The 115,343-nt window shown below is 34.3% G+C and carries 108 protein-coding genes, 1 tRNA gene, 1 pseudogene and 2 riboswitches (1 of these 112 running past the window's edge); of the genes and pseudogenes, 77 read left to right on the top strand and 33 right to left on the bottom strand.

Annotated elements, in window-relative coordinates; genetic code table 11:
* Both DN392_RS22835 and DN392_RS22830 read left to right on the top strand, forming a co-directional pair.
* Positions 1-1,267, top strand: the 3' portion of a protein-coding gene (locus tag DN392_RS22835; RefSeq protein WP_088321085.1) for an L-lactate permease. It extends 233 nt beyond the left edge of the window; only the last 1,267 of its 1,500 coding nucleotides appear in the window; its start codon lies beyond the left edge, outside the window; its stop codon occupies positions 1,265-1,267.
* A gap of 91 nt (positions 1,268-1,358) precedes the next feature.
* Positions 1,359-2,042, top strand: coding sequence for a DUF2278 family protein (locus DN392_RS22830; protein WP_064056817.1), 684 nt, complete (start codon positions 1,359-1,361; stop codon positions 2,040-2,042).
* A gap of 14 nt (positions 2,043-2,056) precedes the next feature.
* Here DN392_RS22830 and DN392_RS22825 read toward each other — a convergent pair whose 3' ends face one another.
* The gene (locus DN392_RS22825; RefSeq protein ID WP_064056816.1) at positions 2,057-2,890 is read right to left on the bottom strand and encodes a hypothetical protein; all 834 of its coding nucleotides are present in this window, start codon (positions 2,888-2,890) and stop codon (positions 2,057-2,059) included.
* 197 nt (positions 2,891-3,087) lie between these two features.
* Here DN392_RS22825 and DN392_RS22820 point away from each other — a divergent pair, with 197 nt between their 5' ends.
* Together DN392_RS22820 and DN392_RS22815 are read left to right on the top strand one after the other, a co-directional pair.
* Positions 3,088-3,873 (top strand): zinc ribbon domain-containing protein, encoded by a 786-nt coding sequence (locus DN392_RS22820; RefSeq protein ID WP_061672920.1) that lies wholly within the window; start codon positions 3,088-3,090, stop codon positions 3,871-3,873.
* 19 nt (positions 3,874-3,892) lie between these two features.
* Complete coding sequence (locus DN392_RS22815; RefSeq protein ID WP_061672921.1) at positions 3,893-5,128, top strand: TcaA 3rd/4th domain-containing protein; 1,236 nt, start codon at positions 3,893-3,895, stop codon at positions 5,126-5,128.
* Between the two features lie 39 nt (positions 5,129-5,167).
* On the opposite strand, the gene DN392_RS22810 is transcribed toward DN392_RS22815, so the two are convergent.
* Positions 5,168-5,596, bottom strand: coding sequence for a hypothetical protein (locus DN392_RS22810; protein WP_000332417.1), 429 nt, complete (start codon positions 5,594-5,596; stop codon positions 5,168-5,170).
* 199 nt (positions 5,597-5,795) lie between these two features.
* On the opposite strand from DN392_RS22810, the gene DN392_RS22805 reads away from it, so the two are divergent.
* The 3 genes from DN392_RS22805 (at position 5,796) to DN392_RS22795 (ending at position 8,367) form a co-directional block, all read left to right on the top strand.
* Positions 5,796-7,130 (top strand): CoA-disulfide reductase, encoded by a 1,335-nt coding sequence (locus DN392_RS22805; RefSeq protein ID WP_048567044.1) that lies wholly within the window; start codon positions 5,796-5,798, stop codon positions 7,128-7,130.
* Positions 7,131-7,229: 99 nt separating this feature from the next.
* A complete protein-coding gene (locus DN392_RS22800; RefSeq protein ID WP_061672922.1) occupies positions 7,230-7,718 on the top strand; it encodes a GNAT family N-acetyltransferase in 489 nt (162 codons plus the stop codon).
* 238 nt (positions 7,719-7,956) lie between these two features.
* On the top strand, positions 7,957-8,367 hold the full coding sequence (locus DN392_RS22795) for a DUF3908 family protein (RefSeq protein ID WP_061672923.1): 411 nt from the start codon (positions 7,957-7,959) through the stop codon (positions 8,365-8,367).
* 31 nt (positions 8,368-8,398) lie between these two features.
* Here the strand turns inward: DN392_RS22795 and DN392_RS22790 are convergent, their stop codons facing one another.
* From DN392_RS22790 to odhA, 6 genes are all read right to left on the bottom strand, one after another.
* Entirely contained in the window at positions 8,399-8,989 is a 591-nt protein-coding gene (locus DN392_RS22790; protein WP_064056813.1) for a class I SAM-dependent methyltransferase, read from the bottom strand.
* 92 nt (positions 8,990-9,081) lie between these two features.
* Entirely contained in the window at positions 9,082-10,623 is a 1,542-nt protein-coding gene (locus tag DN392_RS22785; protein ID WP_061672925.1) for a SagB family peptide dehydrogenase, read from the bottom strand.
* A 16-nt stretch (positions 10,624-10,639) separates the two neighbouring features.
* The gene (locus tag DN392_RS22780; protein ID WP_000192999.1) at positions 10,640-12,589 is read right to left on the bottom strand and encodes a TOMM precursor leader peptide-binding protein; all 1,950 of its coding nucleotides are present in this window, start codon (positions 12,587-12,589) and stop codon (positions 10,640-10,642) included.
* Entirely contained in the window at positions 12,586-14,505 is a 1,920-nt protein-coding gene (locus tag DN392_RS22775; RefSeq protein ID WP_088321087.1) for a putative thiazole-containing bacteriocin maturation protein, read from the bottom strand. The genes DN392_RS22780 and DN392_RS22775 overlap by 4 nt, the downstream gene beginning before the upstream one ends.
* A gap of 125 nt (positions 14,506-14,630) precedes the next feature.
* Positions 14,631-15,890, bottom strand: a complete 1,260-nt coding sequence (odhB, locus tag DN392_RS22770; RefSeq protein ID WP_000569890.1) for a 2-oxoglutarate dehydrogenase complex dihydrolipoyllysine-residue succinyltransferase — start codon at positions 15,888-15,890, stop codon at positions 14,631-14,633.
* Positions 15,891-16,022: 132 nt separating this feature from the next.
* Complete coding sequence (gene odhA / locus DN392_RS22765) at positions 16,023-18,890, bottom strand: 2-oxoglutarate dehydrogenase E1 component (RefSeq protein ID WP_088321089.1); 2,868 nt, start codon at positions 18,888-18,890, stop codon at positions 16,023-16,025.
* 824 nt (positions 18,891-19,714) lie between these two features.
* Here odhA and DN392_RS22760 point away from each other — a divergent pair.
* From DN392_RS22760 to DN392_RS22685, 15 genes and pseudogenes are all read left to right on the top strand, one after another.
* Complete coding sequence (locus DN392_RS22760; RefSeq protein ID WP_064448939.1) at positions 19,715-19,930, top strand: helix-turn-helix transcriptional regulator; 216 nt, start codon at positions 19,715-19,717, stop codon at positions 19,928-19,930.
* A complete protein-coding gene (locus DN392_RS22755; protein WP_001109891.1) occupies positions 19,927-20,304 on the top strand; it encodes a hypothetical protein in 378 nt (125 codons plus the stop codon). Before DN392_RS22760 ends, DN392_RS22755 begins: the two co-directional genes overlap by 4 nt.
* Before the next feature lie 28 nt (positions 20,305-20,332).
* On the top strand, positions 20,333-20,515 hold the full coding sequence (locus DN392_RS22750; RefSeq protein WP_001178300.1) for a DUF3976 domain-containing protein: 183 nt from the start codon (positions 20,333-20,335) through the stop codon (positions 20,513-20,515).
* A 134-nt stretch (positions 20,516-20,649) separates the two neighbouring features.
* Entirely contained in the window at positions 20,650-21,009 is a 360-nt protein-coding gene (locus DN392_RS22745; protein ID WP_064056809.1) for a hypothetical protein, read from the top strand.
* Between the two features lie 18 nt (positions 21,010-21,027).
* Positions 21,028-21,297, top strand: a complete 270-nt coding sequence (locus DN392_RS22740) for a hypothetical protein (protein ID WP_048567047.1) — start codon at positions 21,028-21,030, stop codon at positions 21,295-21,297.
* Between the two features lie 81 nt (positions 21,298-21,378).
* Positions 21,379-21,924: a hypothetical protein gene (locus tag DN392_RS22735; RefSeq protein ID WP_142292438.1), complete on the top strand. Its 546-nt coding sequence runs from the start codon at positions 21,379-21,381 to the stop codon at positions 21,922-21,924.
* 192 nt (positions 21,925-22,116) lie between these two features.
* Positions 22,117-22,398 carry a hypothetical protein gene (locus DN392_RS22730; protein WP_088321093.1) on the top strand — a complete coding sequence of 94 codons (282 nt, stop codon included), beginning with the start codon at positions 22,117-22,119 and terminating at the stop codon, positions 22,396-22,398.
* Between the two features lie 432 nt (positions 22,399-22,830).
* Entirely contained in the window at positions 22,831-25,182 is a 2,352-nt protein-coding gene (locus tag DN392_RS22725; protein ID WP_088321095.1) for an AAA family ATPase, read from the top strand.
* Complete coding sequence (locus tag DN392_RS22720; RefSeq protein ID WP_088321097.1) at positions 25,163-26,764, top strand: hypothetical protein; 1,602 nt, start codon at positions 25,163-25,165, stop codon at positions 26,762-26,764. Before DN392_RS22725 ends, DN392_RS22720 begins: the two co-directional genes overlap by 20 nt.
* A 248-nt stretch (positions 26,765-27,012) precedes the next feature.
* Entirely contained in the window at positions 27,013-28,917 is a 1,905-nt protein-coding gene (locus tag DN392_RS22715) for a hypothetical protein (protein WP_088321099.1), read from the top strand.
* A gap of 255 nt (positions 28,918-29,172) precedes the next feature.
* A pseudogene (locus tag DN392_RS22705) lies at positions 29,173-30,287 on the top strand (tyrosine-type recombinase/integrase).
* 957 nt (positions 30,288-31,244) lie between these two features.
* Positions 31,245-31,448: a hypothetical protein gene (locus DN392_RS22700; protein ID WP_088321104.1), complete on the top strand. Its 204-nt coding sequence runs from the start codon at positions 31,245-31,247 to the stop codon at positions 31,446-31,448.
* Between the two features lie 38 nt (positions 31,449-31,486).
* Positions 31,487-32,578: a hypothetical protein gene (locus tag DN392_RS22695; RefSeq protein ID WP_088321106.1), complete on the top strand. Its 1,092-nt coding sequence runs from the start codon at positions 31,487-31,489 to the stop codon at positions 32,576-32,578.
* A gap of 286 nt (positions 32,579-32,864) precedes the next feature.
* Positions 32,865-33,518 (top strand): hypothetical protein, encoded by a 654-nt coding sequence (locus DN392_RS22690; RefSeq protein ID WP_088321109.1) that lies wholly within the window; start codon positions 32,865-32,867, stop codon positions 33,516-33,518.
* A 595-nt stretch (positions 33,519-34,113) separates the two neighbouring features.
* Entirely contained in the window at positions 34,114-35,019 is a 906-nt protein-coding gene (locus DN392_RS22685) for an endonuclease NucS domain-containing protein (RefSeq protein ID WP_088321112.1), read from the top strand.
* Positions 35,020-35,256: 237 nt separating this feature from the next.
* On the opposite strand, the gene DN392_RS22680 is transcribed toward DN392_RS22685, so the two are convergent.
* Both DN392_RS22680 and DN392_RS22675 read right to left on the bottom strand, forming a co-directional pair.
* On the bottom strand, positions 35,257-35,892 hold the full coding sequence (locus tag DN392_RS22680) for a hypothetical protein (RefSeq protein WP_088321114.1): 636 nt from the start codon (positions 35,890-35,892) through the stop codon (positions 35,257-35,259).
* Positions 35,893-36,273: 381 nt separating this feature from the next.
* Positions 36,274-36,744 carry a hypothetical protein gene (locus DN392_RS22675; RefSeq protein ID WP_088321117.1) on the bottom strand — a complete coding sequence of 157 codons (471 nt, stop codon included), beginning with the start codon at positions 36,742-36,744 and terminating at the stop codon, positions 36,274-36,276.
* Between the two features lie 344 nt (positions 36,745-37,088).
* Here DN392_RS22675 and DN392_RS22670 point away from each other — a divergent pair, with 344 nt between their 5' ends.
* Positions 37,089-37,682 carry a recombinase family protein gene (locus tag DN392_RS22670; protein WP_088321119.1) on the top strand — a complete coding sequence of 198 codons (594 nt, stop codon included), beginning with the start codon at positions 37,089-37,091 and terminating at the stop codon, positions 37,680-37,682.
* Positions 37,683-37,911: 229 nt separating this feature from the next.
* Here the strand turns inward: DN392_RS22670 and DN392_RS22665 are convergent, their stop codons facing one another.
* The 3 genes from DN392_RS22665 to DN392_RS22655 form a co-directional block, all read right to left on the bottom strand.
* Positions 37,912-38,907, bottom strand: a complete 996-nt coding sequence (locus DN392_RS22665) for a hypothetical protein (protein WP_142292439.1) — start codon at positions 38,905-38,907, stop codon at positions 37,912-37,914.
* 768 nt (positions 38,908-39,675) lie between these two features.
* Complete coding sequence (locus DN392_RS22660; RefSeq protein WP_088321124.1) at positions 39,676-40,272, bottom strand: hypothetical protein; 597 nt, start codon at positions 40,270-40,272, stop codon at positions 39,676-39,678.
* A 9-nt stretch (positions 40,273-40,281) separates the two neighbouring features.
* The gene (locus DN392_RS22655) at positions 40,282-40,698 is read right to left on the bottom strand and encodes a class I SAM-dependent methyltransferase (protein WP_088321126.1); all 417 of its coding nucleotides are present in this window, start codon (positions 40,696-40,698) and stop codon (positions 40,282-40,284) included.
* 678 nt (positions 40,699-41,376) lie between these two features.
* On the opposite strand from DN392_RS22655, the gene DN392_RS22650 reads away from it, so the two are divergent.
* The 3 genes from DN392_RS22650 to DN392_RS22640 all read left to right on the top strand — a co-directional run bounded on the left by DN392_RS22650 (position 41,377) and on the right by DN392_RS22640 (position 46,509).
* Entirely contained in the window at positions 41,377-42,639 is a 1,263-nt protein-coding gene (locus tag DN392_RS22650; RefSeq protein ID WP_179209973.1) for an AAA family ATPase, read from the top strand.
* The gene (locus DN392_RS22645) at positions 42,620-43,678 is read left to right on the top strand and encodes an McrC family protein (protein WP_088321129.1); all 1,059 of its coding nucleotides are present in this window, start codon (positions 42,620-42,622) and stop codon (positions 43,676-43,678) included. The genes DN392_RS22650 and DN392_RS22645 overlap by 20 nt, the downstream gene beginning before the upstream one ends.
* A gap of 275 nt (positions 43,679-43,953) precedes the next feature.
* On the top strand, positions 43,954-46,509 hold the full coding sequence (locus DN392_RS22640; protein WP_088321132.1) for an AAA family ATPase: 2,556 nt from the start codon (positions 43,954-43,956) through the stop codon (positions 46,507-46,509).
* A 285-nt stretch (positions 46,510-46,794) separates the two neighbouring features.
* Here DN392_RS22640 and DN392_RS22635 read toward each other — a convergent pair whose 3' ends face one another.
* From DN392_RS22635 to DN392_RS22625, 3 genes are all read right to left on the bottom strand, one after another.
* On the bottom strand, positions 46,795-47,814 hold the full coding sequence (locus tag DN392_RS22635; protein ID WP_149238107.1) for a tyrosine-type recombinase/integrase: 1,020 nt from the start codon (positions 47,812-47,814) through the stop codon (positions 46,795-46,797).
* Positions 47,815-47,980: 166 nt separating this feature from the next.
* Positions 47,981-48,053: transfer RNA gene (locus DN392_RS22630), tRNA-Val, on the bottom strand.
* Between the two features lie 187 nt (positions 48,054-48,240).
* On the bottom strand, positions 48,241-48,465 hold the full coding sequence (locus tag DN392_RS22625) for a hypothetical protein (RefSeq protein WP_088321137.1): 225 nt from the start codon (positions 48,463-48,465) through the stop codon (positions 48,241-48,243).
* A gap of 285 nt (positions 48,466-48,750) precedes the next feature.
* Here DN392_RS22625 and DN392_RS22620 point away from each other — a divergent pair, with 285 nt between their 5' ends.
* The 6 genes from DN392_RS22620 to calY all read left to right on the top strand — a co-directional run bounded on the left by DN392_RS22620 (position 48,751) and on the right by calY (position 53,750).
* Entirely contained in the window at positions 48,751-48,978 is a 228-nt protein-coding gene (locus DN392_RS22620) for a hypothetical protein (RefSeq protein ID WP_000251864.1), read from the top strand.
* A gap of 155 nt (positions 48,979-49,133) precedes the next feature.
* Positions 49,134-50,420 carry a D-alanyl-D-alanine carboxypeptidase family protein gene (locus DN392_RS22615; RefSeq protein ID WP_074651417.1) on the top strand — a complete coding sequence of 429 codons (1,287 nt, stop codon included), beginning with the start codon at positions 49,134-49,136 and terminating at the stop codon, positions 50,418-50,420.
* Between the two features lie 191 nt (positions 50,421-50,611).
* A complete protein-coding gene (sipW, locus tag DN392_RS22610; protein WP_046958253.1) occupies positions 50,612-51,181 on the top strand; it encodes a signal peptidase I SipW in 570 nt (189 codons plus the stop codon).
* Positions 51,182-51,243: 62 nt separating this feature from the next.
* Positions 51,244-51,831, top strand: a complete 588-nt coding sequence (locus tag DN392_RS22605) for a CalY family protein (protein WP_048545061.1) — start codon at positions 51,244-51,246, stop codon at positions 51,829-51,831.
* A gap of 134 nt (positions 51,832-51,965) precedes the next feature.
* Positions 51,966-52,859 carry a DUF4047 domain-containing protein gene (locus tag DN392_RS22600; RefSeq protein ID WP_149238106.1) on the top strand — a complete coding sequence of 298 codons (894 nt, stop codon included), beginning with the start codon at positions 51,966-51,968 and terminating at the stop codon, positions 52,857-52,859.
* A 297-nt stretch (positions 52,860-53,156) separates the two neighbouring features.
* Positions 53,157-53,750, top strand: a complete 594-nt coding sequence (calY, locus tag DN392_RS22595; protein WP_000053728.1) for a biofilm matrix protein CalY — start codon at positions 53,157-53,159, stop codon at positions 53,748-53,750.
* A gap of 75 nt (positions 53,751-53,825) precedes the next feature.
* Here calY and DN392_RS22590 read toward each other — a convergent pair whose 3' ends face one another.
* Positions 53,826-54,149 carry a helix-turn-helix domain-containing protein gene (locus tag DN392_RS22590; RefSeq protein ID WP_000578882.1) on the bottom strand — a complete coding sequence of 108 codons (324 nt, stop codon included), beginning with the start codon at positions 54,147-54,149 and terminating at the stop codon, positions 53,826-53,828.
* A 79-nt stretch (positions 54,150-54,228) separates the two neighbouring features.
* Positions 54,229-54,363, bottom strand: coding sequence for an anti-repressor SinI family protein (locus tag DN392_RS22585; protein WP_000276217.1), 135 nt, complete (start codon positions 54,361-54,363; stop codon positions 54,229-54,231).
* A 342-nt stretch (positions 54,364-54,705) separates the two neighbouring features.
* Here DN392_RS22585 and inhA1 point away from each other — a divergent pair, with 342 nt between their 5' ends.
* From inhA1 to DN392_RS22530, 11 genes are all read left to right on the top strand, one after another.
* The gene (gene inhA1, locus DN392_RS22580) at positions 54,706-57,093 is read left to right on the top strand and encodes a M6 family metalloprotease immune inhibitor InhA1 (protein WP_001035922.1); all 2,388 of its coding nucleotides are present in this window, start codon (positions 54,706-54,708) and stop codon (positions 57,091-57,093) included.
* 171 nt (positions 57,094-57,264) lie between these two features.
* On the top strand, positions 57,265-58,632 hold the full coding sequence (locus DN392_RS22575) for an aldehyde dehydrogenase (protein ID WP_088321140.1): 1,368 nt from the start codon (positions 57,265-57,267) through the stop codon (positions 58,630-58,632).
* 233 nt (positions 58,633-58,865) lie between these two features.
* On the top strand, positions 58,866-59,849 hold the full coding sequence (gene potA, locus DN392_RS22570) for a spermidine/putrescine ABC transporter ATP-binding protein PotA (protein WP_000720323.1): 984 nt from the start codon (positions 58,866-58,868) through the stop codon (positions 59,847-59,849).
* Entirely contained in the window at positions 59,846-60,694 is an 849-nt protein-coding gene (gene potB, locus DN392_RS22565; RefSeq protein ID WP_000715495.1) for a spermidine/putrescine ABC transporter permease PotB, read from the top strand. Before potA ends, potB begins: the two co-directional genes overlap by 4 nt.
* A 6-nt stretch (positions 60,695-60,700) precedes the next feature.
* Positions 60,701-61,501, top strand: a complete 801-nt coding sequence (potC, locus tag DN392_RS22560) for a spermidine/putrescine ABC transporter permease PotC (RefSeq protein ID WP_000714199.1) — start codon at positions 60,701-60,703, stop codon at positions 61,499-61,501.
* A 38-nt stretch (positions 61,502-61,539) separates the two neighbouring features.
* Positions 61,540-62,589 carry a spermidine/putrescine ABC transporter substrate-binding protein PotD gene (gene potD, locus DN392_RS22555; RefSeq protein ID WP_000772503.1) on the top strand — a complete coding sequence of 350 codons (1,050 nt, stop codon included), beginning with the start codon at positions 61,540-61,542 and terminating at the stop codon, positions 62,587-62,589.
* Positions 62,590-62,648: 59 nt separating this feature from the next.
* The gene (locus tag DN392_RS22550; protein WP_000727812.1) at positions 62,649-63,296 is read left to right on the top strand and encodes a phosphatase PAP2 family protein; all 648 of its coding nucleotides are present in this window, start codon (positions 62,649-62,651) and stop codon (positions 63,294-63,296) included.
* Between the two features lie 108 nt (positions 63,297-63,404).
* Positions 63,405-65,597, top strand: a complete 2,193-nt coding sequence (locus DN392_RS22545) for an MMPL family transporter (RefSeq protein WP_061673478.1) — start codon at positions 63,405-63,407, stop codon at positions 65,595-65,597.
* Positions 65,598-65,698: 101 nt separating this feature from the next.
* Positions 65,699-66,115, top strand: a complete 417-nt coding sequence (locus DN392_RS22540; protein WP_000490295.1) for a hypothetical protein — start codon at positions 65,699-65,701, stop codon at positions 66,113-66,115.
* A gap of 100 nt (positions 66,116-66,215) precedes the next feature.
* Entirely contained in the window at positions 66,216-67,139 is a 924-nt protein-coding gene (locus tag DN392_RS22535; protein ID WP_000448333.1) for an RluA family pseudouridine synthase, read from the top strand.
* 91 nt (positions 67,140-67,230) lie between these two features.
* Positions 67,231-67,836, top strand: a complete 606-nt coding sequence (locus DN392_RS22530) for a DUF1648 domain-containing protein (RefSeq protein WP_064056804.1) — start codon at positions 67,231-67,233, stop codon at positions 67,834-67,836.
* A gap of 40 nt (positions 67,837-67,876) precedes the next feature.
* Here the strand turns inward: DN392_RS22530 and DN392_RS22525 are convergent, their stop codons facing one another.
* From DN392_RS22525 to DN392_RS22510, 4 genes are all read right to left on the bottom strand, one after another.
* On the bottom strand, positions 67,877-68,704 hold the full coding sequence (locus DN392_RS22525) for a CAP domain-containing protein (RefSeq protein ID WP_048567055.1): 828 nt from the start codon (positions 68,702-68,704) through the stop codon (positions 67,877-67,879).
* 464 nt (positions 68,705-69,168) lie between these two features.
* The gene (locus DN392_RS22520; RefSeq protein ID WP_088321142.1) at positions 69,169-70,497 is read right to left on the bottom strand and encodes a (Fe-S)-binding protein; all 1,329 of its coding nucleotides are present in this window, start codon (positions 70,495-70,497) and stop codon (positions 69,169-69,171) included.
* Positions 70,494-71,906: a glycolate oxidase subunit GlcD gene (glcD, locus tag DN392_RS22515; protein ID WP_000890764.1), complete on the bottom strand. Its 1,413-nt coding sequence runs from the start codon at positions 71,904-71,906 to the stop codon at positions 70,494-70,496. The genes DN392_RS22520 and glcD overlap by 4 nt, the downstream gene beginning before the upstream one ends.
* Before the next feature lie 117 nt (positions 71,907-72,023).
* Positions 72,024-73,139: a CdaR family transcriptional regulator gene (locus DN392_RS22510; protein ID WP_064471044.1), complete on the bottom strand. Its 1,116-nt coding sequence runs from the start codon at positions 73,137-73,139 to the stop codon at positions 72,024-72,026.
* A 136-nt stretch (positions 73,140-73,275) separates the two neighbouring features.
* Here DN392_RS22510 and DN392_RS22505 point away from each other — a divergent pair, with 136 nt between their 5' ends.
* The 9 genes from DN392_RS22505 (at position 73,276) to DN392_RS22465 (ending at position 81,433) form a co-directional block, all read left to right on the top strand.
* Positions 73,276-74,250 carry a YncE family protein gene (locus tag DN392_RS22505; RefSeq protein WP_048567057.1) on the top strand — a complete coding sequence of 325 codons (975 nt, stop codon included), beginning with the start codon at positions 73,276-73,278 and terminating at the stop codon, positions 74,248-74,250.
* Complete coding sequence (locus DN392_RS22500) at positions 74,243-74,914, top strand: response regulator transcription factor (protein ID WP_000049878.1); 672 nt, start codon at positions 74,243-74,245, stop codon at positions 74,912-74,914. Before DN392_RS22505 ends, DN392_RS22500 begins: the two co-directional genes overlap by 8 nt.
* Positions 74,915-74,917: 3 nt before the next feature.
* Positions 74,918-76,318, top strand: coding sequence for a sensor histidine kinase (locus DN392_RS22495; protein WP_000494800.1), 1,401 nt, complete (start codon positions 74,918-74,920; stop codon positions 76,316-76,318).
* A 228-nt stretch (positions 76,319-76,546) separates the two neighbouring features.
* Positions 76,547-77,236, top strand: coding sequence for a FadR/GntR family transcriptional regulator (locus DN392_RS22490; RefSeq protein ID WP_254915158.1), 690 nt, complete (start codon positions 76,547-76,549; stop codon positions 77,234-77,236).
* 168 nt (positions 77,237-77,404) lie between these two features.
* A complete protein-coding gene (locus DN392_RS22485) occupies positions 77,405-78,124 on the top strand; it encodes a (Fe-S)-binding protein (protein WP_088321144.1) in 720 nt (239 codons plus the stop codon).
* Between the two features lie 16 nt (positions 78,125-78,140).
* On the top strand, positions 78,141-79,562 hold the full coding sequence (locus DN392_RS22480; protein WP_088321146.1) for a LutB/LldF family L-lactate oxidation iron-sulfur protein: 1,422 nt from the start codon (positions 78,141-78,143) through the stop codon (positions 79,560-79,562).
* The gene (locus tag DN392_RS22475) at positions 79,562-80,272 is read left to right on the top strand and encodes a LutC/YkgG family protein (protein ID WP_000147203.1); all 711 of its coding nucleotides are present in this window, start codon (positions 79,562-79,564) and stop codon (positions 80,270-80,272) included. Before DN392_RS22480 ends, DN392_RS22475 begins: the two co-directional genes overlap by 1 nt.
* Positions 80,273-80,384: 112 nt before the next feature.
* Positions 80,385-81,107 (top strand): prepilin peptidase, encoded by a 723-nt coding sequence (locus DN392_RS22470; RefSeq protein WP_000495731.1) that lies wholly within the window; start codon positions 80,385-80,387, stop codon positions 81,105-81,107.
* 14 nt (positions 81,108-81,121) lie between these two features.
* A complete protein-coding gene (locus tag DN392_RS22465; RefSeq protein ID WP_048567059.1) occupies positions 81,122-81,433 on the top strand; it encodes a cyclic-phosphate processing receiver domain-containing protein in 312 nt (103 codons plus the stop codon).
* Between the two features lie 27 nt (positions 81,434-81,460).
* Here the strand turns inward: DN392_RS22465 and DN392_RS22460 are convergent, their stop codons facing one another.
* The 7 genes from DN392_RS22460 to phaQ all read right to left on the bottom strand — a co-directional run bounded on the left by DN392_RS22460 (position 81,461) and on the right by phaQ (position 86,935).
* Positions 81,461-82,312 carry a formate/nitrite transporter family protein gene (locus tag DN392_RS22460; protein ID WP_048567060.1) on the bottom strand — a complete coding sequence of 284 codons (852 nt, stop codon included), beginning with the start codon at positions 82,310-82,312 and terminating at the stop codon, positions 81,461-81,463.
* A gap of 202 nt (positions 82,313-82,514) precedes the next feature.
* Positions 82,515-83,309: a TerC family protein gene (locus tag DN392_RS22455; RefSeq protein WP_000383317.1), complete on the bottom strand. Its 795-nt coding sequence runs from the start codon at positions 83,307-83,309 to the stop codon at positions 82,515-82,517.
* A gap of 90 nt (positions 83,310-83,399) precedes the next feature.
* Positions 83,400-83,565: riboswitch (yybP-ykoY riboswitch) on the bottom strand.
* 38 nt (positions 83,566-83,603) lie between these two features.
* Positions 83,604-84,923: a TrkH family potassium uptake protein gene (locus tag DN392_RS22450; protein ID WP_000822344.1), complete on the bottom strand. Its 1,320-nt coding sequence runs from the start codon at positions 84,921-84,923 to the stop codon at positions 83,604-83,606.
* A 114-nt stretch (positions 84,924-85,037) separates the two neighbouring features.
* On the bottom strand, positions 85,038-85,223 hold the full coding sequence (locus DN392_RS22445; RefSeq protein WP_000241212.1) for an alpha/beta-type small acid-soluble spore protein: 186 nt from the start codon (positions 85,221-85,223) through the stop codon (positions 85,038-85,040).
* 147 nt (positions 85,224-85,370) lie between these two features.
* On the bottom strand, positions 85,371-85,814 hold the full coding sequence (locus tag DN392_RS22440; protein WP_001067917.1) for a MaoC family dehydratase: 444 nt from the start codon (positions 85,812-85,814) through the stop codon (positions 85,371-85,373).
* A gap of 101 nt (positions 85,815-85,915) precedes the next feature.
* Entirely contained in the window at positions 85,916-86,440 is a 525-nt protein-coding gene (gene phaP, locus DN392_RS22435; RefSeq protein ID WP_000448583.1) for a polyhydroxyalkanoic acid inclusion protein PhaP, read from the bottom strand.
* Positions 86,441-86,482: 42 nt separating this feature from the next.
* Complete coding sequence (gene phaQ / locus DN392_RS22430; RefSeq protein WP_088321148.1) at positions 86,483-86,935, bottom strand: poly-beta-hydroxybutyrate-responsive repressor; 453 nt, start codon at positions 86,933-86,935, stop codon at positions 86,483-86,485.
* Positions 86,936-87,134: 199 nt separating this feature from the next.
* Between phaQ and phaR the strand changes: the two genes are divergently transcribed.
* From phaR to DN392_RS22405, 5 genes are all read left to right on the top strand, one after another.
* Complete coding sequence (gene phaR, locus DN392_RS22425) at positions 87,135-87,617, top strand: polyhydroxyalkanoic acid synthase subunit PhaR (protein WP_000566954.1); 483 nt, start codon at positions 87,135-87,137, stop codon at positions 87,615-87,617.
* Between the two features lie 153 nt (positions 87,618-87,770).
* Positions 87,771-88,514: an acetoacetyl-CoA reductase gene (locus DN392_RS22420; RefSeq protein ID WP_000250411.1), complete on the top strand. Its 744-nt coding sequence runs from the start codon at positions 87,771-87,773 to the stop codon at positions 88,512-88,514.
* 82 nt (positions 88,515-88,596) lie between these two features.
* Positions 88,597-89,682 carry a class III poly(R)-hydroxyalkanoic acid synthase subunit PhaC gene (phaC, locus tag DN392_RS22415; RefSeq protein ID WP_000206842.1) on the top strand — a complete coding sequence of 362 codons (1,086 nt, stop codon included), beginning with the start codon at positions 88,597-88,599 and terminating at the stop codon, positions 89,680-89,682.
* A gap of 94 nt (positions 89,683-89,776) precedes the next feature.
* Entirely contained in the window at positions 89,777-90,970 is a 1,194-nt protein-coding gene (locus DN392_RS22410) for an NAD(P)/FAD-dependent oxidoreductase (RefSeq protein ID WP_048567062.1), read from the top strand.
* 24 nt (positions 90,971-90,994) lie between these two features.
* Positions 90,995-92,344 (top strand): TrkH family potassium uptake protein, encoded by a 1,350-nt coding sequence (locus DN392_RS22405; RefSeq protein ID WP_001204695.1) that lies wholly within the window; start codon positions 90,995-90,997, stop codon positions 92,342-92,344.
* 38 nt (positions 92,345-92,382) lie between these two features.
* Here the strand turns inward: DN392_RS22405 and DN392_RS22400 are convergent, their stop codons facing one another.
* Positions 92,383-92,718 carry a DUF3905 domain-containing protein gene (locus DN392_RS22400; protein ID WP_000725963.1) on the bottom strand — a complete coding sequence of 112 codons (336 nt, stop codon included), beginning with the start codon at positions 92,716-92,718 and terminating at the stop codon, positions 92,383-92,385.
* Between the two features lie 146 nt (positions 92,719-92,864).
* On the opposite strand from DN392_RS22400, the gene DN392_RS30505 reads away from it, so the two are divergent.
* The 11 genes from DN392_RS30505 to cbpA all read left to right on the top strand — a co-directional run bounded on the left by DN392_RS30505 (position 92,865) and on the right by cbpA (position 104,951).
* Positions 92,865-93,017, top strand: coding sequence for a hypothetical protein (locus DN392_RS30505; RefSeq protein ID WP_000240799.1), 153 nt, complete (start codon positions 92,865-92,867; stop codon positions 93,015-93,017).
* 228 nt (positions 93,018-93,245) lie between these two features.
* Positions 93,246-94,322, top strand: coding sequence for a putative 2-aminoethylphosphonate ABC transporter substrate-binding protein (locus DN392_RS22390; RefSeq protein WP_000750909.1), 1,077 nt, complete (start codon positions 93,246-93,248; stop codon positions 94,320-94,322).
* A 20-nt stretch (positions 94,323-94,342) separates the two neighbouring features.
* A complete protein-coding gene (locus DN392_RS22385; RefSeq protein WP_000006174.1) occupies positions 94,343-95,344 on the top strand; it encodes a putative 2-aminoethylphosphonate ABC transporter ATP-binding protein in 1,002 nt (333 codons plus the stop codon).
* Entirely contained in the window at positions 95,345-97,102 is a 1,758-nt protein-coding gene (locus tag DN392_RS22380; protein WP_048567063.1) for a putative 2-aminoethylphosphonate ABC transporter permease subunit, read from the top strand.
* Positions 97,103-97,123: 21 nt separating this feature from the next.
* The gene (phnX, locus tag DN392_RS22375) at positions 97,124-97,918 is read left to right on the top strand and encodes a phosphonoacetaldehyde hydrolase (RefSeq protein WP_000861862.1); all 795 of its coding nucleotides are present in this window, start codon (positions 97,124-97,126) and stop codon (positions 97,916-97,918) included.
* A gap of 15 nt (positions 97,919-97,933) precedes the next feature.
* Positions 97,934-99,031, top strand: coding sequence for a 2-aminoethylphosphonate--pyruvate transaminase (gene phnW, locus DN392_RS22370; protein ID WP_000138234.1), 1,098 nt, complete (start codon positions 97,934-97,936; stop codon positions 99,029-99,031).
* Entirely contained in the window at positions 99,028-100,212 is a 1,185-nt protein-coding gene (locus DN392_RS22365) for a saccharopine dehydrogenase family protein (RefSeq protein WP_064448967.1), read from the top strand. Before phnW ends, DN392_RS22365 begins: the two co-directional genes overlap by 4 nt.
* Positions 100,213-100,252: 40 nt before the next feature.
* Entirely contained in the window at positions 100,253-101,035 is a 783-nt protein-coding gene (locus tag DN392_RS22360; protein ID WP_000117658.1) for a DeoR/GlpR family DNA-binding transcription regulator, read from the top strand.
* A 415-nt stretch (positions 101,036-101,450) separates the two neighbouring features.
* Positions 101,451-103,325, top strand: coding sequence for an NEAT domain-containing leucine-rich repeat protein (locus tag DN392_RS22355; protein WP_088321150.1), 1,875 nt, complete (start codon positions 101,451-101,453; stop codon positions 103,323-103,325).
* Positions 103,326-103,573: 248 nt separating this feature from the next.
* On the top strand, positions 103,574-104,203 hold the full coding sequence (locus DN392_RS22350; protein WP_000895986.1) for a class II aldolase/adducin family protein: 630 nt from the start codon (positions 103,574-103,576) through the stop codon (positions 104,201-104,203).
* A gap of 124 nt (positions 104,204-104,327) precedes the next feature.
* On the top strand, positions 104,328-104,951 hold the full coding sequence (gene cbpA / locus DN392_RS22345; protein ID WP_064056800.1) for a cyclic di-AMP binding protein CbpA: 624 nt from the start codon (positions 104,328-104,330) through the stop codon (positions 104,949-104,951).
* Positions 104,952-105,018: 67 nt separating this feature from the next.
* Here the strand turns inward: cbpA and DN392_RS22340 are convergent, their stop codons facing one another.
* Entirely contained in the window at positions 105,019-105,789 is a 771-nt protein-coding gene (locus DN392_RS22340) for a divergent polysaccharide deacetylase family protein (protein ID WP_001234116.1), read from the bottom strand.
* A 390-nt stretch (positions 105,790-106,179) separates the two neighbouring features.
* Here DN392_RS22340 and DN392_RS22335 point away from each other — a divergent pair, with 390 nt between their 5' ends.
* Positions 106,180-106,461 carry an aspartyl-phosphate phosphatase Spo0E family protein gene (locus DN392_RS22335; protein WP_000495533.1) on the top strand — a complete coding sequence of 94 codons (282 nt, stop codon included), beginning with the start codon at positions 106,180-106,182 and terminating at the stop codon, positions 106,459-106,461.
* Between the two features lie 29 nt (positions 106,462-106,490).
* Here the strand turns inward: DN392_RS22335 and DN392_RS22330 are convergent, their stop codons facing one another.
* Positions 106,491-107,987, bottom strand: coding sequence for a DUF3149 domain-containing protein (locus DN392_RS22330; protein ID WP_000865031.1), 1,497 nt, complete (start codon positions 107,985-107,987; stop codon positions 106,491-106,493).
* Between the two features lie 194 nt (positions 107,988-108,181).
* Between DN392_RS22330 and DN392_RS22325 the strand changes: the two genes are divergently transcribed.
* The 4 genes from DN392_RS22325 (at position 108,182) to DN392_RS30935 (ending at position 111,373) form a co-directional block, all read left to right on the top strand.
* Entirely contained in the window at positions 108,182-108,628 is a 447-nt protein-coding gene (locus tag DN392_RS22325; RefSeq protein ID WP_000203344.1) for a MarR family winged helix-turn-helix transcriptional regulator, read from the top strand.
* 160 nt (positions 108,629-108,788) lie between these two features.
* Positions 108,789-110,483, top strand: a complete 1,695-nt coding sequence (locus DN392_RS22320; RefSeq protein WP_000008583.1) for a M3 family oligoendopeptidase — start codon at positions 108,789-108,791, stop codon at positions 110,481-110,483.
* Between the two features lie 139 nt (positions 110,484-110,622).
* Positions 110,623-111,156 (top strand): DinB family protein, encoded by a 534-nt coding sequence (locus DN392_RS22315; RefSeq protein ID WP_000941972.1) that lies wholly within the window; start codon positions 110,623-110,625, stop codon positions 111,154-111,156.
* Between the two features lie 100 nt (positions 111,157-111,256).
* Entirely contained in the window at positions 111,257-111,373 is a 117-nt protein-coding gene (locus tag DN392_RS30935) for a DUF6254 family protein (RefSeq protein WP_000038254.1), read from the top strand.
* A gap of 11 nt (positions 111,374-111,384) precedes the next feature.
* On the opposite strand, the gene kinB is transcribed toward DN392_RS30935, so the two are convergent.
* Complete coding sequence (gene kinB / locus DN392_RS22310; RefSeq protein WP_033658886.1) at positions 111,385-112,593, bottom strand: sporulation sensor histidine kinase KinB; 1,209 nt, start codon at positions 112,591-112,593, stop codon at positions 111,385-111,387.
* 213 nt (positions 112,594-112,806) lie between these two features.
* A riboswitch (PreQ1 riboswitch) is annotated at positions 112,807-112,850 on the top strand.
* A gap of 93 nt (positions 112,851-112,943) precedes the next feature.
* Between kinB and queC the strand changes: the two genes are divergently transcribed.
* Genes queC through queF form a run of 4 tightly spaced genes read left to right on the top strand, consistent with a single transcriptional unit; the run spans position 112,944 to position 115,322 of the window.
* Positions 112,944-113,606: a 7-cyano-7-deazaguanine synthase QueC gene (queC, locus tag DN392_RS22305; protein ID WP_000711606.1), complete on the top strand. Its 663-nt coding sequence runs from the start codon at positions 112,944-112,946 to the stop codon at positions 113,604-113,606.
* Entirely contained in the window at positions 113,606-114,097 is a 492-nt protein-coding gene (queD, locus tag DN392_RS22300; protein WP_000368411.1) for a 6-carboxytetrahydropterin synthase QueD, read from the top strand. The genes queC and queD overlap by 1 nt, the downstream gene beginning before the upstream one ends.
* Positions 114,090-114,806: a 7-carboxy-7-deazaguanine synthase QueE gene (gene queE, locus DN392_RS22295; protein WP_000036277.1), complete on the top strand. Its 717-nt coding sequence runs from the start codon at positions 114,090-114,092 to the stop codon at positions 114,804-114,806. Before queD ends, queE begins: the two co-directional genes overlap by 8 nt.
* An 18-nt stretch (positions 114,807-114,824) precedes the next feature.
* Positions 114,825-115,322, top strand: coding sequence for a preQ(1) synthase (queF, locus tag DN392_RS22290; protein WP_000918895.1), 498 nt, complete (start codon positions 114,825-114,827; stop codon positions 115,320-115,322).
* The last annotated feature ends 21 nt before the right edge of the window (positions 115,323-115,343 follow it).

The raw sequence follows: 115,343 nt of genomic DNA, 5'->3' as shown, positions 1-115,343 counted from the left end.
CCTCATGAACAAAATGGGGTACATCGATCAAGTAGCACGTTTTTTAGAAGAAGTGACGCACGATCGTTTATTACAAATGCTCCTTATGTGTTTTGGTATTTGTCCGCTAATCGAATCAGTAAGTGGATTCGGAATTGGTTTCATGGTTGCAGCACCTATCTTTCTTTCATTGGGCTATAAACCGTTTCAGGCTGTACTGCTTTCATTTATCGGCTTACTAGCTAGTTCGTGGGGCGCAATGGCAACTGGTACGATTATCGGTTCGCAGCTAATAAATATGCCGCTTACAACACTTGGTACAAATACGGCACTACTAAGTATTCCGATGTTTGCTTATTTCGTCATTCTTTCTTTACACGTTGTTGGTGGCTGGCGGGCCGTAATTGAAAAGTGGAAAGAAGGATTCGGTTTCTTTCTATTATTTTCTCTCGGAATCTATCTTTCTAACGCATACGTAAGTGTTGAACTAGCAGGTATATTAAGTTCTATCGTTACAATTACATTTGGCTTTCTTATCATTAAATTAAAAGGAAAAAGTGAGCAAAATTTAATAACAGAACATGCTGCAGCAACGGAGAGAGAAGTATCTATTATAAAAATTATTAGCCCTTATATATTCTTAACTGTTTGTATTTTACTTTCTCGCCTCGTACCAGCATTACATGATGTATTCAGATCATATGCCGTTCTTGATTTGAAATCATACTCTTACAAATTAGAGTTACTATATTCACCAGGATTTTGGCTCGGTATGACTTGCTTATTTACTATTATTTTCTTCCGCATTCCATCTCATATTATTAAACAATCACTCTCGCAAACGATAAAACAATGGATTCCATTTGCGATTACAACGACGATGTTTATCACCATTTCAGAACTAATGGGTGCATCTGGCATGCATTCATTACTTGCAAAAACAGCTGGTGAAACATTTGGAACGTTTTTCGTTTTCGTTGCTCCGTTTATCGGCGGAATCGGTGGCTTTTTAACAGGTAGTAACGCAGGATCAAATGCGATGTTCATAAAACTACAAATGCAAACTGCGCAAAACGTAGCACTCCCGTGGCAATACGTCACAACACTGCAAAACACCGCATCATCAGTAGCGACAATCGCTTGCCCGTCAAGGATTACACTGGGTGCGTATTTATGTAACATCCCTTATCGTGAAAATGAACTATTAAAGAAGACGACGTTAATGATTTTGGGTGCGGTGTTACTTGTGGTCGTAGAGGTTATTTTTTGGTATATGTTGAGAAAATAAGAAATCCTCCTGAGAAAGGAGGATTTTCTTTTTATATGGATAATGCCTTAAGTATGAAAAGCTTCTACTAAATGAATAGGAGATGAAATGTATGCCCCTAAAAAAATACGGCGTGTTAAAAGGTACAGTTATACAATCAAAGATTGGAAAAGGGAAAACACCTCATTATCAAGTTCATTTACAAGGCGAAGCAGAAGTTGATTATCGTATTGCAATTAACGTGAAATCGCAAAGTTATCCGTCAGAAGTTTTATATTTTGCGAGTGATAATATTAGGTCAGAGGCGATTCATATTTTACCGACATTACCGTTCGGTTTTACAGAAATAAAAAACAATGAACCGAAAGTAGCTTTAGACTACGTAAGAGGTAATGTATTTGATTCGAAGCAAATGATTCCTTTACCAGCTGAAAAAGCAGGAGTGGATAATGATTTAAATGAAAAAATAGAGCGTTATATAAAACGAGCGATAGAAGAAAAAGCAATTATTTATGCGTTCGGTGAAAGATGGGGACCAGAAGAAAATACACCTGATTCTTACTTTCATTTCGAGCCAGGAAACGGTATACACGATATTCATATGAATCAAGGGAATGTAGAGAAATGGAAAGGTGATAATGGTATATGGCAAGACGGGGGAATACTCATTCACTTTGAAAAGGAAGAAGAATGGGTTGGTATCTTTCTTGCCTTCCAGTCGCAGTCATGGTGTACAGATGAAGAAGGACATGCTCGTGTTCCGGTTGAGCATTGTGATTATAAGAGGAATAAGTGATGAGAGGAGGGCGTTCAAAACGAACGCCCTCCTCTTATTTTATAAAATCCAAAACTAACAAGTGTAGAAAGACAAGAGAACAGCAGAGCCACACTAGAAAACGCAATGAGGTACATATTATACTTCATCACTTTTCCAATGAGCTGGTTACTGTCGTACTGAAATAGTCCTGCGATTATGTTGAATAAAAATAATACGATAAACATGACGATAACACCGTCTATTGATCCTTTAATATCTGGTTTACTTAAAGCGATATGTGCAGAAATACAAATGGCGATAAATAAAAATAGCCAAAAGGAAGGATTCAATAAATTACTTATTGTAAATAAGCTTTTCAATAATACAAACGTCGATAAGAGCATGTTTTGAACCATTTCTACATTAATAGAAGTAGAAGCGATTGTTTTTTCGAGAGTTGTATTAAATAAGAAATATGAATTTGGTACGAAATAGCGCATTAAAAGGATTAACGCAGTAATACCGGAAATAATAGGACCGATTCCAATGAAGAAGTTCCCAATTCGTTGATATACACTTTTTTGATTGTATTGATGTTGTACGTAGCCTAAAGCACCTTGACTTGTATCTGTTGGGAAAAACTGCGTTGCTACAATTTTATGACGAAAAAGTACACACATAATGGCATGTCCAAGTTCATGAATAGGAACACCGATCCACGCCGTTAAAAGGAATCCTTTTCTTCCGAAAGCTCTCGACCAATACATGCGTGTTAATGCTTCTAAATAGCCTAATAGAAATCCAATTACAATGATAACGCCAATTAAGGAAAATAATTGGATTACGCTTGTAAGGAGTATTTGAAAAATTGAGTTTACTAATTCCATTGCCTGTCATCCAATCTGTTAAAAATATTATTTATTCTGTTTCATAATAGCATTATTTTTCAAGATTGCTAGCACATATATTTTCATTTGAAAGAAGGATTTCATAATCTTTTTCTTGTAGTCATGTTTTATGTACAAAGTCATATATTGAATTTGTAACACCCTATACGGTATATGCTTAAAGGAGGGATGAGAGAATGAAATGTCCGGCGTGTCATACGGAAAATACAACAGAGGCAAAGTTTTGCGGGAATTGTGGACATTCGTTAACAGAGGGAGCAGTAGCGAGTGGTGCACAGGAAGAAGGTGAGCAACAGGCACGCGTAGCACCAGCAAAGGAAGCTCGACCAAATGAAACGGTAGAGCAAGCGAAGCGATTTGCAAGTGGCTATTTTCAGTTCTTTAAAAATGCTTTTAAATCACCATCGGCCATTATGAAAAGTGGGAATATTGAAGTGCGAAATGGAATTGTAAGTCTTGTTCTTATTTGTTTTTTAGGAGCATGTCTTTTTTATAGAATGATGAGTGCTGCAGCAGCTGTTACGAGAACATTTGCACCAGATATACCTACTCCTACATTCTTTTTGGACACTGTAACGGTCTTTTTATTTTTATTAATTTTAACTTTATTTGTCGGATTTATTATTTTTGTAAGCGGTAAGATGATGAAAGCATCTTTTTCGTATCTTGAAGTATTCGGTATATGGGGAACGATAGCAACTCCGGCAATTGCTATATTAGTTCTTTCTTTTCTTTTTAGTTTCTTATTAATCTTTTTCTTACCAATTTTATTAGGGCTGGCTACAACGTATATGGGAATTAGTATAATTGTAGCTACAGTAAAACTAGATAACGGCGGATTAGATCCTATTTATACACTTCTTATCGCAAATGTTTTAATCGGAATTGCAACATTCATTGTACTGTGGTCTTACATTAGCACGATAATTCAAACCTTTACACAGGGAATAACTGGCTTCTAATGAAAAGGTGGTTGAATGGATGAATGTATGTACAAAGTGTGGGACTCAGTTTGAAGAAGGTGTGCAATTTTGTCAAAACTGCGGGATGAAGAGGGGAAGTCCTGTAGTAAAGAAGAACATGAGTGGTGGTGCAAAGGTTGGCATTACACTGTTAGCACTATTTGTTATAGCGATTGTCGGACTCTATTTATACGGATCATCGTATTATAAGCAGTCGGCACAAGTAGACCGGATGATTACGATTTTACAAGAGAAGGACGGGGAGAAGTTAGCTGAAATCGTCACGGCAGATGATCCGTCAGTTGTTGTAACGAGAGAGAGTCTAATGCCACTCTTTTCGTATATAAAAGAAAATCCATCTTATGTGAATGAATTGAAAGAACATTTGAGGATAGATAAAAAACAAGGGAACGGAATCGAAAGAACAGACTTTTCGTTAACGAAAGACGGAAAGTATTTCTTTTTATTTGATCGGTATAAATTGAAAGCAAAGACGTATTATACGACGTTGCTTTCAAATGAAAAAGGTGCAGCTTTAAAAATGAACGGAAAAGAAATTGATAAGACAGATGACAAAAAGTTTGAGAAGCAATATGGACCGTTTCTTCCGGGAACTCAAATGTTTCAAGCAGAATATAAAAATGACTATGTGAAACTATCACGTGAAGAAAAGGTTGTACTTATGAAACAAGGTCAAAATAACGTAACGATAGATTTAACGTTGCAAGGTCAATATATTACTGTCCAAACGAACGTGCCTGGTGCAACATTGTACGTGAATCAAAATCCAGTTACAGCGCTGGTTGGAGAAGAAATTACGTGGGGGCCTGTAGCGACTGATGGAAGTGCGACGATTTATTTAGAACGAAATGGAGAAAATGGAAGGGAAACGACGAAGGTAGAAACGGTAACGGCATTTCCTTCGTATAATCTTCCATTCCAGAAGAAGAGCTCGGAAAAAACAGTTGTTTACAATGTTACTCCGCCAGCTACGACTCGGTATGTATATAATGGTTTTATCTTCCCTGATAGTGATATTCGAAAACTAACGAGTGCGGACTTAGCATATTTATCGAAAGAACAGTTGAAAATAGCGAGAAACGAAATATACGCAAGACATGGACATATGTTTCAAACGAAAGACATGCAAGCGTATTTTTCAAAGCAGTCTTGGTATAGAGAAAATCCATATTTTGCAGGAAAGCTAACGGATATTGAATCTTATAATGTTGAACTCATCAAATCAAGAGAATAGAATACGTGAAAAAAGGTACAGTGCATAACTGTACCTTTTTTATGGTTTTTTATCTGAACCAGGATCCCTTGAGAAAAAGATATGAAAGAGGAACGTGACTTTACTTGCTCCTCCTGATGTACTTGCTTGCACATCAGATAAACCATTAGATGTTAAAACACCTTCAGAATGAGGAGGTACGACTATTTTGAGAGTGTCATCTGATTCTGATGATGCAGTAACTGTTATTGTATCATCAGATAAGTTCAAAATTTTTACAGTGCCGATTGGTAAGATGGACTTGCCAGCGTGTGATGCTGAAGCGAAGCGAGAGCCTTTCCAAATCGTTTGTGGGAAAGTCTCATCATTAGATAACCAAGCACGAGCACTATAAATGGTTGCGTTAATAGAGAATTCTTGATCAAGCGACAAGGCGGGTTTTGGTTCTTTCGGTTCCTCTGGAGTTTGAGCGAGAAGGCCGGCGCACATGTATGTTTCACCTACTTTCAATTGTTACTGTTATAGCATATTAAACATGTTGTTTATAAGACACGACGGTTACCTATTAAAGTATAGGTTTGTGCACCAAATTTGAAGTTGAAATTCTCTTTCTTTACAATGGAAGTAGGTGTTATTTCTAAAAAATATGGAAAACGTAAAGAGTATGTAAAAAAGAAGGAGTGGTAAAGTGAACTATGTCATTATTGGCGGAGATGCAGCTGGTATGAGTGCAGCTATGCAAATTGTTAGAAACGATGAAAATGCAAATGTTGTAACGTTAGAAAAAGGTGAAATTTATTCGTACGCGCAGTGTGGATTACCGTATGTCATTAGTGGTGCTATCACTTCAACAGAAAAATTAATCGCGCGTAATGTAAAGACGTTTCGTGATAAATACGGAATTGATGCGAAAGTGCGTCATGAAGTAACGAAAGTAGATACGGAAAAGAAAACGGTGTACGCAGAGCATACGAAGACGAAAGATGTTTTTGAATTTCCGTACGATCGATTATTAATTGCGACTGGAGTGCGTCCTGTTATGCCAGAATGGGAAGGTCGAGATTTGCAAGGCGTTCATCTTTTAAAAACAATTCCGGATGCTGAGCGCATATTAAAAACGCTAGAAACGAGTAAAGTTGAAGATGTAACGATTATTGGCGGCGGTGCGATTGGACTGGAGATGGCAGAAACATTCGTCGAACTTGGTAAGAAAGTAAGAATGATTGAGCGAAATGATCATATCGGTACGATTTATGATGCAGATATGGCTGAATATATACATAAAGAAGCAGATAAACACAATATTGAAATTTTAACGAATGAAAATGTGAAAGCATTTAAAGGAAATGAAAGAGTGGAACAAATTGAAACGGATAAAGGGACGTATAAAGCAGATCTTGTTTTAGTATCGGTTGGAGTGAAGCCAAATACTGATTTTCTTGAAGGAACAAATATACGTACAAATTATAAAGGGGCAATCGAAGTAAATGCATATATGCAAACGAATGTGCAGGACGTATATGCAGCTGGTGATTGCGCAACACATTACCACGTTATAAAGGAAATTCATGATCATATCCCGCTCGGAACGACTGCTAATAAACAAGGCCGACTCGCTGGACTGAATATGCTTGATAAACGAAGAGCATTTAAAGGTACGTTAGGTACAGGTATTATTAAATTTATGGATTTGACGCTCGCAAGAACAGGTTTAAATGAAAAAGAAGCAAAAGGGCTACATATTCCGTATAAAACAGTCAAAGTAGACTCCACAAATATGGCGGGCTATTATCCAAATGCGAAACCACTTTACTTGAAATTATTATATCGTTCTGACACGAAACAATTATTAGGTGGACAAGTAATTGGAGAAGAAGGTGTAGATAAACGAATTGATGTGATCGCAATGGCACTTTTCAATAAAATGAGCATTCACGATTTAGAAGATGTCGACTTAAGTTACGCACCACCATATAACAGCGTTTGGGATCCAATTCAGCAAGCGGCAAGGAGAGCAGAATAGCACTTTTTAAGTGCTATTTTTTTGCAAAGGTAGGTAAACTTTTTTAGCGAATAATAAAGAGGGGGAAACAGTTACATATAGGGAAGGGGATTATTAAAAATGTTTGTAACACTTCAAACAGTTCAAGAATCAGAAAAAGAAATATTACGTAATTTGTACGCACTATATCTTCATGACCTCTCTACATTCACTCCTAATATAAAGATTGGGGCAAATGGATTTTTTGAATACGAAGATTTGCGTATGTTTTGGGTAAATGATGGAATCACTCCGTATTTTATTAAATGTGATAATGATATTGTAGGGTTTTTATTGCTACTGGAACGTCCATTTTTAAAAAAGGAAAATGACTTTGGTATTAATGATATTTTCATATTGAATCAATATAAGGGAAGAGGAATCGGAAAGAAGGTTATTAAAAATGTATTAGAAGAGAAAAGAGGACAATATTTCGTTATTGAACTTATAAAAAACGTACCAGCTGTTACGTTTTGGAAGAAAGTATATAGAGAGCTAAACATTGAATTTGATGAACGAAAACAAATAATTGATGATGAAGAGTGCCTTGTTCAAACGTTTAAAATATAATGAAATAGGTGCTCTTACTATATTACTTTGAAATGTAGCTTTATCCCAAATTAACGGCCCGTAAAAGCCCGATTGGTGAGGGCTGATAATCAGTTGGTGATGAAGAAAACCTCCACTAATTAAAGTTTCACTTTATTTCGAATATACCGTTCACCCTTGAAAACATAGTACTTATCGCTTATATTTTCATATAGTATTTATTTTTTAATAAAGCAATGAACGAACCAGGGGGCACAGTATGGCAATTAACATGAAAACAATCGAAGAATGGATTGCTGAATCAAACGCAAGACAAGAAGAAGACTTTGGAAACGTTGTTGAAGAGATGAAAGAAGTATGCGTCGGACTTGATAATGCGACATTAATTTATACGAAAAATGTATTTTGTTTCGGTAAGAAAGTAGAAGTATTGTTCTTCTTCCAAGATCATGTCGTGATTGGACAAGAAAAAGATGATTATGTTGAAATCGAAAAATTAAAGTATGAAGCAATTACACATAGCAACTTAAAAACAAATGACAAAAATACAACGTTAGAATTAAAGTTTGCTAATGGACAATCTATCAATTTAGATAGTTTAAATGATAACTACGGTACGAAAAATTGGTTATTCGCGAGACAAATTAAGAGTATTTTTAAGTTAATCTAGTAAAAAAGCAGACCTCAAAGGGTCTGCTTTTTTATTTGTTTCCTATTACACAAAGGCATCCTCTTTCTTCGTAACATTTCACACTTTTAAATCCTGTTTTATAAAATAGGTTTATTAATTCTTCATTCGTTTTACATTTCTCCATATGATATTGAATTTTGAAAGTTTCAGCCACTAATAAAAAGGATCCGTTCGGTTGTAGGACGCGAAATACTTCTTTTATATCTTGTTCCACATCAGGCCAAAAGTAGTGTGTTTGAAAAGCGGTAATGAGATCGAAGAAGTTCGTATGATAGGGAATAGAAGAAACGCTTGCTTGTTGAACAATGACTTTTTGTTTTTGAACATCCTTTATATTCGTCTGTAGAGAATTTTTTACAGCTTGATTGGAGTAATCAATCCCATATATTTTCCCAAGTGGAGTTCGTTTTGAAAGAGTGTGTATCGTTTTACCTCCGCCACAACCGATATCTAATATGATTGCATCTTTCTTTATATGTAATTTCTGTAATGCCCAATTTGTTAGCCCCGTATGTGCACTGTTCATAATACAAAGCATGGAAGAACCAATTGTCCCGCGAGGGTTTTTTGCTTGCTGGATTAATCGTTGTAAAATGCTCAAGTTAAACTCTCCTTTTATGTAAGAATATATACTCATTTCGCTTTTTATAAATTAAGTCCTTTAAAAAAAGCACGCCGTCCACCGGCGTGCTTCTAATTACGCAAATCCCCTTTTAACCAATTCCGCGCTCGATACGCCCCAACAGGAATTTGAATAAGAGACGTTTCATTTCCAGTATCTATCCCGTATAACTGATCACATGAATTTGTATCAAAACTTAGTAATGGATGCCCGCCCATCCCCATCGCGGTCGCAGCAAAAACGAGTTTATGAACGAGTATACCAGCTTCCATTTGGTGAATACGGTATCCTCTATAGCCTAATACATTTGTATAGTAATCTTTCTTTCCGACTACATGTAGGCAAAGCGGTACTTGAAAAAGATTCACGTTATCCATCGTCATACTAGATTGAAGGGGATAACGAAGGTCTCCGTATCGAAGTGGTTGTATGGAATGATTTTTGCTGTTATAAGAATAAGCGCCGTTTTCTATATCTTTTACGTTATAAAAACATCCATATAAGGAGACGCGCGTATTTTCATTTACATACTGACCATCAAGGTCGTTGTAATAAGGGAAGGCGAGGCTCGCTTCTTGTAGTAAAGTAGCGAGCCCTGTTGCATCCCATTTCGTTAAAGTGAAGTCAGCATCAGGGGAATACCGTTCTTTACAAAGTTGTAAGAAATCATACGATAACCGTTCTACTTGCGGCAACTGTACAGCGTGCGCATGATGTTGATAGTGTTCTTCATGATGTAGTGTGTGGAAGTGTGCTGTCGATTCGATCATAGAAGCTTCATTTATTTTTGTTATCATAGGATGTTTATATACTTGCTTTGATCGAACGAAATATTCGTGTGCTAACGGCGGAATTTGCTGTAACAACTCATGAGAAGTAACTGTTTTATTTTCACGGTAATCATTGTGAAACCAATTAGTTTGCGGTTCTGTACTTAAAGGAACAACAGCATACACACTTTCTTCGCTTTCTGATAGTCCGAGTAAATGATTGATTGCACGGTCTAGAAACTGAAAATATACGCCATTTGTGTAACCGAATTGTTTGGCACATGCAAGTAATTGGCCGATGAGAACACCACTATCTAACCCTTGAAGTCGATATGAAAAGTTATTGTATTTAAAGTAGTTTTTCCAAAACATAGTGGATACAAATGCAGCACCAAAACAAGACTGTATGTTACAACGATTGCCAAGTGCTTCCGAAAGATAAGAATCGAAATTTCCTTCACGAAGTAAAACAAGCCGGTGATGCGCGGCATCGTAATGGTAAATGCCGTCTGGATAATCGTCAATCTTTAAATATATATACAATTCATTTGGATATAAAGCCCCGCCTGAAGGGATAGATCTTCGGAATAAAATTTTTTCGCTATTTAGCTGGCATAACTGAGTTAAACCGAATGAGTACCAAAGGTAATGACCAATTTCCTTCAAAGTTGGTGTAGTAGAAGAGTTAGGTACAGAGAATGGTATTTCTAAAGGGAGAGGGATGACAGGTACATTTCGATATAATTTATAAGGAAGCGGTGCATCTTCCCAGTCCACTTCATGATTTGGCATAATTTCATCAATTGAAAAATGGAGATGATGTAAAAAAGTATCTAGCTGCATAGAATCCCCTCCTTTACTATGGAAACGGATGCGGATGTGGATTTAATTGTTCATTCGTTAAAGGTTCGTTTGTATATCCAAGTGTCATCGGCACAGTATATACTCTATCTAGTCCTGTAACCCGAGTAAGATGGTGGCCGAACGTCATCGGTAACATGCCTGGAATAATGACTTTTACACAATGTAATCCGTTTTTTTCTATAAGAGGTACTGTTTGATCTACAACGATTACATCAAGTCCAGATTGCTGCAGACGGTTTAAAAGTTGATGAAGATCGGATGTTAAATCTAGATCAACTGATTGTAATGCATTCATTTCTTGGAACGACTGCACCGGGGCATCGTCACGTAAAAGAAAGTGAAGACGTTCTTCTGCTTCTTTCAATCCGTACAGCATACTATGGTCTTCCATTTTATTAACGAGATAAGGATCGTGTAAGCAGTTTTCGTAATGCTCTCTTTTTTGTTCGAGTTCATCGTCTGCTATTAGTAACATGCCTGCTATTTCATGGATGGCACTCTTTAAAGCGCGGACAGGGTCTAAATGAGAGCCTCCCGCACAAACAACGTTCATTCCATTTTCACGCGTATTTTTCGCAATTACCCATAAGCTTGGGATACCGTGTTCCATCGTTGCGTTAAAAGCATGTAATTCATACCCAGTAATCGTGTACAGCCGCTGAATCATTAATTGTAATTCCGTATCATTTGCTGAACTAAGATCAAGGCGGGGGAGAGGTAATTCGGCATACCAAGTGAGCAAAAAGGCGTCACGCTCTACAATTTCTAAAATGCCGTGAAAAATTGCTTCTTCTAAACTACCACCAATTGCACATCCATTTGATGTTTCATACACGAAAGCATCTCGATGACCGAGACTATAATAAGCAATTGATTCAGGAACTAAAAGTGGCCGGTTTTGTAATAAAGAGTAGCCCCATACCCAGTTTTGTTCATAGTCAGGATCAAACGGTTTAAACGGAAAACTATTACGATTATAATGTTCATTTGTATGTACACCGAGCAAGAGGGGATTAAGTGCATGATCCTCTAACTCACGAAAACTGCCGTGTACATTTGTCTTTTTTCCTCGAGGTGACATACCACAATATCGTTCTAAACCTTCTAAAATAGCAGTCGCTTCACTCATTGCAAATGAATGAGTTCGGCCTGCAACACCTTCGTTTCCAAACATTAATGGCATGTTTATAATAACGTCAGCAAATGGTAATAAAGAATGCTGCATTTTTCCGTTCAACATACCGACGCGATAATCTAAATAATCTCTCGTTAAAAATGTGTTTAGTTCATGAATGGAACGACAGCGATATGCTGCTTCGCTTGTTTTTAAGCTCGGTTGTAACGAAATCGCAGCTGCATCTGCCGTATCATCAGGCAAATTGCTACATACAGGGCAGAGCGGATCGGGAAGAAAAGAATGCCGCGTACATTGCAGTGTTTGTAAGTTTAGTAAAATGAGTTCATTTTCTAAAGAAGAATGGTTAAGAGTTAATATTTTCTCTGTTTCTGCACGAATAAGATGGCACATTTGTAACATACCATTTTGGGTGGCACGTACATCACGCCTTGTTACATTATCTGCCTTTAACGCATATTTCCGCTGTAGTGCCCACATTTCTTGTTGATCAAATCCAGCGATAAATCGGCGTCCATCAGAGCAGTTGGAACAGCCAGTTGCAAGAGGATGAATGTAAGGACCGATAATACCTTCACCAAATGAAGTGAATGCACGTAGCCATGGAATATGATTCGACCGAAACATTAGCTCGGCATCATGATGAATAGTAGAAGGAGAGCCATCATGTAATACGAGAGCGAGATGAATATTTTCAGGGAGTTCTTCTGTAAGGTTATGTTGGCGAATGATAGAATATTGTTTGCATAGTTGATCATGTACATAGTTTGCAAGTAAGCCATCTCCTATAAGCAATATATTTTGAGTCATAGACTGTCCTCCTTTGCAATTAATACACCGTACACACCATCTAAGTTTTCTTTCAAAAATGATTCAATGGCTAAATCAAACACGAATGGATAAAAATTATGTTCTTCTAAATGTTGCAAGGCAAGTTGCACAGATTGCACACCTGGAACTTCTTCTTCCGCTTGTATTTCCACTCTAAAAGAATCCGTGTCATATAAAATAATAGAGGATTCAGGCAAGATATTAGCTCTGTAAGGAGTCTCTTCATTTTGAATATGAAGAAGTGATAGTTGTAGTGCGTTTCGTAAGGCTAACGTCATATTAATATTAGATGCACCGTACCAGCGATCATTTATACCGACCAAAACGACAGGAAAGCTGAGAATCTCTTCGCTTACTGCTATTTTAGGTGTTTCATGAATTGTAGAGAGAGCATCGTAATAAAATCTACAATGTTTATCATGAATTGCAGTTAAATCAATCGTCGTAATTTCTTCTAGCATATGTGACTGCCGCTCATACAATTTGTTATTTAAATGTTGTTGCAGTGCCCGGTATACACCTTCTGTCATCGTTTCTCCAGCACCGATACCGATATCGTTATGTTCCGGAATAAGTCGGTGCATAATTTCTGCTACATATGTTTCAATTCCTGCTAAACCAGCTTCTCGGCGCGCTTCATTATGAGTCAAACCACCACAAGTCATAAGAGGGAGGAGGGAAGCAGGACCATCTGATAGTGGGGTAGCTACTTGAATATGGCATTGTGATAACGGTAATTGATATGAATCTTTTTCATCCCATACATGGAATAAACCAGCTTCTTTAGAAGTTAATGAGTCGAAAAAGCGGAATAAATCAGTTGAGGTATGTTGGTTGGACCGCTGTTCAAGTTGTTCAGAAAGATTTTCTATCGTATCAATTGTAAAACTTTCATCAGTTGCGAGAGGATGTTTTATAAAAGGATGCCATGCTCCTTCGAGTGTTTCGTAATTTAATAAAAAGAATTGTGGTTCTTTTTCTCGGTAAGAATCATCAGCGACATGCTTAAGTAATTCAAATACGATTATATTTGCTAACATTGCAGATGGGAGTGGTGAAAATGATGCTGATGAATGTTCATTTTGTAAAGTCGTTTCATGTAGCCGGTGCCATGCGGATTCCCAGCATTCTTCACGATTAGCTGTTACGATAGGGCCGGCTATACCAAGTGCTGATAAACAGACGGCAGGTATGAAGTTCTTTCCTACTTCTCTACAAATCGTGTGAACTGCTCTTAGGCCTTCAATATCTCCATTTTGAGAAACATACAAAATCCAGTCGAAAGGCTCGAACACTTCATGCAGGGGACGATCAATTGTCGTATCTATTTCCTGAACAAGGACATGATCATCAACTTCATGTGCAAGTTCTACTAGCTCATGAATGCGATCGTAATTTGTTTCCTCATAATCTGTAACAAGGTAATGAAAGGTAGGTAATCCTGATTCTAATAAAGAAGAAACTAAGGAAGTAAGCATATCTCCAGAACCAATTATAAGGACGTTTGCCGCGCGATACGTTTCGAATTTTAGAGCGCCTGAATGAGAATCAGCTTCTAAAAATTCAATTTGTGAAGCGTATCTATCAAGTAATGCGCTATTTAATTCATGAGGTGCATCTTGACTTACATCCCGAACGAAACCATTTTCATATAAAATCTCTCCAATTTCAAATACACGATTTTGATAGGGGAGAGGGAGACCATCGGTTATTTCTGCTAAAGAATAATTCCCGTTAAACATTGGCATTAATTTTTCAATCCAGTTGTAAATTCCATCACCGTCCATACGAAATGAACTGGCATTATTTCGAAAATAGACACCCCCGTTTGAGTCGGGGAGGAAAAAAGTATCCTTATTTGCTTTAAGTTTTGCATCAATTGGAAGGTTATTCATTTTAATCCTCCTTACGTTTTAGGCATACATTATTAGTTTATGTTATGAAATTTGTCCCATATGAACGCAATAAAAAAAGGCTGTAGAGTAATTCATTCTACAGCCTGTAATAGATTATTAATCTATCAACCTTCTAATAATAATGATTTTGGATCTTCAAGCATATCTTTAACAGCAACAAGGAAGCTAACTGCTTCTTTACCATCAACAATACGGTGATCGTAAGATAAAGCGATGTACATCATTGGACGGTTTTCCATACGTTCTGCATCAATTGCAACTGGACGTACTTGGATTTTGTGCATTCCTAAAATACCTACTTGTGGGCTGTTTAGAATTGGTGTTGACATTAGAGAACCGAATACACCACCGTTTGTAATTGTGAATGTACCACCTTGTAACTCTTTTAATGAAAGTTTGTTATCGCGTGCTTTCATACCTAAATTACGAATTTCGCTTTCGATTTCAGCGAAGTTTAATTGGTTAGCATCGCGTACAACTGGAACAACTAATCCATCTGGAGCTGCTACTGCAATACCGATATCATAGAATTTTTTAATGATAAGCTCATCGCCTTGAATTTCAGCATTTAATAATGGGAATTGTTTTAATGCTGCAACAACTGCTTTTGTGAAGAATGACATGAAACCAAGACGTACATCATGTTTTTTCTCGAAAGCGTCTTTACGCTCTTTACGTAATTCCATGATTGCAGTCATATCAACTTCGTTAAATGTTGTTAACATTGCAGATGTTTGTTGAACTTCTACAAGACGTTTTGCAATTGTTTGACGGCGGCGGGACATTTTCACGCGCTCAACTGGTTTTTCGAATTCCGTTTTTGCAACTGGAGCAGGAGCTGGACTTTTTGGAGCAGCTGGTGCTTCTTTTGGAGCTGCAGCATGAGCTTGTACATCGTGTGGTCTCACACGTCCAAGTGGATCTGTGCTACGTACGTCGTTTAAGTCGATTCCTAATTCACGAGCCATTTTTCTAGCTGCTGGTGATGCGATAGGACGGTTCGTATTTGGTAAACCTTGTAAAGTTGCAGCTTGCTCAGCATTTGGAGCCGCAGCTTTCGGTGCCTCAGTTGTTTCTTGTTTTGGCTGTTCAGCAGCCGGTGCAGGTGTACCTACTGCAACTGGTGCTCCGTTTGCATCTAAAATTGCGATAGTTGCGCCAACTTCAACTGTATCCCCAGGTTCGCCTAGTAACTTCGATACAATACCTGAATCTTCTGCAATGATTTCTACATTGACTTTATCAGTTTCAAGCTCAACAACGCTGCCACCTTTCTCAACTTTGTCGCCTACGTTGATAAGCCATTGTGAGATAGTTCCTTCAGTAATAGATTCTGCAAGCTCAGGTACTTTAATTTCGATCATTTTAAATGTCCTCCCCTTATTTGCCTAACGGTGTGTTTTTTCTTCTTTTGTCTTCGGTAATCTCCATTTGTTAGCCTGCCCCTGGGCAGAAGATCTGCCCGGGGAACAAGCTAGAAACCTTCATTGTTACTTTCAGTTGCTGAAAACTTCAATTTCTTGTTTATCTTGACGGAAGTTATACTTCACATCTAAAGCGTGTGCAACAATTAGTTCTTGCTCAGCTTTGTGAGCGAATGGATCGCCGCCAGATGGGCTAGAGCGATCTGGGCGTCCAATGTAACCTGTTTTCACTTTATCTCCAGCAAGTTCGAACAGAATTGGAGCCATGTAATGCCATGCGCCCATATTACGAGGTTCTTCTTGAACCCAAATAATTTCTTCTAAGTTTTTAAAGCGTTTAATAATAGATTGAACTTTCTCAGCAGGGAATGGGTACAGCTGTTCAATACGAACGACATGAACTTCATCTAAGTTATACTCATGTTTACCAGACTCAATTTCTGCTGCTAAGTCAATCGCCATTTTACCTGTGCTTAAAACAAGACGTTTTACTTTAGTTGGTTTCATGCCAAGGTTTTCTTGTTCTAGAGCAGGTTGGAAACGTCCTTCGCTTAACTGACTAGCAGTTGAAAGCGTAAGTGGGTGACGTAATAAACTCTTTGGCGTCATCAATACTAATGGTCGAACAGCTTCTGTTCCTAAGATAGATGCTTGACGACGTAAAATATGGAAGTATTGTGCCGCGCTCGTTAAGTTTGCCACTGTCCAGTTATTCTCAGCAGCTAACTGTAAGAATCGCTCTGGACGTGCACTAGAATGCTCTGGTCCTTGACCTTCATAACCGTGCGGTAATAGAAGAACTAAACCAGATTTTTGACCCCATTTTGCTCTTCCTGCTGAAACATATTGATCAAATAATGCTTGCGCAGTATTTGAGAAGTCACCATATTGCGCTTCCCACATAACAAGAGTTTCTGGAGCGAATACGTTATAACCATACTCGTAACCAACAACAGCAGCTTCTGATAACGGACTGTTATGAACAGAGAAGGATGCATTAATGTTTGGTAAGCGATGTAATGGTGAATATGTTTCATTTGTATCAGTATCGTGTAATACGATATGACGGTGCGCGAATGTACCACGCTGTGAATCTTGACCAGTTAAACGAATTGGCGTACCTTCTTGTAAAATAGAAGCGAATGCTAATGACTCAGCAAGTGCCCATTCAATTTTACCGTTCTCTTCAAGAGCGTCTTTACGGCGTTCAAGAATTTTCTTCACTTTCGGATATACGTTAAAGCCTTCTGGCCAAGATAGTAGACCTTCATTAATTGCACGAAGTGAGTCAATCTCAACACCAGTATCAATTGGCTGAATGCCTTTTGCAACAACATCTGGCACTTTAACGTCAATTGTTGCAGCGCTCGTATCAGCTGGCGGTACTTGTGCATAGTCAGATTTTAATTGCTCTTGTATAAACTGAGTCATTGTTTCAACCTCATCTGCATTTAGAACACCAGCAGCTTGTAATTGATCTGCATAAATCGCTCTTACAGTTGGATGATTTTTAATCTTTTTGTACACTTGTGGTTGCGTAACTGCTGGGTCATCCATTTCGTTATGACCGTAGCGGCGGTAACCAATTAAATCGATTAAGAAGTCTTTTTTGAACAATGTACGATATTGAATCGCAAGGTTAGCAGCAGCAAGACAAGCTTCTGGATCATCAGCGTTCACGTGAACAATCGGAATATCGAAACCTTTTGCAAGGTCACTTGAATATTTCGTAGAACGAGAATCATAGCTATCAGTCGTAAAGCCAACTGCATTGTTTGCGATAACATGAATTGTTCCGCCTGTTTGGTACGCGTTCAATCTGCTTAAGTTCAACGTTTCAGATACAATACCTTGACCAGGGAATGCAGCATCACCATGAACTAAAATTACGAATGATTTTGAAGTATCTTGTTCTGGAAGACCAGATTTTTTACGATTCTCTTGAGCCGCACGTGCAAAACCTTCTACAACAGGGTTAACGAACTCAAGGTGACTTGGGTTATTTGCTAATGTAACGCGAGTGATAACTTCTTCGTTACTAACGACTTGTTCTCTACCTAAATGGTATTTCACGTCGCCAGTCCATCCAGAATTTGCCGCTGCGCCTTCTATTTTTGCATGTTTGAACTCAGCAAACATGTGACTATATGGTTTTTCTAATACGTGTGCAAGTACGCTTAGACGACCCCGGTGAGCCATACCAATCATGACATCTTCTACGCCGCCCTTTGCACCTTCGAGAACAATTTCATCTAGAACAGGTACAAGCATATCAACGCCCTCGATAGAGAAACGCTTTTGCCCAACGAATGTTTTATGCAAGAATTGCTCGAAACCTTCAACAGCTGTTAAACGTTTTAAAAGAGCAGTTCGTTTTTTATTTGATAGTGGTTGACGCAATGAATTTGATTCCACCATTTGATGTAACCACGCGCGTTCTTCACTATCTTGTATATGAGAAAATTCATAAGCTAAAGATTTTGTATAAACGTCTTTTAATCTATGAATTACATCAAGTGCAGTGTGAATACCTTCTGGCGCATCTTGCCATACTGTTTTTGCTGGAATCGCTTTCAAGTCAGCGTCGCTCAGTTCGTTCATTGCTTTCTCAAGAAGAGATTGTCCATTAGCAGCATCTTCCATCGGATTGATGTGAGCCAACGTATGCCCGAATGAACGAATTTGTTCAACAAGCTGAACGACTTTAAGAATTTTTTCAATGTTCCCTGTGTTTTGAGGAGAAAAATGTGTTGCTGTGTTGTCCCCTGTTACGACATCATCTTGAAACGAAGGAGCTCCAAAAATTTCAAAAAGCTCTTGTAATTCCGGATCAACAGAACCTGCTCCAGTTACGTAAAGATCATACTGCTCAATAACATAACCAAGGTTCGGACCATGGAACTTGGCCCAAGGGTTTGTCGTTGTATTCTTCCTCGTCATTTGTTTAAACCTCCCAATGCATATAATCCTTTTTCCATACAAAAGGTGCATTTTGCTCTTTTCAATAATTGATGAACCAATAATCAATGTAAATGTTTTCTTTACTCTTATGTTATTACAATAATTTACATAATACCAAACACTATTACTTATCTGTTTTGTAAAAAAACATTCACAATAACTTATCACCCAAGTTAATCTTTCATGTTATAAAGTAATTCTACAGAAAAATGGGGTGGATATATTTGGTATACCTATACAAATAACTAAAATTGTTGCATGTAAATATAAATACAATAGTTAGAATGTTTCGATAAAAAAGAGTTCGAATTATGTATATTGAAATAATAAGCGCTTTCATTGATATTATACAACAATATAACGGAATATAGTATAAAAAATAAAAAATTATGAATTTATCGTAAACTTTATTTAGATAGTGTTAAATATTGAAAGGAAAGTGAAGGATTTCTACAAAAAAAGTTGCTAAACATAAAAAATGCTTCATAAACAGTTAGTTTCTATAAATATGCCGAAAAACACCGTAAAACCAATAACGCATTTCGTGGAATAAAGAGATAAATGAAATATTTTAAAAGGATAAAACAAATAGGGAGATATTAAATTTAAAAAAAAGAGAGGAGGAGATATAGTAACGGTTCATTACAGTGTTCCATGTTTCATTTCAAAATAGACGTGCTGAAAATGAAAAAGTTTCTTCTATATAAATAGAACGAAAAATAAACAAAATGAATGTAAAGGAAACTTGACGTAAAGTTTCCTTTACATATATACTCGATATAAGGGAGGAGGGAGAAATTTCCTTGGAAAATAAAATGGTCGAATACCGAAAAAAATTTGGACTATCTCAAGAAAAATTGGCTGAGAAACTTGGAGTTTCCAGACAAACCATCATTTCAATTGAAAAGGGGAAATACGATCCATCACTTCCGTTAGCATTTGAAATAGCGAAAACATTTCAGGCAACGATAGAACATGTATTTATTTATGAAGGAAAAGAAGAGGAGGAATCGGAATGAATTATTCACAAAAGTACTTTTTAATTATGGGAATTATTTTCTTTATTATGAGTGGAACCATGGTATTAGCGGGCATAATGACGCATTCTGCACCACCGGCTCCAACGTATACATTGCTTGCGATGATGATTATGTGTTTTTGCTTAAGTTACTTACACCCGCAATTTAAAGAAAAAGATGAGCGAATGAAACTTATTCGTTATAAAGGAATGTTCTTCAGCTTTTTTGCATTAACAGCATATTACCTTCTTTTCTCTATCGGCTTAAACTTAAAAATACTTACACTATCTGCTACTGAACTATTGAACATACTGATGGCACTTACGATGAGTACAGTTTTTATCTCATTTGTTGTTTTAGCGAAAAGATATTAAGATGGAAGAGAGAAAGGAAGATTAACATATGCAAATGATGTATGCTTTTGGCATTGGACTTGTATTATTTTTAGCCGTATTCTTATTTATTCGTAAAGACGTTCAAGGTGGGACGTTAACGAAAAGAGGCTTTTATAAAATGATCGGCTGTTTAGTTGTTATGTTTATAGCGATTATCGTAATGATCGTTTTAATAAATCAATCACTATAGAATATAAAAATGGAACCTTACTGTAGTAAGGTTTTTCTTTTTGGTTTAAAATCCGAAAATTCCCACATAATCCATTTACTACATATAATTGATATTATATAATTTAATAAAATGATAGATAGGGAGCATAGTATATGAATACAAAAACTATCTTCTTTTTATTAACATGCCTACTACTTATTGCTAGTATTACTTATATAATATGTAACAAACGAGAACAAGTGCCACCTATGTTAGTATGGGAGGATCAGGAATACTATGTAACGCATGAACCTGCCGAAGCTGAAAAAGTGGGGCAAAGGATCGGAGAAGTAACAAAGAAAATCGAAACAAGTAAAAAACCTACTAAAAACAGTGAATCCAACATATTACAAGAAAAAACAGAAGTATTCACAATGATAGAAGAAGAGGGAAATCCTCACTCGCCTTTAATCATAAAGGAGCCTTATAGTGACGAATATAGAATAGTAAGACCGATGTTACATGTACTATAAAGTGAAAAGGAGACTCATATGCAGACAGTAACTTCATATCCATGGTCGTTAAGAAAAATGTTTGTTTTTTTCCTTTGCTTCATCCTGCCTCCTATCGGTGCAATTTATATTTTGATGAATAGAGAGGCGCTACAAAAAAGAGACTTCATTTTATATGTATTATTTGCTGCTATTAATATATCGCTTTGGTTATCGCTTATGATCTTTGATCGGAGTATGTGGATGGTAGCGGGGCATTATGTGCTTGGAGCAATTATTATTGTTTTTTCGAATATGAATAATAGATAAGCCAGTAATTTTAAAGTTGCTGGTTTTTCTTTTGCTATTTATAATGAAGAAACAAATTTTTAATAGAGAGTAGTGGGCGTTATGAGATGGAAAGAGGGAACGTTTGAAAAAATAGACACGAATGACTCATCTGTTGAGAAAATTATTAGCACGTTTAAGGAACAAAACTTAAATGGTGGCGCAATCATAAGCGGTTTTAAAGTACATAACGAAAGTTTTTTCAAAGAAATACCACATGGAGAAGATGGACACGAGCACTTTTTTAGAAGAATCTTCAACTCTTTAGATATAATCAATAACTTAGAAGAGTTAAAAATACATACATCAGAAAAATATAAGTTTCATTTTGAAGAACATCTGGCAGTCATGCTTGATGGTAGCATTGCCGCTCAAATTTTGTGGGGCGGAGCATATGAAGGGTTTAAGGAACGACCAGTTATCGCAAAGCAATTAGCAGTCAATGTATGTCAATATATGTTCCAAGATCGATACGAAGATATTAAAGTGTTCGAAAGCTATCGCCCTTGGACAGATTGGTTTTACGATGTTGCGTGGGATGTTACTTGGATGGTTTTAGATAGTAAGGAGCATAAAATGTGGTTAGTTTGTGCTACGGATACGGATTGATAGAAGAGGGCCTTGTAGGAATGCTGCAAGGCTCTTAATATTTTGGGAATGAATAGAAAAGGAATCATATAAATTCTAAATATAATATGGATGGAAATAAGTAGTTTTATAAGCTATATAGTATATCCAGCATATAATTTGTTTTGGTATAATAAGTAATATTGTTTATATGAAATATACGGAGGGATATGTATGGCTATTCATCAAGAAGCGATTGATTTTATCGATATTCCGGCACCGCAACATAGTGAAGGGGCTTTTTATCGTGTAGTGTATGGGGATGTAGATTGGAATGAAAATCAAAATTATAATAGGGCGATATATGTTTTAATGGGATATAAAACCGGCATTAATTATAGAAGAGTTGCTCATATTTTAACAACTCCCAATGCAGAAAATGAATTAACTGATTTTGATAAAGTTTTAGCTGCAATGCAGAAATTAAAGGAGAGAAATAATATTAATAACTATTAGTTTTATTTCGTTAGATGAAAGGGAATGTTTTAGGGCATTCTCTTATTTTTATGTGAATTCTGTAACATCTGGATTATTTGGGGTTTTATGTTAGTAAACATAATAATTCGAATTATATGTAATATATAAAGAAATTGAAAAATTTGCAAGAGATAATAAATATAATTGGAAAATAAAAGGAGAATTAAAACCCTTAATTACATACACCATATGCTGTATTTATAAATTTGAATTTAATTGAGGTAGTAAAATAAGAGTTTATTATCTTTTTATTTTCTGCTAGGTAATAATTGAAATCTATATCTTGTAGAGATACATATAAAAGGTATGTTTTCTTGCATCAGTGCTTAATGGTTGATATTAAATATACGCTTAGGAAATAATAGAAAGAGGTTTGAGGTACGAAAATAAACAAAAAAGAAAGGATATACTATGGAACTAATTTATATGTGGATTGGGGAATATCGCAATATTAAAAATCAAGAATTTAATTTTAGTAATAAATATATTTGTGAATTTGATAAAGAGCAAAATATAAATGTTGATATTTTGCCAAATGAAGTTTCTGAGGACTTCTTTAAACTAGATTCTAACAATTCATCGGAGGAAAATGGTCGAATTGTGAATATAACTGGAATTATTGGAGAGAATGGTGCAGGAAAAAGTTCAATTCTAGATTATATTATTGAAAAGATAAATAGCTTTATATCAGGGGAGTTTCGCAATTTTAAAGAAGATGAACAAATACTTGCTATAGTAAGGGAGGAAAATAAGCTATGTATTTATGTTAATTCAATTAATGTTAATCAAATAACAATAAAAGATCCGAGATTAGTATATGAAATAATTAACAATAGTATAAATTTGAAAAGTAATGATTATAAAGTGATATATTATTCGAATATTTTTGATGCTAAAAATGATTATCATATAAATCAGAACGTTATTGATATATCTACTAATTATCTACTTAATAAAAATGAGAATTATAGACTTAGTGAAATTCACAGGCAACTTAATTTAATAGCTGGTAATATAAAAATCAACTTACCTTTTAAATATCCAGATTTTTTAAACTGTAGTTTTTCTCCATTTTTTTATTTAAGTGAGATAGTACTACCTGAGAGCCCGTATGATTTTGAAGATATAGCATTTCAAGTATTTTCTAATTACTTTAATACAGGAACGTGGATGAGAGAAGCGCGGAATTCTCGAGCAGCTTTTGATATGTATAACCCTGAAACACATGCAGTGATTGATTGCGTGTATAAGGAATATGATAGTGAAGAAAGAAACATAGGTCGAAAGTACCGAGAATTATATCAAAAGGTAAAGAGTGATATTTTAAAATCTATGCAGGGAGAAACAAAAATTCATTTCAATAATCTTAAAGAATATTGTATAGTGACAAATTTACCATATAATTCCGAAGAAGGACGATTAATTCAAGAAAAAATAAAAAGAGAGTTTGATCAATATGATTCAGTAAGAATTGAAATTTATTTTTGGGACGACATAGTTGAGTTTATTGAAAGTATTCCAAGTGTAAGACAAGCTTATTTTAAATTTAAAAATGTTAAAGAAAAAATAAAAATTGATATGCTAAAATATGAACCGAAAGATAAGGAGCTAAAAGAATTTATACAGCATGCTTTAGCAGAATTAAATAGTGTAAATCCTTATGAACAACTTAAAATTAGAATATGTTTAAGTTACTTTTTAGTATTTTATAGAACTAATCATAAGGAGGAGATTTTTAGAGCTAATTGGGAAGAAGAATTTATGAGAGATCTTTTGGAAAGAAAATCAGGTACAGTTGCTAGTATAATAAATTTCTTTGTGGCTTATGAAGGAAGTAATGATTACTGGAAATCAAGATTGGGTAATTTTATAGAATGTCTTGATAAGCTAGTTGATCAGGAAAGTGTGTTTATTGATGAGAGTGGTCAAGGTTTTAAACTAATGATACAAGGAGAGAACATAGATAATTATCAACAGCTTATATGTAAGGCGTATAATGAGTCGCAAGAAGTGTTCCCGCAGGCCTATGACTTTTTAAATTTTGATTGGTATGATATGAGCTCTGGAGAAAAAGCAATATTTAACCTTATATCGAGGTTTTACAACGCAATAGAATTAGTTGGGGATACTGAAGACTTACTAATACTTATCGATGAGGGAGAAACATATTTTCATCCAGAGTGGCAGAGGAGATATATATATATGTTACTTGAATCGTTACCAAGAATATTTTCGATGAAAAATATACAGATTATATTTACCTCAAATACCCCTTTAGTTATTTCGGACCTTCCTAGAGAAAATATAGTTTTTCTAGAAAGAAAAGAAGGGATTTGTTACGTACGAAAAAGCGATGAGTTTAGAAAGACTTTTGGAGCTAATATTCATACTTTGTTTAGTGATAGTTTTTTTATGAAAAATGAAATTATAGGTAAATTTGCTAAGGAAAAAATCGAGTATATTATTGATTTGTTAAATAAGGATGATGAAATTTTCAAGAAAGATGTAACTAGAAATAAAATTAATTTAAAAAAGATAAAAAGAGAAATTTTAGTGATTGGTGAAAGACTTATTAGAAATAAACTAGTAGATATGTATACTAGAAAGGTTGAAAGGATAGGTTTTGAGGAGAAAGGATCGAATAATACCTCCAAAAAAAATATAGACCTTCAACAAATGACAAATGAAGATTTACAAAAGTTTAAAAATGATATTGAAAATGTTTTACGTAAGAGGGAATTTAATGATAAAAGTGAAAATTAAACCAGAGCTTTTAGAAAAACATAGGAAATATTTACTAAGTAAAAAAATTGATGAGTTGTTAAGAGAATTTCAAAGGAATACAAGTTTCTTTGAAATTGACTACTTAAATAAATTGGTTGATGCAAATAAGAAGAAAAAGTATTCATGCCATCAATTTTTCTCGAGAGAAATTACTTTAAAAAAAAGAAAAAAGCTTTTGAAACAACATTTTGAGTTTATGAATTATTTAATACAAGAAGTTGATGATTTAGAGAAGTGTGAAGGTGTTAGTGAATGTAATAATCTTTTTTTGGTTAGTCCAGAGGGGTTAAGTCAAAAGAAAAAAGATATAGAACGGAATTACATATATATATATGAATTTCTTAGTATTCAATCTAAAATATACAATGAAAATGGGAAAAAAGCGAAAGCCCCATATGCTACTGAGCTTAGAAGATGTTTAGGATACTCTGATTTTTCTAATGAAAAAATGAATTACTATTATAAATACGAACTTAATAAGATAAAAATGTTAAAAGATATCGAGAATTACAAAAAAAAATTAATGTTATCGGAAGTACCACGTCCATATTCTGTAGGTAATTTGAATTCTATTAAGTATTATATTTTACAGGACATTAATAAAATTAATCACTATGATAAAGAAAATGATATTTTAAATGAATTTTTACAAGTAGAGTTATACAAAAGAATTGAAAGGTTACCTGTTGATGATAGTGCCGGTAATTCAATTGGGATTAAAAAGTTTTGGAGTGGAATTAGAAGTATTATTAATAATGCATACGATACATTAAAAAAAGATATGAAGTTTCAGAGTATAGGTATCACTGTTAGGAACATAGATGTATATAATGAAAAATATAAAACAGAGTGGGGAGCATACCATTTTCTTATGGAACTCGCCATAAAATCATGTCCTTATTGTAATCGACAATATATAAGTCCAATGTACTCTGAAAATGGAAAAGTGAGAGCAGATTTAGATCATTTTTATAGTAAAGCAGCATATCCTTATTTTTCAATTTCGATTTTTAATCTTGTGCCGTCTTGTAAATTTTGTAATTCCTCATTGAAGGGGATAGATAACTTTGAATTTGATACGAATCTAAGTCCTTATGAAGATGGTTTTGGAGATAAGTTAAAGTTTTCTTTTGAAGTAAAGTCATATGAGGATTTTCTTGGAGATAGTAAAATAAGGATTTATCTTCAAGATAATATCGGGACTTCAGTAAATGAACAATTTTTTATTAAAAAAGCAAAGCGCAATGTAGAAGTATTTCAGATAGAGAACCTTTACAATTACCATACACATGAGGTAATGGAATTAATTAGGAAGAGGATAGAATACTCAGATCAGTATGTTGAGAATTTAATCAACAGTTATAATAAAAAATTATTTAGAAATGAAAATGAAGTTTTAGAAGCGATATTAGGATATCAAGTAGAGGATGAATCTTTATTGGAGAAAAATCTTACAAAATTCACTAGGGACATTTGTGAGGAATTAGGATTTTCTTTTAGAAATGGTATATCCAAAAGTGATAAAGATATCCAAGATATTATTAATAAATATAGAAAGTAGATTACATTAATAGAGGTTTTTTATTAATATTCCATTTGTAAGTATCAAATGAAATATATTTAATTATAATGATAATTTGTTTTTTTGTAGGGTTAATAATGTTTTTTTAGAGAATAATTAGGAATTTAGTTTAAACTATTTTAATACCCATGGAAGTTCCTTATAAAATAGTATTTATCCCAATGCATTAATCATTAGAATAAATACACTATAGCTAAAGAATCTAGAAGATAACGAAAGGAGAACATATGTCAAGGGTTAAATTCTATTCTGAGTATGATATGGCTTGTGGCTGGCAACTAGAAAAAATAGTAGAGAAAATTAATAATGAGGTTATTGATTCTGAATGGGGTGTTACTGATTTATTAGATTTTCATAATGTTTTAAAGTATATAAGTGTTGAAAGATTTAGTGATTATATTGTTGAAGAAACAAGCCTGGATATAAAAGCGTATGAGAAAAAAATAAAACAAAAAATTGGTATCTTCATGGGGAGTTATAAGGATGTCTTCCTGAATCTATATGATGAAATTGAATTTGGTAATAAAGATGATTTCTTTGAAATTCTTGAAAGTTACAAGATGTATCAAAAAATTGAAATTAATGATTTCAAACTTTTTCTTGAAAAGAGCAATGTACATATTCATATAGTACTCAAATTTGAGAGATTGACGAAGTATTTTAATGAGGCAGTTAAAGCGGTGTTATTATCTGACTCTAGGAATGCAGAGACAATTCTGTCAAAGTATCTAAGGAAAAATGATTTATATTTGCCACCATCTTTGAACGAAACAGATATATTAAAGTTGATTGATGGATATATTGATTCACCACAAGTGAATATAAATGTATTGAGACAAATTATTAACTTCCCAACAAATAAGGGGTTAAATATACCTGATAAAATCAAATTGCATGCTAAGAGAAAAGCTAAAGAAGAGGAAGAAAAAGTTTTTACTAAAGGAACAGGTATTGAAACTGGAGTAAGGATTTCTTATCCACAGGAGCAAGATGAAGCTATATTAGTTACTATGGAGGGGAGAACAGCAGACATCAAGGTAAGTCGAAAGTGGATTGAAGAAAATATTGATTATCCTACACTTTGGAATAATTTCATTTATCTATTTGGATTTTTTGATGGTGCGATGAGATTAGAAATCGACTCTAAAAAAAGTGATAGCAGTGCTCTAGAGGCAGTATTTAGAACACAAGGAGAACATTTGTATAACCAATCAACTTCTTTTTATTTCAAAGAAATGCTGTCTAATGCTGAGATATATAGTTATGTTAATGTGCTAAATGTTCTTAGTATAAGATTGGAAGAAATGATTGAATGGTTTTTTGAAATATATTTGAAAGAAGAATTTCAAATTAATGATTTCATCGTTAAAATGCCTTCGAGTGAAGCATCGTATTTTGAAAAATGTAGAACTATTCTTCCTGAGATAGATAGAATTTTTAAACAGTATAATACTTTGATTGAAGATGGGATGATAGACCAGGAGTTAATTCAAATGTCATCTTCAAGTTTTAAAAATAAAGATATAAAGTCTTTTAATAGAAAAAAGTATGTTTATTCTTCTAGTGATTGGTATAAAACGGCTTCGTTTTTATTATTTTCAGACCAGAGTAGCATAGTGTATTTGCCAAATAAAGAAGAGGAATATAAGAATTTTTTTGACTTGATAACTTTAGAAAATTTAACTAGAAGTGATTTTGAAGAGTATCAGTTGAAAGACATTCAATGGTTATTCGATAATAATTTGATTTGTGAAAGTAACATGGGTTACTTAGAGTTTGCTGACCAAAGAGCCATATATATTCTTAAAGAACTGTATTATAAAGAGGTAATGAGTTATTGGCATTATTCTCAGGATATACAAGTATTGATAGAGGAGTTAAGTACTCGTAATCTTGTTGATTTTGAAAATAGCCTGTTTTCAAGAAATGAACAAGATTATCTTGACTATTATCTTAATAAGTCAAAATTCACTAATGGTCATGATATTAGAAATAAATACTTACATGGAACAAATGCTAATGATGAGAAACAATATGAGTCGGATTATTATTTAATTCTTAAACTGTTTGTCATAATAGTCATTAAAATAAATGATGATTTGTGTATTAAAGAGGATAAAGAGAAAATTTAACTCATGATAAGATGGGGCGTATGTTATTATTTATAATTAATAACAAGCTTCAGCAGCGGCTATATTCTCAACAAATGAAATGCTTTAGTTGAATTAGAACAGATAAACGGAAAGGTTATCTTACAATGTGAAGATAACCTTTTCGTATAGGGAAAATATTATAAAGAAAATTTATAGTCTATCAAACCAAGATATCCGCTATAATAAAATTACCATATACAGCTACAGTTAAGGACTCCAAGGAGGCTCTTAGCGATGAAAGGAAGCGTCAAAAAAGATAAGACAACAGGAAAATATTTTTATATTGTAGACATTGGTATTGAACCACTAACAGGTAAAAGAAAGCAAAAAAAGAAGAGGGGATTCATTACCAAAAAAGAAGCGGAAACTGCTTTAACAAAGCTACTCTCAGAAGTTCATACTGGAACACATGTAGAACCTAGCAAACTTCTCTATGGTGAATATCTGGAGAGTTGGTTTAATACGAAGAAGCACAGTGTTGGTATTCAAACAGCAAGGGTGCTGAAAGGGTATTTAAACAGTCGTATCATCCCTTCTCTAGGCAACATCAAACTAGCCAAGTTTAACTTTCATTGCATATGCAAAACTACGTTAATTCGCTGCGAGATGAAGGTTTAAAACGAGGGACAATTGAGAAGATAATCAAAGTCATTAGAAACTCCCTTGAACATGCGATAGATTTAGAGTTAATTACTAAAAATGTTGCAGCGAAAACGAAGTTACCTAAAGGTGATAAGGAAGAGTTAACTGTGTGGAATGAACAGGAAGTACAGTTGTTCTTAAAAGCTGCGCATGATAGTAGGTATTCTATCGTCTTTCATACGGCTCTTGTAACTGGAATGAGATAGGGTGAATTACTAGGTTTGCGGTGGAAAGATGTTGATTTAGAAAAGGGTCATTTAACTATTAGTCAAACGTTAAGTCATGATGGGAAGACGTTCTTGCTTGGAGGAAAGACGAAATCAAGTTTAAGAAAGATACTATTACCCGCATCAACAATAGCAAAGCTAAAGAAACACAGAGCAGTCGTATTGAAAGAGAAGCTGAGTCAAGGCGAGGAATATCAAGGTAATGACTTGGTGATGTGTACTCCTTCTGGAACGCCAATTAATCCTGCTAACGTTAGACGAAGTTTAAACGCTTTGATTCAGAAAGCAGCTGTGCCAAAGATTCGCTTTCATGATTTACGTCATACACATGCAACGTTGTTATTAGCTAAAGGTGTGAATGTGAAGGTGATTTCTGAGCGGCTAGGACATAGTAACATCAAAATTACATTAGACACTTATTCGCATGTGTTGCCAACGATGCAAGAAGATGCAGTTAATAAAATAGAAGAGATTTTGTAGGTAATGTGATCAATTCTGTGACCACTGGCTCTTTTAGAGAGTTGCTTAAACAAATAAAAAACCGCATCAAACATTAATTTGACACGGTTTCTACAACTATGACCCCGGAGAGGCTCGAACTCACGACCTCCACCCTGTCAAGGTGGGGGACCAATTTATTCACGTTCCTTATAGCGGTTAAACCGTTGATATAACTGTATCTTAAACTGCTTTTGATAATTTGTACAATGATTTTTAACCTCAACACTCTACTATAGGGTATCTCTAACACTTATTCATATTGCTTACTGTAGGAAGGAGTAACAGAACGATAATTTCTGCACTATATTAGAGCTTTTTCTTCCTTCGTTTTGGGAATTACTGCATTAAAACAATGCGAAGATTTCTTTTGTTTTCAGTAATTTTTGCACTGAAAAAGATCGTGGATTACCGAGTATAGAAAAAATATAGTGAAACTAAATAAAGATAGAAATAGGTAGTCGCTACCGCTCTATCCTATCTATTTTCGCTCACTACCTCACTCTATTCGGTTGGGCTTCGCTCTTCCATTACAGAAACTTTTTCTTCAAAAGAAATTATTTTAATTGGTCTTATAAACGAAAGGAGGGAAGAAAAAGTTGAAAAATATTCTTAAAAGAGAAACTTTTTCTTTTATCACAAATTTAAACTAAAGTCAATAGTTATGTAGCATAAAAATGGACGAAAACTAAAAAATATGGTATAATAATTATAAGGTCAAGGGGTTTGCTTGATTGAAAAATAAAAATAAATATGAATTAATTCAGGAGGAGGATAAGCAGTGAAGGCTTGTATAATTTAATTCCTTGTATTCTTTTATAAGAGAACAAGGACTAGAAAAAATAAATGCAAGGGATATAAAGCAAACGTGACCCATAGTCATGTTTTTTTTATTTCATCAAAAAGTGAACATATTCGTTACAAAAGGAGGAATTGAAAATGAATTTAGAACAATACTTCTTCTGCTATTCAACAAATTTACTTGAGTTTTTACGTTTTGAAAAAGGACAAAGGTTTATTTGTACCGCATTTCATGATAAAACAATGAAACGCTTTTGGCTTTTTGAAAGAACAGAAGAATTAAATCGATTATTAGTTGAGTATACTGAGCGTGGAAAGGCTTTAGGTTTACTCACAATCTAGGTTATGGATAAGTAGTTAAATTAAAGGAGTTAATTAAATTGAAAATGAGCAAGAAAAAAAGTTATGCAATTATTCCAAATGTGGCATTTGGTTTTAGTACAAAGTACCATTTAAATAAAGATGAGTTTATGATGTTTGCACACCTCCAATTTATGAAACAAATAGGTTTAGAAAATACGACAGTCACAATGGTAGATATGTTGGTTAAAGGTCTTAAGTGGGAGACAAGCACTAAATATCGGGATAAAAAGAGAGTAGTCGATGCTCTTGAAGGTTTGCTAACCAAAGGATACATAACAATTGAACGTGAGGGTAAAATCTTAAAAGATATTTTAGTCATTACTATTAATAAAGAGATGGAAAAACTTGAAGCAGAGACTAAAGTTGAATGGAAAGAAAATCCTTTCATTTGGAAAGGTTTTACGCAAGTTTCTTATGACAAATACAATCAAGCAGAGAATAATGGTTATTACTTTATGGCTATTTCTTATATAACGTGGCGAAATAATGCTAAACATACATGGAGAATCTCAATAAAAGAATGGGAAGGCATATTTGGTGTAACTGATAAAACAGCAAGAGGAATCCTTGTTGGCTGTGAAAAATTCATAACTAAAATTAGTGGCAGTTATTATCGAGATGAAGCAGGTCAACTTAAACAAGAAGCAAATCAATACACAATGCAAACTTCATCAGTCAAAAGTGATATCCAGAAAATTACAAATGAAACTGTTGTAGAAACAGCACTTAATAAAGCATTCGAAAAAATTACAGATATAAAAATTAAATTAGATATTAACCTATTTAATCAAATCTTCGACAAGAACACTAAATGGAAATTCAACGGGTACAAAGCATGGAAAGAAACAACCTGCCAATTCGTTAAAGAAGGCGGTCAAAAGAAAATTGATGCAATGAAAGCGAGTAAAAACAAGGTTGCAGGGGAGGTTGCGGAAAGATTAGAAAGGGAATATCAAAAGCATATTTTAGAACAAAAACAACAAAATGAGCAAATAGAAAAACAAATAGTAAGGCATGAGAATATGTGGGGAACCGATAAAGAATTTATATCTTCTTATGTAAAAAAAGAAAAATCTAATAATGATATTACAGATTTTTTAGATGATTAAACAGAATTGAATTAAAAAAGTAATGGGTTATAATTTCCAAAGCTGAGTTTTTGGATATTGGATTAACTTTAAGTTAATTAACATGAGAACACAAACCCATGTAAAAGAAAACTTAATGCTAATCGAGCATTCAAACATAAAGGATTTTAACGTAAATTTATTAAAACATAGAACCTCAGAACCTGTAAGGTTTCAAAATGTATAAAAATAAATTTTTATTAAGTAAATCAAAGGAAATTAGAGCGGTTTTTTACCTTTTTTTATAATGTATGTAGGAGTGTTAGTTATGCCAAAAAGAAAGTATGATTTAACAGGAAAAAAGTTTAAGATGTTTACAGTTTTAGAACTCAGTAATGAGAAAGATAAGAATGGAAAGAAGAAATGGAAGTGTCAATGTGAGTGCGGAGAAATTAGATATATCTTAGCACAAGATTTAATGCAAGAAAAAGGACAGAAGAGTTGTGGTTGTATTGTCAAGGACAGAGTGAGAGAAGCTCAGACAACCCATGGCATGTCAAAGCACAGGCTATATGGAATATGGGATGCAATGAAAGGTAGATGTTATAGGGAGACGCATGAAAGTTACATGTACTATGGTGGTCGTGGTATTAAAGTTTGCGAAGAGTGGAAAAATTCCTTTGAAAACTTTATGAATTGGGCATTATCTAATGGTTATAAAGATGATTTAACCATTGACAGAATCGATGTTAATGGAAATTACGAACCTTCAAATTGCAGATGGGAGACTATGAAAGAACAAGCTAATAATAGAAGACCACACAAAAGAAAGAATGTAAAACAAATAACATTTGACGAGAAAACAATGTCTTTGGATGATTGGTCAAAAGAAACAGGAATTAATGTATGCACATTAAGACAAAGAATTAATAATGGTTGGAGTATTGAGAAAGCATTAACCACCCCCGCAAGAAAGAAATAAAAGAAACCGTCAGAGGGTGGTTATTTAAGCTAGAAACGTAAAAGGCTACGATTGAAAATAAAGTGGTAAAATATGCAGTTTAATACGCCAATTATGTAGAAAATCCTCAAAGATAAGTTATGCTGTAGCAAGGAGTGGTGATAGTACAATAAGGACATATAAAAGGATTGACGTACAAGTCATTCCTTTTTTTGATGTGAAAATCAAAAGAGCATATTTTATTAATTTGCAGTAAATGGGTGAACTATACAATATGCTCTTTTGAGGTGATTTTTAGGGATTGTAATTTCTATATAAAATGGGGTTTTTATGTACAGTGCCCTTACTCATGTTAATAATCTATTGCGTGTGATTTCATTGAAAAACCTGTCAATTGACAGGTTTTTACGTATGAATTGTCGTATAACTAAACAGTATAGATTTACTTATGTTATGTACAATATATTGCTTAATATTATAAGTAAATGTGATTTCAAAACCTGTAGTTGTACAGTGTTTTTTCACAAGTGTTTAAGAAATTAATGAAGCCATTTAATTGTTTGATTGTGTTGTACTGGGCGGAGAGTACAGAGAATGAGGTAAAGGAGTATGGAGTATGGCTGGTTTTCTAATTAGTTATAAGGATATAGATGATCCTAATTTTGGAGAATTTACATATGGAAGTTCCCATGAAGGAAGGCGGTTAAAGACGTTAAATAAGGGGGATATTTTGTTTTTTCATACAATGGTTCATAAAAAACGTTGCATAACTGCATACATTGTTATAGAGATGGTTCTTTCAGTGGAAGAGGCGAGATCGAATAAATTCATAAAAGAAAAGTATAAAAATCCGCATTTACTAAAAGAACAAAATGAAAGAGATGAAGTTATTGTTTTTGGAAACCCTATTTTCTCAAGGGTGCTTGATATGCCTTTACAATTACAAAAATCATTGCTATTACAGTTATCTCGAAAACCAAATTTTAATAATGAACAAACTTATCAAGATTCAATGACTTCTGCATTAAGAACGATGAAAGAATTAAATGATGCCGATATTGATTTGTTGTTATTTCACATTAAAGAATGTCAAAAGAAAAGTTGCTTAACGGATACTTTATTATCTTCGGAGGAGGTTCAACAAGTAAAAGAGTCAGATATTGAAAAGTTTTTAATTCAACAACATCGTTTGTTGGATAGTAATACTGCATTTCTTAAAAATCAATATGTTCTTCCGAGCGGAAAGCGATTAGATATTCTCTTACAAAAATCTGATGGCGGAGGATACATTATTGTGGAAATTAAGAAAGGGGATATTGGAAGAGATGATATTAATCAATTAAAAGGATATATTAAAGAACTAAAAGTCGAGAAAAATACTAAAGAAGTAAAAGGAATTATGGTGTGTAAAGGGGTTTTGCCGTATTTCGAAAATGATATTAATTATCTTTCAAGTGAATTGATAGAAATATGTACATATGCATGGAAATTTTCTTTATTAAAGCGTGATAACAGCAATTAGAAGCCCTAATATAACAAATTACATAAATCAAATAAGGATTAAAAGGTGAATGATGTGAAAACTCACCTTTTAATCCTTATTTGTATATAGGGAAAATTATGCACCTTTTAATCCTTATTTGTATATAGGTACATTTGTTCATGGAATATAAGTGGGGGTTAAATAGATAAGTAAAAATAATAAAGCATGGAGTGCTATAGTACCCATGAATATTTATAGATTAAATATACTTTTCTCTTATACTAATGAAAGCATATCTCTATAATAATCTTCGTAATCTTTCCAGCCAATTATTGAAATTACTTCTTTTGCTAGATTAATTTTATCATCTCCATTCCTGTCAATTTTAATTTCATAATCTCTGTTAAGTTGGATAAAACAATCTTTCGTCTTCTGAAATCTATCATTGAAACCTTCTTCGTAATGTAGAGATTGATTACGTCCTTCCCAAATTACAGTTTTTAGGAACTGTGATTTCATTGTTTTGCCGTTTTTACATTCGGTAAAAGGGTTATTGGTACCATGATATGAAATAGAAATGCCTTGTTTAGCAATTTGTAACAACGCACCTGAAAGAGTACTTAAAGACTCATATTTATCTTTGAATCTTTCGGTGTTTTTTTTCAGTTGATTTTCAATTTTAGCTCCTTCTATAAAATGGTAGGTTGCTTGGTCTCTTAGAAACGTTATATCGTCAAGGCCTTTGATTTGATGCATTTCTTGATCAAGTTTATTGGCTAATGCCTCATTTTCTTTTAATGTCCGAATCAGTTCTTCTAATTCTTTTTCTTCATTGTTAATAATCCTAATTAATTCTTCAGTTGCGTACTTTGTAGACTCTAAATATTTTTTCATTCGTTCTTCAGCTGACAAATTAATTCCCTCCCTAAATATAGAGCAAGTATAATGTTAGTTTAACAATAAATGGTTCATTTTGGTAGTTGGTGATAGTAAATTGTCTGTTTTTATAATTAAATATGTGCTTGTGATAGTAAGGGATCTGTACCATGAATAAAAAAGAAATGTTATCTAATAGGTATATATTGAATTGAGGATGGTAGGAAATCACTTGATAAAATAAGATTTTTATGTATTACATTCCCGCAATCATGTTAAATATTTCTTTTCGTGTGATTAATCGTAAAAAACTGTCAATAGACATACTTTCTACGTGTGGAGTTGATACTATATTTTTTCAACAGATAAATAAAAGCAATAAAGACCAGAACCTGATAAAAGGCACTGGTCTTTTTCTTATTTCTTTGACGCATCAAAATTTTGAATAAGCATATCTTTGTAGATATTTCTTAGTAATTCTGTAAAATGTGTGCGTATATCAATAAGGAATAATAAAGGTATTTGTTCCGCTGAAACATTATACTGCCTTACTAAAGGTATAAAATAAGGTTTATTTGCTAAAAGAAAGGCATCATATTTATCCGTATCTTTTACATTGTAAAAATTTTGCGGATGGCCAAATAAGCTGTCTGCAACATCATCATTGGTATCTCCTTTTGCCATTGCATTAATAAGCTGTCCTTGAGATACCTTAATTTTAATTTCAGTATTCATTTCAGTAATCTCATAATCTAGAGTATCTCCTAAAGAACTATTCTTAGGAATGAGCTTAATCTTGTACTGATAAGGTCGCACTAGGCCATCACCAGAATATGTAGCTGATAAATTGTATGAGTCAATTGCATAATATTGATACTGTAAAGTCATGACTAAATCCCTCTCCCTACTATTTCTATTTTACTATTTTAATTTTAATACATTTTTGTGAATTGTCATCAATATTTCTCAAATTAATCCATTATCTACATAATATTCTAGGGATTCTTCAAATATAGCCTAGGCTACAATGCTATTCTAATAGCTTACAAAGGTATTTAAGTTAATTTGTAGACATCCATAAAAAAATAGCATGGAACTTAATAAATGCTAAAGTAGGTTTATACCATTTTGTATCATTTGAGTACACCTTATTGATACATTATGAGATGCTTGATATACTTAGGTTATAAACGTCTCATATACATGTATCAAAATGAAAGGGTGAAATTCATATGAAATATGGTTATGGTCGTGTGTCATCAGCAGGTCAAAATTTAAGTGCACAAATTAAACAACTGCAAGAAGCAGGATGTGACACTATTTTTAAAGAGAAGGTCAGTGGAAGAAAGAAAGAAGATAGAGAGCAGTTCAGTCTACTCCTTGAGACAGTACAAGCAGGTGACACTATTACTGTTACGAAGTTAGATAGGTTTGCCAGAAGTACAAAAGATGCTTTAAACACCATTGAATATTTAAACAACAAAGGTGTTTCCCTTATTGTCTTGAACATGGGTGGAGATAAGATTGATACAAGTACGGCAATTGGCAAATTAATGATTACTGTCCTATCTGGTATAGCAGAATTTGAAGCTGATATGATTAAGGAAAGGCAATTAGAGGGTATTGAAGAAGCTAAGCAAAGAGGTGTCTATAAGGGAAGACCCAAGAAGTATACAAAGAATAACAGAGGTTTACAGTATGCCCTTGAGTTATTCCGCAACAGGGCAACCAATAAGATGACTGTTAAAGAGATTGAAGAGATAACCAAGATAAGCAGGGCTACTCTTTATAGAGCGGTAAGAGAACAGGAAGGTGAAGTAGAATAATGAGATAAGACAAATTATCATGTGGAGTATGAGAGGTATAGGGGTGTGCTTATCACCATTTTGAATGATTTGTATAGTAAATAATGTATAAGCACACCTGCTCCCGCAATCTCAGATGAAAAATTTATAATAAATATCTCAAATGTTAAGCTAGTACACAGTTTCCTAATTCCATGCCTTACTTATCAATATCTATCTTATTAAAAATAGATCGTTCAATAAGGTAAATTTAATTAGTCATAATAGTATTTGATTCATAACCTTTCATTGGACCAAATAAGTCTAACATGTAATAAATTAAGTCATTTTCTGCATATAGGTATCTTATGTTTCCATCAATCATAAGTAGAACTATAGCGTGTGTTGTTATCAAGTGTAAAGAATAAGAACCATCTTCGTTTTCTGTAATTAATAAATTACACAGTGTTTCTAGGTCATTACTTATTCTTTGGCTAATACTATACTCTCTTAATCGGTTGTTAGGTGTCTCAAACTGATCCTCTTCCGTAAAGAACCAGGCATCATCGAAATCAGGGATTTTCTTGTAAAAGTCATTAATAAAAGAATAATTTGTGATATCGGTAGGGTGTATTTTATGGTTTTCCTTAAAGATAAACTGATAGATAAAATAATATAATAATCCTTTTTGAGTAGGTGTCAGATTTTGCACAACAGCTAGACCTTCTTTAAATACAATGTCTTCATCACCATACATACTTCTTATCATCGCATCAATCTGTATAGATGAAAGGTGAAGAAAGGTTAGTGCATAATCGGGTTCAACTACATATATATTCTCCCTTTTAACAAATTCAGATTCAATCAACCTAATTTTTTCTTTGTTCTTAACTTTGTCGCAACAAAGTACAATATAAAAATCTAAGACATTGTCACCGAATTTATCCATGGTATCAAAAAATTGTGCTTTTAAATCTTTCAAATAGTCTTTTCTTTTTAAGTCATCTTCAGATTTGATTTGAAAACAGATGTACTTATTTTTATGTCTAATAATTACGTCCGTACCAGCATCTCGAGGACCTTGTATATCATAAACAATTTTTTGATATTTTTCGAATGATTCAAAGATCGACTCGAACTTATCTTGAAACCCTGGGCATAAATGGGCGTTATGTTTTTTGTCAGTAAACCAGCTTGTATTCTCCTCTTCACTTCTCTTAATAAACAATAAATCGTAGATAATCTTCTTTATATGTTCCATATTCAAGTATGCACCTCATTAATAATTATTTAAAGTACCTTAATATGCAATCATATTTACGATATCACACATTGTGGAAATATTGATAGAGTTTTAAGAAATGTACGAATTATTTATGAGAATATAATAATGAAGAAAAAGAATCCAATTGTTTGGTGGCTCTGGTTATTCAATTGACAGTGAAGGTAGTGTAATAAGGGCATATAAGGGGGACGTATACGTCATTCTTTGGATGTAACAGCCACCATTAGAAGTTAACAAGGTTATATTTTATTAACTTGTGATAAAGAGTCTAACCACCCAATATGCTCTCTTGAAATAATTTTTGTAAGTTTAAAATGTATGAAAAATCAAATTCTTATGTATTCAATTCCTGCAACCATGTTAAATATTTAATATATACGATTCTAGTGATAAACCTGTTAATTAAAGTGGATTTACGTGTGAATTGTTTAAGTTACTTAACAAATGGGGGAGGATAGTTGAATACTAAAATAATTAAATGAGGTATAGTAGGAAAAGCGTATCCATAATTAGCATTGTACAATTGCAATAGCTTTGGTTTAAATAATCAGTTTATTATGACTAATCAATCCTAACTCTAAGTAAATGAATAAAGAATTAGGCATTCTCTCAAATTTATCTTTTACATTCTCTTCACATGGATATTGAAATTTTGGGGAGTTAAGGTGTGTAACTTTTGAGTTTTTATTATTTGAATATTTTGTTTTTTGTCGGGAGAAATAAAAAACCACTCAAAAGCGAGTGGTTAGATCAGAAATGAAGTTCAAGAAGTTTAGATTCAGAAGAATTATTTTTTCTAGAAAGTTTCTGCCTTTTTAATTCTCTTTCAGCATCGAAATGAATTTTATCAGTATTTCTATAATAGCCTAATGAATGTTTTGTTATTTCATTTTTAAGCTGTACATCATCGTAATGAAAATTGATATATTGGCTACTACATACTTCAAATTCATCATGATTGCTGTTTTTTATAGTACCACCAAATATATACGAATAGGGATAGGAATCATAATTTTTAATTTCAAAATCACCTAGAATATCTATAAATTGATGTTGCAATCCTTCATAATAGATTCTTGGATTAGGAATAACGAATTTTACTTGATCAAAAAAGTTTATATGATCTAAATTCTCTTCATGGACTTGATCTGATATATATTTAAGATTTAGCCAATCATCATATGAAATTTGAGGTGAATAAAATTCTAAATTACGGAAATCACAAAGTAATTCTACATTTTGGGCAATAATAATTAAGTTATCATCGTAATAATCAATACTTAGAATTTCTGCTTCTGACATACCAATAGAGATAGAGAACTGGTCTTCACTCAATGTAATATTCATTATTTTCACCTACCTTTTTCTTAATACAATTTGTTTAATCGTATGATTTTCAATGGATTTTCCATTACTAAGACGTGAATGCCAAAAATTAGGATGGCAATGTTGAGTCTTACTAACGGTTATAAAACCTTTTTTTTCTAAAACTTTTTCAGATGCCATCCAAACTTCTTTGAAGTACGAGTTTGAAATGTTTCCAGTAATTACGATTAGTCCGTCAGTTTTCAGAACATCATATGCTTTAGAACGAAGTGGATAAAACCTATGAGGACAAAGCATAAATATTAGGTCTACGCTTTCTGGTTTATAAATTTCATCTAAACCATTCGCATCGCAACGAATAATGTTATGGGTCTCTGAAAGTTTTATATCAATGTTATCTGCATATTCAAATATTTTTTCTCCACAACCTACATTTAAAACTAACATATAACCCCTCACTTAATTCTCAAGATTCGATTTATTTATAATTATAAATGAAGGGTTTATAATTTTCATTAGTTTTTCCAAAAATACCAATTTTAAATCATAACTGATAAAAATTTTGATATTCATTATATGCGAGTGATTTGAAATAGATACCTCCGAATTATAAGTTGTTATTTATTGGGAGTGAGGATATATAAAATAAAGATTCTCTATATGCAGTGCAAACCAAGTAACTAGCGTTGACATTACGCAAGCCACCAGCAACGATTTAGATGTACTCAATGACAAATTTGGTTTTAGAAATCAATAATTTTTTCTTCAACTATTATCGATAGGTGCACTTAAGCGGTAATGAACAGATGCAAAAATGAAACCTAAACATATCAAGGGTTTCTAGACTCAGGTTAATTACTGCTTTGCTGTTATTAACAAATAGATAAAGCGAGTCATATGCAATTCCCCTCGTCTTGGAGCGGTTAGAACGCCATTATGAGGTTATGGGCGTACTTCTACAGTGGGCAAGATAATGGATTAGAAGCACAAAGATAGTTATTAGAAGAAGTAGGATGTATAAGAATATTTTTTGAAAAGGTAACAGGTAATGAGGGGAGTATTACAATGAAAATTAGGTAGAAAGATATGATAATATTATTTGGAATATATTATGGAGGTTAAAAAGTGACTATTGAAGATACAATATTAATTAAAATCAGTTACTCATATGTTGAGGGAATGTCTGCAGATAAGCTATATAATGCAACAAGCATAAGTTGGGTAATATCCCAAAAGAAATTAGAAGAGGGAAATATAAAGTATTTTTGTGCAGTTTATAATAATGTTATACAAGAAGTCTATGAATTAGAGAGTTTTGAACGTGATACGAACGAAGGGAAAGAGGCGAGATTCATTCTTCATGGAAAGGTTGCATCAGATGAAGAATTACGGAATAGACTAATTAACCTTGGAGTTCACAATATTCATAGAGGTAAAGGAAATCCAATAAAATATACTAGCATGGATACTTTGCTAAACTCACAACATGAAGAAGAGAGTTTAATAGAAAACGAAGTAGAGACAAAGCAAGAAGTGAATGATATTTTCATTAGTGATGAAATGCAATTAAAAATCGTAAATTTATTAAAATATAAAAAAAACATTATTCTTCAAGGATCTCCAGGGGTAGGAAAAACATATATAGCAGAACAATTAATAAAAAACGCATTTAATGTAACAGATGAACAACTATTACAAGTGCAATTTCATCAATCTTTTTCATATGAGGACTTTGTTGAAGGTTATCGTCCTAATGCAGAAGGGAAGTTTAAATTGCAAAATGGTTTATTTAAAAAATTTGTGAAAAATTCCTTGCAAAATGATAAAAAGGATTACTTTGTGATTATCGATGAAATTAATCGTGGAAACTTATCTAAAATTTTTGGTGAACTTTTTATGCTTATTGAAAATGATAAAAGAGGAAAAAATATTAAACTTGCTTATTCACAAAAAGATTTTACTGTTCCTGCAAATATATATTTTGTTGGTACGATGAATACTGCAGATAGATCGTTGGCAAATCTAGATTTTGCCCTGAGAAGAAGATTTTCTTTTGTACATATTGAACCAGCTTTTACTGGAGAAGCATTAAATAAATTTGTAGCTTTTTTATCTAATAAGGGAATTAGCGAGCGAAATATGAATAGGATTGTAGAAAATATTTACACAATTAATCAAGAAATCAGAAGTGACTATCGCTTAGGGAAAGGGTTTGAAATTGGACATGCTTATTTTACAAATGTAAAAGGGATTCATGATATAAATGAATGGTATAACAATATAGTTGAGTATGAATTAGTTCCTTTAATTGAAGAGTATTATTTCGATGATGAAATAAAATGTAAGGAACTTATCGAGGTGCTAAGAAGTGGATCTTTCGAAATATAAAGTGCCAATTCGAAATCTATTTTGTATATTATGTTATGCAAATGAAATGCCAGAGTTGGTACGATCAGTAAATAGTGTTGATAAGGATTTACCAAATTTAATGGTTATCACAAAATTGTTTATTCAAGAAACCAATCAAATTATTAAAAGGAACTTATTTAAGGATTATCGTAGTGTTGAAGAAGATACTAGTCAAATAAAGGGAAAAGTTCTATTTAATCAATCTATGCAACAGATAGCAAACCATAAGGCTTATTTGACATGTGAAATGGACGAGTTTGATGAGAATAATTTGCAGAATCAATTATTAAAAACAACGCTCATAAACTTAATGGGGAAAAGTCAATTACCAAAAAGTGATAAAATTAATATTCAATCATTGTTGTATAGATTTTCAAAAGTGACTACTATAAAGATACAACGCAAACATTTTTTTAGTGTTCAGCTAAATAGAAGTAATCTGTATTATCGTAAAATGCTACTATTAGCACGTCTTATTTTTGAATTGCAAAACATGTCAGAACAAGATGGAGAAATTAATTTGTTCGAAATATTAAATGATGAAAAGAAAATGCAGAAAATTTTCGAAAAATTCATCTTGAATTTTTATAAGTACGAACAGAATAAGTATCAATCTCGATCTGAAAAGCTTAAGTGGGATCTTGGAGCTGGAAACCAAAAGCTAGTTCCAGACATGAATACAGATATTTCATTATTTAGTAAAGATAAAAAACACAAAATCATAATCGATGCAAAATATTATTCGCAAACATTAATTGAATACTATGATGTGCAGAAAATAAGAAGTAATCATCTATACCAACTCTATGCGTATTTGAGCCATAGTCATGATACAATTATTACTCGAGGGATATTGGTATATCCAACTAATGGTAATAATGTGGATGAAACTTATACACTTCCTATTCGTGTAGGTAATCATGTGAACACTACAACAATCCGAATATTCACAGTTGATTTAAATCGAGAATGGGAAAAAATAGAATGGCAAATGTTCGATCTATTAAGAGATAGTTAAAAGCATTAAAAAATTGATACTGTTATTAGTCAATTTGAATTAAATAAAATTAGGGAAACACTCCATATATTTTTAAAATATGGAGTATTTCATTATGTAGGGCGATACTTTTCACCAATATAAGAAGTTGATTAATGGGAATATAAAGTAGCAAACCTATCACTGCACTCTTATTAAAAAAAATAGCAAAATACAATGACATGTTCATTATATAAGAGGACTTTGGAGAAAAATGTGGAAAATTGTTGTGTAGATTATAAAAGGAGATGTATTTTTTGGAAGCTGTTGATTATTTAATTGAATGGGCAAATGATGTTAGCTGGAAAAAGTATATTTTAGGACGAGTGATTGGTGTTAGGGGAAATCTGCATATTGAAGAAATGAAAAAAGAGCTATTAGATATAATATTAAAAGAAAGGGAAATTGAACTTAAAATTCAAAAATCTGATTCAAACAAAAGTGAGTTGAATTTACGAATCAATTCAATTAAAAGACCTGTAAATATTAATGCACTTTCGGAAGATAGTGAATTTTCTTTAGGTAGAAATTTAAATGTATTCTATGGTGAAAATGGCACTGGAAAATCCTCATACGTAAGAGTTTTTAGGAAATTGGCAAATAATTATTTTACTAATCAAAAAAAACTAGTTTTACACCCAAATGTATATAAAGATTGTCCTGAAAGTTTAAAACAAACACTTGATATTACATATGAAGTAAACCAAAATGTTAAAAGAGAAAATATTGATATTAATAAACCAAATTCCTATTTGAAAAATATAAATGTGTTTGATTCTGATTCTATAATACCTTTATTAAATGAAGATTTAAGTTTTAGTATTCTTCCACAAGGTTTTTCTTATTTTCAAGACATAATTGGAATACTTGATAAATTAAAAAAGAGTATTGAACAGGATATTTTTAATTACGATATGGAAATTAAGGGTATTTTTAAAGATTCTTCTTTTCAAATTGTAAAAGATGAACTATTAGATATCCAAAGAAAAGCAAATTCTTCTAATTTCCATGGGTACATTAAAGAAAATTATCCTCAAACTGAACATTACGAAACCGAGTTAAAAGAGATAGAAACACAAATTAAAGAGTTAACATCAACTAATGTAGAAAGTTCAAGGAAATTACTAAATGCCCAAAAGAATAAGCTTGAATCAATAAATAAGGCAATAAGTCAAGCCTCGATAAAATTAAGTGAGGAGAGCCTTACTACAGTAAATAAATTAATAGATGATTTCCTAACAAAAGTTGCCGAGGAAAAAGAACACAATGAAAAATTTAATAAACAAATTAGTTATATAGAAAAATTTAATGATCAATGGCTGGAATTTATAAAATCTGGAAAAAAATATTATGATTCTATAGAAAAAAGTATACCAATTGAATTAGACCACTGTATTTTTTGTGGTCAATTATTGAATGAAAATCATATTAAGAAGATTGAAAATAATTTTGAACATATCAATTCTACTATTATCCATGATAAAGAAGAGATACGTAGGGAATTATTAAACAATGATATAAAAGAATTAAAAATAATATTTAAAGATGAAGATAAAGATCTTATTGGAAAAGAAATATTAGCCTCAAAACTACAATCAGCAATTGTTTTAATCAATAGAAATTTAGAATTTTTTTCAAAAGGAATAAATGAAGGTAAAGTGATACAATTTTCGAATACAATTGATGTTAGTAGTTTAACTCAAGAAATTGATAAAGAAATTGAGAATATTAAAACTAGGCTTATTGAGTTAAGTAAATCGAGTTTTGAAACAGCAAACATAGTAAAAGGTTTAGAGGATAAAAGGAATGTACTTTTAAAAGCACAATTAATCAATAATAATGTTAGTTTATTAGAAAAGTGGTTTAGAATTAACGACAAACTGAATCAATTATCTACAGTAAAAAAGAATTTTTCAACCACAGCATTAACAAAAAAGGCTAAAGAAGCTTTTAATGATTTAGTAGAAGAAAATTATATAAGAACCTTTAAGGGCTATTGTCAGGAATTAAGGGTTAGAGACGTTGATGTTAAACTCAAACCTCAAAAAGGGAAAACGTATAGAAGTAAGTATGTATCTGACGAGCAATTTAAAATAACTGATATTATGTCTGAGGGAGAACAAAAAGCAATTGCTATGGCTGAATTTTCAACAGACTTAAAAATAAGAAAAAATTATAATACACTTATATTTGATGACCCTGTCACTTCTTTAGACTATAAAAGATCAGAAAACTTCGCTAAGTTAATATATAACCTATCTCAAGAGAGACAGGTGTTAGTTTTCACACATAACATCCTATTTTACTATTTTCTTTACAACCAATGTGAAAGTAATAATAAAGAAAATAAGTTTTTTAAAGTAGATTTATATGATACAAATAATAAGGGATTGGTTTCGGAATCATTTAGTGGTAGGCTTGAAAATATCAATGATATAAAGAAGAAATTAAATGTTTATAAGCAAAAAATTGAAAGTAAATCCTGTATGGGTGATGAACTTGAATATAATATTTCTCTTGCATACACAGAAATTAGAACTTGGTGTGAATTAATAGTAGAAGAAGGTTTTTTCAAAAGTATTGTTAGGAGATACGAACCAAATATACGTTTTACTAAATTAAAGGACATCGATGGTAGTTTTGTTGATGAACTATCAATAGTATCAGATTTGTTTGACCGATCATGTAGATGGATGATTGGTCATAGCCAACCTTTGGAGACTTTATATTCAAAACCAAGTAGAGAGGATTTTTTTGCTGATTTTGAATATATTAAATCTCTAACCAATAAATTCACAGCTGTTAAATGGTAGAAGGTAAGACACTTTTGAGATGTAATTCATGAATAAAATTAATTATAATACTATATATGGATTTATAAAAAAATAAGAAACTATGCAGTACAATCCCGTATAAATAGGAGAGAAAAAGTAAATAAAGGTTGATTTAATCATGTTTTCTAAAAAATCTATGAGCCGTACAGACCTTATTACAAAATAAAAGAAATAAATTACTAAATTTGGAATGTGTACACGATGAAATTATTTTTACATTTAAATAATTGAAAAAGGATGAACATTTTGTTCACCCTTTTTTCTTTATAAATTATTAATTGGACTATGCTTATTATGTTGAAATACAATATCTTTACTTGTCATATTAATATACTTTCTAACCATCTCAATTGATGAATGTCCTAATATCTTTTGAAGAGTCATCACATCGCCATTATTAAGCAAATAATATTTTGCAAATGTATGTCTAAAAGTGTGAGGAGAGACCCTTACTCCTTTAATTCCCGCATTATTGCCATATGTTTTTAATCTTTGTCTAAATCGTGCAGGATCAACGGTATTTCCATAAACAGTAGTAAATATATGCAGAGTATCAAATTCTTCAATTTCAACTAGTAGTTCACGCAGTAGCTTACTAGTCTTTTGAGAAATAGGTACATATCGAGTTTTACGGTTCTTTGTGTTAGTACCATTTAACTCAATTACATTAGTTTTGAAATCAATATCCACTTGTTGCAGGTTTAAAGCTTCACTAATACGCATTCCTGTATCAGCAAGTAACATCATTAATACATAATCTCTAAACCCTGCATAAGTTCGTTGGTCTGGTTGTTTAAGTAAGGTTTTCAATTGGTCAACGGATAATGCTTCAATATTATCTTGTGCTTCTTTTAGTGACTTAATTTTTGTAAATGGATTTGTTTGTAGATATTCCTCTTCAACGAGGAAGTTGTAGAATGCTCTCATATGCTTCATGATAGTATTTATATAAGACACTGAAACACCCACAGATTTATATTTTTCCTTAACGCAATGGTTATTTTTATGCTTAACGTGATCATTTTTTAAGTAATATAGAAACTCTCTAATGGTATTTGTATCGAGTGTATTAGGTGTTACACCTTCATGATGTTCTTCTAAATATCGGTGAAATACTAAGAAATATCCCTTCTTATTTTCAAGAGTTCTTCTTGCAAGAGCTTCTGCTTCTTTTGCAAACATATAAATGTTAAATAACTCTTGGAACGTGTAAGTTTCAATTTGTGTAACTTCAATGTTTGTACGACCTAACTTTGCTTTTCCTCTTTTACCTGTTCTGGACAAAATAAAACGCCTCCCTATATCGGTAATTTGGTTTACCGTATAAGAAGACGTGAATAACTCGCACCCTAAAAAGTAAATGACCGCAACACTAGGGTGATTTTTGATTTGTAGAGTATAAAACATTAACACCTACAAACCCTTGTAGAATACGGTCTCATAAAAACTATGACCCCGGAGAGGCTCGAACTCACGACCTCCACCCTGTCAAGGTGGCGCTCTCCCTGCTGAGCTACGGGATCTTCAAAAATGCGTATGTAACTGCATCCTTAATCTGTATGCTAAAGCAATTATATATAATTGACTGAAATTTTGCAATATTTTATATTAATGTTTTGATAGGAAAGTAGTTGGAATTACGTAGTTGTGTATTAAGGAATATATAAGAAGAGAATGTAATGAAAAGTGATTTCGAATAAAGCGGTTACATTATTTTTTTCGATACCAATCCACAGGACCCTCGTCACTTAAATCAACAAGAAAAGGGAATAAGAAATGTAAAGGTAAGCTTATAAGTTCTGGCATAGCATTCAATGTTTTCTTTGATAGATACTGCCTTCTAAAGCAATACGGGCAATCTTTTTCAAATGTTATGAGTATCGACCATACATCTTTTATTGTCCACTTCGTTTTACAATACGTACAACGCGCCATAGAGTTCCTCCTCATGTTAAGGTTTTTTCTAGTATATTCTATTCTATTGTACTGAAGTCATTTGTATTTGGTATGATAAAATGTAAGTTGTTTTATTTTTATGTGAATGTATTGAGTAATTCAGGATCATTTATATATCATTTCATATTTTTGTATGGTGATAGGTTTTCAGCTTCGATATGTAAACTGGCCAATATATCCTTTTTACAATTTACTTAAAATCATGTATAACAGAGATACAAGATTATTTCATAAATATTCAGAAGTAGAGGGAGAATTATTGTAATGGTAAGAAAAACGTTCAAGATGCGCGTATCTAGAAATAGAACAATTTCGATTAATGGCTCAATTCTTGATGTGGATGTTACACATGATGAGTTTTTACAAGAGTTTGTTGAGTGGGTCGATTCTAAAGGTTGGTCGTTTATGGGGATGACAGATGAGATTACGCCTGAAGAAGCTAGCCAAAAGTTAATAGATTCGTTGATTGATGAGAAGGATAAGAAAGAATAACTCCTTCTTATTTTTTATTGTATATTTATGTTCTTCATCGTAAAAATATGATATAGTAAAAAACAGTGAATATTCTTCCAATTTAATACAAATTACATATGGATTGGTAGATTCAGTTTTTAAACTGTGAGAGTATAGTGAAAAGGGAGAGTCATATGGTAAATTTTAAGGAAATTTTGGCTTTTATTACCGTTATTTGTTTATTTTTTTTGACACCTATGACGTTACGTGCGGAGACGAATATTGGAGTGAATCCAGAACAAGTGGCACCACCACCTGCGGAAGGACCAAATGTTTTTAGTCAGTTTGCAACTACGATTGATGCAAAAACTGGAGATGTTTTGTATAACAAAAACGCACATCATCGTGCATTTCCGGCTAGTATGACGAAAGTGTTAACAGCGATTTTACTTATGGAGCATACGAAGCCAGAGGATCAATTTACGTTTTCGCAATTAGCATTAGATCAAGAGAAGAGTAATTATCAAATTGAATTTCAACCTGGTGAGACGATTAATAGAAATACTGCGCTTATGATTTTAATGGTGCTGAGTGCAAATGATGTGTCGTATGCGATTGCGGAGCGTATTGGCGGAAATGTTGAGAAGTTCGCTCATATGATGAATGAGAAAGCAAAGCAATTAGGGGCTACAGATAGTCACTTTGTAACGCCAAATGGATTGCATGATCCAAACCATTATACGACGCCGTATGATATGGCTATGATTACGAGAGGTGTACAAAAGTATCCTGAGATTTTACAAGCGATGAATACGAAAAGGACGACGGTTACGACATCTAGCCAGACGGTTTCTATTTTTAATAAGTCTACTTATTTTGAAAATCCATATAGCATTGGCGGGAAGACGGGTTTTACAAATGAAGCGCGTAATACACTCGTTCTATTAAATGAGAAGGATGGTAATCGCATTATAAATGTAGTAATGGCTTCCCAAAGACCTGAAATTTATGAAGATTTGAAGCAGATGGCGGATTATTCTTTCGGTCAATTTGTGAAGCAAACTGTATTAGATAAACATAGCTGGCATCAAAAGGCAACGTATTTAAATAAAGATATTGATAGCGAGCTTGAAAAAAGTGCAGAGCTTATGCTTAAGAAAGATGAAGGTAAAAATGTGAGGACGATTTTCCGTGCGGCTTCATTAGATAAAGATTCTTTGTATCATAAAGGAATTCATCGTGGTGAGGTAGTTGGTGCAGTTGACATCACGAAGAATAATCAAACAATTGCGACGATAAATGTTCTTTCAAAAGAAGATGTTACTTTTCCGATGCCTAAAAAAGATACGGCTACGCTTGAAGTAAATGAATCAAATGTAAAAATAATAAGCATTGGGATAGGTGCCGCTGTACTATTTGGAGCCATTTTATTTGTAGTGCTACGCCGAAATACAACAGGAATGAAATCAGAAGAAAAATAAATTACTAGTAAAAAGACTGTGAAGAGACTTTGTCACAGTCTTTTTTGTATATATAAAATAACTAATAATTGTAAATTTTCTTATTGCATTTACGGGTTGTTCGTTATATTATTTAGTTGTGTTCTTGTTAGAGAACTGATTGGGTATTATATACTCCAAATAATATAAAACAACGGAGAGGGAGAGAGACGATGAAATTAATTTGGAAAGTGATTAGCAACGTTATCTCGTTTGTTTTATTTGCATTAATGGTTTTTCTAGCTTTTGTAGTTATTTCGTCAAAAGCGAGTGGCGGAGATCCAACAGTGCTGGGATATCAATTTAAATCAGTGCTATCAGGATCGATGGAACCGACATTTTTAACAGGATCAATCATTGCGATAGAACCGACGAAAGATGGTTCGAAATATCAAAAAGGTGATGTTATTACCTTTAAAGAGAAAGATGAAAAAATTATCACTCACCGTATTATCGGTGTGAAAGATACAAATGGAAAAGTAATGTATGAAACAAAAGGTGATAACAACAACGGTCCTGATTTAGAACCAGTACGTGCGGAGAATGTAATTGGGAAATATGCAGATATTACAGTTCCTTATGCAGGATATGCATTAAATTATGCTAGTTCAAAGGCTGGAGCTGCATTGCTTCTTATTATTCCAGGAGTCTTTTTATTAGGCTATTCTGCGATTTCTATTTTTGGTGCGATTCGCAGCATTGACGGAGAAAAGAAAGAGAAAAAAGTAGAACAATCCGTCTAGTTCGTTTGGTTATACTTTCCGTTTAGGAAGTTAACAAATATATAGATTAAGGGGATATGGACATGACTTTAAAGAAAAAATTAGGTATGGGTATCGCATCAGCAGTGTTAGGGGCAGCATTAGTTGGCGGAGGAACATTTGCATTTTTCAGTGATAAAGAAGTGTCAAACAATACATTTGCGGCTGGTACACTGGATTTAGCATTAAATCCATCAACAGTTGTTAATGTATCGAATTTAAAACCTGGTGATACAGTTGAAAAAGAATTTAAATTAGAAAATAAAGGTACATTAGATATTAAAAAAGTTCTATTAAAAACAGACTATAGTGTAGAAGATACGAAGAAAGATAATAAAGATGATTTTGGTAAACATATTAAAGTAACATTCTTAAAAAATGTAGATAAGCATGAAACGATTGTGAAACAAACTACATTAGATAAATTGAAGGGTGATACACTTACAGCAGTAGATAATGATTTAGCTGCTTGGTTCTGGGATGAAAAAGGTATTTCTGCAGGTAAATCTGATAAATTCAAGGTGAAATTTGAGTTCGTTGATAATAAAAAAGATCAAAATGAATTCCAGGGTGATAAGTTACAATTAACTTGGACGTTTGATGCACAACAAACAGAAGGTGAAACAAAATAATATGTAAAAGGGCTATCAAATGGATAGCCCTTTTTCTATTTTTCTAGTATATAGCTATCATTTTGTATCGTTCTTTATTATAATAAAAGTAACGTTCTGTATAGAGAACATCTTGTTCGATGGGAGAGATTATGATGCTGAAAACACCTCGCAAATTAAAAAAGATGCTTATATTGCCTTGTATGTGCTCCATTACGTTTTATTTAGGCTCTCAAATAATGACGTATACAGAAGCTGCATTTATTCATGAAACGAAAGTGGAAGCCGCTCTTTCTACAGCGATTATATTTCCAAAGACAGTTGATACGTTAAAAGAGGAAGCTGAGAAACATAAACAGTTTATTGAGCATCAGTATGGAGAAATGAAGGGGAAGTTGGCAGTAACTTCTATAGAAGAAATTGAACAGGCAATTGTAGTGTGGCAACAAGGACGTGAGAAAATTGCTTCTGAGGAGGAAGCGCTGCAAAATGTATATACTGCAATAGAAACTCCTTATAATCAAATACAAGAAGAATTAAAAGTGAATAAAAGTGAATCGATTCAACAAGTGGCCGTATACGTGAATGAAGGTTTTCTCAGTATAAAAGAGAAGCGAGATTATATCGTGAAAGAAGTTAGTTTGCAAGCTATTGATGAACAAATTCAGACTTTACAAAAACTATTAAAAGATGAAACAGTAAAGAAACAGAAGAAAGTAGAAGAACAGAAGAAAGTAGAAGAACAGAAGAAAGTAGAAGAACAGAAGAAAGTAGAAGAACAGAAGAAAGTAGAAGAACAGAAGAAAGTAGAAGAACAGAAGAAAGTAGAAGAACAGAAGAAAGTAGAAGAACAGAAGAAAGTAGAAGAACAGAAGAAAGTAGAAGAACAGAAGAAAGTAGAAGAACAGAAGAAAGTAGAAGAGAAGAAGAAAGTAGAAGAGAAGAAGAAGGTAGAAGAGCAGAAACAAGTAGAGACAGCTAAAAAACTTGAGCAAGGAACTCATGAAAAGGCTACTACCACGGATCATAATGAGAAATCGTCAGAATAAACTGATGACCGGTATAAAAAATGATGTATATGAGTGTGAGGGAGTATTTGCCCCCGCACTTATTGTATTTCTTAAAATATAAACGTAAGAATTCAGAAAAAACGAAATAATATTGAGAAATAAAAATAATTGAAAATACTAATAAATATTTGTTGTATTTATAGAGTAATGTTCGTTATAATGAACTTAAGGTTTTTAAAAGAGAACGAATATTAGCTAAGCTAATATAGTTTTCTTTATATCTCTTATTGAAAAATAAGAGACAAAAATATAAAAAACAGCTAGGGGGAATTGATTGTGAGTCTGAAAAAGAAATTAGGTATGGGAGTTGCATCAGCAGCATTGGGGTTATCTTTAATTGGTGGAGGAACATTCGCTTACTTTAGCGATAAAGAAGTATCAAACAATACATTTGCAGCTGGGACGTTAGATCTTACATTAGACCCTAAAACGCTTGTAGATATTAAAGATTTAAAACCAGGGGACTCTATTAAGAAAGAGTTCTTATTAAAGAATAGCGGTTCATTAACAATTAAAGATGTTAAACTAGCGACAAAGTATACTGTAAAAGATGCAAAAGGTGATAATGCTGGTGAAGACTTTGGTAAGCACGTTAAAGTAAAATTCCTTTGGAACTGGGATAAACAAAGTGAGCCTGTATATGAAACAACTTTAGCTGATTTACAAAATGCTGATCCAGATCTTTTAGCGAAGGATATCTTTGCTCCTGAGTGGGGAGAAAAGGGTGGATTAGAAGCAGGCACAGAGGATTATCTGTGGGTACAATTTGAATTTGTAGATAATGGGAAAGAACAAAATATCTTCCAAGGTGATTCATTGAACTTAGAATGGACATTCAATGCTAACCAAGAAGCTGGAGAAGAAAAATAATAAAAAAGCGGGTATCCCCCGCTTTTTTTTATAAAGAAAAAAGAAGTGCCAATTGTAAGCACTTCTTTCTATTTATTATTTTTGATCTTGCTTCCATTTTGTAAATTCAAGAAATTCACGAAATTGTTCTTTGGAGACGCCGGAGCTCATCGCATCTTTAACGAGTTGTGTCCATTCGGAGTCTAAATGATTTTCCTTTGTTGTTTCATCATGAAGTAGAGTGTCAACTGGAATTTGTAGAACTGCTGCGATCTTTTCAAGAAACTGAATGGAAGGGTTTTTTTGTAAATTTCGTTCTATAGAACTAATGTAAGATTTAGCAACACCAGCTTTTTCGGCAAGCTCAGTTAATGAAATACCTTTTTGTAAGCGAAGGCGTTTTATACGTTCTCCAATCATATTTGCGCACCTTTCTATCAATATGTAGTCGTCTTATGATGTCATTATTATAACATAAACTTCGTTAAAAAGAACAAGCCTATTGAGCCTGACTGGATGGCTTCATACGTTGGAAAAAATGTTCGATATCTTGCAGGGCGATACCAGCGTCTAGAGCTTCAAGTATTAAATCAATCCATTCTTGGTCCAGTGCGTCAGTCTTATCTTTGTACAAATGTAATTCCTCCCTAATTATCGGTCATAACTGCTGCTACAGAATATATGATAATGCAATCTCATTTTGTGTTTTATATAGTGAATTATCAAATATTTTGTAGATAAAACAAAGATAAAATCCCCATTAAATTCCCTCTATGGCGATTATAAAGTTTCTGACAAATATTTTCAATATTTTCAGAAAACATTGTTGAATTGTGATATATTCGTATGCTAACTATGGAATTTTTACAAATATGTTAAAAAAATTACATAATATAACTAAATATTGAAAAAATATTGAATTTTTAATAAAATTCAATTTGTAATACATATTTTTTATTAGGGGAGGAAATAAGGGATGAACAAGAAACCGTTCAAAGTTTTGTCATCAATCGCTTTGACAGCTGTGTTAGGTCTTTCATTCGGAGCGGGTGGCCAGTCTGCATATGCTGAAACACCTGTGAATAAGACAGCTACGAGCCCAGTCGATGATCATTTAATTCCAGAAGAACGTTTAGCAAATGCGCTAAAAAACCGTGGGGTAATTGATTCGAAGGCTTCAGAGACAGAAACAAAGAAAGCCGTCGAAAAATACGTAGAGAACAAAAAGGGTGAAAATCCTGGGAAAGAAGTATCAAATGGGGACCCACTTACGAAAGAAGCATCTGACTTTTTAAAGAAAGTGAAAGATGCGAAAGCTGATACGAAAGAAAAGTTAGACAAACCAGCAACAGGAACACCTGCAGCGACAGGCCCAGTTAAGGGTGGTCTAAATGGTAAAGTACCAACTTCTCCAGCAAAGGGAAAAGAATATAACGGTGAAGTTCGTAAAGATAAAGTACTCGTTTTACTTGTAGAGTACGCTGACTTTAAACATAACAATATTGATAAAGAACCTGGTTATATGTATACTGACGATTTTAACAAAGAACATTATGAAAAAATGTTATTCGGTAATGAGCCATTCGCATTAGAGGATGGCAGCAAAATCGAAACGTTTAAACAATATTACGAAGAGCAATCTGGCGGTAGTTATACAGTAGACGGAACAGTTACAAAATGGTTAACAGTTCCTGGTAAAGCTGCTGATTACGGTGCAGATGGTGCGACAGGTCATGATAATAAAGGACCAAAAGGACCACGTGATTTAGTAAAAGATGCATTAAAAGCAGCTGTAGATAGCGGTATTGATTTATCAGAGTTTGACCAATTCGATCAATATGATGTAAATGGCGATGGAAATCAAAAACAACCAGACGGTTTAATCGATCACTTAATGATTATCCATGCGGGTGTTGGACAAGAAGCAGGCGGCGGTAAATTAGGTGACGATGCAATTTGGTCACATCGCTGGACTGTTGGACCAAAACCATTCCCAATTGAAGGCACACAAGCGAAAGTTCCATATTGGGGCGGAAAGATCGCAGCATTCGACTACACAATTGAACCAGAAGATGGCGCAGTTGGTGTATTCGCACATGAATATGGTCATGATTTAGGTCTTCCAGATGAGTATGATACAGACTATACTGGTGACGGTGAACCAATTCAAGCTTGGTCTGTTATGAGTGGCGGAAGCTGGGCTGGTAACATTGCAGGAACAACGCCAACGAGTTTCTCACCACAAAATAAAGAGTTTTTCCAAAAAACAATCGGTGGTAACTGGGCAAATATCGTAGAAGTAGATTACGAGAAATTAAATAAAGGTATCGGTCTAGCAACATATTTAGACCAAAGTGTTACGAAATCTAACCGCCCAGGTATGATTCGTGTTAACTTGCCAGATAAAGATATAAAAACAATTGCTCCAGCATTTGGTAAGCAGTATTACTACAGCACAAAAGGTGACAATCTTCACACAAAAATGGAGACGCCACTGTTCGATTTAACAAATGCAACGACTGCGAAATTTGATTTCAAGTCATTGTATGAAATTGAAGCAGAGTATGATTTTCTTGAAGTACATGCTGTAACAGAAGATGGTCAACAAACATTAATCGAAAAACTTGGTGAGAAAGCAAATAGTGGAAATGCACATTCAACAAATGGAAAATGGATTGATAAATCATACGATTTAAGCCAATTCAAAGGTAAGAAAGTAAAATTAACATTTGAGTACATTACAGACGGTGGTTTAGCATTAAACGGTTTCCTACTTGATAATGCATCACTAAATGTAGACGGTAAAGTAGTATTCTCTGATGATGCAGAAGGTACACCGCAGTTCAAATTAGATGGATTCGCCGTATCTAATGGAACAGAGAAGAAAAAACATAACTATTATGTAGAGTGGAGAAACTATGCTGGTTCGGATAACGCATTGAAATATGCTCGCGGTCCAGAATACAACACAGGTATGGTTGTATGGTATGCAGACTCAGCTTATACAGATAACTGGGTTGGTTTACATCCAGGACATGGTTTCCTTGGCGTAGTTGATTCTCATCCAGAAGCAATTGTTGGAACTTTAAATGGTAAACCAACAGTAGCAAGTAGTACACGATTCCAAATCGCTGATGCAGCGTTCTCATTCGATAAAACGCCAGCTTGGAAAGTTGTATCTCCAACGCGCGGAACGTATACGTATAATGGCTTAGCAGGCGTACCGAAGTTTGATGATTCGAAAACGTATATTAATAAACAGATTCCAGATGCAGGACGTATTTTACCGAATCTTGGCCTGAAGTTTGAAGTAGTAGGACAAGCCGATGATAATTCTGCAGGTGCTGTTCGTTTATATCGTTAATACAGTAAAACTACCGAAAGATTTTCTTTCGGTAGTTTTTTTGTGAGCAATGAATTTTATATACAAGAAAAAATTATATATAATGTAACTTTACGAATAGAAATTTATTATATATGAAGTCTATATAAATAATGAAAGAATTGGATAAAAATAGTGGGAGAAGGTGAATGAATGAGTGTTTCTTCTATTGTAAATAAACAAAAGACATATTTTTATAATGGCCATACGAGAAGCATAGAAGTGAGAAAGAATAATTTGAAGAAGCTTTATAAAGGCATTCAGCGCTTTGAAGAAGAAATATTTCAGGCATTGAAATTAGATTTAAATAAGTCAGTTCATGAGTCGTTTACAACGGAAGTTGGATATGTATTAAAAGAAATTTCTTTTCAATTGAAGCATATTTCATCGTGGAGTAAACCGAAGCGAGTTCGAACAGCACTCACTCATTTTGGATCAAAGGGGAAAGTCGTACCTGAACCGTACGGTGTGACACTTATTATTGCGCCGTGGAACTATCCATTTCAATTAGCAATCGCACCTCTTGTAGGAGCGTTGGCGGCTGGAAATACAATCGTTTTAAAGCCGTCAGAGCTAACGCCGAACGTTTCCAAAGTGCTTACGAGAATGTTAGAGGGATTATTCCAAGAAGAGCTTGTAGCGGTAGTAGAAGGCGGTGTAGAAGAGAGTACGGAATTGTTAAAGGAACCGTTTGATTATATGTTCTTTACAGGTAGTGTCGGTGTTGGAAAAGTTGTGATGGAAGCAGCTGCGAAACGGTTGACACCACTCGCGTTAGAACTTGGCGGAAAAAGCCCATGTATTGTACATAAAGATGCAAAAATAGATGTAACAGCAAGAAGAATTGTGTGGGGGAAATTTTTAAATGCAGGGCAGACGTGTGTAGCACCTGATTATATGTATGTGCATGCTTCGGTGAGAGAACAGTTAATCGAGGCATTACGACACGAGATTGCGGAGCAGTATGGAGAAGATCCACTAAACAATGACAATTATGTACGAATTGTGACTGAACGTCATTTTGAACGTTTATGTTCATTTTTGAAAGATGGTAAAACGGTAATCGGCGGGAACTATAAAAAAGAAACTTTACATATAGAACCAACAGTGTTAACGAATGTTACATGGCAAAGTACTGTTATGGAAGATGAAATTTTTGGTCCGATTTTACCAATTATAGAATACGACAACATAGAAGAGGTAATTGGCACAATTCAGCAACATCCGAAGCCGTTAGCGTTATATGTATTTTCTGAAGATAAAGAAGTACAAAAGAAAGTGACAAGTAATATTTCATATGGTGGAGGCTGTATTAATGATGTTGTCTATCATCTTGCAACGCCATATTTACCTTTTGGTGGTGTTGGAAGTAGTGGATTAGGTAGTTATCATGGGGAAGAAAGTTTTCGGACTTTTTCACATTATAAAAGCATTTTAGCCCAATCTACGGCATTTGATATGAAAATTCGTTACTCTTCTACAAAAAGTGCTTTAAAATTCATACGAAAGTTGTTAAAATGATGATGGTGTTTATCAGTAGGCGTAGCCGTATGATAATAGCCCCTTCGTAATGGAAGGGGTTTTTCTGTTCGACATATGTATCATGCAAAAATGAATCAAACATACTACATAAAGAATAGAAGAGAACGCTAAACAACCATTTTTGTTTGGATCGAAACAAAAAATAGTCTATAGAACATAAATATTTATTCATGAATATAAAAATTAAAATTTAAGGTAGATAGGACGGGAAAATGAAAAAGATTATTAAAGTTGAAGCAGTAGAAAAACATTTTGGAAATCAAGTGATTATCCCACCTCTTTCTTTAGACATTAAAGAAGGGGAATTTTTAACGATTTTAGGGCCGAGTGGTTGCGGGAAAACAACGTTACTTCGCATGATCGCAGGCTTTGAAACACCAACTAAAGGGAATCTTTTATTAGATGATGAAAAGATTAACGATTTGCCACCATATAAGCGTCATATGAACTTAGTGTTCCAACATTATGCGCTATTCCCACATATGAATGTGGAGAAAAATATTTGTTTCGGTATGAAAATGCAGAAAGTACCGGCAGCAGAGCAGAAAGAGCGTGCTGAAGAGGCAATGCGTTTAACGCAGTTACTTGAGTTCCGTAATCGTAAACCTGCAAAGCTTTCTGGTGGACAGCAGCAGCGTGTAGCAATTGCGAGAGCGATTGTAAATAACCCGCGTGTATTATTACTAGATGAGCCACTTGGGGCGTTAGACTTTAAGTTAAGAAAAGATTTGCAACGTGAATTGAAAAACTTACAACGTAATTTAGGAATTACATTCATATACGTAACGCACGATCAAGAAGAAGCGATGAGCATGAGTGATCGTATTGTCGTTATGAATAAAGGACATATTGAGCAAATTGGAACGCCGAAAGAAATTTACAATAAGCCGAAAACAATGTTCGTTGCGACATTTATCGGTGAAAATAATATTGTGAAAAATGGGGAAGGCTATGTAGCAATTCGCCCTGAAAACGTAAAAGTACGTTCGGTTGAAGAGCCGATTTTAAAAGAATACCATCTTGGACATATTGAAGACGTTGAGTTTGTTGGAAATATGGAAAAGCTGTATGTACGTGACGAGAAAACATCAGAATTACTAATGGCATATCAAACTGCTGAAGAAGCAGCGCAGTGGAGCATTGGAGATAATGTATACGTAGGCTGGGAGCAAGAGGACGAGGTGACCTTAAATTGAAAAAAGGGAAATTACTCGCACTACCTACAGTTGCGTGGCTGTTAATCTTCTTCCTAATTCCCCTTCTGTTTGTATTGGCATTTGCCTTTATGCAACGCGGAGCATACGGAACAGTGGAAATGCAATTTACGTTAGAGAATATAGCTCGTGTGTTTGATCCACTATACATGGGAACGTTATGGGAAACTGTTAAGATTGCAGTTATTACAACAGTAATCTGTTTAGTAATTGGTTATCCATTTGCTTATACAATTACAATTGTTGATCGTAAATACCGTTCCATTCTTTTATTATTGGCAACGATCCCGTTTTGGATTAACTTCCTTGTTCGTTCATACGCATGGATTGTTATTTTACGTTCACAAGGTCTTGTAAACACATTGCTGTTGAAACTAGGTATTATTAGTGAACCTTTAAATTTACTATATAATACACCTTCTGTAATACTCGGAATGGTCTATTCTTTATTACCATTTATGATTTTACCGGTGTATGCAGCGATTGAGCAGCTTGATAAACGTAAGCTAGAAGCAGCTTATGATTTAGGAGCAACACCAGCAAAGGCATTTTGGAATGTAACAGTACCAATGACAATGTCAGGAATTGCTACTGGTTCTATTTTAGTGTTTGTTTCTTCTATCGGAATGTTTGTTGTATCAGACGTTATGGGTGGATCGAAAGTAGCATTAATCGGAAACGTAATTCAAAATCAATTCTTAGGAGCGCGTGACTGGCCGTTTGGATCTGCGTTATCTATGATTGTTGTTCTATTCTCTGTTCTGTTAATTTACTTATATTATCGTGCAACGAAAGTATATAAATATGATGGGAACGGAGGGGAATAAGCAAAGATGAAGAAGTTTTTAGTTTCTTATTCTTGGTTAATTTTATTGTTCTTGTATTTTCCAATGATGGTTTTAATGGTATATTCCTTCAATGATTCTCGCATTAATGCGGAATGGGAAGGTTTTACATTCCATTGGTATACAGATTTATTTCAAAAGCAAGATGTTATTGATGCGTTTGTAAATAGTATGACGATTGCGATCGTAACGACGATTGTAACGACAGTTCTTGGTGTGATTTTCGCCATTGCATTACATCGTTATAAATATCGTTATGAAGGGGCTATTAACGGTCTTGTGTATTTACCAATATTAATTCCTGATATTTTAATGGGGTTATCTTTACTTATCTTATTTAGTCAATTAGGTATGGAGCTTGGCAAGACAACAATTATTATTGCGCACATTACATTTAGTATTTCATTTGTTGTCGTTATTTTAGCAGCACGTCTTTCTGGTATGGGGCGTGATTTAGAAGAGGCTGCGAATGATTTAGGAGCAACGCCGTGGCAAACGTTTCGTTATGTAACGTTCCCAGCAATTGCACCAGGAGTTATTTCAGCCGCATTATTAACATTCACATTATCAATTGATGATTTTGTAATTAGTTTCTTCGTATCAGGACCAGGATCAACAACATTGCCATTATACATTTACAGTATGGTTAAGCGCGGAGTATCACCAGAAATTAATGCACTTTCTACAATTTTAATTGTGGCTATCGTAGGATTAATGGTTCTATCTGAAATCTTCCGTAACAAAGGTGCAGATGGTGAAGAAAACTCTGGAGGACACCTTCCTTTATAATACGAACGATATAGAAAGTACGAGGGGGTAATAAATCGATGAAATTAATGAAAAGATTAGCCGGCGCAGCAATTAGCTTTAGCCTTGTTGCTGGTGTACTTGCTGGTTGTGGTGAAAAGAAAGAAGAGTTAAATATTTATAGCTGGGCTGATAATTTTGATGAGCAAGTGCTAAGAGATTTTGAAAAGAAATATAACGTGAAAGTTAACTATGATAAGTACGCAAGTAACGAAGAAATGCTTGCGAAATTACAAGCTGGTGGCGCGAAGTATGATTTAATTCAGCCATCTGATTACATGGTTAAAACAATGGCAAAAATGGATTTATTAGCGCCGTTAGATAAAAAGAATATCCCAAATATCGAAAATATGATTTCTAATTTCAAAACACCTGCGTTTGACCCAGAGAATAAATATTCTTTAGTATATACTTGGGGCGTAACAGGAATTGCATACAATAAAAAGTATGTGAAAGAAGCACCTACAAGCTGGGCTGATTTATGGAATGAGAAATATAAAGGGCATGTAACTTTATTAAATGATTCTCGTGAAGTGTTAGGAATGGGTCTTAAGAAGCATGGATTCTCAAACAGCACGAAAGACGATGCACAGTTAAAGACAGCTGCGAATGATTTACAGAAGCTACTTCCAAACTTATTAGCATTTGATACAGATAATATTAAACAAAAATTCATTACAGAAGATGCTTGGATCGGAACAGTTTGGTCTGGAGATGCAGCATTTATCGCAAAAGATAATAAAGATGTAGAGTATGTTGTACCAAAAGAAGGCGGCACAATTTGGGCTGATACGTTAGCGATTCCAAAAGGTGCGAAAAACAAAGAGCTTGCAGAGAAGTTTATGAACTACTTATTAGATGAGAAAGTAAGTGTGAAAAACTACGAGTCAATTGGATACAGTAATCCAAATGAAAAAGCTCATCCTCTTCATAGTAAAGAATATCGTGAAAACCACATGATCTTCTTAACGAAAGAAGAATTAGATCGTACAGAATGGCTTGTTGATGTAGACGATAAGTTAAAAGACTATGATCGTTACTGGACAGAGTTAAAAACAAAAGGTAAATAAGTAAGGAAATGCGGTTTCTAAAATAGAAATCGCATTTTTTCATAGTAGGAGGAAATCGCTTGAAAAAGAAGTTGCATCAATATGAGGTAGTATGTATCGTTTTATTACTTGCTGTATTTGGCATTGTTGCTTGGCGCGTACATGCGGGTGGCGTTACAGTGATGGATACATATGTCCGAGCATTAGTAAAAGGATTACAAACAGAAGGTTCGCTTACATTTTTCTCACACTATACAAAATTAGGTTCTGCTATCGGGATCGTAACTACGCTGGCTATAAGTTTACTTGTTTTTTGGAGAAAACGTTATTATGCTGCGATGATCGTGTATCCAATGGGCATTTTAATAACACATCTTGTTAATAAAGGGATAAAAGAAATTGTGAAAAGGGAGCGCCCATCGTTAAATGAAACGTTGGATGCGCTTGGGTATAGCTTCCCTAGTGGACATGCAATGTTATCTATTATGACATTCGGGTTTCTTACTTATATTATTGCGGCAAATTTGAAGAGTGTAACTGGAAAATATGTTATAACGATTTTGATGGGAATTGTAATTGTATCGATTGGATTAAGTAGAGTTATTTTAAATGTACATTATCCAACTGATATTTTAGCTGGTTATTGCGTAGGTGGTATTTTGTTAATTATGGCGATTTACTGCCATCGTTTACTTACCAAGAGATTGGGACTTAATAAAGAGAGATAAAAAACGTCTGGAAAAACTATCATTATAGTGTTTCCAGACGTTTTTTGTTTGTACGAAGATGTGATACAGTATAAATGACAATTGAATTATTAAAGTAGGTGAAAATGTGTGAAAACAAATGTACATAAAGTAGATAAGTGGGGGAAATTAGGAGCTTTTTTGTATCAGTTTCGTTATACAGTAATTGTAGCGTTACTATTGGTTGCGATCGCACTCGGTATTTTCGCTCCAAAGCTGCCGGGAGTATTGGGCGGTGATGGTTTCCAAACGGAAGGGGACTATCAAAAAACGAAAGAAATTTTAGATAAAGATTTTAAGAGGTCTCAAGACACACTTCTACTCGTTTTTGAAAAAAATAAGGGTGCTTCACATGAGGAATTTCAAAAGCAAGTAGAGGGAATTGTAAAGAATGTAAAAGAGAAAGAGACATATGAATCTTTCCATCACCCAGTGCAAAATAAAGAAATGTTACAAGATGATATCGGCTATGCGACAATTTTATTTTCCGGGAAAACAAATAAAGAACGAATGGAAAAGACATTGCAATTTGCTGATAAAATCGAAAAGGAAAGTAATGCAGCATTAAAAGTAACGCCTACAGGGTTTCCAAAAATTAATCAAGAGATTAATGAAAGAACGCAAAATGATTTAAAAGTAGCAGAGATGATTGGATTACCAATTGCATTTCTCGTATTACTATTTTCATTTGGTAGCCTTTTGGCATCTATTTTACCAATTGTAAATGGGGCACTTAGTGTTATTAGTACGATGGGCATATTATACTTTATAGGTAGCGATAAGGAACTATCTATCTTTGTGTTAAATGTTGCACCGATGATTGGACTTGCGCTATCTATTGATTTTGCGCTATTATTTGTAAATCGCTTTCGAGAGGAAGTTGCAAAGCGAACGGTAAAAGAAGCGATAGCAATTACATATCAAACAGCAGGGCGCGCTATCGTATTTTCAGGATTATGTGTATTTGTTGGATTATCCGGCTTGTTTTTCTTTAAGATCGATTATATTCAGTCTGTCGCAATTAGCGGAATGATTGTTGTGATTATGAGTATTTTATTCTCACTCACACTTCTTCCAGCGCTATTATCATTAATTGGGAAACGAATATTAAAAAAGAATCAAGTAGCACATACGCCGGCAAAGGCGTGGCGTAAATTTGCGCAATTTGTAATGAAACATCCAATCGCAATGATTATTATTGTTACAACGTTTATTGTTATTTGCTTATTACCGTTACGTACAGCTAATTTGCAGTTCCCTGACGTAGAAGCTCTACCTAAACAAAGTGATACAAGAATTGCATATGAGAAGTACGAAGAGGCATTTAATAATACTGCAAAAAAACATGCTGATGTTACGTTAGTGGTAGAGACGAAAAAAGATATGAAAGAAAAAGAAAGTTTACAAAAGATAGAAGAAGTCGTTCAAAAGTTAAAAGATGATAAGAAAGTATATGAAGTTAGAAGCTTATACGACGGGTTAACTCGTATGAAAGCAGATCAAGTTGCTGGAATGTTAGAGTCGCCAGAAGCGGCGAAACTAGCTCCTATATTTGAAGCGTATACGAAAGGAAATAAGACGACGATAGAAATCTTTTTGAAAACAAAACCACGTACTGAAACTGCTAAACAGTGGGTTCGTGATTTTAAACAAAATTATAAAGAAACAGATGTAACGTATTATTTAGGCGGGATGACGACGTTCCAACAAGAGTTAGAAGATGAAATTAAAGATAAAGTTGCAATTGGTATGTCTGTTATATTTGGATCGACCTTTGTTATATTATTATTTGCATTCCGGTCTATACTCATTCCGATTAAGGCGATTATTATGAATATACTTAGTTTAAGTGCAACAATAGGAATTGTTGTTTGGTTATTTGAAGGTGGGCATTTTGGTTTAGAAGCGAGTCCTGTTCTATTTGTCTTACCAATCTTCATTTTCGGTCTCGTATTTGGGCTTAGCATGGATTATGAAGTCTTTCTTATTTCACGTATTCATGAACTGTATGAAGAAACAGGAGATAACGATCAAGCGACGTTAGAAGGACTTGTGTCAACAAGTAGAATCATTACATCAGCTGCATTAATTATGATTGTTGTAACTGGTGCGTTTGCCTTTACTGATATTTTACCAGTACGGCAAATGGGGCTTGGTGTTGCATTAGCAATATTCCTTGATGCAACAATTATTCGTCTTATGCTTGTACCAAGTTTAATGAAACTGTTTGGAGATTGGAACTGGTGGTTACCATTTCGAAAGAAAAGAGAAAAATCATCGTAAAAAATACTCATCTTATAGATGAGTATTTTTTTATGAATAGCAAGGCCTACATTTTGCAAATAGTATGTGATAAGAACATTACATATAAGTAGGTGAAGGCAATGTTTCGTTATTTTAAGTTTAAGCTAAATGATACAGTACAGTTTGCAGAAAACGATGGGCATATGTATCGCATTGTCGGTTATCGATTAGAAAAAGGATTTTATCCAAAAGATGAATGGACTCATATCATTTATGAATTACTTAGAGATTTTGATGGGTATACGATGGATGCGGAAGAGGAGGAACTTGTAAAGGTCATTCAAGTAGAGGATGAGTATTACAAAATACAAGAAGTATCGGGCTATCGTTATCCAGTAAAAATGAAGCAAAAACAACAAGTGATGAAAGTAGAAAAAATTGATGACTTATTAGATACGTATAATGATTATAAAAGATTGGCGGATTTCTTTAAAGATTTATCGTATGAGCAAAAAGCGGAAGAAGTATTGCAGGAAATGAAACGGCGTAGAGCGTGAGGAGGACAGTCTACTATAAGACTGTCCTCTATTTTTGACGGTGCATCAAATTGTATTTTCCGTTACAATGAGAGAATCAATAGAAATAAGGTGATACAGTATGGAAACGAAGAAGAAGGGCGAATGGTGTGAAATTACTGTTCCAGCGAAATGGAATGGCATAAGTATTGATTCGTTATTAAAAATAGAATGGGAAATACCGAAAAAGTTGTTACATCAGCTTCGTATGGAAAAAGGTATTACCGTTAACGGAGAACAGAGAAGATGGAATGAGCTTTTAAAAGAAGGCGATAAGTTACAAGTACATATGTTTATGGAAGAAGAATACGATGTAGAGCCTGAATATGGTGAATTAGATGTAGTATATGAAGACGATCACGTACTCATCGTAAATAAGCCTGAGAAGATGGATACGCATCCTGCGGAAAAAGGTGGAACGGGAACACTTGCAAACCTTGTTGCCTTTCATTTTCAAATGCAAGGTTTAGAGACGAAGGTTCGTCATATTCATCGGTTAGATAAAGATACGACAGGTGGTGTCGTGTTTGCTAAGCATAGAATTGCTGGTGCAATTATGGATCGTTTATTAATGGAACGAAAAATTAAAAGAACATATGCGGCGCTTGTGGAAGGGAAAGTAAAAGGTAAGCAAGGAACAATTGACGCAGCTATTGGAAGAGATCGCCATCATGCGACGAGACGACGTGTTTCTCCAAAGGGAGATCAAGCCATCACATTTTATAAAGTAGAGAAGTATTTTAAAAACCAAAATGTTACGTTCGTAACGTTACAATTAGAAACGGGTAGAACCCATCAAATTCGTGTTCATATGAGCTATAATGGTAATCCATTAGTTGGGGATGTATTATATGGTGGACAAACGCAATATATGTCTGGGCAAGCATTACATGCGATGAAGATAAACTTCTTACATCCCATTACGAAAGAAGAGATCGAAGTGGATGTACCATTCCCTGCAAAATTAAATCATACAATGAAAGAATTTCAAAGAATGAAGGCGTAAAGTGTAAGTTTAAATTTGAGAAAAGTAGATTCTTGCAGGAATTTCTCTAAAAGAAGCGAAGCCGTTAAGAGAAAAGAGAGGTGAGAATTGCTTGGTCAAATATAAATATATACTAGGAATATTTTTCGTTTGTCTTTTAGTTACTCTATGCCTCTATCCATATTTACCAAATGAGATGGCTGTACATTGGGATGAAAATGGTGGGCCGAACGATTTTATGAGCAAACAAGTTGTTATAGCATTTATTCCTTTTTTTCTTATTTTTTTACATGGATTGATGTATATTATTTCACATAATATATATAAGTTTAATGAAGGCGAGCATGTCATTATAAGTGGATTTCTAAAGACGATTACTTTATTTATGTTGTTTATCCATATGCTCATTCTCTTTATTAATTTTGGAAGTATGATATCCTTTCAAACAGGACTAACAATTGGGATTAGTATGTTTCTTTTTATGCTTAGTAAGTTGTTTAAACAAGTTCAGAGTAAGGAAAAAGACCCAATCAAATTACAAAAGATCCGTTTAGTGAGTAGGCGGATTTTTCAAATAATGGCATGTAGTATATTATTTTCATTATTTTTGAACTTGAAGTGGGGGTTTTATGTATTACTTAGTGTAATAAGTAGTGGTTCTATTTTGTTCATGTTTTACATTTTATACTCATACATAATAGAAAGTTATGAAACATAAAAAAGAGTCTTCTCATTATGAGAAGACTCTTTTAATCTATTTACTTCGTAATAAATTGTTGTGTCCAGTAGTTGCCGCTTTCTACATAGCCAACACCGATGTGAGTGAAGCCGTTATTTAAGATGTTTGCACGGTGTCCAGCACTGTTCATCCAAGCTTGTACTACTTCTTCAGGTGTACGTTGGCCTTGAGCGATGTTTTCACCGGCAGATGTATAAGAAATACCAAATTTCTTCATCATGTCAAACGGAGACCCGTATGTAGGGCTGTTATGATCAAAGTAGTTATTCTTCTGCATATCTTCAGATTTAACACGTGCTACTTTGCTTAATTCAGTATCGATTTTTAGTGCTGGTAAGCCTTGTTTTGCACGTTCAGCGTTTGTTAATTCAACAACACGTTGTTCGAATTCGCTTAAAGATTTTGCTTCTTCAGCAGGCTTTTGCTCAGCAGGTTTTTGTTCAGCAGGTTTTTGAGTATTGTTGTTTTCAGCAGGTTTTTGAGCTTCTGGTTTTTGAACTTCTTCAGCAGGCTTTTGCTCAACTGGTTTTTGCTCAGCAGGCTTTTGAGTTTCTGGCTTAGCTGTTGGTTGCTCAGTTACAACATTTTCAGTTGGTTGTTGACCAGGAATGAAGCAGTTTGGTTGGAAGTTTCCTTGTTGCCATTGTGCTAATGACTCAACGCCCATAGATTGTAAGAATGCTTGTAATTCTTGTTGGCTCATTTGCTTCATCATCACTTTTGAATGCTGAATATTTTGAACCTTTGCGTTAGATGGTTGTACTGTTGCAGCTTGTGCATCTAAAGATGATACTCCTAAAGTAAGAGCTGTTGCAGCAGCTACAGATAATAAAACACGTTTTTTCATGATGTGTGTCCCCCTATATAAAGTTTTAATTTGTTTTCACACGATTTGTTTTGACAGCCTGTCTGACTGACAAATTCATCGTAGCATACAATTTGTGAGAAAAAAGATGGAAAAAAATTCATAGACTTTAAAATTACCTAATTTATCCTAATTGAAGAAAAGGGGAAAAATAAGAGAAACATAGAGTATAAAAGGAATTTTCAGCATTTTTATACTTCGTTTTAAGAGGGGGTTTTTGGATAAATGTACCTATATTGAAAATGAAGAATCCTATTGTATCAATGATTTGAGCGTTTTTTTGAGGAATATAATGGATTGATTTTTACAAAACTGTAATGTTTCTGTTGTTCTTTTTTATAATAAAGTAACATATTCTTAATCTTGTAGCGGACAAAAAAGCGGCTATCTCTTTACATAGACGAAGGAGATAGCCGTTTTCCTATTATTACGTATGTTACGAGTTATTACGAGTTGGTTTCAATTGCTTCTAATAATAAATCTACAATGTGAATTCCTCTCATTTTATGAGAAATTCCTTCTCGTTCAATGCCTAATTTCATTTGTAGTAGACAACCTGGATTTGCAGTAACAATAGTTGCTGCTTCTGTTTCATGTACACGGTCCATTTTATAATCTAGAAATTCCATGGATAGTTCTGAATGAACAATATTGTAAATACCAGCAGAACCACAGCAGCGATCCGCATCTTTCATTTCACGATATGTTGCGCCTTGAATTGCTTCTAGTAACATACGAGGTTCTGAAGATGTTCGCATAACATTGCGTAAATGACAAGAGTCTTGATACGTAATAATTTGCGATGGAAGTCGTAAGTCATTTCGTTTATGGAAATCTAGTTCTACTAGAATAGCAGTAATATCTTTAATTTTAGAAACAAACTGCTTTGCGCGTTCAGCCCACTGTGGATCATCTTTTAAAAGATAATCGTAGTCTACGAGGTAAGCTCCGCAACCACCTGCATTCGTAATAATATAGTCGATATTTAAATCCTCGAATGCTTTTATATTTCGTTTTGCTAATTCTTTCGCTCCGCTCTTTTCACCAGCATGCCCATGTAATGCACCGCAGCAACTTTGTGTTTTCGGAATAACGATATCACAACCAGCTAACTGAAGAAGTTTCATCGTTGCGTTATTTGTTTCTAAAAACATCGTATCCATTAAACAGCCTGTGAAGAATGCAACTTGTTTCTTTTTTGTACTCTCAGCAGGTAAAAATGCAGGACGATCTTTCATTGCTTTCATTTTAGGGACTTTTGGTAAAACGAGATCCATTGTTGCAAGTGTTTCAGGGAATAACTTCATAATACCCATTTTATGTGTTAGCGTTTGTAAACCAGAACGTTGGTAAAATCCGATTAACCCTGTTAATGTTCTCATTCGATTTTGATGGGGGAAGAGCCCTTCAAAAACGACTTTACGAACGGCTCTCACTGACACCGAGAACTTCTTGTTTTGATTTATAATATCACGAGCTTCTTCTAATAAATGTCCGTAATTTACACCTGATGGACAAACAGGTTCACAAGCACGGCAGCCGAGGCAAACATTCAATGTATTTTCAACATCTTCATCTGGTTCAATTAAACCGTCAACGACCGCTTTCATTAATGCAATACGTCCTCGTGGTGAATGTGATTCTTTATATCCAGATTGAATGTAAGTAGGACAAGTAGGTAAACAGAAACCGCATCGCATACAGTTTAGTAGTTCATCTTCACTTAATCTTTCTTTAAATTCTTTTTGAATGTTTTCTTTATTTAATGTTGTCATCGCTCAACCACCACTCTTTTGCGAGTGTCTTTCGCGAACATCTTGCCAGGGTTCATAATGTTATTTGGATCGAAGGCTTGTTTAATTCCTTGCATGGCAGCAATACCTTCTTTACCTAATTTCATTTCTAAATAAGGAGCTTTCATCGCACCAACACCATGTTCACCAGTAATTGTGCCACCAAGTTCAATTGCTTTCGCAAATATTTCAGCAAAAGCTTGTTCAGCTCGGTGCATTTCTTCTTCATTACGAGCATCTGTCATACAAGTTGGGTGTAGGTTGCCGTCGCCAGCATGCCCAAACGTACAAATAGGAATATTATATTTTTTTGCAATCGCATTAATAGCTTCAACCATCGGAGCTATTTGTGAGCGTGGTACCGTTGCATCTTCTAATATTGTAGTAGGTTTTAATCTTGCAAGTGCTGATAGTGCACTACGGCGAGCTGTCCGAAGTGCATCTGCTTCCGCTTCATCTTTTGCAATGCGAACATCGACTGCATTCATGGAGCGGCAAACGTTAGCCATTTTTTCAATATCTCGATTGACAACTTCAGGTGGACCGTCTTGTTCGATTAATAAAATTGCTTTTACATCAGTTGGTAAACCGATTTGTGCAAACTCTTCTACTACTTCAATTGTCGGCTGGTCTAAAAACTCAAGTGTCGCTGGAATGATTTTATTTGCAATAATAGAAGAAACAGCACGTGCAGCTTCATTAATATCTTCATATAGTGCAAGCATCGTTTTCTTCGTTTCAGGCATAGGAACAAGTTTTAATATTGCTTCTGTTACGACGCCAAGTGTTCCTTCAGAACCGATAAATAAACGAGTTAAATCGTAACCAGCTACATCTTTTGCTAATTTACCGCCAGTACGAATAATATCGCCATTTGGTAAGACAAGTTCAAGACCCATCACATAATCACGTGTTACGCCATATTTTAATCCGCGTAATCCACCTGAGTTTTCATTAATGTTACCGCCGATTGTAGAAATTTTCATCGAGCTTGGATCTGGTGGATAAAATAAACCTTTTTCTTCTACCGCTTTAATAATATCAAGTGTAATTACACCAGCTTGTACAGTAATTGTTAAATTCTCTTCATCAATTTCTAAAATGTTATTCATATGGCGGAAGATAAGGACGATACCGCCTTCAAGTGGACATGTCCCCGCGCAAAGGTTTGTTCCAGAACCACGAACATATACAGGAATTTTGTGAGTGTTACATATTTTTAACACTTCAGCTACTTCATTTGTATTACGAGGAGCAACGACTGCATCAGGCATTGCTTGGAAGTTTGGAGTGGCATCATAACTATACGTTAAACGCCCCATATTGGATGTATCTACATTATCTTCGCCAACAATGGATACGAATGAATGAATAATTTGCTTTTCTAACATTGGAAATCCCCCTCAAACTGTTAACGTATTTAATCATAATAAAAAACGTTGTAACAGTGCTTTCATTATAATGATAAAAAAGTTGGGGGATTCTTTCTATGTATAATCATCTAAAGATTAATCTTTTTTATCATTCTTTTTTGTGTGATTATCTAATAAGAGGAGCGAGAAGTATAAAATGTTTAAGTCTTTGAATTGTTTCGGGTCAAGTCCTGTATGCTCCTCAATCTTTTTAAGTCTGTAATGCAATGTGTTAATGTGTATATGTAATTGTTCAGCTGTTTGTTTATAGGATTGGTTATAATCAATAAATAAGCGTAAAGTGTGCATAAGCTCAGGAGATGATAGTAAGTTTTCGATGGTGCGCCTTAGAAACTGTTCCCGCGTTTCACCAGAAATATCTTGTAAGCACATTTCTAAACGTAAATCTTCATTAAATACAATTTTTTTCGTTTCAAGTGATACGGAAAGAGCTTGTAATGCTTGTTCGTACGATAAGTTCATATTGCTTGGTGTAACGGATTGTCCAATCCCAATATATAAAGGAATAGAAAACAAAGTTTCACAGTCTTGCTTTAATCTTTTTAAAAATTGATACGTTTGCTCTTTGGAGTTTGTGGCTGTAAATAAAATGAATCGATCATTTCCCCAGCGAACAAATAGATGCTCCTTTGTTAATAGATTGCGTACGTGTTGCCAAATCTTACGCTGAAGCATCGTGTCATTTTGATCGATAGAGAACAAAATAAGTTGTTTCTTCTTATATAAATCAATACCAAGTGTTTTTGCGCGATCGAGAAAGCTTGGAGACCAGTCTGTATTTTGAAGCCAATCAAAGACAAATGCTTCATAAGAACGGTGTTCAAGTTCTAGTTGTTCTAAAAAGTAGTTTTCGTGAATGAGTAGTTCGGTCATTTTACGTAATATTTCTCCGTATTGCGAAATGTTTTCAGGTTCGCCTGTAATTCCAATGACACCAATTACTTCGTCATGAAATAGTAAGGGGAGGTTCATACCCGCCTTTACGCCTTGCAAACGTCGTTCATCTGCTTTTGTAATAATGACAGTTTGCTTTTGTTTCGCGCATCGGAGTGCACCTTCATGAAATTGGCCGATTCTTTCTACATCTGTACTTGCGATAATAACGCCTTGTATATTAATGATAATGATATTTTCTTTAATTAATCTGCGTACTTCTCGTACAATTTTATTCGCTAAATCAGGAAAAAGCATAATTTGCACACCTCAAATTCTATTTGTTGTACATTATATATGTAAATGAAGTAAGAAAGGAAAATTTCACACTTTCCACACATTTATTTGTTATTTTACAATTATAACGAAATCATCCGAAGATGGAGGGAATCTTTTGAGAAAGTATGTTTTTCTTCTCTGTTTTTTATTTCTATTAGTAGGGTGTCAAGGAAGTTCGTATACACCGATTGCTAAAGATAAAAGTGTTATTATAACAACGAATATAAAAGAAGGTAGTATTAGTTTTGTTGATGAAAAAACTAAAAAGTTAATTACGACATGGGAACTTAATGAACCAATGGCAGGAGTTGCACTACTTCCAAACGGTGAGGACATACTTGTATATGGCAAGCAGTTAGAGTACATGTATGTATATTCACTAGCAGAAGGAAGGCAAGTGGACAAATATAAAACGGGAAAAGGCATTGTAAATGTGATTGTATCCGAGGATAAAAAACAATTATTTGCTGCCGATCAAACTGCCCAAAAGGTAAGGTTCTTTACGATAAAAGGGAAAGAGACAGGGAGTGTATCAACAGGAAAAGGACCAATTACGATGGTAGAGCACGATAACCAGTTATCGGTATTAAACTTTTATGATACGAAGCTAACGACCATTGATACAAAGAAAAAAGAAGTGATACAATCCTTTATGATTCCCCCAGCATCAACGGGAGCGACAATTAGCCCAGATGGGAAAGAAATATGGATTGGCGGACATGGTGATGGAAATCAAGTCAATGAAAAAGTATTAGTGTATTCATTGAAGAGCGGAGAAATGGTACGTTCTTTACATGCTCCGTTTATGCCTGTGAATATAACGAAGGATAATAAGTATGTATATGCATTAAGTCACGGTTCGAATACGCTTAGAAAGTTTGATGTTAGCACGTATAAAGAGGTGGCTTCTGTAGAAGTAGGATCGAATCCATTTGCATTTTTGAAGAGCGGAGCAGAAGGATACGTAGCAAGCTATGATAGTGATGAAGTGTGCGTCATGGATATGAAGAGTTTGAAAATAAAACAAACAATTAAAGTCGGAAAAGGGCCGTTTCAACTCATAGAGAGGGAAGGTAAGGACAATGAGTAAATATAGGGTGCTAGTTGTAGATGATGAAAGTGATATGAGGCAGCTTGTTGGAATGTACTTAGATAATTTCGGATACGAGTGGGGAGAAGCTGAAAATGGAAAAGAGGCTCTAAAAAAATTAGAGACTGATCATTATGATTTCGTTGTATTAGATATTATGATGCCAGAGATGGATGGACTTTCAGTTTGTAAAGAAATTAGAAAAACGTCAGATGTACCAATTATATTTTTAACAGCAAAAGGTGAAGAGTGGAATAGGGTGAACGGCTTGCGTATGGGAGCAGATGATTATATTGTAAAGCCTTTTAGTCCTGGAGAACTAATTGCTCGTATGGAAGCTGTGTTAAGACGTTATACAAAGCAAGAGCAACAAGAGGAGATTCAGTTTGGACCGATACTTATTAATGAAAAAAGTAGGAAGATTGAGGCTGATGGTGAGCCGATTTCTCTTACAGTAAAAGAGTTTGATTTACTCTATTTTCTTTGCCAACATACGGGACAAGTATTTAGCCGGGAACAATTGCTGGAAAAGGTATGGGGATATGATTATGCCGGAAGTACAAGAACAGTGGATACGCACGTGAAAACGATGCGTTTGAAGCTTGGAGAAAGTGGAAACTACATTCAAACGGTTTGGGGTGTAGGCTATAAATTTGAGGTGTAACGTATGTTTACGATGGTACAGAAGCTTTGGCTTACAGTAGTATGTGCAGTATGTGTAACAGTTTCCTTTCTTTATTTTGTATCTTTATACTCGTATGAAAAACTATACGTTGATAATTTAAAAGATTCATTAGTAATGGAAGGGAAGCGTCTTGCTGCGCAATATGATAAGCGTGAAGGAATAGCAACTTTTGAAGAGAAAGTAAGGGCATTTGATCAAATATCGAGTTCAGATGTTCTTTTCGTATCTAATCCGCGTGACTTAAGCGCGTGTTTACCTTTTGATGTGCATCATCATTCTCTTATAAGTGAAGGGGACAGGCAAGCATTATTAGATGGAAAAACTGTGACAAAGATAGGGTATGAGGAACATTTTGACCGAAATATTATGGGGGTTGTCATCCCTGTTTTAGAAAATAAAAAGTTAGTTGGCATTGTATATTCTTATATTCCTTTAAAAAGTATAAAAGACTTAATATATGATATGGGCCTTATTTTAGCACCGTTAGCACTTGCTATGACTTTACTGACAATATGGATTGGTAGAAAGATTATTATTGCTATTACGAGACCGCTTTCGCAAATGGAACGAGTTGCCAATCATTTGGCTACGGGAGATTTCTCAGAACGGATTACAATTTCTTCCGAAGATGAAATTGGACGATTAGGAAAAGCATTTAATAAAATGGCAAATTCTTTAGAGACAGAAGACGTAAAGCGTAAGGAATTTTTGGCTAACGTTTCGCATGAACTAAGAACACCGCTTAGTTATATAAAAGGATATAGTGAAGCTATTTTAGATGGTGTAGCGAAGGGACCACAGCAGGAAAAAGTAACACAGCTCATTCATAAAGAAGCGGGTCGTATGCAGCGTCTCGTTCATGATTTATTAGATTTAGCACAATTAGAAGGTGAACATTTTCCGTTAAAGAAACAACCTATCGTTTTTTCACAACTGATTGAAGATGTGTTAGATACGTATGAGATTAAGTTTATAGAAAAGAAAATTCGTATTTCAACAAATTTAAATCCAGAAATCATTGTAATGATTGATGAGGATCGCATGCAACAAGTGCTTCATAACGTGTTAGATAATGCGATACGGTATACAAATCAAAACGGGGATATTATGATAACACTCAGGCAGATAGATGATTACTGTGAATTAAACATAAAAGATACAGGAATCGGTATTGAAACAGAGCATTTAGAAAATCTTGGTGAACGTTTTTATCGCGTTGATAAAGCGAGAAGTCGTCAACATGGGGGAACAGGTTTAGGCCTTGCCATTGTCAGACAAATTGTTCATATACATGATGGACAGTGGCGAATTGAAAGTGAAAAAGGGCATGGAACGACGGTTAGTTTTAAATTGAAAATACAAGTTGAAGAAAGCATGTTCTAACGTGAAGGACATGCTTTTCTTCATGAGTGCAAACGAATAGAGGAATAAATATAAATTAATATCAAATAAATATTAAAAATTTGACGATTTTATGAACAAAACATTTGTACTTCTTACCAATTCGTTCTAAAATAGTTATGATGCAAAGTTCTTATAAATCGTTTCAATTGTTGTTTGGAAGATACTGAGGTGATTTAACTGGAGTACAAATCTATTAAACCGAAAAAGATTTACGAAGAAGTATCTGAAGCTATTTTAACAATGATTAAAAATGGTACGTTAAAACCTGGTGACAAACTACTTCCTGTACATCAATTAGCTGAGCAGTTTCAAGTTGGTAGATCTGCTGTTCGTGAAGCGCTAAGTGCGCTAAGAGCAATGGGCTTAATTGAGATGAAACAAGGAGAAGGTACATATGTGAAGAATTTCGATTCTTCTTCATTAACAAAATCATTAAACAATAAATTATTAATGAAGAAAGAAGATATTTTAAACTTATTAGAAGTACGAAAGGTGCTTGAAGTGGGGGCAGTTCGAGCAGCTGCGGCAAAACGTACGGAAGATAATTTGCAAAATATGAAGCATTGGTTAGATGAAATGGCAAAGAGCATTGGAGATGAAAAGGCTGGCGAAAAAGCAGATTTTCAGTTCCATATGGGAATTGCGGAGTCTTCGCATAACAACATTTTGATTGAACTCATGAATCACGTTTCAGAGATGATTGCTGAAACGATTGGTGAATCAAGACGCATTATTTTATATGGTGAACAAACAACATCAGAACGACTTATAGAAGAGCATCAAGTTATATATGATGCAGTGTTAAAGCAAGATGTAGAATTAGCGCAGCAAGCAATGCTAGATCATTTAACAAATGTAGAACATATTGTCACAGGTAAAAACGATATAAATTCGTAATTTAATCTTTTAAAAATCAAATTTTTTGATAAAATAGAGAAAGATTAAGTAAGCGTTTTCTTTAGAAGAGGGAGAGGATAGGCCATGGTTGAGCCTACTTCTTCTTTTCTCAGTCATCTGATGACCATATGTTTGTTGGTGGAGTTGTAAAAAGGGGGAGTAATAATTATGAAAGTTACTTTATTTGTTACTTGTTTAGTCGATATGTTTGAAACAAACGTCGGCAAAGCAACAGTTGAAGTGTTGGAGCGTTTAGGTTGTGAAATTGAATTTCCAGAAGCACAAGTTTGTTGTGGTCAGCCTGCTTATAATAGCGGCCATGTAGAAGCAGCAAAAGAAGCGATGAAACATATGATTGAAACTTTCGAAGATGCAGAATATATCGTTACACCATCTGGTTCTTGTGCGACAATGTTTCATGAGTATCCGCATGTTTTTAAAGATGATCCGAAGTGGGCTAAACGTGCACAAAGGGTTGCTGATAAAACATATGAATTTACACAATTTATTGTAGATGTTTTAAAAGTGACAGATGTTGGTGCAAGCTTACCAGGGATAGCTACTATTCATAAATCGTGTCATATGACACGCCTGCTTGGAGTAAAAGAGGCACCAGGAATTTTATTATCAAACGTAAAAGGATTAACTGTGAGAGAACTGCCAAACGAACAAAATTGTTGTGGGTTTGGGGGAACGTTTTCAGTGAAGATGACTCCAATTTCTGAGCAAATGGTAGATGAAAAGGTAGATAGTGCAATGGAAACAGGTGCTGATTATTTAATCGGTGCAGATTGTGGGTGTTTGTTAAACATTGGCGGACGTATTGAGCGTTTAGGAAAAGAAATAAAAGTAATGCATATTGCTGAGGTACTAAATAGTCGCTCATGAAGGGGGAACATAAGCTATGTCTATGAAAATCAGTGAGAAAAAATTTAATGATCGCGTTGGCGATGGAATTCAAGATTCTTTTATGCGCGGAGCAGTATCTTCTGCGCAAACGCGCTTATATACGAATCGCTTAAAAGCAGCGGAAGAATTAGGAAACTGGGAAGAGTGGCGTGAACTAGGTGAACAAATTCGCCAACATACGTTAGAAAACCTTGATTATTACTTAATGCAGTTAAGTGAAAATGTATCAAAAAGAGGCGGACATGTGTACTTTGCGAAAACGAAAGAGGAAGCAGCAAAGTATATTCAAGACGTTGCAAAAAAGAAACAAGCGAAGAAAGTTGTAAAATCAAAATCAATGGTAACTGAAGAAATTAGTATGAATCATGCCCTTGAAGAGATTGGTTGTGAAGTGTTAGAAAGTGACTTAGGAGAGTATATCTTGCAAGTAGATAACGATCCACCTTCACATATTATTGCGCCCGCACTTCATAAAAACAGAACGCAAATTCGTGATGTATTTAAAGAAAAGCTTGGCTATGAAAATTCTGATGATCCATATGAAATGACAAAGTTTGTTCGTAAACAACTTCGTGAGAAATTTATGGATGCAGAAATTGGTGTGACAGGTTGTAACTTTGCAGTTGCAAATACTGGCTCTCTTTGTTTAGTAACGAACGAAGGTAATGCCGATCTTGTTATGTCGATTCCGAAAACTCAAATTGCAGTAATGGGTATGGAACGTATGGTTCCGACAATGGAAGAATTAGATGTTTTAGTTGGTTTACTATGTCGTAGTGCAGTAGGGCAAAAATTAACAAGTTATGTAACTGTAGCGGGACCAATTCAAGAAGAGGAAGTAGATGGACCAGAAGAATTCCACTTAGTTGTTGTTGATAATGGCCGCTCTCAAATTCTTGGATCTGAATTCCGCTCAGTATTGCAATGTATTCGTTGTGCTGCTTGTGTTAACGTATGTCCTGTATATCGTCACGTTGGTGGACATTCGTATGGTTCTATATACTCAGGACCAATCGGTGCGGTATTAACACCACTTTTAGGTGGATACGATGATTACAAAGAGCTTCCATATGCCTCTAGTTTATGCGGAGCGTGTACAGAAGCTTGTCCAGTAAAAATACCATTGCATGATTTATTATTAAAACATCGTCAAGCAATTGTTGAGCAAGAAGGACGTGCACCACTTGCAGAAAAATTAGCAATGAAAATGTTTAGTATGGGTGCATCTTCAGCAGCTTTATATAAAATGGGATCAAAAATGGCGCCAGCAGCAATGAGTCCATTTACATCGGGCAACCGTGTATCAAAAGGTGTTGGGCCACTTAAAAACTGGACAGATATTCGTGAATTCCCGGCTCCAAGTAAAGAACGATTCCGTGATTGGTATAAAGATCATAAGAAAGGCGGGGACAAATAATGACAGGATTAATTCAAAACCGTGAGTCCTTTCTAGATAATATTGCAAAAGAACTTGGACGTGAGCGGAAAACAGAAGGCGTAAAGCGTCCAGCATGGAAAAGTAATGTGAATGTAGAAACGCTAAAAGATTATTCAAAAGAAGAATTGTTAGAAGTATTTAAAAATCAATGTACAAACATTCATACAACTGTAGTGGAAACGACAAACGACCGTTTACGTGAAGATATTCAAAAAGTAATCGTGGAAAACGGTGGGGGACCTATTATGTTATCGGCAGACGAACGTTTTGATTCTTATGGATTGACTTCTTTATTTAAAGAAGAGCTTCCAAAGCAAAATGTTGAAGTGAATGTATGGGATCCTGAGAAAAAAGAAGAGAATATGCGTATCGCAGAAAGAGCGAATATTGGAATCGCATTTAGTGATTATACTTTAGCTGAATCTGGTACGATTGTTGTACAAAGTCATAAAGGCCAAGGTCGTTCTTTACACTTTTTACCGACTGTATACTTTGCTATTATTCCACGTGAAACACTTGTGCCTCGTATTACACAAGCAGTTCAGGATATGAACACACGTGTAGAAAATGGCGAGGCAGTAGCATCTTGTATTAACTTTATTACAGGACCTAGTAACTCGGCAGATATTGAAATGAATCTTGTTGTCGGAGTACACGGACCATTAAAAGCAGTATATTTCATCGTATAAAAGAGGGGAAAGCAGGCCGGAAAATGGCCTGCTTTTTTAATAGAATAGAAATAATATGAAGTAGAAGTTCTCTCCTTTTTTTGCTATGTTCTTCTGGAAAGGAGAGGAAGGGATGTTCACTTATTTATATGCATTGTTAGTGGGGATGGTGTTTGGTTCTTTTTTTATGTTAATTGCAATGAGAGTGCCGCTAGGTGAGTCTATCATTACCCCGCGTTCACATTGTCATTATTGTAAGTATGTGCTAAAGCCAAAAGAATTGATTCCAATCATTTCTTTTTGTATACAAAGAGGACGTTGTACGAATTGTAAGAGGAAAATTTCAATTTTGTACGTAGTATTTGAACTTGTAACAGGAATGATATTTCTTCTTACTGTATATATGATTGGGGTGGAACGAGAGCTTATCATCATTTTATCGCTTTTTTCGCTACTTCTTATTATTTCAGTTACAGATTACATATATATGTTAATCCCCAATCGTATTTTAGCTTGGTTTGCCTGTTTACTCATTTTAGAATGTGTTTTTGTGCCATTAGTGACTTGGACAGATAGTATAGTTGGTAGTGGCGTTATATTCATTTTGTTATATTGCATGCAAAAGATATATCCAGAAGGGCTTGGTGGAGGGGATATAAAATTACTTTCGTTACTTGGATTTATAGTGGGACTGAAAGGGATTTTTATGATCTTATTTTTAGCATCTTGCTTTAGTCTTTGTTTCTTTGGAGTTGGTATAGTATTAAAACGTATGAAAATGAGGAGCCAAATTCCGTTCGGTCCTTTTATTAGCCTTGGGGCAATATGTTACATGTTGGTCACGTATACAAAATAGAGAGGGGATAGAACATGAATGTATATATGGATGATCAAAGAAGTTGTCCGTACGGGTATGTGCCCGCCACTACAGTAGAATGTGCCTTGCAAATGGTTCGGGATTATGATGTGAATATTCTTTCCCTTGATTTTAATATGGGATGGGGGGAAAGAAATGGATTAGATTTTGTAGAGGCTTTTTGTAAAGAGGGGTTATATGTAAATGAAATTCACCTTCATACGAATGATGTCATCGGTATGCACAAGATGAAACAGAGAATTAATAAGGGAAAGGAAGAAGGAGAAATTAATCCGCACCTTGTTGTTAAATATGTGGGGAGCTAAAAACTCCAAAGTGAAACTTTGGAGTTTTTAATGTTTCATATGTGCTTGTAACGGAATGATTTCTTCTTGTTGAGCTGCTACTAATTCAGTTTCTTCTTGTTTCACGTCAGGTCCTTTCTTTGTTAAGTAATGGTATACCATACCGACAAAGACGGACCCGCCAATAATGTTACCGATTGTAACTGGAATTAAGTTATGAATAGCACCTGCAAAAGAAATTGTCTCCGGATGCGGTGAAACTAAAGATAGAGCAAACAGTGATAAGTTTGCAATGCTATGCTCGTAACCAGATAAGAAGAATGTGAAAACGAGTAGCATCATCATCATAATTTTTGCTGTATCACCTTTAACTTGAGAAGGTAAGAAACACGCAAGACATACAAGCCAGTTACATAAAATTGCTTTAAAGAATAATTGTATTGTAGGTGTATTCATTTTTCCTTCTACTACTTTATTCATGAAATGGCCGTGATCAATTGCTTCGAAAATTCCAGTTGCATAAAATAGTAAGGCAAAGAATAAAGCTCCAGCTAAATTCCCTGCATAACAAGCGATCCAGTTACGAAGTGTATCAGAAATCGTTGTTTCTTTTCTTAAAGTTGCTACAGTAAAGTACATTGTGTTTCCAGTAAACAATTCAGCACCGCCATATATAATAAGTACGAGGGCAATTCCGAAAAACATAGAAGCAGCTAAATAAGTTGCTGGTGAATCTGCAATGTGAAAAAAGTTACCTAATTTAAAACATAGTACAATAATAAAACCGATATAAATACCCGCAAGTGCGGCACGAATGAAATATTGCATCGGGTTTGTATCTAGCATTTGTTTTTTGCTCTTAGCCAGTTTGACAACATAATCTAATCCTTGTTCTAGCATGAGTAATACGCTCCTTTAGTACATCATCTATAAATACTCCTTATATGAATAAAGTACATGGAATTGTTCTCAGTTTCAATAAGTTTGTGCAATGTTTCACAAAAAGGACATACATACATCGAGAAAACGCTTACAAATGGTAGTATAATAGAATTTTTTCTGGACATTGAGGGGGGGAAGGGAAAAAGAAAAAGCGCTGTAATTACAGCGCTTTTTCGTCTAAATTCTTTTCTACTTTTACTTCTACTTCTTTCGAGAAGAACCAACCGCCAACTGCGATTCCCACTAATACAATCCAGAATGTAAGCTTCCATAGTGTAGATTCTGGGAATGAATGCGGAATTACATTTAATGCAGGGTGTGCTAATGTATAAACTGCTAGTTTCACACCAACCCAACCTACAATTAAGAATGCTGCAGTTTCAAGTCCTGGTTTACGTTTTAAGATTTGTACGAAAGCAGTTGCTGCAAATCTCATAATGATTAACCCGATAAGTCCACCTACAAAGATAACAACGAATTGCCCAGTATCAAGACTACCAATTGTACCTAATCCTGTTTTTGGTAAAGTCATTGCTAATGCAACTGCAGCTAAAATTGAATCAACTGCGAAGGCGATATCAGCAACCTCAACTTTAAATACAGTCCACCAAAAGTTCTCTTGTTTTTTCTTTGCTTCTTTTTCTTCTGTTTCTTCATCCGTATTCTTTTTAACATACGTTTTAAATAAGTGATTACCAGCGATAAACATAAGGTAAATGGCACCGATTGCTTGCACTTGCCATACGTCGACTAAGAACGAGATCATAAATAACGATCCGAAACGGAAAACAAATGCCCCCGCTAATCCGTAAAATAGTGCTTTCTTTCGTTTTTCTTCTGGTAAATGTTTTACCATAATTGCAAGAACGAGAGCGTTATCAGCCGCTAAAATCCCCTCTAGTGCAATTAGGATGAGTAATACCCAACCATACTCCAATAATAATGATACATCCATGTACATTCTCCTCTCATTTCTATAAGTACTAAATAAGTGAAGAATTTCCCCACTATTTAGTTTCCCCATACTCCTGCCTATTAACTTTGGAAGGATTTGGAAATTAATACAAAAAAGACCTCTGCCGTTAATAGGCAAAGGTCTTGCTAGACATATGTAATGAAAATGCCAACAAAGCCGGAAGAACTAAGTTCTACGTAATGACGACTTTGTTTCCAAGAAATATTCTTGGACGCTACTCCCCTTTGGAGATATGCTATTGTACTCTCATTATATGGATAATGTATACGGTTGTCAACCTGTTAAAATATCTTCATTCGGATATTTTATTTTTCGGTTCTTTTTACGTGCAAATGAAAAAGCCAATGTTAAAGGTCCCATTTTCCCAAAAAACATCATAAAGATGATAATGGCTTTTCCGATCATAGTTAAGTGTGGTGTGAAATTCATACTGAGACCGACAGTCCCAAATGCTGAAAATACTTCGAAAGCACTCATCAATAGAGGAACTCGCTCAGTAATACTTAAAATTAAAATAGCAAAAAAGATAAATGAAATGGAAATAATAGTGATGGTTAATGCTTTGACAATGAGAGTATCTTTAATAGATTTTTTAAACACGACAATATCATCTTGTTCTTGTAAAAATTTAAATACCCCAAAAAACATGATTAAAAATGTTGTTAACTTAATTCCACCACCGGTTGAAGCACTACCAGCGCCAATAAACATAAGGAGCATCATTAATAGTAGGGAAGGCTTTGATAATGCAGAAATATCAACAGTATTAAACCCGGCAGTACGAGTTGAAACCGCCTGGAAATAAGCGGCCATTCCTTCTTCAAATGGGGTAAATCCTCTCATAGAAAGGGAATTGTGGAACTCGAATATAAAAATAAAAACAGTCGCAATAATATTGACGATTAGAGTAGAAGAGAGCATAAGTTTTGAGTGTAATGTAAGGTTTTTAAAATTTTTTTTTCTTTTTATATCTACGATTACTGTAAAACCAATCCCACCTAAAATAATGAGGGAGGAGATAACGAGATTGACAAGAATGCTATGAGAATGGGACATTAAATTATCGCTCCACACAGAAAAACCAGCATTGTTAAAAGCAGAGATCGAATGAAAAAAGCTATAATAGATCCCTTTAGAAATCCCGTATTTTGGTACCCATTCAAAAGAAAGAATCAAAGTAGCGATACATTCGACTGTAAAAGAGAATAAAAATAATGCTTTGGCAAGACGAATGACGCCACCAATGTTCGTTTGGTTTAACGCTTGTTGCAGTAAAATTCGGTTTTGAAGACCAATTTTTCTGCCGAGCATAATCGCAATTAAAACGGCAAAGCTCATAATGCCAAGTCCGCCTACTTGTATAAGCGTTAAAATGACACACTGTCCAAACAAAGTAAATACTTTTCCGGTGTCTACAACACCAAGCCCAGTAACAGTACAAGCAGAAACTGTTGTAAATAAAGCGTCGATCCATGAAATAGAAGTTGTTGTAGCAATTGGTAGTTTTAATAAGCATGTACCGATAACTGATAACATAATAAAAGACAAAGTAAGAACACGGGGAGGACTCATGCTAATATTAATCCGTTTCATGTCACATATCGTTCCTTTCAGTTTGCTCTTACTAGTATGTGAAAAAGCACGATTATGTATGTTAAAAATAGAAAGAGGCAGAGAATATCTGCCTCTAAGCCATAGGTTATTGTATTATCCACGTAATTGTTGTTGAGCTAAAGCGACTAGTCGTTTCGTTACTTCACCGCCAACTGAACCGTTAGAACGAGATGCTGTATTAGAACCTAAGCTAACACCGAATTCTTGTGCGATTTCATATTTAAATTGTTCAAGCGCTTGTTCTGCACCTGGAACTAGTAATTTGTTTGTTTTTACCATGTTGATACACATCCTTATGAGTAGTCCAATTCAGCTAAATACTTATCTAAACTGGTAACGTTATTTTATGTGGAAACGACGTACTCATACGCGGAAGTAATCGGTGTGATTAGAAGTTATTGGATAGAAAAAAGAGTAGCAAATTTGCTACTCTTTTTTCAGTATTGTCGCTGTACCTTCCACGACAATATCACCGGATTGATTATATATGTTTGTTTGCAACGTAATGATTTTTTTATCGTCTCGTTTTTTAATGACTTCTGCCACAACGCGAAGTGTATCACCGATTTTGACAGGAGCACGGAATGAAACGTTTTGAGATAAATAAATCGTGTTTTTGCCAGGGAGTTTCGTTCCAAGAATCGTCGAAATGAAACTGGAAACGAGCATGCCATGAGCAATACGTTCTTTAAACATTGTCGTTTTTGCAAAAGAATCTAAAATATGAATAGGATTCACATCTCCAGTTAATTTTGCAAAATTAATAACGTCCTCATCCGTAATAGTTTTTGTAAGGGATGCTTGATCACCGACTTGAATCTCATCATAACGAAGCTCCGGAACAGTTTGTGCTTCTTGGAATGGATTCATTTTTGCCTCCTTCTTTTCCATATCGAAAAATGCTAGCCATCTTGATGTAGTAGGAGGAAGAAAGAGTTTTGTTTGTGCTGCAGTTAGCTCCCACATTTTTCTTACTTGATGGAAGTAAATAAATTTTTTGAGTTTTCCTCGAACTGCTTTGCGAGTTCTAGTTGTTTGGACTTGAACTCTCCCAAAAAAACTTCTAACTGTTTTTGAACCTCTTCACGTTGTAATTGTTGTTGTTCAATAAATTGTTTTGTTGTTTCTTCAAATTGACCGCTAGTTTGAGTAAGAATAGACAAAGATGTTTTCGTAGGAGAAACAGTCAGTTGGTGCATTTGATTAGAAAGTTCATTCCATTTCCCTTGCCACTCGTTAATTTGATCATTTAAGGAGTTTCCAGTTAATTGCTTCACGTAATCTGTATATTGGTTATTGAACTGAGCAGTGAATTGTTGTAGTTCTTTTTCTAGTTCATCTACTCCTGATGTTAATTTATGCAAAGCGTCTTGTTGTTGTTTTAAAGTTTCTAAAGTAAGTTGCTCTAATTGTTTCCCAGCTGAAGAGAAGAGGGAAAGAGATTGAGACCAGTTTTTCCAAAATGCATCGACTAATTCGTATGGCTTAGTTTCCATTGTTTGACCTCCAAATGTTTTTTTGCATATTGTGAACGCAGATTACTCTGCTGTACCACCAGGTGAAGATGAAGAATCCTTTTCATCCTTTTCTGGAGAAGTAGAAAATGGAAAGAACGCATTGGTGTATAACGTAAAAAACGTCCGCAACATATTTTGATAATGTTCAAAAGAAGTTGCACATGTTGTTAAATATTGCTCTCCATATTCTGTTAAAGAATAAATTCGTTTCGCTGGCCCGCCTTCACTTGTATCCCAAGTGGAAGAAATGAGATTTTCTTTTTCTAACTTGCGCAATGTTCTATACACATTACCTTGGTCAACAGAAGAAAAGCCGATGTCCATTAGCATTTGAATGAGTTTGTAACCATGAAGACTCCAGTCTTTTAGACAGAGAAGTAAGAAAGGAACTAAGAAGTTTTTGGGCATGGAGTTTGGTTGTTTCGCTTGGTTTTTTCCCAAACTTTCTGGGTGTTCTGGTTCATTATGTAGCATGATTGTGCATCACCTCATGAATCAGTTAGATGGAATTTTTTTGCTTATAAGTGCAATTTACACCTATCTGTTTTTAATGTCAACACATTTATTGGAAAATAAAGAAAAATAAAATATAGACTTGAAGTTTTATTCAGAATATTAGAAAATAGTGAATAGGTTGAATTGTTTCAAAAACGAAAAAGGGAGTGTAGGCGAAGTGATTGATCAAAAATTCGATCCATTGCAAGCATGGAAAAATGCTTATGAACAAACCGAAACATTTTGGGGAAAAGCGCTCAATGAAACAATTAAAACAGAAGAATATTCTGCTTGGATGGGCAGCGTTCTAGATTTGAATTTGTTTTATCAAAAAGCATTAAATGATACGACAAAAAATTATTTAGAACAGGTGAATGTGCCGACGAGAGAGGATATCGCTAGAGTAGCTACGCTTGTTATCAATTTAGAAAATAAAGTTGATAACATTGAGGAAATTCTAGAAGAGAAAGTGGATTCATTAGGACAAGCTCCTACATTAAAGCGTGATGTTACGAAAGTAAAACAAGATATTCGCACGCTAGAAACGAAAGTTGATCAAATTTTAGAGTTACTAGAAAAGCAAAATGCAGTACTAGCGAAACTACAAGTACCTGCAAAAGAAGAAGTAAAACCTGCGAATAAGCCGGAAAATAAAAAATGATAATAGCGTTTGTTTATAACGTGTAAAAGGGAAAGGGAGAATCTCTTTTTCATGTATAAACAACGAAACATAATTAATATATGGACTCTATTCATATGAGTACCAAAATGATTCATAACAATCGTTCACAAATTCATTTAAGGGGGAAAAGAAATGGTTCAATTAAATGGCAAAGTAGCAATCGTAACAGGTGGGGCAAAAGGAATTGGAAAAGCAATTACAGTAGCATTAGCACAAGAGGGAGCAAAAGTAGTTATTAACTATAACAGCAGTAAAGAAGCAGCTGAAAACTTAGTAAATGAATTAGGAAAAGAAGGACATGACGTTTATGCAGTTCAAGCGGATGTTTCGAAAGTAGAAGATGCAAACCGACTTGTAGAAGAAGCTGTGAATCATTTTGGTAAAGTTGATATTCTTGTTAATAATGCTGGTATTACAAGAGATCGTACATTCAAAAAATTAAATCGTGAAGATTGGGAGCGCGTAATTGACGTGAACTTGAGCAGTGTATTTAATACAACAAGCGCGGTACTGCCATACATATCGGAAGCAGAAGAAGGAAGAATCATTAGTATTTCTTCTATTATTGGCCAAGCTGGTGGATTTGGACAAACAAACTACTCTGCAGCAAAAGCAGGTATGTTAGGATTTACAAAATCATTAGCATTAGAGCTTGCAAAAACAAATGTAACTGTAAACGCAATTTGCCCAGGATTTATTGATACTGAAATGGTAGCAGAAGTACCAGAAGAAGTACGTCAAAAAATCGTTGCGAAAATCCCGAAAAAACGTTTTGGTCAAGCTGATGAAATTGCAAAAGGTGTAGTATACCTATGCCGTGACGGTGCATATATCACAGGTCAGCAATTAAACATTAACGGTGGATTATACATGTAATGAAGCGAGAAAAAAGTGCATATCCATAGCAGGAATGCACTTCTTTTTTTAGAAATAAATCGACCGAAAAGGAGATAGAAAAATGACTACATTCGTAACGGAATGGGAAAAGCAATTGGAGTTGTACCCAGAAGAATATCGTAAAGCATATCGCCGTGTGAAAAGAGCGAGCGAAGTTTTATTGCGCGAACCAGAACCACAAGTTGGTTTAACACCAAAAGAAGTTATTTGGACGAAGAATAAAACGAAGCTGTATCGTTACATTCCAAAACAAGAAAAAACACAGAGAGTTCCAATCTTATTAATATACGCGCTTATTAATAAACCGTATATTATGGATTTAACTCCAGGAAATAGTTTAGTGGAATATTTAGTAGATCGTGGTTTTGATGTGTATATGCTTGATTGGGGCACATTTGGTTTAGAAGATAGTCATTTGAAATTTGATGATTTCGTGTTTGATTATATTGCAAAAGCAGTGAAGAAAGTAATGAGAACTGCGAAATCGGACGAGATTTCTTTACTTGGTTATTGCATGGGTGGAACGCTAACTTCTATTTATGCAGCACTTCATCCGCACATGCCAATTCGCAACTTAATCTTTATGACAAGTCCTTTTGATTTCTCTGAAACAGGATTATACGGTCCTTTATTAGATGAGAAATACTTCAATTTAGATAAAGCGGTTGATACATTCGGAAATATTCCGCCAGAAATGATTGATTTCGGAAATAAGATGTTAAAACCAATTACAAACTTTGTAGGTCCATATGTCGCTTTACTTGATCGTTCAGAAAATGAGCGCTTCGTCGAAAGCTGGAAATTAGTTCAAAAGTGGGTTGGTGACGGTATTCCATTCCCGGGTGAATCGTATAGACAATGGATTCGTGATTTTTATCAAAATAATAAATTAGTGAAAGGTGAACTCGTTATTCGTGGACAAAAGGTAGACCTTGCAAATATTAAGGCGAATGTCTTGAATATTTCTGCGAAACGTGATCATATCGCCCTGCCATGCCAAGTAGAAGCTTTGCTAGACCATATTTCTAGCACAGATAAACAATATGTATGTTTACCAACGGGACATATGTCGATCGTTTACGGTGGAACAGCGGTAAAACAAACATATCCGACGGTTGGAAATTGGCTTGAGGAGCGTTCTAATTAAAAATAAAAAGTCCAACTAGCGTATGTTAGTTGGATTTTTTTATGGGAAATAACAAAAGATAGAAAGGAGAAATTTATATTTTAGGAGTATAATTATGAAACTTATGACTGGTAAGTTGTTTTGGAATACAGGAGTTTCTATACCTTGTTATCCATCATTAGAAAATGATATGATATGTGATGTGCTTGTAGTCGGAAGCGGAGAAGCAGGTGCTCATATAGCGTATTCGTTAGCGAAAATTGGAATGCATGTTACGCTCATTGAAAAACGAGCAATCGCATGTGGTAGCACAGCTGCTAATACAGGTTTACTACAATTTCTTCATGATAAATCGCTAACCTCACTTATCCATACATTTGGTGAAAAAAAGGGGGTACGAGCATATAAGCTTTGTTACGAAGCGCTACGAACAATGGAGCAAGTTGTACCGACTCTCGATATTGATCCTCAGTTTATTCCGCGAAGTAGTTTGTATTATGCAAGTAGAAATGAGGATGTATCGTTTTTACAAGAAGAATATAATACGTTACGCCATTATGGATTCCCGGTTGAATATTTTACCGATTCACATATGAAGAAGAAGTATTCATTTATAAAACAAGCAGCGTTATATACGCATGGTGATGCCGAAGTGAATCCGTATTTATTAGCGCATAGCCTTTTGCATAAAGCAAATCAAATGGGAGCTACTATACTTGAGCATACAGAGGCCATACATATAAAAAAACGCCAAAATGATTTAATTTGTTACACGAAAACAGGAAATCAAATTGTAGCAAAGAATATTATTATGGCGACAGGTTATGAAGCACTTTTCGGAAAGAAAGAAAAAAATACAACAGTGGAAACATCATATGCAGTGGTGACAAATAAGGTAGATTCATTTGAAGGCTGGCATGAACGATCATTAATTTGGGAAACAGCACGGCCTTACTTATATTTTCGAACGTATCAAAACCGTATTATTGTAGGCGGATTAGATGAAGCGATGCAAATTCAAACAATTGGTGATACGAAATTATTGCATAAGCGTGATATCCTTATTAACATTGTAAAAGAGATGTTCCCGCAGTATAAGAATATACAGGCAGAGTACTATTGGGCGGCAGCATTTGGCGGTAGTCATGATGGTCTCCCTATTTTAAAAGAAGACAAAAAGATACATAATTTATTTTACGCATTGCCATATGGAGGTAATGGAACTGTGTATGGAATGGTATTTGCCAAATTATTTGAGCAGTTATTTACAAATAAAGAAAGTGAAGATTTTTCTTTATTTAATCGATAGAAAAAAAGGTAGCGAAGTGATGGAATGAGAGATATAAAAAAGTTTTTACAAAAATTACGTCCTGTACAACTCATTGTTTTATTTTATTTATTAGCAGTAGTTGTATCGGTGATATTGCTTAGTTTCCCGTTTGTTACGAAGTCTGGTGTGAAATGGACATTTATCGATGCCCTCTTTACATCTGTTAGTGCGGTAAGTGTTACGGGACTGTCTGTTGTTACGATTTCAGATACATTTACTACGGCAGGAATTATTATGTTAGCCCTTATTTTACAATTAGGCGGCTTAGGAATTATGGCACTTGGTACGTTTGTTTGGATTATAACGGGGAAAAAGATCGGTTTGCAGAGAAGAAGACTCATTATGGCAGACCATAATCAAGGGAATTTATCAGGCCTTGTAGAATTGATGCGTTCTATTTTAATTGTAATTATTTCGATAGAACTTATTGGAGCGATACTATTAGGTACAAGATTTCTACTTTATTTTCCAACTTGGCAAGAAGCTTATTTTCACGGTTTCTTTGCCGCTGTTAGTGCAACCACGAACGGCGGATTTGATTTAACAGGACAATCGCTAATTCCGTATAAGAAAGATTATATTGTGCAAATGATTCATATGTTACTCATTATTTTAGGGGCAATTGGTTTCCCTGTATTAATGGAAGTAAAGCAATTCCTTAGTAAAAAGAGACAGCAACTATTTCGTTTTTCGTTATTTACAAAATTGACGACAACAACATTTTTTGCCCTCGTTATCGTTGGAACCATTATGATTTTTTTACTAGAACGAAATCAATTTTTAGCAGGAAAGTCATGGCATGAAACAGTTTTCTATACATTATTCCAATCTGTGACGACGCGAAGCGGTGGACTGGCTACAATGGATATACGTGAATTGTCACAACCGACGCTTTTATTTATGAGTATATTAATGTTTATAGGGGCATCTCCAAGTTCGGTTGGGGGCGGAATACGTACAACAACATTCGCTGTTAGTATATTATCGTTATACAATTTTGCAAGAGGCGGAAGAACGGTTAGAGTCTTCAAACGTCAGTTACATGAAGAAGACGTGCTAAAAGCATCTGTCGTTATGACAATGGGGATTTTATTATGTGCCACAGCACTCTTTATTTTATCTATTACGGAAAATGTACCGCTTATGAGTTTAATTGTTGAAGTGTGTTCTGCTTTCGGAACGACAGGGCTATCGACAGGTATTACGCCAGATTTAACAACTGTTGGTAAACTTGTACTTATTGTACTTATGTTTATTGGGCGTGTCGGTATTTTAACATTTATACTGGCTAGTGGGGGAAGAGAACAGCCACCTCGCTATAAATACCCGAAAGAGAGAATTATTATTGGATAGTATGAAACCATTCTACCTATGTGAGGTAGAATGGTTTTTTAGTCGTTAATGCCAAATTGCGGATGCATAAAAGCCTCATTCTTATTATCCACTTCTTTTTTTAGCAACTCTTGATTTTCTTCTGAAATCCACCCAATATCATTTGTAGGATGAATCCATTCTTCTCCAGCCATAATGGCAGGGTCTACTTCATCAGTCCAATTGTGAAGTGGACTATTCTCGGAATCATATTTACTGTCTCCGATTACGACGTCATATTGATTTATGAAAGGTTGTTGCATCTTCTTTCCTGTTCCTTTAAAAGATGGGAAATTCATTTGATGCGGGAGCGTTTCATCTAAAATTGGTGACTGAATTTTATCTTTCTTCTTCAAAATAATCGCCCCTTTTCTAATGCTTTCTTCATAGGTAGTATTTCCATCTAGCGGCCTTATGTACTTGTTAACACTTGCCAGTAATAATTATTTAATGTTGTTTTAAACTAGAGTAGAAAGTGAATTCTTGAGAGCAGGTGAATGTATTGGTAAAAAGAAAAGTGAAACAAAATGCGGCAATCAACAATAATAAAACTCCGAAAGAAAGCTTACCAGATGCAGAATTTGCATTAGAGTATGAAGGAGAAAATAGCGCGAAGTATGCAAATCGTAATTCAAAAAAAGGTAAACAAAAATGAGGCGTTTTTTACAAACGCCTCATTTTTTTGTGGGATTATAAAGGTTTTTTTAATTATTTGTAAATTTAGTGTTCATTATTGGCAGAAAAATGCGAAAAAACATAGAAGTAGCAACGTATTACACAAAAACAAACAACAAACAAAAGATTAATGTTGGTTTAATACTGCTTTTACACTAGTTGTTTATATTAGAGTTGTACATAAGATTTATAAAAGGAGAGAGAGACAGTGAAAAAAACAATCTTTAAAGCTGTAGCAACTGGAATGGTATTTTCGTTATTAATGGGGTGTGGTGCAAAGAAAGAAGAGAGTGCTGGGGCAAAAGTAAAGGATGATAAATTATCTGGATCATTAACTGTTTACACAGCGATTGAAGAAGAACTTGTACCAATTTACCTTGATTCTTTTAAACAGAAGTATCCAGATGTGAAACTGAACATTGTTCGTGATTCAACTGGGGTTATTACAGCGAAATTGCTAGCTGAAGGAAAAAATACACAAGCAGATGTTGTATGGGGAACAGCAGCGTCTAGTCTATTAGCTTTAGATAAAAAAGATATGTTAAAAGGATACTCTCCAAAAGGAGCGGATCGTGTTCTTCCGCAATTTAAAGATGATAAGCAACCAGAAAAATGGGTAGGTAATACGGCATTTATGACGGGGATTGCTATAAATAAAGAAGAATTAAAGAAGAAAAATTTACCGATGCCAGAATCATACGAAGACTTAACGAAACCAGAATATAAAGGAACGCTTGTTATGCCACATCCAGCTTCTTCTGGAACAGGATTTTTAACAGTTTCTGCATGGTTACAAATTATGGGTGAAGATAAAGGCTGGGATTACATGAAGAAACTTCATGATAATATAGCAACTTATACTCATTCAGGTTCAAAACCAGCGAAATTAGCAGGCGCAGGTGAATATCCAGTTGGCGTATCAATGGTTTATAGTGCTTTGAAAGAGAAACAAAAAGGTGCACCAGTTGAAGTTGTATTGCCGAAAGAAGGATTAGGTTGGGAAGTAGAAGCGAACGCACTTATTAAAAAAGATAATGCAAAAAATGAAAAATTAGCGCAAGCATTTTTAGATTGGGCAATTACTGATGATGTAATGAAGTTATACTTCGAGAAAAATGGATTTGCGACAATTAAAAATGATTATAAACTTCCAGATGGATTCCCTAAAGATGTGACAGAAAAGTTATACAAAAAGAATGACTTTAAATGGGCAGCAGAAAATCGTGACAAAATTTTAGAAAAATGGGAAAAAGAGTTTGGCCAAAAAGCAGAACCGAAAAAGTAAGTGAGTGGGAGAGAGAAAAAATGAGCGAATATTTATCAATTCAACACATTCAAAAACAGTTTGATGCATTTACAGCGTTAAAAGATATTTCTTTTACTGTGAAAAAAAATGAGTTTGTATGTTTATTAGGCCCAAGTGGTTGTGGGAAAACAACATTGCTTCGAATTTTAGCAGGGCTAGAAGAGGCAACAACAGGTAGTATAGCTGTGGAGGGAAAAGATATTACAGCATTACCTCCTGGAAAGAGGAATTTCGGAATGGTGTTTCAATCATATGCATTATTTCCGAATTTAACAGCACTTGAAAACATTGAATATGGCTTAAAGACAAAAAAATATGGAAAAGCAGAAGTAAAAGAGAAAGCGCTAGAGGTGTTAGAACTTGTAGATTTGCTGAATGTAAAAGATAAATATCCTGCTCAAATGTCTGGTGGACAACAGCAGCGAGTAGCACTTGCACGTGCGCTCGCTCTGTCTCCGGATATTTTGTTACTCGATGAGCCATTATCTGCTTTAGATGCAAAAGTGCGTGAAAAGTTACGTAGAGAAATGCGTGATTTGCAAGAAAAAGTAGGAGTAACAACTATTATGGTTACGCATGATCAAGAAGAGGCATTAACGATGGCCGATAAAATTGTTGTAATGAATCATGCGGAAATTATGCAGATTGGCACACCAGAGGAGATTTATCAAAGACCAGCCAATCCATTTGTGGCAGATTTTATTGGTTCTATTAATTTCTTTTCGAAAAACAATGAAGAACATGCAATTCGTCCTGAGCATGTAACAGTTGTACAAAAGGATGGTATTAAAACGGTTGTGGAAAGTATGGAATTTCGCGGATCTGTATATCGGACGGAAGTGCGGGTCGTAGAAGAAAAAACACATCTTTATAACGAGAAAATTGTAGTGGATATATTGGCATCAGAAGTAGAAGCAACCGCAATTAGAAAAGGAAAGCCGATTCAAATCTCTTTCTCAGAAAATCATATGTTGTCATATGGAAAGAAGGTCATTGTATAGATGGAGATGTTAGAAGATTTTAAGGTAGAAAGTACGAAAAAAAAGATTAAGAGACGTATCGGTAAAGAAGAGTGGATACAAAGACTATTAATTATTGGTATGCTTCTCGCGTTTTTGATCATGCTTGTATTACCTCTATTACAATTGTTTACACAAGCTTTTTATGATAAAGATGGAGCTTTCATTGGTGTTGCGAATTTCAGTAAATATTTCACAACACCAACGCTAGTTCAATCATTACAAAATACGATATGGATTTCGGGTGCGACAACAATTATTGCAGTGACACTTGCTTTCGCTTACGCCTATGCGATCGCTCGTACGAATGTGTTTGGAAAGCGTGTATTCCAATATATTGCGTTGTTACCATTATTCGCACCAACGATGATGCATGGTATCGCACTTACATATTTATTTGGTAATCAAGGGTTAGTAACGAAAGGAATGTTTGGTTTGTTTGAAGGGATACAAATCCCTTTATATGGACCAGTAGGAATTGTAATGGCTGAAGTCATGTATACATTTCCGCAAGCATTTCTTATATTATTAATTGCTTTTCAAGGCTCTGATTATCGTTTATATGAAGCTTCTAATATGTTAGGAGCGAGTAAAACAAAGCAATTTTTCACTGTTACTTTACCTAGTGTAAAGTACGGATTAATTAGTGCGATGTTCGTTGTGTTTACACTTAGTTTCACTGACTTTGGGGCACCAAAAATTGTTGGTGGGCAATATAATGTACTTGCTACTGACGTATATAAGCAAGTAATTGGGCAGCAAAATATGCCGATGGGTGCAACTGTCGGAATGATTTTATTAATCCCAGCTATATTTGCCTTTGCAGTTGATCGCATTACGCAAAGAAAGCAGGCGAATCTCTTATCTTCCAAATCAGTACCTTACAGAATAATAAATAATAAGAAACGAGATGTTATTTCATTCGTATATTGTAGCGTAGTAACGCTTATGATCATTCTATTATTTGTGGCAGTTGGTATTGCTGCAAGTGTGAAAGTATGGCCATATAATATGAGCTTTACATTTGAGCATTTTAATTTTTCCAGTTTAACAGGAGATGGATTGGAAGCATTTAAAAATAGCGTAATTGTTTCAGCAATTACTGCGGTTATTGGAGCGGTTTTAACATTTATGTTCGCTTATGCGATTGAGAAAATAGATCAGCTACAATTTTTCCGAAAAGTAGGTTACTTTTTCTCTATCGTCCCTTTAGCGATACCAGGTTTAGTACTTGGGTTAGGCTACGTCTTCTTCTTTAGTCAACCAACCATACAAATCTTTGGACTTTCCGTAACGAACCCGTTCCATTCTCTATACGGAACAATTGCTGTGCTAGTACTAGTCAATATCATTCATTTTTATTCTGTAACATTTGTTACGGCAACGACAGCTTTAAAGAAATTAGATCGAGAGTTTGAACTTGTTTCACAGTCGATGGGGATACCGTTTTATAAAACATTCTTTCGAGTTACGGTACCGATGTGTTTACCAGCCATTTTAGAAATGGTAATGTACTACTTCGTAAATTCAATGGTAACTGTCTCAGCAGTTGTATTCCTGTATGCAGCTGATTTTAAACTAGCTGCCGTATCAATTGTAAATATGGATGATGCAGGAAATGTAGCACCAGCAGCTGCAATGAGTGTACTTATTGTTGTTACAAATATTGTAGTGAGAGTTGTATATGAATGGGGAACGAAAGCACTTCGTAACCGAACGTCACAATGGCAAAAAAGATAAATAAGAAGGGTGATGGATTAGATGAAAGTAGAAGCAGTTATTTTTGATTGGGCAGGTACAACAGTTGATTACGGATGTTTTGCACCACTGGAAGTATTTATGGAGATTTTCCATAAACGTGGTGTGGCAATTACTGCAGAAGAAGCCCGTAAGCCAATGGGATTATTGAAAATTGATCATGTTAGGGCATTAACAGAGATGCCTCGTATTGCGAGTGAGTGGAATCGTATTTTCGGACAATTACCAACAGAAGCAGACATTCAGGAGATGTATGAAGAATTCGAAAAGATTCTCTTCGCTATTTTACCGCGCTATGCGTCGCCGATTAATGGAGTAAAAGAAGTGATTGCTTCTTTACGTGAAAGAGGAATTAAAATTGGTTCAACGACTGGTTATACGAGAGAAATGATGGATATTGTAGCAAAAGAAGCAGCACTACAAGGGTATAAACCTGATTTTCTTGTAACACCAGATGATGTTCCAGCAGGTCGTCCGTATCCGTGGATGTGCTATAAAAATGGGATGGAGCTTGGTGTATATCCAATGAATCATATGATAAAAGTTGGAGACACAGTATCAGATATGAAAGAGGGAAGAAATGCTGGTATGTGGACAGTGGGTGTAATTCTCGGCAGTAGCGAACTCGGCTTAACTGAAGAGGAAGTGGAGAATATGGATCCGGTAGAACTTCGTGAAAAAATAGAAGTAGTTCGCAATCGTTTCGTTGAAAATGGGGCGCACTTTACGATAGAAACGATGCAGGAACTCGAAAACGTAATGGAACATATCGAGAAACAAGAACTTATTATTTCATAAAAGGGGAATAGGATCATGACTGAAAATCACTATTTATTATTAACACCTGGACCATTAACAACAACCAAAACAGTAAAAGAAGTTATGTTATACGATTGGTGTACGTGGGATGCTGAATATAACAAAATGGTACAAGAGGTAAGAGCTAAGCTTGTATCGTTAGCAACGAAGGAAAAAGAGACATATACAACTGTTCTCATGCAAGGAAGCGGTACGTTTTCAGTTGAAGCAGTGATTGGATCTGTCGTTCCTAAAAATGGAAAGCTGCTCGTATGTACAAATGGTGCGTATGGTAAGCGAATTGTACAAATGGCAGAGATGTTACATATAGATGTGGTGGTCAGTCAAACAGAAGAGTGGGAGCCCACTAATATTGCAGCAGTAGAAAAGATATTGCAACGAGATAAAGAGATTACACATATTGCAGTTGTTCATTGTGAAACAACAACAGGTATTATCAATCCAATTGTAGATGTATGTAAATTAGGGAAGCAATACGGAAAAGTAACACTGGTTGATGCAATGAGTAGTTTTGGTGGTATTGAAATAGATATCGCTGAGTTGCAAATTGACTTTCTAATTAGTAGTGCGAATAAATGTATTCAAGGGGTTCCTGGATTTGGCTTTGTTATTGCGAAGCGCGATGAATTGGTGAAATGTAAAGGGCAGGCACGTTCATTATCATTAGACTTATTTGATCAGTGGGAAACGATGGAACATCAAAATGGGAAATGGCGTTTTACGTCACCTACACATGTTGTACACGCTTTTTATCAAGCACTACTTGAATTAGAAAAAGAGGGCGGAGTAGAAGCACGTTACAATCGATATTATAACAATCAAAAAATATTAGTGAATAGAATGAGAGAAATCGGATTTAAGCCACTAGTAGATGAAAAATACCAATCGCCTATTATTACATCCTTCATTTATCCAGAAGAGGGGTTCGATTTTGGGCAGTTATATAATGAATTAAAGTGTGATGGGTTTGTTATTTATCCAGGTAAAATTTCAAAAGTAGATACATTCCGCATTGGAAATATCGGTGATGTACATGAGGCAGATATCAATCGCTTAGTTGATAGTATCGCTAAAGGAGTTGTTATAGGTTGAAAGTATTTTGCTTAGGTGGAGCAGGTAAAATTTGTCGTGAAGCAATTTTAGATTTAGTGCAATTTTCATCTTTTGAGGCGATTACAGTAGCTGATTTTAATGAAGAAGAGGGCCTGAAAGTAGTAGAATGGCTCAACGATCCTCGTGTTGATTTTGTGAAAGTAGATGTAACGAATCACGAGGATACGGTTGCAAAAATGAAAGGTTATGACATTGTAATGGACGGTACGACAATTAAGTTAAATGGATTGTCTACTCGATGTATTGCAGAAGCAGGTTGTCACGGTGTGAATTTGAATGGATTTGGTGAAGAAAATGAATCTCATTCTATATTTGCTCAAAATGAAAAAACGTGTTTACCTGGTTTTGGTATGACGCCAGGTGTAACGCAAATGATGGCAATGCATGCAGCAAATCAGCTAGATACTGTAGAGTCAGTACGTGTAAGTCATGGCTCGTACCGTCCAATTGCTTTTTCTGCATCAATTACAGAAACAACGACATATGAATATGATCCACATTTACCATCGCGTACAGTATATGAAGATGGTGAGTTTAAGCAAGTACCGCCGTTTGCGCGTCCGAGAGAAATTGAATTACCGGCGCCTTATGGTAAGGAAACGCAGTATATAATACCGCATTCTGAAACGATTACGTTAGCAAAAGCACTAGAAAATAAAGGGGTCAAACTGATAGAGACGAGAGGAACTTGGCCAAAGCAAAATATGCAGCTCGTACGTGCTTTATATGATTATGGTATATTGCGTAATGATCGGGTTGACATAAATGGGAAAGAAATTGGCATTATGGATTGTATTTCGAAGTATTTATTGCAATCGAAAGAAGGGCAAGAAACAGAAATTTACGGTTATGCGCTTCATGTAGAAGTAATAGGTATGAAAAATAATGAGAAACAAAGGCACGTATTATATCATACACACCCGTTATCTGATGGTTCTGTTGTAGGATGGGAAAAATTAAGAGCTTATACGAGAAACGTCGGTATTCCATTTGGGATTGCTACAGAGTTAATCGCAAAAGGGAGTGTAAACAAAGTTGGTGTTGTGACACCTGAGGAAGCTTTTGTAAATCCACAAATTATTTTTGATGAACTAAAAAAGCGTGATATTCATATTCATGAAGAAGTTTTCACTGAAAAAGAAGGTCATAACTTTGTATAAGTAAGGCAGTGTATGAGGTAGAAATCAATGGGGTGAATCTATGTCTGTAGTAGGTGAAGAAAGAAAGCGAACCATTCTTGAGAAGGTAGAGTTTAAAGGGAAAGTAAAAGTTTCAGAGTTAGCGAGAGAGTTTGCTGTATCAACAGAGACGATTCGTCGTTATTTAGAAGAATTGGATCGTGAAAAGAAGTTGAAGAAAGTGTATGGCGGAGCCGTCCAACTTCCGGGAGCTGGAATAGAGGCACCAATGTTAGAACGAGAGATGCTGCATATAGAAGAGAAGAAGAGAATTGGGTATAAAGCAGCAACGTTTGTGGAAGATGGAGATGTGATTGCGATTGATGATGGAAGTACACCACTTCAAATGGTGCCATATCTTGTTCATCGTAAAAATTTAACGATTGTAACAAGTTCATTTCCAGTCGCTACACAATTAATTTCTTCTATTAATAAAAAGATGTTTCACGGTGAAGTTTTATTTATTGGTGGAAAAGTCTCTCCAAAGCATTCACGTGTGTCAGGGTCTATTTCGCAGCAAGTAATCCAGCAATTTCATTTTCATAAAGCATTCGTTTCAATTGATGGATTATTACCTGGTTTTGGGGTTTCTAGTTTTGAATTAGAAAAGGCGAAACTGTCAGAAGCGATGCTGAAATTAGCGGAGAAAACATATATTTTATGTGATCATACAAAAGTAGGGGTAAAAGGAAATTACCGAATAGCAGCATTTTCACGTATTCAACATGTAATTTGTGATAAGAAAATGCCCTATAGTTTTGAAGAGGAAGTCAAAAAGCATAATATTCAATGGACAATTTGTTAAATAAATTGAACTCCCACCTGTTTTTGAGGTGGGAGTTTTACTGTCCGCAAATAGCGGGATAAAAGATTTGTATGTATGCAAAAAGTGGACACATTTTCTCATCTCTTTCATATAATTTACCAATACAAAAAAAGTTGGTCGAAGGAAAGAAGGGAGAAGCATGTCAGAACGGATATATAATAAACTTGTATTGTATGCAAATATTTTGCAAAAAATTGGTTTTATTAATGAAAAAGAAAAAAGTGAAATTCTTCATACGCTAGGTAAAAAGGCCCTTTGATTAAAGGGTTTTTTTATTTTTTATCTTTGGAAATATAAACTTAATGTAATATTATCATTTATTTGTAGATAATTGATAACATTTATCAATTATAAAAATTATGTATGATAGGGGATATTATTTTGAAAAAGTTATATTAAGGCGCTAGTAGTAGCCACAACATTAGCAATTCCATTTGCTACATACTCTACTCCAGCATTAGCAGCACTAAAAGCTGAAGCAAACCAGTCGGTGGCAGCAGCTAGTGAACGTACATACGATACTGAGATTAAAATATATAAGGATCAACAAGATGAGCCATCTATGGTTTCTCAGTACATAAAAAATCCTAAAGTAGCAATTGAAGATGGGAAAAAAATCGTTACTGTAACAATACAAGATAGCGATTATTTTCAATATCTTAGAATAGAGGATAAAAACCAACCTGGTGTATTTCAAGATGTGAAAGTTTTATCAGAAGATAAGAGGAAAAATGGAACGAAAGTAGTCCAATTTGAAATTGGTGAGTTTGAGAAGAAGCATAATATGCATATACTTATTCCGGCCATCGGATATGATCACAAATATCAAGTTCAATTTGAAATTAAAGATCCAATTGTAGGTGACAAAGAAACAGAGAAACCAGATGATAACTCTAATTCAGGCAATACGGAAACGGATCATCCAGTTGAAAGTCAAAATATGATAACAGATAACAAATTAAGAGAACTTGTTAATAAAAAAGTATTTAATAGAAAAGATTTAAATACACCAATTACGAAAGAGGAGTTATTACAAGTAAAGGACTTGTTTTTAAACACGAATGAGATTCTTGATTATAGTGCATTAAAATATATGCCAAATTTAAAATCTTTAACAGTTGCGAATGCGAAGATAACAGATCCGTCGTTCTTTGCGAATTTAAAGCAATTAAATCATTTAGCTTTACGTGATAATGAATTTTCAGATGTAACACCACTTGTTAAGATGGATAATTTAGCATCTCTTGATTTGAGTAATAATAAAATTACAAACGTTGCACCACTCATTGAAATGAAAAATGTAAAAAGTTTATATCTATCAGGCAACCAAATAGAAGACGTAACAGCATTAGCGAAAATGGAACAACTAGATTACTTGAATTTAGCAAATAATAAAATTACGAATGTTGCTCCATTAAGCGCGTTGAAAAATGTAACATACTTAACTTTAGCAGGTAATCAAATTGAAGATATTAAACCGTTATATTCATTACCTTTAAAAGACTTAGTATTAACTCGTAATAAAGTTAAAGATTTATCGGGTATTGATCAAATGAAGCAATTAAATAAATTATTTATCGGGAAAAATCAAATTGAAGATGTGACACCACTTGCTAAAATGACTCAGCTTACAGAATTAGATTTACCTAATAATGAGTTAAAGGATATTACTCCATTATCAAATCTAGTAAACTTACAAAAACTTGATTTAGAAGCAAATTATATTTCAGACTTATCGCCAGTTAGTAAGTTGAATAAGTTAGTATATTTAAGTTTTGTTGCAAATGAAATCCGCGATGTTAGACCAGTAATAGAACTAAGTAAGAAAGCTTATATTAATGTTCAAAACCAAAAAGTCTTTCTAGAGGATACAGAAGTAAATAAAGAAGTAAAAGTACCTATATACGAAAAAGACGGTGAGGTATCTACAAAAATCCGTCTGAAGAGTGATGGTGGTACGCATAGTAATGGTGTAGTGAAATGGAGTACACCAGGTGAGAAAGTATATGAATTTGGAGTGAAAGATCCATTTAATGATACAGGTATTTTCTTCACTGGTTCTGTGATTCAAAAGGTTGTAAATGAAAAAGTAGCTGAAGAAGTAATAGAGTTTAAAGATGTACCAAAGGGTCATTGGTCAGAAGGCTATGTGAAAGCTTTAGCGGATAATAATATATCAAAAGGTGATGGAAAAGGAAACTTTTTAGGTGATGATTTCGTAACACGTGAACAATATGCACAGTTTTTATATAATGCAATAAAGAAATAAAAGATGAGAAAATACGTTATTCTTTGATTTAAAAAGAATAACGTATTTTTTATGTACAAAATGAAATAGGTAATAGACAGAAGTATAGATATATGAATGGCCCATTTTAAAGAAGAGCTGTGAAACTATATTGACAAAAAGGCGTTCTCATGTGATAATTCAATTAAATTTTTAGAATAATCAAAAAATACTCCTTTTACATAGAAAGGATTCGAACATTATATAAATATTATGCCGGGGGTGACGAAATGTTATTTTTTCTAAAGAAATGGAATGAATTAAAAGATGTGAAATCTGAATTGGCACTTCGTGATTGGTTTTATGGTACAAAAATTAGTTTATCACTCTGTACGTCAAAAGAGCCGTTAACTTTTTTAATAAACGTTGAGGGAAGAGATAAAGGGTTATTTTCAGAAGAAGACTTTATTGTTGTTAATTGTATGTGTGAGCCAGTATTTGAAAATGAAGAAAAACCAGCTGCAGAATCGTTTATGCATGCGGATATTTATAAAAAAAGTAGTGCAGAATGTATTTTACAAGTGCAGACTGTAGATAGCCATTTAATATCAGAGTTATATGGAGAAGAAGGAGAAGTAACATTCGATAAACGTAGCGTGGAACGTGTTTTTGGAAAAGAAGGTATAACAGAAATGACAATTCCCATTGTAGAAGATGAGAAGAAATTTGCTGATTTATTAGAAAGTAATGTACCGAATTTTATTGAAGGTGGAGGAGTAGTTCTTGTTCATAATTATGGCATGATTGTGTGGGGGAAAACTCCAGAAGAAGCGAAAAAATGGCTAGAGGGTATAGAATATTTAATGAATTACCATGTAAAGTTGTTAATGATAAAAGGTGCAAAGAGCTCTGTTATATAAAATGTTTGTGATGTCGTTACAAGTCAATAAAAAATGAAAGCGTTTTAAAAATAATTTCACTCATAAAATATAGGTCTCCTTATTATATATAGATTACATGTTGACATGTAAGGAGGAACATATTTTGCGAGTTAAATATCATTTTCTGCCAAAACAGCAAGTAACATTTTGCAAAATGAACGATTCAGGTGAAGAGGCTTTGCACATTATGAATGAAACGGGATTTCGAGCAATCCCTGTATTAGCAGAAGATGAAAAGAAATTCATAGGGATTATTTATAAAGTAGATCTTTTAGAAAAGAAGTGTAATAGCGGATTAGAGAAATTAAGTACGGAACATATGCTGGGAGATTCCTCTGCATTTATTTTTGAAAAGGATTCTTTTTTTAGAGCATTTTATGTTATTCGTCGACTTCCATTTTTAGCTGTGCTAAATGACTATAATGAATTTGTCGGTATCTTAACGCATTCCAATATATTTGATGTTATCGAAGATTCATTCGGTATGCGGACGGGTGGTTATATATTAACAATTGCAACACAAGATTGTAAGGGAACGATTAAAGAACTTGGGACATTGTTGAAAGCATTTAATATCGGTGGATTATTTACGCTAGATAACGGTGATCAATATATTCGCCGCGTTATCGTAAATATAGCAGATGAGTTAAATGAAAAAAGATTAAAGCAATTAATTGGAAAAATAGAGAAAAAAGGATTCAGGGTGAGTCATGTAGATTATATTTAAGGTGAAAAGGAAAGGTACCAATTTGCTATATGCAGATTGGTACCTTTTTTAGTGCGAGTAATGAATCTTATTTTGAAACAGGAGGTGGAGATAATGCTAAATCAGATAAAAAAATAAAATCTGCATGTTCGCGAATTTTAGGAATAGAAGTTTCTATAACACGTGATGTAATTTCACCTGGAGGTCCAACGTGTCCAATAGCTACCATAATCGGTTTTTCTTGAAGTTTTTTAATAAGTAATTGGGCTTGTTTTGAAATATGTGCCGCTGTATACACATCATCAAAAAATAATTGATTTTCAATAATAGGCACTCCTAATTCTTTCCCGATTTTTGGGACAACACTCTTAGGATTTGTTTTGCTATCTAAATAAAATAAACCGTGTTTTTTACAAGCTGCAAGTATAAGTCGTACAATTCTTTCGTCCGCGGTCACTTTTGATCCCATATGATTGTTCATGCCAATTGCATGCGGTACTTCTTGAATCGCTTGTTCGAGTCGGTTATTTATTTCTTCGTCGCTTAAATCAGTTGTAATTGCTTTTGGTCCAAGCCATTCTTTTTTACCTTTAATAGGTTCCATTGGCATATGTATAATAACTTCGTGCCCCTTCTTATGAGCCGCTATCGCATCTTCCTTTGTGGAAGGGAGAAAAGGCATAACGGCAACAGTCAGTGGAATAGGAAGTGATAACATTTTATCAGTCCCCTTCATATTATTGCCAAAGTCATCAATGACAATAGCGACTTTGTTTGTATGGGCCTTTGCTTGAACAGGAAACAAGAAGGATGGTAAGAACATAGTAAATATAAGCAATGCAATCGTATATTTGCGCATATAAATATTTCCTTTCTATTTTATCCCGCTATTTGCGAGCAGTGAGGAAGGACAAAATCCCCAATGATTAAATTTCACTTTATCAATCATCATTATGTTTTGCGTTTTTATAAAAATTAAACAAAAAATGTCGAAGAAAAGTATATGGAAAATAGAGAATCCGCTATTTAATTGGTATTTGTAAAAAAAGAAGATGAAAAAAATGTCTATTATTGCGAATGTATTTACAAAGATAGAATAATTTGTAATAATTCTCAAAGTGAGGGTAAAGATTTGTAAATTACAGGGAGAAAATGTTAAATTTTCTGATTCTTCAAATATGATTAAGTAGTTAAAAGGCCAATGGAGAAGTAAAGTTGAGAGCATGGAAGTATAATAAGGGGGATATGAATGTTTACTGTAAAAAGGAAGTACACATTAGAAAAGCTTTCACGTGATATTCATATGAAACGTGAAGAAATGATTCAATTAGGTTTAACAAGTGGGTTAAATAGTATGGAGACAATTCAAGTGAGTCAAGAATTGGACAAGCTTATTTTACAGTACCAGCGTTATAAAGAAAAACAAACACCAAAATGGTTATCAATTATAAAGGTACCTATTTTTCAAATTGGATATGAAGGGAAATCAAGTAATTTTTGGCGAATGCTTGTGGCTGGTTTTATGAAATAAGTATAATTACCCTTTTGGGATAAGGATAATTATACTAGGTGTAACGGAATTTCGATATGAACTGTCGTTCCTTCGTTTTCTATACTGTCAATAAAAATATGCCCATTGTACATCTCTACAATTCGTTTACATATGACAAGTCCAAGACCGGTTCCAGTATCTTTATTAGTAAAGAACGGATGAAAGAGGTGTTTTTGAATATGTTTTGGAATGCCTTTTCCAGTATCTGTAATTTGCAATTGTGCGTGTGTTTCATTGTTTGTTACGGAAATGATCAGTGTGTCACCAGAATTCATGGCTTCAATTGCATTTTTTGTAATGTTTAAAACCACTTGTTTCATATGGTCTTTTGAGCAACGGATATGAACAGAATGGTCTGGCAAATGTAAATGGAATACAATGTTATGTAGATTCGCCTCAGATTGAATAATTAATGCTACCTCATTTAGAATGGTTCTCACATCATATGTTTGTTCAATGATAGCAGTTGGCTTTCCAAGAATAAGAAATTCGCTTACAATTTCATTAATCCGTTCTATTTCTTGTTCGATGACGGAAAAATAAAACTGATCTTGTTCATCTTTATATTTCTCTTTTAATAGAGCGACGAGCCCTTTAATTCCGGTAAGAGGATTACGGATTTCGTGGGCTGTACTAGCTGCAAAAGTTCCAACTAATTCAATTTTTTGTAGTTCATTTTGTTGTCTTTCCAGTTTTGTTTGACGTTTTAACAACATATATTGAGCAAGTAAAAATAAAATAGACATTAAAAATAAAGTAGCTATACACTCTATTGCAACCCACTGATATAAAGTTTTTTGATGGATAGGCAATGGAGAAACAGAGACCTTCCAATTTAATCTTTGGAGTGGGGTAGTAAGCATATTAGAGTGCGCATCACTTGTTTCGTTATTATCATCGGTGAGAAAAACTACATCATGTTTATCAGTTACTTCAAAATGATATTGTGGCTTAATGGCATTTAAAGATGCTGAAATGTAGTCAAAGCGTAAACTTGCTAACAATAAGCCTGAGATTTCCTTCTGTTTATTGAAAATGGGAGAAGCAATCATAATAGCTTGATGTCCAAGAACACGATCTGTAATGGCTGATGATACAGTTGTTTTCTTCGTTTGCAATACGTCTTGAATATATTTGCGATCTGAGACATCAACAGGTGGTCGGTCGCCTTCGGATGCGATTGTAATGATGCCTTCTGATGTAGCGTAATATAAACCAGAAAAACGTGTATCGTTTCCATCTGTATCATGTACAATTTGTTTAACTCCATTTATATTTCCAGTCTCGGTTCCTACGACCTTTGAGAGCATTTCTAATGCGGAAATTGCTTCACCAAGGTGATGATCTAAATAGTCTCTATATAAAAAGAGAACCGTGTGAGCAGATAGTTTGTTTTCCTGCTTCATTTTATACGAATGATATGAATAAAATGTAGCACCAATTCCTATCGTTGGTAGGATAACAAGCACCATATATAAAACTATGCTGTGGAATTTGACTTTCAAATTTGGTACTCCTTCTTTTTTATTATCATTATATATAAACTATGTTAAAATTGTCATGTTTTTATTCAAGAATCATTCATAATATATTTGGGGAGAGGAAATGAATGAGTGAATACTCATTCGGAATTTACATGAAGTACTAAGTTGTTTTTTCTTTTTATTACTGAGAATTTAAGTGAAGGGTTGAAAGTTGTATGACATCAAATAATGAACGAGAAGATATTTCTCAATCTTTAAAAGTATTTATTGCATTATCTCGTGTACATCGATCTGTTATGGATACTACAAATAAATCTATACAAAGTAACGGGTTAAATCCAACTGAATTTGCTGTATTAGAACTGTTATATCATAAAGGCGGTCAACCACTTCAGCAAATTGGTGAGCGTATTTTAATAGCTAGTGGCAGCATTACATATGTTGTAGATAAGCTAGAGAAAAAGGGGCTAGTAAAGAGAATTCCGTGCCCGAATGACAGACGTGTTATTTATGCACAACTAACTGAATCTGGAGAGAGCTTTATTGCTTCTATTTTTCCAGGGCATGAGCAAGTTATACATCAGTCTTTTGAAATGTTAACGAAAGAGGAAAAGGATGAATTACTTGCTCTATTAAAAAAGATTGGGAAATATGAAAAATAATAGTATGTTCCAAAAGAGCTTTGGATAAAGAAATCCAAGGCTCTTTTGTTTACATGTAATTATGACAGCATCTGCCGTATTTTGTTGAAGAATAAGAGGAGATTTGTAAGTAAGCATTGAATTATAGTAAGGATGCACATAATGGAGAGGAGGCTCGTTCATGTCATTTAAAGACTATGAATATAAACGGCCAAATATTGAAGAATTAAAAGAAAAGTTTACTGTTGCTTTAGAGAAGTTTGATAATGCAAAAACTGTAGAAGAACAAAAACAAGTCATCAATTCAATTAACGAAATTCGCAACGACTTCGGTACAATGGGGAATCTTTGTTACATTCGTCATTCTGTTGATACGACAGATGCTTTTTATAAGGAAGAGCAAGATTTCTTTGATGAATTCTCTCCAGTTGTACAAGGATATGGTACAAAGTATTATAATGCGTTAATTCATTCTCCATTCCGTGAAGAATTAGAAGCGTATTATGGAAAGCAATTATTTGCTTTAGCGGAGTGTGATTTGAAAACATACTCTGATGAAGTTGTGAAAGATTTACAATTAGAGAATAAATTGTCTTCACAATATACGCAGTTATTAGCATCTGCAAAAATTGACTTTGCAGGAGAAGAAAGAACGTTATCGCAACTGATTCCATTTATGCAAGGGAAAGAAAGAAATGAACGTAAAGTAGCAAGTGAAGCATATTACGGATTTTTAGCTGAGAATGAGGAAGAGTTAGATCGTATTTATGATGAGCTTGTTAAAGTGAGAACGAAAATCGCCAAATCTTTAGGTTTCAAAAACTTTGTTGAACTTGGATATGCAAGAATGTACCGTACAGATTATAATGCGGAAATGGTGGCGAATTATCGTCAGCAAGTACTTGATTATATCGTTCCCGTTACAACGGAATTAAGAAAGCGACAACAAGCACGTATCGGTGTAGAGAAGTTAGCATATTACGACGAAAACTTTGAGTTTGCTACTGGTAATCCAACTCCAAAAGGAGATGCGGATTGGATTGTTAATCATGGGAAAACGATGTATAAAGAGTTATCGGCTGAAACGGATGAATTTTTCAATTTCATGCTAGATAATGATTTATTAGATTTAGTTGCGAAAAAAGGAAAAGCTGGTGGCGGATATTGTACATATATTGAGAATTATAAAGCGCCATTTATTTTCTCAAACTTCAACGGAACATCTGGCGACATTGATGTATTAACACATGAAGCTGGTCATGCTTTCCAAGTATATGAAAGTCGAAAGTTTGAAATTCCAGAATACAATTGGCCAACGTATGAAGCATGTGAAATTCATTCTATGAGTATGGAATTCTTTACATGGCCATGGATGAAGTCATTCTTTGAAGAAGATGCAGATAAATATTATTTCTCTCACTTAAGTTCAGCACTTCTGTTTTTACCGTATGGTGTATCTGTTGATGAATACCAACATTATGTATATGAAAATCCAGAAGCATCACCAGAAGAGCGTAAGACAGCATGGCGTAATATAGAGAAAAAGTATTTGCCGCATCGTGATTATGAAGATAATGATTATTTAGAGCGCGGTGGATTCTGGCAACGTCAAGGACATATTTATAGCTCGCCGTTCTACTATATCGACTACACATTAGCACAAATTTGCGCACTGCAATTTTGGAAACGTGCAAGAGATAATAGACAAGAGGCATGGGAAGATTATGTGAATCTGTGTCAACAAGGTGGAAGTAAATCATTCTTGGAATTAGTAGAAGTTGCAAATTTAACATCACCATTTGCTGAAGGTTGTGTGAAAAGTGTCATTACAGAAATTGAAGCTTGGCTACATGCGATTGACGACACAAAATTGTAAAAAACATGCGCTTTTTTTCACATGTTTAACATCGACATAACGAGAAAATGATGAGATAATAAAAGAAAATTCAGAATACTAAAGAGGTGTTTCTAATAAGGAGCACCTCTTTTCACCAACAAAAAGGGGGGAAAGAAGTATGCTTCAATCTAATATGGATGTGAGTTTAGAAAGTTTGGTGAACTCATTACAGTCTACTCGAAGCACGCTATTATCAGAAATTGAAATGTTAAATGATACAGAAGTGAATGTAAAGCCACGCCGTGATAAATGGAGTATTATTCAAATTTTGCATCACTTGCATTTAGTTGAACAATCAGTTACATCTGCCCTTGTATATGCTTTACAAAAAAATGAAAGAAACACGACTCCATTTAAAGACCTCCAACTTACGCTTGATCGCACACATAAACGAGAAGCTCCTCAGCAAATGGAACCAACAGAAACGTTAATGAAAAAACAGCAAGGAATTCAATTGCTAGAACATTCACGACAAGAACTATTACACGCGCTTCATAGTGTTATAGATGAAAAAGATCTATTTGAAAATGGATTAAAGCATCCTATTTTTAATGAGTTGAATTTGTATCAGTGGGTTCAATTTCTTGAATTGCATGAACAAAGACATCTTACGCAGTTAAAAGAGGCGAAACATGCAATTTTACAGCGATAAGTAGGAAGAAGTGGGAGACCACTTCTTTTTTGATACGTGCATAGTTTTCTTTCTTATTTTGGAATACTACATGGAGAAAGAAAAGAAGGAGTTGAAAAGTATGTCCAAGAAAAAGAAAGAAGAAGAGCGCGCTTGGAAAGCACGTAAAGAAAATCAAAAACCACATGGCAAAGTGAAAGCCTTTGCTGAATTAGTTGAAGGAACAGAAAAAACGTGATGATTATTTCATCACGTTTTTTGTATGAGTGGAAAAGTTAATAAGAAGGTTGTACCTGTACCTTTTTCGCTTATAATATCGATTTTTCCGTTCATAGCTTGAACAACACTGAACACGACCATCATTCCAAGACCAGTTCCTTTTTCTTTCGTTGAGTAGAAAGGAGAGCCAAGACGTTTCACTTGTTCGGTATCCATACCGATTCCTGTATCTTTTATATACAACTGAATATGCTTATGATCAGGAACTAATGTGAAATAAAGATCACCGCCTTTTGGCATGGCCTCAATGCAGTTTTTTAAAATATTTAACAAGCATTGATTTAGTTTTTGTTTTTCTCCCGCGATAAAAAAAGAAGTGCTTTGCTTTATATAATGCGTACGCACATTTGCTAAATTAGCAAGCGGTGTAATTAACGATAATGCATGTAGTAGTTCTTCTTCTAACTGTAATCTTTGTTCTTTTTCAATACTTGGTTTTGCAAAGGTTAAATAATCTGTAAGAACGTGGTTTGCTTGTTCGATTCCGTTGATGGCTATGTCGATATATAATTTTCGCTCCTGCTCAGTACATGTATCTGATTGTAAAAGTTGCAAAAATCCTTTCGTTGAAGTTAATGGATTGCGAATTTCATGAGAGATAGACGCTGCCATTTCACCAATTAAATGAAATTTTTCAGCATTCATAAGTTCATTTTGGAGACGAACTTGAGTTTGTAATATGTGTAGTAAATATAAAATAAGGATCGTACCAAGTATCGTACATAACTCATACACAATAATATGTGGTATATAATCAGCCTTGTTTGTAACCTTTGAAAGGAAGAAAGGTATCCAACTAAATCCGTATGTGAGACTGTAGATAATAGCAAGTGCTATTTTTATACGATTAGAAGTTCGGTTGAAAAATTTGTATGTAAATAATAGGACAATAAATAGAAGGATAGAACCGATAACCGATGGGAAAACACCTATTCCTCCTAATAAGAAGCGGTATATATTTAATACAACTAATATAGATCCACCAGCAATAGGACCTCCGGTTAATGTACCGACAATTAATACGATATGACGCATATCAAATTGAAATCCATAATTTGTTTTTGCTGCGAAAGTGATACACAGTATAGTAACGAGGCAACATAATACAATAAATATAGCTGAATTTAATTTAGGAGAACGTTTCCCTTTTTGATTCCAAAATAAATGGTATACGAGCATTGTAACAAGGATGAATAATATATTTAAAAAGAGATAAATAATAAAGGGTTTCAGTGGTGTGCCTCCTCTCTTCTCTTCTCGCATTAAATTCATCATACTATAAAATGAAAGAAATGAAATGGAAAAATAGCGGAAAAATCAGAAATTTTTGCTGGTAGTATACAATATGTTACAATAAGCTTTGTCAATGAAAGAAGGAATTCCGTGCATTGCACGGGAGAGGTTCGCGAACTCCCTCTATAAAAAACTATGGAAACAACAATATCTTTAGGTATTGTTTTGTTTTTTTATTGTGACAGTTCAAGAACGTTCTTTCTTCTTATTCGTAGTAGAGAAGGAGAATGAGTGAAATGAAAAAAGAAAAGGCAGTTGTTGTTTTTAGTGGAGGACAAGATAGTACGACATGTTTATTTTGGGCAATAAAGCAGTTTGCAGAAGTAGAAGCTGTAACGTTTAATTACAATCAACGTCATAAACTAGAAATTGATTGTGCAGCGGAAATTGCGAAAGAGCTAGGAATTAAACATACGGTGCTAGATATGAGTCTATTAAATCAACTTGCTCCAAATGCGTTAACGAGAACGGATATGGAGATTACACATGAAGAAGGTGAATTGCCATCGACGTTTGTAGATGGACGAAATTTACTATTCCTATCATTTGCTGCTGTATTAGCAAAACAAGTTGGAGCACGTCATATTGTAACGGGTGTATGTGAAACTGATTTTAGTGGTTATCCAGATTGCCGTGACGTGTTTGTGAAATCGTTAAACGTTACTTTAAATTTATCCATGGATTATCCGTTCGTAATTCATACACCACTTATGTGGATTGATAAAGCGGAAACATGGAAATTATCAGATGAACTTGGAGCATTCGAGTTTGTTCGAGAAAAAACATTAACATGTTATAACGGAATCATTGGTGATGGTTGCGGTGAATGTCCAGCATGTCAGCTTCGTAAAGCAGGATTAGATACGTACCTACAAGAACGCGAAGGAGCAAATAACTAATGGATAATTTCTTTGGATTTCGCATCGTAGAAAATTTGCAAAAAATGGACAAGGATATTCAGCGTAAACAGCTCAAATATCATAATAAAAGAGTAATGGTCAGCAAGGAATTTACATTTGATGCAGCACACCATTTACACTGTTATGAGGGGAAATGTAAAAACTTACATGGTCACACATATAAAGTTGTATTTGGGATTAGTGGATATGTAAATGAAATAGGTCTTGCGATTGACTTTGGAGATATAAAAGAAATTTGGAAGAATGAAATAGAAATTTATTTAGACCATCGTTATTTAAACGAAACGTTACCAGCAATGAATACGACTGCTGAAAACATGGTCGTTTGGATTTATGAAAAGATGGCAGAAGCATTACTAAAAGATAATCGTGCGAACGAATATAAAGGAGCTCGCGTTGAATTTGTTCGTCTATTTGAGACGCCGACTAGTTATGCGGAAGTAAGACGGGAGTGGATGCTTGATGAGTAAAATCCCTGTCTTAGAAATATTTGGTCCGACTATTCAAGGTGAAGGAATGGTTGTAGGACAAAAGACGATGTTTATTCGTACGGCTGGTTGTGATTATAGCTGTGCTTGGTGTGATTCTGCTTTTACGTGGGATGGATCGGCTAAAGATCAAATTAGACAGATGACAGCAGAGGACGTTTGGAACGAGCTTGTAGAAATTGGTGGCGAAAATTTTTCTCATGTTACGATTTCAGGTGGAAATCCAGCATTGCTGAAAAATATTGAGTTTCTTCTTTCTATATTAAAAGAGAATGGAATGCGAACAGCAATCGAAACGCAAGGGAGTAAATGGCAAGATTGGTTACTTCAAATTGATGAGATAACGATTTCTCCAAAACCACCAAGTTCGGCAATGAATACTGATTTTCAGAAGTTAGATGCTGTTATTCAGAAACTAGCAGGAAAAGATATTAGTTTAAAGGTAGTAGTATTTGACGATTATGACTTTGAGTATGCAGTTAATATGCACGAACGTTATCCAGATGTGCCATTTTTCTTACAAGTAGGAAATGATGATACAAAAACGGTGGATGATACGATGTTGATTAAAAAATTATTAGATAAGTATGAGTGGCTGATCGATAAAGCTGTAAATTGTAAAGAGATGAATAATGCAAAAGTATTGCCGCAGCTTCATGCGTTAGTATGGGGAAATAAACGCGGAGTATAATGAGAAGGGATGTTTAAAATGGCAGGAAGATTAGATGAAGATTTAAAAGATGTAACATTATTAGGAAATCAAAATACAAAATATTTATTTGAATATAGCCCAGAAATTTTAGAGGTATTTGATAATAATCATCCAAACCGTGATTATTTTGTGAAATTCAATTGTCCTGAATTTACAAGCTTATGTCCGAAAACAGGACAACCAGATTTTGCAACAATTTATATTAGCTACATTCCAGAACAAAGAATGGTAGAGAGTAAATCTTTAAAGCTATATTTATTTAGTTTCCGCAATCATGGTGACTTCCACGAAGATTGCATGAACGTTATTATGAATGATTTAATTAAATTAATGGATCCGCGTTACATTGAGGTATGGGGGAAATTCACACCACGTGGAGGGATTTCAATTGATCCTTACTGCAACTACGGTCGCCCAGGCACGAAGTATGAACAAATGGCAGACTACCGCATGATGAACCATGATCTATATCCAGAAACAATTGATAATCGTTAATATATAATAGAAAGAAAGGAT

The organism is Bacillus sp. BB51/4 (genome assembly GCF_008368845.1).
GTDB lineage: Bacteria > Bacillota > Bacilli > Bacillales > Bacillaceae_G > Bacillus_A > Bacillus_A wiedmannii.
Note: the sequence above shows the minus strand (reverse complement) of the source record. Positions and strands in the feature narration are given on the sequence as shown.

Excerpts from the sequence above, each read along its gene's own strand:
- DN392_RS22440 (WP_001067917.1), bottom strand. The coding sequence starts at position 85,814 with ATGAATCCATTCCAAGAAGCACAAACTGTTCCGGAGCTTCGTTATGAT.
- DN392_RS22745 (WP_064056809.1), top strand. The coding sequence starts at position 20,650 with ATGAATACAAAAACTATCTTCTTTTTATTAACATGCCTACTACTTATT.
- DN392_RS22360 (WP_000117658.1), top strand. The coding sequence starts at position 100,253 with ATGTCTGTAGTAGGTGAAGAAAGAAAGCGAACCATTCTTGAGAAGGTA.
- DN392_RS22325 (WP_000203344.1), top strand. The coding sequence starts at position 108,182 with ATGACATCAAATAATGAACGAGAAGATATTTCTCAATCTTTAAAAGTA.
- DN392_RS22590 (WP_000578882.1), bottom strand. The coding sequence starts at position 54,149 with ATGATTGGAGAACGTATAAAACGCCTTCGCTTACAAAAAGGTATTTCA.
- DN392_RS22535 (WP_000448333.1), top strand. The coding sequence starts at position 66,216 with ATGGAAACGAAGAAGAAGGGCGAATGGTGTGAAATTACTGTTCCAGCG.
- DN392_RS22455 (WP_000383317.1), bottom strand. The coding sequence starts at position 83,309 with ATGGATGTATCATTATTATTGGAGTATGGTTGGGTATTACTCATCCTA.
- potA (WP_000720323.1), top strand. The coding sequence starts at position 58,866 with ATGAAAAAGATTATTAAAGTTGAAGCAGTAGAAAAACATTTTGGAAAT.
- DN392_RS22755 (WP_001109891.1), top strand. The coding sequence starts at position 19,927 with ATGAATTATTCACAAAAGTACTTTTTAATTATGGGAATTATTTTCTTT.
- DN392_RS22340 (WP_001234116.1), bottom strand. The coding sequence starts at position 105,789 with ATGCGCAAATATACGATTGCATTGCTTATATTTACTATGTTCTTACCA.
- potD (WP_000772503.1), top strand. The coding sequence starts at position 61,540 with ATGAAATTAATGAAAAGATTAGCCGGCGCAGCAATTAGCTTTAGCCTT.
- DN392_RS22500 (WP_000049878.1), top strand. The coding sequence starts at position 74,243 with ATGAGTAAATATAGGGTGCTAGTTGTAGATGATGAAAGTGATATGAGG.
- DN392_RS22465 (WP_048567059.1), top strand. The coding sequence starts at position 81,122 with ATGAATGTATATATGGATGATCAAAGAAGTTGTCCGTACGGGTATGTG.
- DN392_RS22670 (WP_088321119.1), top strand. The coding sequence starts at position 37,089 with ATGAAATATGGTTATGGTCGTGTGTCATCAGCAGGTCAAAATTTAAGT.
- DN392_RS22540 (WP_000490295.1), top strand. The coding sequence starts at position 65,699 with ATGTTTCGTTATTTTAAGTTTAAGCTAAATGATACAGTACAGTTTGCA.
- DN392_RS22405 (WP_001204695.1), top strand. The coding sequence starts at position 90,995 with ATGAGAGATATAAAAAAGTTTTTACAAAAATTACGTCCTGTACAACTC.
- DN392_RS22475 (WP_000147203.1), top strand. The coding sequence starts at position 79,562 with ATGACAGGATTAATTCAAAACCGTGAGTCCTTTCTAGATAATATTGCA.
- kinB (WP_033658886.1), bottom strand. The coding sequence starts at position 112,593 with ATGCTCGTATACCATTTATTTTGGAATCAAAAAGGGAAACGTTCTCCT.
- queD (WP_000368411.1), top strand. The coding sequence starts at position 113,606 with ATGGATAATTTCTTTGGATTTCGCATCGTAGAAAATTTGCAAAAAATG.
- inhA1 (WP_001035922.1), top strand. The coding sequence starts at position 54,706 with ATGAACAAGAAACCGTTCAAAGTTTTGTCATCAATCGCTTTGACAGCT.
- DN392_RS22830 (WP_064056817.1), top strand. The coding sequence starts at position 1,359 with ATGCCCCTAAAAAAATACGGCGTGTTAAAAGGTACAGTTATACAATCA.
- DN392_RS22485 (WP_088321144.1), top strand. The coding sequence starts at position 77,405 with ATGAAAGTTACTTTATTTGTTACTTGTTTAGTCGATATGTTTGAAACA.
- DN392_RS22825 (WP_064056816.1), bottom strand. The coding sequence starts at position 2,890 with ATGGAATTAGTAAACTCAATTTTTCAAATACTCCTTACAAGCGTAATC.
- DN392_RS22815 (WP_061672921.1), top strand. The coding sequence starts at position 3,893 with ATGAATGTATGTACAAAGTGTGGGACTCAGTTTGAAGAAGGTGTGCAA.
- DN392_RS22315 (WP_000941972.1), top strand. The coding sequence starts at position 110,623 with ATGCTTCAATCTAATATGGATGTGAGTTTAGAAAGTTTGGTGAACTCA.
- DN392_RS22495 (WP_000494800.1), top strand. The coding sequence starts at position 74,918 with ATGTTTACGATGGTACAGAAGCTTTGGCTTACAGTAGTATGTGCAGTA.
- sipW (WP_046958253.1), top strand. The coding sequence starts at position 50,612 with ATGAAATTAATTTGGAAAGTGATTAGCAACGTTATCTCGTTTGTTTTA.
- odhA (WP_088321089.1), bottom strand. The coding sequence starts at position 18,890 with ATGACGAGGAAGAATACAACGACAAACCCTTGGGCCAAGTTCCATGGT.
- phnW (WP_000138234.1), top strand. The coding sequence starts at position 97,934 with ATGACTGAAAATCACTATTTATTATTAACACCTGGACCATTAACAACA.
- DN392_RS22615 (WP_074651417.1), top strand. The coding sequence starts at position 49,134 with ATGGTAAATTTTAAGGAAATTTTGGCTTTTATTACCGTTATTTGTTTA.
- phaQ (WP_088321148.1), bottom strand. The coding sequence starts at position 86,935 with ATGCTACATAATGAACCAGAACACCCAGAAAGTTTGGGAAAAAACCAA.
- glcD (WP_000890764.1), bottom strand. The coding sequence starts at position 71,906 with ATGTTAGAAAAGCAAATTATTCATTCATTCGTATCCATTGTTGGCGAA.
- DN392_RS22410 (WP_048567062.1), top strand. The coding sequence starts at position 89,777 with ATGAAACTTATGACTGGTAAGTTGTTTTGGAATACAGGAGTTTCTATA.
- DN392_RS22655 (WP_088321126.1), bottom strand. The coding sequence starts at position 40,698 with ATGTTAGTTTTAAATGTAGGTTGTGGAGAAAAAATATTTGAATATGCA.
- DN392_RS22700 (WP_088321104.1), top strand. The coding sequence starts at position 31,245 with ATGAATTTAGAACAATACTTCTTCTGCTATTCAACAAATTTACTTGAG.
- DN392_RS22335 (WP_000495533.1), top strand. The coding sequence starts at position 106,180 with ATGTTTACTGTAAAAAGGAAGTACACATTAGAAAAGCTTTCACGTGAT.
- DN392_RS22660 (WP_088321124.1), bottom strand. The coding sequence starts at position 40,272 with ATGAATATTACATTGAGTGAAGACCAGTTCTCTATCTCTATTGGTATG.
- odhB (WP_000569890.1), bottom strand. The coding sequence starts at position 15,890 with ATGATCGAAATTAAAGTACCTGAGCTTGCAGAATCTATTACTGAAGGA.
- DN392_RS22780 (WP_000192999.1), bottom strand. The coding sequence starts at position 12,589 with ATGACTCAAAATATATTGCTTATAGGAGATGGCTTACTTGCAAACTAT.
- DN392_RS22820 (WP_061672920.1), top strand. The coding sequence starts at position 3,088 with ATGAAATGTCCGGCGTGTCATACGGAAAATACAACAGAGGCAAAGTTT.
- DN392_RS22735 (WP_142292438.1), top strand. The coding sequence starts at position 21,379 with ATGAGATGGAAAGAGGGAACGTTTGAAAAAATAGACACGAATGACTCA.
- DN392_RS22715 (WP_088321099.1), top strand. The coding sequence starts at position 27,013 with ATGTCAAGGGTTAAATTCTATTCTGAGTATGATATGGCTTGTGGCTGG.
- potC (WP_000714199.1), top strand. The coding sequence starts at position 60,701 with ATGAAGAAGTTTTTAGTTTCTTATTCTTGGTTAATTTTATTGTTCTTG.
- DN392_RS22690 (WP_088321109.1), top strand. The coding sequence starts at position 32,865 with ATGCCAAAAAGAAAGTATGATTTAACAGGAAAAAAGTTTAAGATGTTT.
- phnX (WP_000861862.1), top strand. The coding sequence starts at position 97,124 with ATGAAAGTAGAAGCAGTTATTTTTGATTGGGCAGGTACAACAGTTGAT.
- DN392_RS22810 (WP_000332417.1), bottom strand. The coding sequence starts at position 5,596 with ATGTGCGCCGGCCTTCTCGCTCAAACTCCAGAGGAACCGAAAGAACCA.
- DN392_RS22685 (WP_088321112.1), top strand. The coding sequence starts at position 34,114 with ATGGCTGGTTTTCTAATTAGTTATAAGGATATAGATGATCCTAATTTT.
- phaC (WP_000206842.1), top strand. The coding sequence starts at position 88,597 with ATGACTACATTCGTAACGGAATGGGAAAAGCAATTGGAGTTGTACCCA.
- DN392_RS22730 (WP_088321093.1), top strand. The coding sequence starts at position 22,117 with ATGGCTATTCATCAAGAAGCGATTGATTTTATCGATATTCCGGCACCG.
- DN392_RS22800 (WP_061672922.1), top strand. The coding sequence starts at position 7,230 with ATGTTTGTAACACTTCAAACAGTTCAAGAATCAGAAAAAGAAATATTA.
- DN392_RS22740 (WP_048567047.1), top strand. The coding sequence starts at position 21,028 with ATGCAGACAGTAACTTCATATCCATGGTCGTTAAGAAAAATGTTTGTT.
- DN392_RS22460 (WP_048567060.1), bottom strand. The coding sequence starts at position 82,312 with ATGCTAGAACAAGGATTAGATTATGTTGTCAAACTGGCTAAGAGCAAA.
- phaP (WP_000448583.1), bottom strand. The coding sequence starts at position 86,440 with ATGGAAACTAAGCCATACGAATTAGTCGATGCATTTTGGAAAAACTGG.
- DN392_RS22620 (WP_000251864.1), top strand. The coding sequence starts at position 48,751 with ATGGTAAGAAAAACGTTCAAGATGCGCGTATCTAGAAATAGAACAATT.
- DN392_RS22795 (WP_061672923.1), top strand. The coding sequence starts at position 7,957 with ATGGCAATTAACATGAAAACAATCGAAGAATGGATTGCTGAATCAAAC.
- DN392_RS22525 (WP_048567055.1), bottom strand. The coding sequence starts at position 68,704 with ATGAAAAAACGTGTTTTATTATCTGTAGCTGCTGCAACAGCTCTTACT.
- queC (WP_000711606.1), top strand. The coding sequence starts at position 112,944 with ATGAAAAAAGAAAAGGCAGTTGTTGTTTTTAGTGGAGGACAAGATAGT.
- DN392_RS22445 (WP_000241212.1), bottom strand. The coding sequence starts at position 85,223 with ATGGTAAAAACAAACAAATTACTAGTTCCAGGTGCAGAACAAGCGCTT.
- DN392_RS22605 (WP_048545061.1), top strand. The coding sequence starts at position 51,244 with ATGACTTTAAAGAAAAAATTAGGTATGGGTATCGCATCAGCAGTGTTA.
- DN392_RS22450 (WP_000822344.1), bottom strand. The coding sequence starts at position 84,923 with ATGAAACGGATTAATATTAGCATGAGTCCTCCCCGTGTTCTTACTTTG.
- DN392_RS22600 (WP_149238106.1), top strand. The coding sequence starts at position 51,966 with ATGCTGAAAACACCTCGCAAATTAAAAAAGATGCTTATATTGCCTTGT.
- DN392_RS22350 (WP_000895986.1), top strand. The coding sequence starts at position 103,574 with ATGTTATTTTTTCTAAAGAAATGGAATGAATTAAAAGATGTGAAATCT.
- DN392_RS22320 (WP_000008583.1), top strand. The coding sequence starts at position 108,789 with ATGTCATTTAAAGACTATGAATATAAACGGCCAAATATTGAAGAATTA.
- DN392_RS22510 (WP_064471044.1), bottom strand. The coding sequence starts at position 73,139 with ATGCTTTTTCCTGATTTAGCGAATAAAATTGTACGAGAAGTACGCAGA.
- DN392_RS22470 (WP_000495731.1), top strand. The coding sequence starts at position 80,385 with ATGTTCACTTATTTATATGCATTGTTAGTGGGGATGGTGTTTGGTTCT.
- DN392_RS22520 (WP_088321142.1), bottom strand. The coding sequence starts at position 70,497 with ATGACAACATTAAATAAAGAAAACATTCAAAAAGAATTTAAAGAAAGA.
- DN392_RS22575 (WP_088321140.1), top strand. The coding sequence starts at position 57,265 with ATGAGTGTTTCTTCTATTGTAAATAAACAAAAGACATATTTTTATAAT.
- DN392_RS22725 (WP_088321095.1), top strand. The coding sequence starts at position 22,831 with ATGGAACTAATTTATATGTGGATTGGGGAATATCGCAATATTAAAAAT.
- DN392_RS22720 (WP_088321097.1), top strand. The coding sequence starts at position 25,163 with ATGATAAAAGTGAAAATTAAACCAGAGCTTTTAGAAAAACATAGGAAA.
- DN392_RS22480 (WP_088321146.1), top strand. The coding sequence starts at position 78,141 with ATGTCTATGAAAATCAGTGAGAAAAAATTTAATGATCGCGTTGGCGAT.
- DN392_RS22420 (WP_000250411.1), top strand. The coding sequence starts at position 87,771 with ATGGTTCAATTAAATGGCAAAGTAGCAATCGTAACAGGTGGGGCAAAA.
- DN392_RS22785 (WP_061672925.1), bottom strand. The coding sequence starts at position 10,623 with ATGCAGCTAGATACTTTTTTACATCATCTCCATTTTTCAATTGATGAA.
- queE (WP_000036277.1), top strand. The coding sequence starts at position 114,090 with ATGAGTAAAATCCCTGTCTTAGAAATATTTGGTCCGACTATTCAAGGT.
- DN392_RS22675 (WP_088321117.1), bottom strand. The coding sequence starts at position 36,744 with ATGACTTTACAGTATCAATATTATGCAATTGACTCATACAATTTATCA.
- DN392_RS22750 (WP_001178300.1), top strand. The coding sequence starts at position 20,333 with ATGCAAATGATGTATGCTTTTGGCATTGGACTTGTATTATTTTTAGCC.
- DN392_RS30935 (WP_000038254.1), top strand. The coding sequence starts at position 111,257 with ATGTCCAAGAAAAAGAAAGAAGAAGAGCGCGCTTGGAAAGCACGTAAA.
- queF (WP_000918895.1), top strand. The coding sequence starts at position 114,825 with ATGGCAGGAAGATTAGATGAAGATTTAAAAGATGTAACATTATTAGGA.
- DN392_RS22775 (WP_088321087.1), bottom strand. The coding sequence starts at position 14,505 with ATGAATAACCTTCCAATTGATGCAAAACTTAAAGCAAATAAGGATACT.
- DN392_RS22380 (WP_048567063.1), top strand. The coding sequence starts at position 95,345 with ATGGAGATGTTAGAAGATTTTAAGGTAGAAAGTACGAAAAAAAAGATT.
- DN392_RS22625 (WP_088321137.1), bottom strand. The coding sequence starts at position 48,465 with ATGGCGCGTTGTACGTATTGTAAAACGAAGTGGACAATAAAAGATGTA.
- DN392_RS22385 (WP_000006174.1), top strand. The coding sequence starts at position 94,343 with ATGAGCGAATATTTATCAATTCAACACATTCAAAAACAGTTTGATGCA.